Below are 115,343 nucleotides of genomic sequence, written 5' to 3' on the forward strand. Positions count from 1 at the left end.
ATCAACGAAAACATCCTTGCTACTAAAAAAGGTTTAGAACAAGACAATCAAGCTGTTAAAGAATCAGTTCAAACCGTATCAGTTGTAGAAGGTGGTAATTTAACAGCAAGAATTACTGCTAATCCAAGAAACCCACAACTTATTGAACTTAAAAATGTTCTAAATAAACTTCTTGATGTTTTACAAGCTAGAGTAGGTTCTGATATGAATGTTATTCATAAAATATTTGAAGAATACAAAAGCTTAGATTTTAGAAATAAAATCTCTAATGCTTCAGGAAGTGTTGAATTAACTACTAATGCTTTAGGCGATGAAATAGTTAAAATGCTAAAACAAAGTTCAGACTTTGCTAATGCTTTAGCTAATGAAAGTGGAAAATTACAAACTGCTGTTCAAAGCTTAACCACTTCTTCAAATTCTCAAGCTCAATCTTTAGAAGAAACTGCAGCAGCTTTAGAAGAGATCACTTCTTCTATGCAAAATGTTTCAGTTAAAACTAGTGATGTTATCACTCAATCTGAAGAGATTAAAAATGTTACAGGTATCATAGGTGATATTGCAGATCAAATTAATCTTCTAGCTTTAAATGCAGCTATTGAAGCTGCACGTGCTGGAGAACATGGTAGAGGCTTTGCTGTTGTGGCTGATGAAGTTAGAAAACTAGCTGAGAGAACTCAAAAGTCTTTATCTGAAATAGAAGCTAATACTAATTTACTTGTTCAATCTATCAATGATATGGCAGAAAGTATTAAAGAACAAACTGCAGGTATTACTCAAATCAATGATAGCGTAGCACAAATTGATCAAACTACTAAAGATAATGTTGAAATTGCTAATGAATCAGCTATTATTTCTAGTACAGTAAGTGATATAGCTAATAATATCTTAGAAGATGTTAAGAAGAAGAGGTTTTAACCTTAGATAACTAGCTAAAAAGCTAGTTATCTCTATAAAATAATATATGTTTAATTCTTTAAGATTTAATGAAATGTGATATAGACAAATTCTAATTATTAATATTAAGTATTTTCTAAATCAAATACATTTTAGAGTGTGATAAAATTCAGGGTTATCAAAACTTGGAGGAAAAGGAACACTGGCTCTAAATTCTTTATAAGTATTACCCGGAAGTTTGTCTATAATTTCTATAGTGTAAGAAACACTTGTATTTTGCATTTTGGCATTGCGAATATTTTTATCATTGAAAATTTCTCCCCCTACTTTTTTTTGGTTTAATATGCTAAGTATCAAATAGCATTTTCTGATTTCAAATTTAGTAAGATTTTGAACCTTTCCGCTCACGATAACACTTTCATGTCTTAGATCTCTTGTATAGGTTAGTTTGCTAAGATCGGCTTGAGTGGTGAATTGATTGATTGTTAGAAAAATAGAATATATCAAAAGTGCGGTAAAAATAGTAGCTATGGTATAAGAAATTAAAGCCATTTCTTTCTGTTTGACTTTTAGAAAGATTAAAATACAAATCAAGGCAAAGCAAATAAGTAAAATGATAAAAGCTATAATATGGAAAATCGTAAAATGCATTAAAAACACTCCGAAACTAAGCGTATGGTATAATTATTTTCATAGTTAAAATTTTCAAAAGCAATTCTTTGAACTTGGGTTGCGTTTTTCTTTAGATCTTTAATTTCTCTACTTTTTTGTCTAAAAGGGATAAATTTCTTTTTATATTCTTCTATGATATTATCATTAGGTATTTTATCCGCAAAAATTTTAGCTGTAATTTTACATTCTTTAAAATTATTTTTTGAATTATTTGTAATGTTAAAATCAACAATTAAATCATTTGAGCTTTGTATTATTTTTTGATCCGTAATAGCGGTTTTTCGAGTTCTTACTTCATTGTCTATTAGTTTATACCCATAGATATAAACTAAAAAACAAATAATAATATCAAATGCAATAATAAAAAGTGCTGCTATAGGTCTATGGCGTAAAAATACACAAAGAAGTAAAACACAAGTGAAGAGAAAAAAAACTAATAAAATCAGCATATAATCCACTAAATATAAATGAGTAGTGTAAAAAAGCACGATTTCTCTTAGTTTTTCCACTTGCGTATCCTTTTAGTTCATGTTGGCAGAACTTTGCTTTTTAGTATCTTTGGTATCAACCCAAATGTTTGGTACTGCTCCACCTGGAGTTAAGAAAATTTTAGCATCTTGATTGACTTTTAAAGCTTCATTAAATTCTTTTTGAGTTTCAATTTGCTTTAAATTTAGTAAAGGAGTGTTTAAGCTGTTTGCGATTTCTTTATTAGAATAAGCTTGTGCATCTGCTTCTATTTTAACAGCCATAGCTTTACCTTTAGCACTAATTATGGTTGCGTTTGCTTCCCCTTCAGCTAAGGCGGCTTTTTTTAAGGCTTCTTGATTAGCTCTTTCTACTTCATACTTAGTTCTTTCAGCTTCTTGTTTTGCAATTTGTACGCGTTCGATTTGCTCTTTTACTTTTGAAGGTAAAATAATTTCTCTAAGTTGTACAGCACGAAGTTCTACAGGTTCATTTGGTTGAGCTTCTATAGTTTTTCTTATGCCTTCTTCTATTTGAGCGGCTATTGTATTACGATTAGTAGGAAGTTCCTCGGCTGTATATTTTCCTACAACACTTCGCACTACATCACGAACAACTGGATCGATAATTTTATTTTCCCAATTTAAGCTCCAAGTAGCTATGGTTTGAGGAACTTGCAAAGGATTTAAACGGTATTGCACTGTAACATCAATAGATACAGGCAATCCACGAGAGTCAAGTACAGAAATACTATTTTTATTAATAACACCTGAACCTGAAGATAAATTTTCATTACTTCCCTCTATAGAAGCATAGTTGATTTGTCTTACTCTAGTATCGATTATGGTTATTTTTTGTACAAAAGGCAAGAAAAAGTGAAGTCCTGGTTCTAATGGATTTGGGTCATATTTACCTGTTGTTGATTTAATACCCATTTCTCCAGAATTTATTACCATAAAAGGTTTTGCAACGATTAAAAATAAGATAATAATAATCACCCCATAAATAAGCGGAGAAAATTTTCCAAAACCTTTAAAATTAAATTCTGGTGCTTTGAAATTGAAATTTTGACGGTTGTTTCCGTTATTATTAGAATTTCCATTTTTTTTATTGAAATAATCATTCAAATCAGCTGGCATTTATTTCCTTTTTTAAATATAAGTTAGCATAGATGCGTATTTTTGATTGCGTCCATAAACTACATCAAAATAAGCATCTTGAAGTTTTTTAGTTACAGATCCTCTTAAACCATTTCCTATTATTCTTGCATCAATATTGTTAATAGGTGTGATTTCAGCGGCTGTTCCGGTAAAAAATGCTTCATCAGCAGTATAAACTTCATCTCTTGAAATTCTTTGGCGAAGCACAGTGACACCAAGATCATGAGCGATTTTAAGCACTGTATCTTGAGTAATGCTTTTTAAAGAAAAATCATTTGGAGGTGTGATTAAAACCCCATCTTTTACAATAAAGAAACATTCTCCTGTTCCTTCTGCGATAAAACCTTCTTCATCAAGCATTAAAGCTTCTTCATAACCTGCTTCAATAGCTTCAAATTTTGCAATTTGAGAGTTAAGGTAATTCGCGCTTGCTTTAGCTTTTCCCATGCATGATTTAACACTATTTCTTGCAAAAGACGAAATTTTTACTTTTATGCCTTTTTCTAAGCCTTCTTCTCCAAGGTAAGCGCCCCATTCCCAAGCTGCAATTCCAACTCTTACAGGAGCTTTTATATGATAAAGTCCCATAACTCCATCGCCTAAAAAAATCAAAGGGCGGATATAGACATTGCTTTTAAAATTGTTTGCTTTTAAGAGTTCAATTTGTGCATTTTCAAGCTCTTTTTGAGAAAAAGGACAATTTAAAAGAGTAATTTTTGCAGACTCTAAAAGTCTTTTGGTGTGATCTTCAAGTCTGAAAATTGCTAAGCCTTTATCTGTTTTATAGGCTCTAGTTCCTTCAAAAACAGCATTGCCATAATGTAAAGAATGGGTTAAAAAGTGCAAAGTTGCATCTTTAAAATCAACTAATTTTCCATCCATCCAAATTTTATCTGCTGAGATCATTTTTTTACCTTTTATAGTTGTTTATTTCTTAAAAAATATTATTTTAAGAATAAATCGGGATTTTATCAAAAATATACTAACAATAAGCTTTTATTAAATTAAGGTTTTTTGTTAAAAAAAATATTAGGTATTTTTTGAAATAATTATGAAAAATTATCGTTAAAAAGGAGAAATTATGCCATTGGTAAATATTAAATTAGCAAAGCCGTCTTTAAGCAAGGAACAAAAAGCGGAGCTTATAGCTGATATTACCAAACTTTTAAGCACGAAATATAATAAAAGTAAAGAAAGAGTTGTGGTGGTTTTAGAAGATGTAGAAAGTTATGACATAGGCTTTGGCGGAGAAAGTGTAGAAGCTATCAAAGCAAAGGCAAACAAATGAGTTTAAATATAGGAGATAAAGCGCCTCAGTTTGAGCTTTTAAATCAAGATGGGGTAAAAATAGCATTAAAAGATTTTATTGGTAAAAAGGTGATTTTGTATTTTTATCCAAAAGATAATACTCCAGGTTGCACTACAGAAGCTTGTGATTTTAGTTTAAATTATGATAAATTTGGTGATAAAAATGCAGTGATTATCGGTATCAGTCCTGATAGCGTGGCAAGTCATGAAAAATTTATCTCTAAATTTGATTTAAAGCATATTTTACTTAGTGATAGCGAAAAAGAAGTTGCTAAAGCTTATGGAGCTTGGGGGATTAAGAAAAATTACGGAAAAGAATACGAAGGTCTTATCCGATCTACTTTTGTTATCGATGAAACAGGTAAGATTGCTCAAATTTATAGTAATGTTCGTGTAAAAGATCATGCTTTAAAAGTACTTGAAAGTCTTTAATGTTAGTGCATATTTGTTGTAGTGTGGATAGTCATTATTTTGTTGAAGAACTTAGAAAGACCTATCCTGATGAAAAAATCATAGGGTATTTTTATGATCCAAATATCCATCCTTTAAGCGAATACGAACTAAGATTTTTAGATGTAAAAAGATCTTGTGATAAACTTGGTATTAAGTTATATAAGGGCGAGTATGAGTATGAAAAATGGCTTAATGCTGTGCGTGGTTATGAAGATGAGCCTGAAAAAGGTGCAAGGTGTGAAATTTGTTTTGATGTAAGAATGGGATCTAGTGTTAAATTTGCTGCTAAAATAGGAGAAAAAAAGCTTACTACTACGCTTTTAACCAGTCCTAAAAAAGATTTAGAACAGTTAAAAAATGCTTTGCAAAAAGAATGTGAGCCTTATGGAGTAGAGTTTTTAGCTCCTGATTTTCGTAAAAATGGCGGCACTCAAAGGCAGTTTGCTTTAGCAAAAAAAGAAATGCTTTATCATCAAAACTATTGTGGTTGTATTTATGGGCTTAAAAAACAAAAACAAGATAAGAATTTTATTGATGAGTTAATATCTCCTGTAAATAAGCAAATTTTACCTGCAAGTATAGAAGCAAGAATAGCTTTTTATAAAAAAGTAGTTTTATGGGAAAAAAAGGGTATAAAATTTGAAATTTTAAGAGAGAAATTTTTAAATTATCGTCTTTTAAGCGCTTTGATAAAATTAGACAAAAAGCCTGTTAAATCTCATATTTTATTTTATTCGCATTTTAAAAACGTTTATACAAGATTTTCTTTGGATGAGGAAAAATTAAAACAAAATTTAAAAGAAGGCTTTTATAGAAGTACTAAAGATGAAATGGTTTTTGTGGAATTTTGGCGTTTTAATGCATTTTTTAAAAACAAATGGAAAAATTTTGAAGATTTTTTAAAAAGACCTTTGAGTGTTCAAGCAGAAATTAAATGGCGTAATAAATTGTTTGGAGCTTATAATCTTAGCCCTATTATCATCCTTGAAAATATTTTACCTTCAAGATATGAAGTGATAGCAAAAAGTGAAATTTATCATGATAATCAAGAGATACTTGTAGAAATTTAAGAAATTTATTAAGAAAAACTTTTTTTGTTAATATAATTTTTAATGATTTTTTTATATAATAAAATTTTTAATTGTTTTCAAGGTTAATTTAATAATGATAGATGTAATGCAAATTCAAGAAATCTTACCACACCGTTACCCTTTTTTACTAGTAGATAAAATTACAGAATTAAAAGTTAAAGAAGTGGTTCGAGGATATAAAAACATCAGTATAAGTGACCATGTTTTTATGGGACATTTTCCAGGGCATCCTATTTATCCTGGAGTTTTGATTTTAGAAGGTATGGCTCAAACAGGCGGAGTTTTAGCTTTTGAAAGTATGGAAGATAAAGTGGATCCAAAAAGTAAAGTAGTTTATTTCACAGGCATAGATGGAGCAAAATTTAGAAATCCTGTGCGTCCTGGAGATAGGCTTGATTATGAAATGAGCGTGGTTAAAAATCGTGGTAATATGTGGATTTTTAAAGGGCAAGCTTTTGTAGATGGAAATTTAGTTGCAGAGGCTGAGCTTAAAGCTATGATAGTGGATAAATAATGAAAAAAATTCATCCAAGTGCGGTGATTGAAGAGGGTGCACAACTTGGTGACGATGTTGTAATAGAAGCTTATGCTTATGTAGGTAAAGATACTAAAATAGGTAATGATGTTGTCATCAAACAAGGTGCTCGAATTCTTTCAGATACAACTATAGGTGATCATTCTCGTGTATTTTCTTATGCTATAGTAGGCGATATTCCTCAGGATATATCTTATAAAGAAGAGCAAAAAAGCGGTGTTGTTATAGGAAAAAATGCAACTATTAGAGAATTTGCAACGATAAATTCAGGTACAGCTAAAGGAGATGGTTTTACTCGTATAGGCGATAATGCTTTTATTATGGCTTACTGTCATATTGCTCATGATTGTCTTTTAGGTAATAATATTATTTTAGCTAATAATGCAACTTTAGCAGGACATGTAGAGCTTGGAGATTTTACGGTTGTAGGCGGGCTTACACCTATTCATCAATTTGTCAAAGTAGGTGAGGGTTGTATGATAGCAGGAGCTAGTGCACTCTCTCAGGATATAGTACCGTTTTGTTTAGCAGAAGGAAATCGTGCAAGTATTAGAAGTTTAAATTTAGTAGGTATTCGTCGTCGTTTTGATAAAGATGAAGTAGATAGACTTAGCAGAGCTTTTAAAACTTTATTTAGACAAGGAGATTTAAAAGAAAATGCTAAAAATTTGCTTGAAAATCAAGAAAGTGAAAATGTTAAAAAAATGTGCCATTTTATATTAGAAACAAAGCGCGGAATTCCTGTCTATAGGGGTAAAAATAATGCCTAGAAAATGTAGTTTTTGCAATGAAGTGGAGAATCCACAAAGAAGAATTTTAGCAAATGAAAATGATGATGCTTTTATTTGTGAATATTGCGTTGAAGGTGCTTATAGTATTATTTATGGAGAAGAAAAAGAATTTAAAGAACCTAAACAAAGCCATAATACAGAATTTAAAGATATCACTCCAAAAGAATTAAAAGCTTATCTAGATCGTTATGTCATAGGACAAGATAGAGCTAAAAAAGTTTTTAGTGTTGGAGTATACAATCATTATAAAAGACTTTTTAAAGCCGAACTTCAAGATGATGATACAGAGCTTTTTAAGTCAAATATTTTACTTGTTGGGCCAACAGGAAGTGGAAAAACTTTATTGGCGCAAACTTTAGCTAAATTTTTAGATGTACCTATAGCAATTTGTGATGCAACTTCTTTAACTGAAGCAGGATATGTAGGTGAGGATGTGGAAAATATTTTAACACGTCTTTTGCAAGCTGCAGATGGAGATGTGCAAAGAGCTCAAAAAGGTATAGTGTTTATTGATGAGATTGATAAAATTGCTAGAATGAGTGAAAATCGTTCTATTACTCGTGATGTAAGTGGAGAGGGTGTGCAACAAGCTTTACTTAAGATTATCGAAGGAAGTTTGGTAAATATTCCACCAAAAGGGGGAAGAAAACATCCAAATCAAGAGTTTATACAAATTGACACTTCAAATATTTTATTTGTTTGTGGTGGAGCTTTTGATGGTTTGGAAACTATCTTAAAAAGAAAACTTGGCGATAAAGTTGTGGGCTTTTTTGATGATGCAAAAGAAGAAAATAAAGCTTTGCTTGAGAAAATCGAACCTGATGATTTGGTGCATTTTGGTTTGATTCCTGAGCTTATAGGTCGTTTGCATGTGATTGCATCTTTAAATGAGCTTAATGAAGAGGATATGGTAAGAATTTTAACTGAGCCTAAAAATGCCATTATTAAACAATATCAAAAGCTTTTTGCTATTGATGGGGTAAATTTAAAATTTGAAGAAGATGCTCTAAGAGCTATCGCGCAACTTGCATTGGAGAGAAAAACAGGAGCTAGGGGACTTAGAAGTATTATAGAAGAAATGATGGTAGATTTAATGTTTGAGTTACCAGAGTATAAAAATTATGATATTGTAATAACTAAAGAAGTTGTTAAAGACAATGCAAAAGCATTATTAATAAAAAGAAAAATAAGTTAAAAGGATAGAAATGATATTAGATCAACTTATAGGATTTTTTTCTAGTGATATGGGGATTGATTTAGGAACAGCTAATACGCTAGTTTTGATAAAAGATAAGGGTATAGTGATAAATGAGCCTTCTGTTGTGGCAGTTGAAAGAGAAAGGTATGGTTCCAAAGCAAAAATTTTAGCCGTAGGTAAAGAAGCTAAAGATATGGTGGGAAAAACTCCAGGCAATATCGAAGCTATTCGTCCTATGAAAGATGGCGTGATTGCAGATTTTGATATGACTGAAAAAATGATCCGCTATTTTATAGAAAAAACACACCGTAGAAAAAGTTTTTTACGCCCTAGAATTATCATTTCTGTTCCTTATGGTTTAACTCAAGTAGAAAGAAAAGCGGTAAGAGAAAGTGCTTTAAGCGCAGGTGCAAGAGAGGTATTTTTGATTGAAGAGCCTATGGCAGCAGCTATTGGTGCAAGTTTACCTATACAAGAGCCTAAAGGAAATTTGGTAGTAGATATAGGGGGCGGAACTACTGAAATTGGAGTGATTTCTTTGGGTGGACTTGTGATTTCAAAGTCTATTCGTACGGCTGGAGATAAGCTTGATATGAGTATAGTTAATTATGTAAAAGAAAAATACAATCTTATCATAGGTGAAAGAACAGGCGAAGAGATCAAAATCACTATAGGTTCAGCAATACAACTTCCAAAAGAGCTTTCTATGGTGGTAAAAGGACGCGATCAAGTAAGTGGACTTTTAAGTCGTATTGAACTTACAAGCGAAGATGTAAGAGAAGCGATGCGTGAGTATTTAAAAGAAATTGCTGATGCTTTAAAAATGGTTCTTGAAATGATGCCGCCTGATTTAGCAAGTGATATAGTAGAAAATGGTGTAGTTTTAACAGGTGGCGGAGCATTGATTCGTGGTCTTGATAAATACTTAAGTGAAATTGTACGTTTGCCAGTTTATATCGCAGATGAACCGCTTTTAGCTGTAGCAAAAGGAACAGGTAAAGCTTTAGAGGAAATTTCATTATTGCAACAATTAACCAATGAAGAATAAGATTTTTTATGTTCTTGTCTTAGCCTTTTTGGTTTTTATATCTTTTTATTATGGAGGACTTATTAAGCAAAATGTTCTCCGTGTTAATGATTTTGTTATAGGTAATTTTTATAATATTAAAGATTATTTGGGAGAAAAAATTTCAGAACACTTTAATCAAGCAAATCAAATTCAGCAACTAAAAGCTAGAAATAAAGAATTAGAAGATATTGCTGTAAAGGTAACTAGTTTTGCAAATCAATTAAATCGTATTTTAGAGGATCAAAATTCTACAAAATATTTACCTCAAGTTTCTTTAACTAGAGTTATTTCTTATGTTCAATTGAATGATTATAAAAAATTATGGTTAGATTGGAGCAAAATTCCCGTTGGTAAAAACCGTGGTTTGATATATCAAGGATATACTGCAGGTATAGCTATTAATAAAAATGGTAGAGCAATGGCTCTTTTACAAGGTGATGATCAGTGTGTTTTTTCTGTTTATATAGGAAAATCCAAAGCTCCAGGTTTAATCCAGGGTGAAGATGGCAGGATTGTGGTTAAATTTATTCCAAAGTGGGCGAAAATTAATGTCGGAGATGAAATTTTAACAAGTGGACTTGATAATATTTTCTTTTCAGATATACCTGTCGGTATTGTGAATAGAGTTAATGATGAAGATATGTATCAAAGTGTAGAAGTAAAGCCTTATGTTAAGATTAGTATTCCTGCTTATTTATATGTAGTTGATAATTTATAAGTCAAGGATTAGACTTTTTAAAAATTTTCTATATTTTTGCTAATTATTATAACTTTGTTTAATGCTAAAAATTTTGTTAAATTATCAAATAAATGTTTATAATTGAATGAGAATTTTATAAAAAATCTTAAATTTCTTTATGTATTATTTCCTAGATTAAAAGCAGAGTGTTTATTTTTTAAAATTATATCGATAATTTCAAAGTTTATAAAACTAATTTTTGTTATAATCAGCCCAAATTTATGCTCTTAGGAAAATTTATGCCAAAACGAACAGATATTAAAAGCATTTTACTTATAGGAAGTGGTCCTATTGTGATAGGACAAGCTTGTGAATTTGATTATTCTGGAACTCAAGCCGCAAAGACTTTAAAAGAATTAGGATATCGTGTAGTATTAATCAACTCAAATCCTGCAACCATCATGACAGATCCCGAATTTGCAGATGCGACTTATATAGAACCCATAACAAAAGAAAGTATTTTAAGTATTATTAAAAAAGAAAAAATTGATGCAATTTTACCAACCATGGGTGGACAAGTAGCGTTAAATGTTGCTATGGAAGTTTATGAAAGTGGACTTTTAGGAGATGTGAAATTTTTAGGTGCAAACCCTGAGGCGATTAAAAAAGGTGAAGATCGTCAGGTCTTTAAAGAATGCATGAAAAAAATCGGCATGGATTTACCAAAATCGATGTATGCGTATAATTATGATGAAGCTTTAAAAGCTGTAGATGAAATTGGCTTTCCTTTGATGATCCGTGCTTCTTATACTTTAGGAGGTGCTGGAAGTGGTGTGGTTTATAATATGGACGAATTTAAAGAACTTGCCAATACTGCTTTAGCTTTATCGCCTATCCATGAAATTTTGATTGAAGAAAGTTTGTTGGGTTGGAAAGAATATGAAATGGAAGTTATGCGTGATAGAGCGGATAATTGTATCATAGTTTGTAGTATAGAAAATATCGATCCTATGGGAGTTCATACAGGAGATAGTATTACAATAGCTCCAGCATTAACTTTGACGGATAAAGAATATCAAGTTATGCGTAATGCTTCTTTTGCTATTTTGCGTGAAATTGGCGTAGATACAGGCGGAAGTAATGTGCAGTTTGCTATCAACCCAAAAAATGGAAGAATGATAGTTATAGAAATGAATCCAAGAGTTTCAAGATCAAGTGCTTTAGCTTCTAAGGCAACGGGCTATCCTATAGCAAAGGTTGCGACACTTTTGGCAGTAGGCTTTAGTTTAGATGAGATTAAAAATGATATTACAGGAACTCCTGCATCTTTTGAGCCTGTGATTGATTATATTGTAACAAAAATTCCTCGCTTTACTTTTGAAAAATTTCCAGGGGCAAACACAACTTTAGGTACAGCTATGAAAAGTGTGGGTGAGGTGATGGCTATAGGACGTACTTTTAAAGAAAGTATACAAAAAGCACTTTGTTCTCTTGAGCGCTCTTTGAGTGGTTTTGATAGAGTAAAATTTGAAGATAGAAATGATCTTGTTTTTAAAATTCGCAATGCCAATGAAAAGCGTTTACTTTATATTGCTCAGGCTTTTAGGGAAGGTTTTAGTGTAGAAGAACTTCATGAGCTTTGCAAAATAGATCCTTGGTTTTTAACACAGATTAAAGAAATTGTAGATTTTGAAGAGCAAATTGATATGGATATTTTAAACAATAAAGCTCTTTTGAGAAAAGCAAAAACTATGGGCTTTTCAGATAAAATGATAGCCTTGCTTGTAAATTTGAAAGATAATTTAGAATTAAGCCAAAATGATATTTATTATGCAAGAATGAAGCAAAAAATCATCGCAGAATTTAGTGAAGTGGATACTTGTGCGGGTGAATTTGAAGCCTTAACTCCTTATCTTTATTCAAGTATCAATGTAAGCGAACTCACTCAAAGTAAGAGTGAAACTAGGGATAAAAAAGAAAAAAAAGTGATGATTATAGGTGGGGGGCCAAACCGCATAGGACAAGGTATAGAATTTGACTATGCTTGCGTACATGCTTCTTTTGCGCTTAAAGATATGGGTATTAAAACCATTATGTATAATTGTAATCCTGAAACCGTTTCGACTGACTATGATACAAGTGATATTTTGTATTTTGAACCTATTGATTTCGAACATTTAAGAGCGGTGATTGAGCGTGAAAAACCTGATGGAGTGATTGTGCATTTTGGTGGACAAACTCCTTTGAAATTTGCTAAGCGTTTGAGTGCTTTTGGAGCTAAGATTATAGGTACTAGTGCAAGAGTAATTGATATGGCAGAAGATAGAAAGAAATTTGCCGAATTTATTACAAAGCTAGGTATTAATCAGCCAAAAAATTCTACCGCGACAAGCGTAGAAGAAGCGGTGCTTAAGGCTAGTGATATAGGATATCCTGTGCTTGTAAGACCAAGTTATGTTTTAGGTGGGCGTGCGATGCGTGTGGTAAATGATGAGTCTGAACTTAGACTCTATATGCAAGAAGCTGTGGATGTGAGTGATAAAAGTCCTGTTTTGATCGATCAGTTTTTAGACAATGCTACAGAAATTGATGTTGATGCGATTTGTGATGGCAAAGATGTTTATATGGCAGGAATTATGGAGCATATAGAAGAAGCAGGAATTCATTCAGGCGATAGTGCTTGTTCTTTACCACCTTGTAATATCGATGAAAAAATGCAAGAATTTATTGCACAAAAAACCGCAGATATTGCTTTAAATTTAGGAGTTGTAGGGCTTTTAAATATACAATTTGCTTTACATAATAATGAGCTTTATATGATAGAAGTAAATCCTAGAGCTAGTCGTACTGTGCCTTTTGTTAGTAAAGCTACGGGTATTCCTTTAGCAAAAGTGGCAACGCGTGTGATGTGGCAAGGAAATTTAAAAGAAGCTTTAAAATTTTATGATACTTTCAAAGTGGTTAATTTTGATACTAAAATTTTACGCCCTAAAACTCCAAAATATATGAGTGTAAAAGAAGCAGTATTTCCATTTGCAAAACTTAGCGGAAGTGATTTAGAATTAGGCCCTGAAATGCGTTCAACGGGTGAAGTTATGGGTATAAGCAAGGATTTTGCAAATTCTTATGCAAAAAGTCAAATCGCATCGTTTAATCATCTTCCAGAGCAAGGCGTGGTATTTATCTCCTTAAAAGATAAGGATAAAAAATATACCAAAAAAATCGCCGCAGAATATGTAAAGCTTGGCTTTAAACTTATGGCAACTGGGGGAACTTGTAAGGAAATTTTAGAAAGTGGTTTTGAGTGCGAACTTGTACATAAAATTTCAGAAGGACGCCCCAATGTTGAAGATAAATTGAAAAATGGGGAAATTCATTTAGTTATCAATACAAGCGATAGTCACAGTTTTAAAGGTGATACGAAAAAAATTCGTGAAAATATCATTCGTTTTAAAATACCTTATTTCACAAATTTACGTTCGGCTTTAGCAGGTGCAAAATCGATTAAAGCTATACAAAACGAAAGTTATTTAGAAGTAAAAAGCTTGCAGGAGTATCTTAAGTGAATTTAAAAGAAAAGTTTATTTTCGCTAGCAAAGATAAAAATTTTACCCTTTATCAAAATGATTGTAATAAATTATTGCCCAAATTTGAAAAACAATTTGATTTGATTTTTGCTGATCCGCCTTATTTTCTTTCAAATGATGGTTTAAGTATTCAAAATGGTAAAATAGTTAGTGTAAATAAAGGAAACTGGGATAGGGGTGATGATATTGAAAAAATAGATAAGTTTAATTTAAAATGGCTATCTAATGCAAAAATAGCACTTAAAGATACTGGAAGTATTTTAATTAGCGGGACTTACCATAATATTTTCTCACTTGGTAGAATTTTGCAAAAACTTGATTTTAAAATTTTAAATATCATTACTTGGCAAAAAACAAATCCTCCGCCAAATTTTAGCTGTCGCTATCTTACGCATTCGACAGAGCAAATTATTTGGGCTAGAAAAAGTCATAAACATAAGCATATTTTTAATTATGAAATTTTAAGATTTTTAAACAAGAATAAACAAATGCGTGATGTTTGGGCTTTTAATGCTATTGCCCCTTGGGAAAAAACAAATGGAAAACATCCCACACAAAAACCTTTAGCCTTGCTTGCTAGACTTATTTTAATGGCAAGCAATGAAAGCTCATTAATCTGCGATCCTTTTAGTGGGAGTTCAACTACGGGCATTGCGGCGAATTTATTAAATAGAAAATTTATAGGTTTTGAGAAAGAAAGTGAATTTATTGAAATATCAATAGCTAGAAAAAAAGAATTAGAAAATAATTTTAATACTATTAAAAATAAAATTAATGATTTACGATTATTGGAAAAAAATAATTTATTTCAAGGAGATTATTTATGATTACAGGTGGAATTGGCGGAAGTAATACTCAAACTGGATTAGTATTTGAGGGAAGAGTGGATTTAGCAACCTTTTTGTCGCAACAAAATGGTTATACTCTTAATGAAAAACAAGAAGTCTTTTTTAATAATAAAAAAGTAGCAAGAATTTTTAAAAAACACAAGCTTTATGAATTTTTAGAAGAATTGAAAATTAATTGGAAAGAGTGCATTTCTAAAAAACTTTTGCCAGATGATAGTATTTATGTGATTATTAACAATACTTTGCATATTATTGAGTGTAAATTTCAAAGTGTGCCTGGATCTGTAGATGAGAAACTGCAGACTTGTGATTTTAAGAAAAAGCAATATCAAAAACTATTTTCTAGGGCAAATATCGAAGTAGAATATATTTATCTTTTAAATGATTGGTTTATGAAGCCTGAATATAAAGATGTTCTAGACTATATTATTAGTGTACGTTGTCAATATTATTTTGAGTATATTCCTTTGCAAAAATTAGGCTTACCAGTTCCTTGATGATTTATTTAGCTCAAACAGATACTACGGTAGGATTTTTAAGTAAAAATTTAGAAGAGATTAATGCTTTAAAAGGTAGAGGTAAAAATCAACCTTGCTTAATCACTTCTGCGAAATTTTGCGAGTTAAAAAGTTTAGCAAGAATTCCAAAATCTTTTAAAAATTTAGTACGTCGTTCTAAAAAAACAACTTTTATCTATCCAAATAATCAGGCCATTCGTATTGTGAAAGAGTGTAAACATGCGAATTTTTTAAGTAAAAATGGCTATTTTTATTCATCTTCGGCAAACAAGCATGGAAAAGAATTTGATGAAGAATGGGCTAGAAGTGTTGCTGATATAATACTTGATGAGAAATTTTTCGAAAATATCCCATCAAAAATATTAAAACTTTCAAAGAATAAAATGATAAAAATACGTTAATTAAAGAGCTTTTAAAATATCTTCAAAAGCAATACAAAATTGCTCTAGGCCATCACTTAATAAATCATTGCAAGCTTTTTCTCGTTCACTTTGAGAAATGATTTGATTAAGTTCTGTATAAATTTCAAAATTCATTAAAGGTTTTTTAAAATCCATTTTTCCTTTAAATACCTCTATTGCATCAAGAGGAGCAGTATTAACAGAATTCTCAAAAAGAAGTTCTTTGATATAATAGTCTTTTGGCAGATCATCTCCTTTAACTCCAGTGCTTGCAAACAAGGCGCGAATATTAGGTTCATTTTTTGAGTAGATATTGTTATAAGCTAAATTTGCATTTAAAATTCCAATACGATTTTGCTCTTTGGCTTTAGGATTTAAAAGTCTATCAAAACGACTTACAAAAATACTTATAACAGCTTGTGGTGTTCTAGTATTTTGTTCTTTTAAGGCTATATTGTTTTTTCTAAATTCGACTAAACCTGCATTTAAAGCTTCAAAACATTTTTGACTTTGTTCAAGAGAAAAAATTAAGGTAGCATTGACGCTAATACCATTTTTCATAAGTTCATACATTACTTCATAAGAAGCTTTTGTAGCTGGAATTTTAATCATTACATTTTCTTTGCTAATAGCACTATAAAGTCTTTTAGCTTCGCCTAAACTAAGAGTCGTGTTATCATGAAGTCTTGGATCTATTTCAATACTTATAAATCCATCGTTTTTTTGATAAAAAAGAGGAGCTAATTTATCGGCTGTTTTTTGAATATCGGAAATTGCTAATTCTTCATAAATATCTTTTGTTTTTTTTCCTTTTAATTTAAGAATTTTATCTTTATAAATCGGAGAATTTAAAATAGCATTTTTAAAAATAGCAGGATTTGAAGTAGCACCATTAATTCCATGTGATAATAAATTTAAAAATTCATTATCTAAAAAACTATTTTCTATAAAATCACACCAAAGAGAAAAATTTTTCATTATATTACCTTTATTATTTCTTTTAAGTCTTTTATATCTATGCAAATATCAGCTTGAGAACGTAAAATTTCTTTAGCACAAAATGCAATCTTTAATCCACTTTCATTAAACATTGCCAAATCATTTGCCCCATCGCCAACACACATCACTTCATCTGTTTTCAAATTTAAAAAGCTTTTTAATCGTTGTAGCATTAAGCCTTTTGAATTTGAAAACATCATTTCTCCACCAACTAGCCCTGTTAAAATGTCATTTTTATGATGCAGATAATTTGCAAAACCAAGGTTAATTCCAAGTTTTTGCATAGCAGGATCTATGCCTTCATGAAAACCACCGCTAAAAATAACAATTTGTATATTTTTAGATTTTAAATATTGGATAAGTTCATGTGCTCCATGCATTAGTGGAAATGTGCTACTTAATTCTAAAACTTTTTTATAAGACATACCTTTTAAAAGGCTTGCTCGTTTTTGAAGACTTTCGAAAAAATCAAGTTCTCCAGTCATAGCATGGCGGGTAATTTCGCTTGTTTGATCACCCTTGCCATGCGCTGTAGCTAAAATATCGATGGTTTCACCATCCATTAAAGTAGCGTCAAAGTCAAAAACACAAAGTTTAATCATTAAAATTCGCGTTTAAGTAAAGCTTCTACTTTGAGTATAGTTAAGATATTTTCATCTCTTTTTCCTATACCATAAATCATACCTTTGTCTTTAACTAAAGTTTCAGGTGGTGGATCGATTCTGTTTCTGTGAATTTTAATTGCTTCAGTTAATCTATCTATAACAAAACCAGCATTTCCTCCAACTCCAGTTCCATTTGTCTCACCCCTTAAAACAATATATCTTGTTTGAGGTGTCATTTTAGAACTCCCTAAATGAAAGCGTTGAGCTAGATCAATAAGTGGCATAACATTACCACGCATATTAAAAACCCCTAGAACATAATCAGGTACACTAGGAACTCTAGTATATTCTATAGGTTTGATGATTTCTTGTATATTAAGAATTGGAATCGCATACTCCTCATCTCCAACTACAAAGCCGACAAGTTGGATGATATCATCTTCTCTTTGATCGACATCAGGACCAGCCATCTGAGTTTGCTGTTTTTGCAAAATTTGCTCTAATTTTTCATTACTCATATTCTTATCCTAGTTTCAAATTTTTTCTAACCACATTTTCCAAGTATTCTGGAGAATAAGGTTTAGTGATATATTCAGTCATACCCACTTCAACACCTCTTAAGCGGTCAGTTTTACTTGTTCTTGAAGTAACTGCAATGAGTGGTAAGTTACGATATTTAGAATACTTTCTAATTTCACCAGCTAAGGTGTATCCATCCATTCTTGGCATTTCGATATCTATAAGCATTGCATCAATATCATGTTCGCCAGATTTTATAATATTCAATGCTTCAACACCATTTGTTGCTTCAACTAAACTAACTCCTAGTGGTTCTAAAGCTTTTTGCATTAAAGTTCTATCCATTTTAGAATCATCTACAATTAAGACTTTATAGTCACTTGGTTGTTCTTTGGGTTTTTTTGCACTTGATTCTAATTGCGCTTTAATATCAACTTTAATTTCTTTGGCCATATCCATCATAGCACCTACATCAATGATTAATGTCACTCTACCATCGCCACGGATTGTAGCTCCTGCTATACCTTGGATATTTTGTAAATAATCACCCATAGATTTAATAACTATCTCTTCTTGTCCTACAAGAGTATCTACTATAATACCAAGCTTGCTTTCTGCTACCCCTATAACAACGACATAAGTTTGATCGCCGCTTTCAAGGACTTGTTTAACTCCAAATACATCTGAAAGTCTCACAAGAGAAAGCACTTCATCTCTTAAGCGTAATACATTTTTACCTTCGATAGTATAGATATCATCAATTGGCACTCTAACTGTTTCAAGAACGCTTGCAAGTGGAATTGCATAGAATTCCTCTTGAGTTCCTACAAGTAAAGATTGAATGATTGCCAAGGTAAGAGGAATTTTAAGTTTAAACGAACTTCCTTTACCTAACTCACTATCAATTTCAATTACCCCATTTAGTTTTTCGATGTTGGTTTTAACAACATCCATTCCTACGCCACGACCTGAAACATTTGTTACTTTAGCCGCAGTTGAAAAACCAGGTTTGAAAATCAAAGCAAAAGCTTCTTTGTCTGTCATTTGATCTGCTTCTCTTTCGGTAATCAAATTTTTCTCTATAGCTTTTGCTTTTAAACCATTTGGATCAAGTCCTTTACCATCATCTGTAATTTCTACAACGATGTGATTGCCTTCATTATAAGCTTTAAGTTGAACTATACCTTTTTCAGGTTTTCCATTCGCTGCACGAGTTGCTGGATCCTCAACACCATGGTCACATGAATTTCTAATCATATGCATGATAGGATCGCCAATTTCCTCTACGATAGATTTATCAAGTTCAGTTTCTTCACCTGTAATTTCAAGTTCTATTTGCTTTCCTAATTCACGACTCAAATCACGAACAACTCTTGGAAATTTATTGAAAACTTTTGCTATAGGCTGCATTCTTGTTTTCATTACAGCAAGTTGAACATCGGTTGTAATGATACTTAGCTGACTTACGACTTGATTAAGCTCTTCAAGGAATTTTTCTCCTTCATAACGCTCTTCAACATCATCATAAATTTTAAGCAAACGGTTTTTGCCTAAAACAAGCTCCCCAATTAGATTCATTAAGTGATCTAATCTTTTTACTTCCACGCGTATGGTTTGATCCATACTGCTAGCATTGCTACCTGAAGCAGGAACCTTTTTCTCTCCACTTTCTGCAGGTTTATTTGCTGTATTGTTAGTCGGTTTAGGTGCTGCATTTGTTGTTTGTTTCTTTTGTGCACGACGAGCTTGATCTTCAGCTTTTCTAACTTTTAAAAGTCTTTCTATTTCAGCTTCAACTTCAGAATCACTTAATTGATTAACATCTACTTCAGGTTCAGGAGTAGTTGTTTCTTGTTTTGGTGCTTCTGGTTCTGCTTGTGGAGTAGATTTTTCATTTAAATCTGTTGCCTCAACAGGAGACTCTCCCTCTGAAATAGCTGTTAATCTTGCGCAAATTGGTTCTATGTCCATACCAATAGCAGTATCGTTGCCATTATCGCGAATAGAATTAAGTAGAGTTTTCATTCTATCAATAGACTCTAAAACTACATCCATGATATCTGGAGTTATTTTTAACTCGCCATGTCTTGCTTTGTTTAAAACATCTTCCATGTGGTGAGTTAACTTTGTTAAAACATCAAAATTTAAGAAACTTGATGATCCTTTAACCGTATGTGCAACACGGAAAATTCTATTTAATAATTCTAAGTCTTCTGGATTTGATTCAAGCTCTACTAAATCATGGTCGATTTGCTCAACAAGCTCAAAAGCTTCAACCAAAAAGTCTTCAAGTATTTCTTGCATATCTTCCATATTTTACCCCTGTTCTTGAGATTGATGTTTTTTAATAACCTTTGCAATTTCATTGAAGAAATCGCTAGCGTTAAATTTGACAAGATAGCCTTCTCCACCAGCTTCTTGAACACCTTTCTCATTCATAAATTCATTTGATAAAGACGAGTTAAAGACTATAGGAATATCTTTAAATCTTGGATCTTCTTTAATGCGTGCAGCAAAGTGGAAACCATCCATTTGTGGCATTTCGACATCGCTTACTATAATTTTTAAAGTATCATTTAAACTTTCACCATAAACTTGGCTTAATTCTTCTAATTTGTTTATGCCCTCTACGCCGTCTTTAGCTTCAACAACTTGAAAGCCCATCTGTTGCATCATTTCTTTGACGCGTTTTCTAGCAGTCATGCTGTCATCAAGTATAAGTGCTGTTCCAGTAAATTTTTCTATTTTTCCAAAATCTATATCTGTTTTTGGAGCGTAAATTCCTAAATCTTCAACAACACTTTCAAGATCTAAAATTAGCAACACTTCATCATTTTCAATGCGTGTTACACCTGTGATTTTACCTTTATCTAAAGCACCTGATCCTGTAGAAAAAGTTGCTGGTTCTATATCCTTCCAGTTTATTCTACGAATTCTTTTTGCTTCGTGAACTATAAAACCAATAAGAATATTGCTAAATTCAGTGATAATAACTCTAGGTTTTAGCATAGCGCTTTCTGGCTCAGTGATTTGCATCCATTTGGCAAGATTGACTACAGGTATAACCACTCCACGAAGATCAAAGATACCTTCGATGTAATCAGGTACACCTGGAAGTTCTGTAAGGCTTGGGATTTTTATAATTTCCCTTACCTTAGAAACATTTACACCATAAATTCCTTCATAGACTTTATCGTGTCCTTGCTTAAAGATACGGAAATCGACAAGCTCCATTTCATTTGAACCCGTTTTCACGATATTTTCATCAAACATTTTGACCCCTCAATTTCTGTTCTCGAAATTTGATTTCTTGTTGATATTCTACTACAAAAAAACTTCTCTCATATGCAAAACTAGCTAAGTTAAGATATTTAATGTTTTCTTTGTTGATTTGATGATTTTGATGATAGTGTCCTTCACATACCCAAAATCCTAAATTTTCATATCTTTCATATCTTTTTTTTGCTAAATTTTCAAAATCTTTTATTTGATAAAAAAGGTTTTTTTTGTTTTGATTTTGAAGAATTTTATTTGAAATAAAATTACAAGTAATAATATTTAAAAAATTCAAAAATATAAGCAAATAATGATTTCTTAATGTTTTAAGAGTAAATTGTAAAAGAGGTGGTAAAAAAATATCTCCGTGAGCTAATTTTATAAAAGCGTTATTTAAAACAAGATTATTACCTTTACTTGTATGCAAATTAAGCTTTATGGGTTGCTTTTGTAAGTTAAAAATTTTTACCCTTTTAAAAAAACAAGAAAGATTAAAATCATGATTGCCTTCTAAGTAGATAATTTCAATCTTTAAGGCCAATTCTTCTAAAAGTTCTATGTAAGGTTTAGCAAATTCATGCGTAGCAGAGATTTCACCTATAAGTAAATCAAAAATATCACCCATAAGTATGAGTTGAGGGGTGGAAATTTTACCTTTTTTTAAGATTTGTAAAAATTCCCAAAATCCCTTTCTCTGTTCATTTTCATGAGCATCCGCGATTAAAATCGCTCCATTTTGTAGTAAAATTTTTTATCCTTAAAATTTCAAAGGCTCATAATTTATAGAAAGGATTTCAAATTCACTCTCACCTTTTGGCAAACGCACTTTAAAATCATCTCCTTCTTTTTTCCCAAGCATAGCTTTTGCTATTGGAGATGCGATGGAAATATAACCCTTATCTAAATCTCCTTCGCAAATTCCTACTAGAGTATATTTGCTTTCTTTTTCTGTATCCAAATCCATGATCACAACACTTGAGCCAAATTTCACACTATCATGTTCATAGCTTGAAGGATCGATCACTTGAGCTCTTGCTAGCAAGTCACTAAGCTCTGCCATACGACTTTCTATCAAAGCTTGCTTTTCTCTTGCAGCATGGTATTCCGCATTTTCTTTCAAATCCCCGTGACTTCTTGCTGTATCGATTTCTATTACAACAGCAGGGCGTTGATTGTCTTTTAAATCTTTTAATTCTGCGGCTAACTTATCATAGCCAAATTGACTCATTGGTTCTTTTTGCATGATTTATCCTTTTATATTTCGTTTAGGATTTTTGCTAAATTTTTAGCACTTCCAAATTGTAAATATTCTTTTAAAAAATCAACTTTAGCAAAAAATGCCTTATAATCATATTTATTGTAAGCTTCATATAAATTTAAAACATTGACTTTATCTTGTAAAAATTCAGGATTTAAAGCTTCTTTTCCAGCAAAATCACAAAAAATATTTGCAAGTCCTATGTGTTTTAATTTTACAAAAAGTTTTGCGATAAAAATATCAATCGCTTTTGCTTTGTAAGTAAGAACAAAAGGAGTTCCCACTAAAGCCGCCTCTAAAGTAGCCGTTCCACTACAAATAAAAGCAAAATCAGCTTTTTTAAGCACTTTTGGAGTGTTACTTTCTATTTTAAATTCACTAATATCACCATAAATTTCTAATTTTTCAAGATTAAATGGGGGAACGCAAAGAATTTTTTCACCCTTAAATTTTTGCGAGAGTTCTTTAAAAATAGGCATTAAACGCCTAATTTCACTACGCCTTGAACCTGGTAAAAAGGCTATAGTTTTTTCATCATCTTTTTTTGAAAGTGCATGATTAATGTCTTCTTTATTTTTAAATTCTTTTATCTCATCTAAAAGCGGATGGCCTACATAAGTGCTTTTGTTAAAAAACTGATTATCAAAGGGCAAAATAGAAGCTAAAATATCAAAATGACTTTCTATGATAGGTATGCGACCTTTTTTCCACGCCCAAACTTGAGGTAAAATATAATAAATGCGTGGAATTTTACTGCCTGCTTTTTTTAAAGCCTTAGCAAAAGGTATGTTAAAAGCGGGCGAATCTATACATAAAATCCCATTTATTTTTTGAGTAAAACTTAAATTTACAAGTTCTTTTATAGCTTTTTTTCCTTTAAAAATCAAAGGCAAAACTTCTATGAAACCCATGGCACTAAATTCATGTGAGCTATAAAGCGGCTTAGAATTTAGATCGAATTCTTTACATAAGCTCTCATCATAAATCCCATGAATTTCAAATTTACCAAAGTCTTTTTTATAAGCTTTTAACACTTCTTTTAAATGCAAATTTGCCGAAGGTTCTAAGGCACAAACTAAAAAGGTTTTCAAAAAAATTTCCTTATAAATATTTTAAATATTTTAAATATTTTAAATATTTTATCTTATTTTGGCTTAATTAAAAGAAGTTGTGGAAAAATACACGCTAAAAGTGTATATGAAGGTTTATTTTCTCCAGTAGTATTTTTTGAAAATTATTTATTTTTTGCATCGATTTATTAAATATTTTAATTACTCACAAGCTTATTATTTTAGCTTGCTTGCAAGTAATTAATAAATAGGGGTTGCTTCTATAATGGCTGGGGTAAAAAACATTAATTCATTTAAATCTAAAAATAAAGCTGGATCTAAAGTACATGGTTGTATACCAAAACGTTTTTCTATTGGAACATTTGGATTATAAAATATTTTCATACATTCTCTTCCACCTTCAACTAAAGATCTTATTTGAACTGCTGAGCTAGTTGTTGGCATAATAGAAAATATAGTTTCTAACTTTCCATCTTTTAAATCTTGTTTGCATGATTTCCCTCCAAAAAAACCACTTTCTAGTATCGCCAAACAAATATCATCATCGTTTGGATTTACAAATTGCACATAACCAAAGTGTAACAATTCTCCTAATTCATCTTTTTGTTTTAATTCATCGCTAAGTATAATTTCTCTTAAGATCCAATTTTGGTCTTTTAAATCTTCCGAAGTCTCTCTAAAAGGGCTTAAACTAATTCCTGTCTGTAAGGATCTAATAGCAAACATTGGTGTAAAATCAGATAAATCGCCAGGTTCTTCGATAGATTTAGATAAGCTTAATAAAACTAATATTAAAATAACAATTTTTTTCATAACAACACCTTATATTAAAAAAATTTTCTAAAATTCACAGGAAAATGATCTGAAGCTAAAAATGTTCTAAGTCCAGCAGCAGCTAGTATGGCTAGTATAGCTGGGGGAGTATATCTTCTAGTTGTATCAGAATTTCCTGTAACAGCGTAATCAAGAACACCACCACTTGCTTGAGTATAAGAAGCAGGAGAAACAAAATATATACGATCCCTTAATCCTCGATCTAATAAAGATGCTAATGAGCCTGGATTTCTATTAAAATCTCCCAAGATCATCCAATTAATTTGAGGCATGTTTCTAAAATGCATATCAACAGCAGTAACTATAGCACCTGCATCATTTCCTCCTCTTGCTAAAGCATGTGCGTTGAAAAATACATCATTGCCAATACGGATTCCTATGATAGGTCTTGAAGCAACGGTTGGAGGAGGTAATACAATTACTTCATCCGCTTGTCTTCTACTTACTATTGCCATATTAACTCTATTTGCTCCTACATCAACTCTTGAATAATATATAAAAACTGAATTAGGACGAGATAAGGTTCCTAGATTCCATTCGTATTCATGGATAGGAATACCCACCCCAACAGGTTGAACTTGTCTTTGTGTCATTACTGCAGTGGATGGTAAAACACCTGCTTCTTGAATAGCTAAGACATCCATAGGATTGCTTCCCGTAACAAGTTGTCTAATACTAATATTCCATTTACTTTCTGTTGATGCTGAAGAACCTTGTAAATTCCATGTTCCAGCATTATAATCTTCTAAAGAAGCAAAGCTTAAATTTATACTTAAAATGATTAATAATATTTTTTTCATAATTAACTCCAAAAATTTATCTATAGGGACTATGAGTAGCATAAGTAGGCGGTGCTATATACCACTGTCTATCTAAATTTTTTTCTCCTGATTTTAAACAATCAGTAAGAAATATTTTATAATAACTAAAATCAAATTCTTTCATCACATCATTTATAGGCGTTTGAATGCATTTTTGAGTTGCGTAATTATAAATTTGGTAAGCACCATTACTCATAGGAAATAATATCCAAAATTGAGCAAAATTGCTTTGATCGCAAGGGTAATGGACAATCCCTTCGCCATAAGCATTGAGACATGTAAGCGTCTTAACGTTTTTAATCATAACTTTGTTTTGAGGAAATTCTATGATTTGCCAGACATTTGCATCGCCAAAAGGTATACTTGAATATAAAGTATAGCCCCATATCCAATTTCCGGGTCTTAAAGCCCATACAGTTAAAGCAGCTCCTGATGGACCCATTATGGTTACAAAATCACTAGGATATCCTCTATTTTCATATACAGATGCATCATTAAATTTTCCATTTGATTGTAATCTAGGCGAAGGTCCTTTAACAAAATCATTACCTTTAAAAGTATTTGTTTTTATTACAGGTGGTTCTAAAGGAACATCTTTTGGTATCAAATCTGAACCATCAACTAAAGCAGGAGTTTCTTGTTTGGCTGGTATTGTAGGTGTTTTTCCTATTTTAAGTGGATCGCTATCATGCAAATCACCGTAAGATCGTCCCAGAGGATTAAGCTCTTTAGAAGAGCATCCGATAAAAAATATCAATAATAAGCTTAATACTATCATAGAATGAAATTTTTGCATTTTTTCTCCTTGAGTGAATTAAGATATTGATAAGTATAATAATATAATTTTAAAAATATATAAAAAATTATAATTTAAGATTAAATAATTGTCTTCTATAAAAGAATAAAATTTTAATTTTTTGGAAAAATTATAGTTATAAAAAAATATATTAATATCAAAATGAAAGTTAATTTTAATAATAAAAAAAGTTTTTTTATTATTAAAATTTAAGCTATGGAATTTTAAGTTTTTAAGAATAAAAATATAAATGAGTATGGAATTCAAAATATTTGAACACTAGAAGAGTTACGATTAAAATCGTGATTCTAAAGTGTAGATTGGACTAAATAATAAAAAATAAGTTAATTTTGAGTTAATTGTGAATTACTTTATTGAGTTGAGAATAAAAGAATTAATTATAAAGAACATTCCGATATAGCTTTATTTGTATTTATTCTTAAAGCTTTTTATGTTAAAATATCCAATAAGGAAAAGCAATGAAAGAAATTCTTATCACTAATGATGATGGCTATGAGAGCAAAGGACTTAAAAAACTCATTAAAATGTTAAAAAAAGAATTTAAAGCCAAGATCACCATAGTAGCTCCTGCTAGTGAAAAATCAGCTTGTTCACATTCCATAACTCTAACTAAACCTTTGCGTTTTGTTAGAGTAGGAAAAAGATTTTACAAGCTTGATGATGGTACTCCAGCAGATTGTATTTATCTTGCACTTCACGCACTTTATAAAACACGCTTGCCTGATCTTGTAATCAGTGGGATTAACAAAGGAGCAAACGTAGGTGAAGATATTACCTACTCAGGAACTTGTGCAGGAGCTATGGAGGCGGTTTTACAAGGAATTCCTGCTATCGCTCTTTCTCAATTTTATAAAAAAAGCGAAAAAGAACTAGACTATAAAAATGCTTTAAAAATTACCAAAAAAATCATTCAAAATATTTTTGATAAAGGTTTTCCTTTGGAAAAAAAAGAATTTTTAAATATCAATTTTCCTGCAAAATCAAAAATCAAAGGCATTAAAATTTGTAAAGCAGGCAAAAGGGTTTATAATTTTGAAGCCCACTCAAATGTCAATCCAAGAGGAGTTGAGTATTATTGGCTTGCAGCAGCGAATTTAGACTTTGAAGATGAGAAAAATAGCGATATTGTCTTACTTAAAAAAGGCTACGCTACAATAACCCCTATAATGCTGGATCTTACAGCTTATGAAAAAATGAAAAAAGTTAAAAAATGGTTAAAGGCAAATGATGAATGATAGATTTACACGTATAAAATGGCTAGTTGGAGAAGAAAAATTTCAAAAAATTTCACAAACAAAAGTTTTGGTTTGCGGACTTGGTGGAGTGGGTGGAATTTGCGTTGATGCACTTTATCGTAGTGGTTTTAAAAACCTTACTTTAATCGATGCGGATAAATTTGAAATCACCAATCAAAATCGCCAAATTCATAGCGAAAATATAGGCGAAGAAAAAGCTAAAGTATTTGAAAGAATTTATAAGGCTAAAGGTATAGTCAGCAAAATCGATGAAGATTTTTTAGAAAAATTTGATTTAAGCGAGTTTGATCTTATCATAGATGCCATTGATGATATCCCTGCAAAAGTAGCTTTGGCTCATCTTATAGATTTTAAAAAACAAATTTTTATCTCTTCAACAGGTGGAGCTAGAAAGCTTGATCCAACACGCATTAAAACTACAAGTATTTTTAATACTCACGGCGATGCTTTAGCGAAAAAATTTCGTTATGAACTTAGAAAATCAGGCTTTAAGGGAAATTTTGATGTGGTATTTTCTGATGAAGAAGCACATTGTAAAGATTTAGGTTCTTTTATGGGTGTAACAGCTTCTTTTGGTTTGGCTTTAGCAAGTTTAGCAATGAGAAAAGTCTTATCAAAATATAAAGAGCAATGAGAAATTTTATTGTATTTATATTGTTTTTGAATATAGCCATTGGAGAGGATAAAATACTTGGTAATTTTTTTAAAGATTGTAATACAAGTGGGACTTTTATAGTCTTTGATGGAAAAAATTATGCAAGTAATGATTTTCAAAGAGCTAAACAAACCTTTTCTCCTGCTTCAACTTTTAAAATTTTTAATGCTTTAATTGCACTTGATAATGGTGTAGTTAGAGATACAAAGGAAATTTTCTATCATTATAAGGGTGAAAAAGTATTTTTGCCCTCTTGGAAACAAGATGCTAGTTTAAGCTCAGCCATAAAACGCTCTCAAGTGCCTGCTTTTAAAGAATTGGCAAGAAAAATAGGACTTAAAACCATGCAAGAAGGCTTAAATAAACTTTCTTATGGAAATACAAAAATTTCAAAAATCGATACCTTTTGGTTGGATAATTCTTTACAAATTTCTGCAAAAAATCAAGCTGATTTGCTTTTTAAACTTTCGCAAAATTCTTTACCTTTTTCCAAAAAAAGTCAAGAAGAAGTTAAAGAAATTATTCTTTTTAAGGAAGATAAAATCCAAAAAATTTATGCTAAAACAGGTTTTAATGATAATATCAATTTAGCTTGGATTGTTGGATTTGTAAAGACTGAAAACAAAATTTTATCTTTTGCTTTAAATGTTGATATAAAGGACATTAAAAATATTAAAATAAGGGAAGAATTATTAAATAAGTATTTAGCTAATTTTTCCAACAATAATAGGATTAAAAGCTTTTACTGAAAGTATGAGAGTATCGCCTATTTTTATATCTTGATAAGCTTTTAAAAATTCCTCTTCACTAAGAGTAATTTTAATAATGTCTTGATTTAAAAGCAAGGTTAAAACCACTAAAATATCACTTTTTTTAATTTCTAACAAAGTTGCACTCAAACGCAATTTTGCACTAATACTTGAATGAGTAAAAAATTCATTTTTAGGAAAATCCTTAATGATTTTTCCATTCCTAAGCTCTAAAATTCTATGACTTAACTTATAAATTTCAGCTAAATCATGACTTACCAATAAAGTACTTATCTTAAAATACTCTAAAATTTTAGCCAATTCATCTTGTAAATTGGCGCGCATTTTAAAATCCAAAGCACTCAAAGGCTCATCTAAAAGCAAAATTTTTGGTTCCCTTGCTAAAGCTCTTGCTAAAGCTACTCTTTGTGCTTGTCCTCCGCTTAAATGTTTAGGATAAATTTTAGCTAAATTTTCAAGTCCCATTAAGGCTAAAAGCTCGCTAACCTTTGCTTTAGAACTAGCGGCATAGGCGATATTTTCTTTTACATTCATATTTGGAAAAAGCGCATAATCTTGAAAAACAAAACCAATTTTTCTTTTTTGCAAAGCTAAACTAAAATTTTTTGAAGAATCAAACCAAAGTTCATTATCTACTTCTATACGCCCCAATTTAGGCTTTATAAGTCCTGCTATGATTTTTAAAAGAGTGGTTTTTCCTGCTCCACTTTCGCCAAAAAGTGCGGTAATTTTTCCTGATTCTATATCTTTTTTAAAATTTAAATCCAGTCTTCCTTTGGCGGTATTCATAGGATGATTGATATCAATTTTTATCATTGAAAACTCATTTTTTTATTGACAAAATAAAGACTAAAAAGCACTAAAAAAGAAAAAATAAACAATATAAAAGCATATTGATGGGCTAAGCTATAGTTTAAGATCTCAAGCTCATCATAAATAGCTATACTAGCTACTAAAGTTTCACCTTGTTTATGTCCTCCTATCATCATCACGACTCCAAATTCACCCACAGTATGGGCAAAACTCATCGCACAAGCACTAAAAATTCCTGCTTTAGAATTAGGCAAAATCACTCTAAAAAGAGTGTAAATTTTACTTTTACCTAAACTATAAGAAGCATCGAGTAAATTTGGATTGATCGATGAAAAGGCACTTTGCAAAGGATTTACCATAAAAGGCAAAGAAAAAATCAAAGAAGCAAAAACAAGACCTTCAAAACTAAAAACCAAAGAAAGATTAAAATATTCTTTTAAAACTTGCCCTAAAAAACTATTAGCCGAAAAAGTTACAAGCAAATAAAATCCCAAAACACTAGGAGGTAAAATCAAAGGCAAAGAAATAAAGCTTTGAAGGATTGTTTTAAAAGGAAAACGCACAAAACTTAACAAATAAGCTAAAAAAACACCGATAAAAAAAAGAATAAAAGTCGTGATAAAAGCAAGTTTAAAAGTAAGATAAAGGGTTTGTAAAAAAGCTGGTTCAAGCACTATGACTCCTTAATACAATATCATTTGCTTTTACAAAACAAAGCCATTCTTGATTTTCACAAAGTTCAAGTTCTAAGGCTTTTTCTTTGGTGATGATACTAGAAAGCTCATTACCCTTAAAATCAAAAAATACCTGATACAAAAGTTCGCCTTTTTTAATTTTTGTAATTTTAGCTAAAAAAGAATTTTCAACACTTAAAAGAGTTTTGCTTGTGCTAAAACAAAGCTCATGCTCTTTAAAAAGAAGTTCTACACTCGCACCAATTTTTAAATTTTCTAAAGACTTTAATTCAAGCATTAAAACACTAAAAATCACTTCTTTAGAAAGTATTTTAACAATAACTATATCCTCTTGATTTAAAAGCTCGTAAATTTGTCCTTTTATAAGGTTCATGGTGTGCTAAATCCGTATTTTTTAAAAATCTCTTTTGCTTTTGAAGAGCTAATAAATTCACTAAATTCAAAGGCTAATTTTTTATCCTTAGCATATTTTGTGATGACATAACTTTGCTCTAAAGGACTAAAATACTTTGGATTAATAATACTTGTTTTACCTTTAGGATGATTGATAGGAGAAACTAAAGAATAAGCCACTATAGCTATATCTGCATTTTTACTATCTACATGTAAAACAGGCACTGAGATATTTTCGCCTAAAACGATTTTGTCTTTAAAAAGCTCATTTAAATCCAAATTTTCAAGCACTTCTTTAGCTGCTACTCCATAAGGAGCTACTTTAGGATTGGCTATGCTTAGATGCGTGATTTTACCTGCCTTTTCTTTTAAATTTTCAATGCCTCTTTGGAGTAAATTTTCATCCAAACTATACAAAGCCAAAACTCCTAAAACATAAACTTTTGGCTTTATTAAGGCATTTTTATCATCATAAATAGCCTTAGTATATTTAGTATCCGCTGAAAAAAAGAGATCAAATTCTCTTCCTTGTTTTAAAAGTTCATAATATTTTCCAGAAGCACCAAAAACCAATTCTATTTTATCTTCTGGATGTGTTTTCAAAAACTCATCTTTAACTTCACTCATTGCCTTTGAAGCTGAAGAAGCTACAAAAATGCTTAAATTTTGTGCATTTAGATGTAAGGTAAAAAACAAAATCCCAAAAAATACTATAAACTTTTTCATTTAGTTTTCCTTGTGTAAAAATTTAATTTTTGGATTATAACACAAAAAATTCATTTTATATCATTTTTGCATAAAATAAATACAGGATGATAAGTGAGTTTGTTTTGAAATTTTTCTTCAAATTCTTTTAAAAAACTTTTATTTAAAGGATAAAATCCTAAAGAATTTACACCGCTAAATTTTAAATGCCTAAAAACATCTAAAGCATTATCAAAGCTTAATTCTATGAGTTCTTGAGTAATTTTTACCTCATTAAAATAGACTTTAAAAATTTGCTCTAATTCATTTAAGCTAAAATAATTTAAACCAAAACCCGTGCTTTGCTTGATTTCTTTTAAATTTTGTTCTGCAAAAGTAGAAAGAAGTAAAATCCCATTTTGATTTAGCATATCCCTAAGACTTGGTAAAATGCGTTTTAAATCAAGCCATTGCAAAGTTGCATTTGAAACAATAAGATCAAATTTCTCTTTACTTAAATCTTGTTTTGCAATTTCGTTCATATCAAAAATTAAAATATTAGAATTTTCTTTAAAATCTAAAATATCGTTTTTTAAATATTCATCAAAAGTAATGAAATTTTGAAGTTTTTTGCTCAATTCACCTCTACCGCAACCAAATTCAAACACTTTTTCAAAATGTGAAATTTTTAAATCTTTTAAAATTTCACAAAGTTTTAAACCCATAAAATCTTGCACTTTTGCATGTTTTTCATAATCTTTTGCTTTTAAAAAATTCAAATTTCATCCCAAGTTTTAAAATCAAAAAAAGCAAAATGCGGTTCATCTAAAAAAATAAGTTTTGAAAAAGCATTTTTTAAAGTATTTGGTGGAAAAATTTTATCTTCTTTACTTGAATAAACCTTATCCCAAAGCAAATTTTCTTCTTGTTTTGTTAAAGCAAAGTCAAAAAGTTTTTCAAGTTCTATTTTTAAAGCTTTTTCATCTTTAAAAATAAAATCTTTGACTAAGCTTTTGCGTTCTTCAAATAAAACTTCTTTGAAATTTTCTAATTTAAAATTTTGCAGGGTTTTTTTAAAAATTGTAGGATGAATTCCTTTTGATTTATCTATACCTAAATTTGTGCCATTTATGGCTATTTTTTGTTTAAAATTAAGCTCTTTTAAAAGTCTATTTGCTACGCAAACCCCCATAGAAAAAGCGATTAAAAAAAGTTCATCAAAAGCTTTGAAATCAAAATTTAAATCAAAATTTTCATAATCATAAAATAAAATCACATTTTTATTGCTTTTTAAATGCGAAAAATGACTAGGATGTGAAGCAAATCCCCCAAATATCACTATAAGTTTTTTTGAATCAGGATTTTTACATAAAAATTCATATTTCATAAAAGCTCTATTATCCTTTCAAGTTCTTCTGTGTTAAGTCCTGCATGTAAGGAAAAACGAATTCTGGCTTTATTCTTTGGCACGGTAGGTTCTTTGATCGCAGGAGCAAAAAATCCAGCTTTTTGGAGTTTTTGTGAAATTTCTAAGGCTTTTTTATTTTCACCTAAAAGCAAGCAAATAATATAAGCATCGCCTAAAACAGTGTGATTTTTTTCTTGCAATTTACTTTTAAAAAAAGTACTTAAAAACTCTAATTTTTCTCTTTCTTTCTTAAAATAAGGCATTTTTTTAAAAATAAATTGCGTCCAAGCTACATTAATAGGTGGCAAGGCTGTAGAATAAATAAAAGCTCTAGCTTTGTTGATGAAAAATTTTTTATATTTTTCATCACATATTATACAAGCACCTATGGAAGCAATGGCTTTACCAAAGGTAAAAACCAAAAAATCCACTTCATTTTCCAAGGCTAGTTTTTTAACAAGCCCCAAACCTTCTTCATCAAAACAACCCACGCTGTGTGCTTCATCTATATAAAGCTTAATTTTATCATAACGTCTTTTAAGCTCACACAAAGTTTTAAAATCGCTAAAATCTCCATCCATACTAAACAAAGCTTCGCTTAAAACGATGATATTTTCATATTTATCATAATGTTTTTGGATTAAACTCTCTAAATGATTCATATCTTTATGATGAAAACGAAAAAAATCAGCTCCGCCAAGTCTTAAACCATCAATCATACTTGCATGAATAAATTTATCGGTTAAAAAAAGCGTCTTAGAAACGCTAGAAAGTGCTGCTATACAAGAGATATTTAGATGATAACCACTATTAAAATGTAAAATTTCCTTATCTTTAAATTTAGTCTTTAAAAAACTTTCTAATTCTTCATAAATTTCAAAATTTCCACTCAAACTTCTTGAACTCGAACTTGAAAAAAATAAATCTTGCTCTTTTAAGGTGTTCAAAAACTCAGCTTTTAACTCTTTAGAAGACGCCAAATAAAGATAATCATTTCCTGCTAAATTTAAAAGTTTTTGATCTTGCTTATAAACAAATTTATTTTCATGTTTTAAAGGCGTTAGAGTTCTTAGATTGTGATTTTGCTCTAGATCTTGCAAAATTTTTTCAAGCTTCATTTTTTTCCTGTAAATTTAAAAATTTAAAGTATTATTTTGCCAAAATATTTTTAAAAAAGAAGTTATGATGCAAAATCAAATCTTAAAAAATCTCGATTTAAAACACATTTGGCACCCTTGCACACAAATGAAAGATCACGAAACTTTACCTTTAATCCCTATAAAAACAGCAAAAGGCGTGTGGCTTTATGATTTTGATGATAAAGCTTATATGGATTGTGTGAGTTCTTGGTGGGTAAATCTTTTTGGTCATTGTAATGAAAAAATCGCAAATGCCATTAAAAAACAAGTTAATGAGCTTGAACATGTGATTTTAGCAGGTTTTACACATGAGCCTATCATCAAACTTTCGGCTAGACTTTGTGAAAAAGTGGGGCGTGATTTTAATAAATGTTTTTATGCAGATAATGGCTCAAGTGCCATTGAAGTAGCACTTAAAATGAGTTTTCATTATCATTTAAATAAAGGTTTGAAAAAAAATAAATTTTTATCCCTAAGCAATTCCTATCATGGTGAAACCTTAGGGGCTTTAAGCGTAGGCGATGTTGCGCTATATAAAGATACTTACAAAGCCTTGCTTTTAGAGTGTTTAAGCACTCCTGTGCCACAAGGTAAAGACTATACTAAAGAGCTTGAAATTTTAAAAGATATTTTAGAAAAACACTCGAGTGAAATTTGTGCTTTTATTCTTGAACCCTTGGTGCAATGTGCGGGAAATATGCACATGTATGAAGTTGGTTTTATCGATGAAGCGATCAAGCTTTGCCATGATTTTAATGTGCAAGTGATTTTTGATGAAATTGCAGTGGGTTTTGGACGCACAGGAACTTTGTTTGCCTTGCATCAATGCAAACAAAGCCCTGATTTTATCTGTCTTTCAAAGGGAATTACAGGAGGATTTATGCCTCTTTCTGTGGTGCTTACAAAGGATGAAATTTATAATGCCTTTTATGCACCTTATAGCGAGCAAAAAGCCTTTTTACATTCTCATAGTTATACAGGAAATACTCTAGCTTGTGCAGCGGCTAATGCGGTTTTAGATATCTTTGAAAATGAAAATATTTTAGAAAAAAATCAAATTTTAAGCGCCTTTATCCAACAAGAATTTTCAAAACTTAAAAAATTTGATTTTTTAGGAAATTTTAGAACTTGCGGAATGATTAGTGCTTTTGATATTTTAAGTTATAAATATGAACGCGTGGGGCTTTTTGTATTTCAAAAAGCCTTAGAAAAAGGTTTGCTTTTAAGACCTTTGGCAAATACGATTTATTTTATGCCTCCTTACATCATCACAAAAGAACAAATCGTTTATGTAGTAGAGAGTTTAGAGCAGATTTTTAAGGAATTTTAAGTTGTAAAATTTCTTGCATTTGTTCTTTAAAATCTTTATTTAAAATACTATTTTCATCAAAAAAATCAAGATTGATTATAGGAATTTTTGCATAATTTTTTATAAAATCATCTTGTAAGATATCTTTTTTACCCATCATCACAAGGGCTAAAATATTGATATTTCTTTGCTTTAAAGCTTCAATGCTAAGCAAGATATGATTAATACTTCCAAGATAGTATTTTGCTACTAAAATCGTAGGGTGTTTAAAAATATTCATAAAATCAATCATAGTGTAATTTTCATCCATAGGAGAAAAAAGCCCACCCGCAAGCTCAATAAGTAGGTTTTTGCTTTTTGGTAAAATGATATCTAAGGCTTTATAATCAAGCTTTTCTTTGATTTTTCCAAGATGAGGAGAAGCTGGAGTTTGCAAAAAAATACCTTCTTTAAAAATCTTTGTTTTTGGGCTAAATTTTGCAATAAAATCGCTATCTGTTGGAGTTCCTGCTTGAATGAGTTTAAAATAGTCATAGTTAAAATTCGCGCAAAAAGCTGCACTAAAATGTGTTTTTCCTACATCAGTATGTATTCCACTCACATAAATTTGCACAAAAAATCCTTAAGAAAGAAATTTTAAACCTACTGTACAAGCAATAATCACAGCGATTAAAAAAAGTTTTAAAAAACTTTTACTTTCTTTATAAAAAAGTACTCCTATCATTACCCCACCAGCAGTTCCAGCTCCTGTCCATATAGCATAAGCAACACTCATAGCGATATTTTGCATACTTAAGCTTAAAAAAGTAAAAGAAAATCCAAAACACACAATCAAAGCCAAAAGGTAAAGCTTGTTTTTAGTGCTTACAAGTTCTTTCATGATCACCACACCAAAAATTTCACAAGCAGTAGCTAAAAACAAATAAAACCATTCCATAACTAAGCTTCCTTGCTTACCCATTTAAGGGCTATAATGCTTAAAAGTAAAATCGCTATAAGCACAAGTTTAACTATAGAAACAGCCTCGTTAAAAATAAACATTTCATTTAAAACCACCCCAACAGTGCCAATGCCTACAAAAACACTATAAGTAATACTTACTTCAAGTCTTTCACAAGCTTTTAAAAAGCAAGTAAAAGAAATACAAACCCCAATGGCTGTTAAAATATAGTGCCAAATTTCTGTAGAATACTTAAGTCCGCTTACCCAAAAGCATTCTATAATCCCACCTAAGATTATTAAAAACCAAGCTATATTGATATTGAATTTTTCATTCACATGAAGCCTTAAATTAACATAATTTATAAAACAAATTATATCTTAAAGAAATTAAAAGAAGCTATAAATTTACTTTTCCATAAGCCAAAATTAGATATAATCAAAGCTCATTTTTTAAGAAAGGACAAAAGATGTTAGAAGGTATCGTTAGAGAGAGTATCGGTAGAAAAGCTGCTAAAGCTTTAAAAAGAGATGGTTATCTAATCGCAAACATCTATGGAAAAGGATTAGAAAACATCAATGCCGCTTTTAAAGTAAATGAGTTTATTAAGGAAGTTCGTAAAAAAACTACTTTAATTTTTGATGTAAAAGTAGGTTCTCAAACTTTAAGCGTTGTAGTTGTGGATTATCAAAAAGATCCTGTAACTGCAGAACTTAAACATGTGGATTTAAAAGTTGCACAAAAAGGTGTGATTTCTAAATACATGGTTCCAGTTAAAATCACAGGAACAGCTATAGGTCTTAAAAATAAAGGTGTTTTAATCCAATCAAAAAGAAGATTAAAAGTAAAATGTGCAGCTGAAAATTTGCCAAATTTCTTCGAACTTGATGTAAGTAAGCTTGATGTGGGTGATGCTTTGCTTGTTCGTGATATTGTAGTTCCTGCGGGAGTAACTATGATTGATGCTGATAGAGTAGCGGTTGTAGGTGTAGAAAAAGCTAGATGATTTTAGTCGTAGGGCTTGGCAATATAGGCGTAGAGTATGAAAATACCCGTCATAATGTCGGTTTTATGCTAATTGACTTGCTTTTAAAAGAAAGCAATTTTACAAATCTTACAAACTCTAAATTTAAAGGAGAACTTTTTAAAATAGGTTCTTCTTTGCTTCTTCTTAAACCTAGTACTTATATGAATAATTCAGGACTTAGTGTAAAAGCAGTGAATGATTTTTATAAATGCGAAAGAATGATAGTTATCCATGATGATATAGATATAAATTTAGGAGCCTTGCGCTTTAAAAAAGGCGGTTCAAGTGGTGGACATAATGGGCTTAAAAGCATAGATACTTTATGTGGAAATGATTATGAAAGAGTGCGTATAGGAGTGGGAAAGGGTGAAAATGTGATTTCCCATGTTTTGGGCAAGTTTAAAGCCGAAGAAGAAATAACTTTAAGCAAAGTTTTAGAGCATACAAAAAAAGCTTTGCTTGAGCTTATTGAAAATGATGATTTGTCTGCTATATCATCTAAATACAGCCTAAAGGCTTAAGATGTGGATATTTTTTCGTTTTATTTCAGGGATTTATCTAAAAAATTTTTTTATTATATTTTTTTCTTTACTTGGTTTTTATTGTGGTATTGATTTGCTCTTAAATTTTAAAGATCTACCAAAAGCCGCAAATCTTGATTTGCTTTATATTATGTTTTTATCTTTCTCGGCAGTACCTTATGTATTACCCATTTCTTTGATTTTTGCCTTGGTAGTTTCTTTGATTTCCATGATCAGGGCAAATGAATTTGTAAGTCTTTATGCATTAGGACTGAGCAGAAATTATGTTATTTTATTTCCTTTTTTATGGGCTTTATTTTTTTGTTGTATTTATATAGGATTGAATTTTACTTCTTTTGCTTATGCAAATGATTATAAGAGAAATATTTTAAAAAATGGCACTATTATGAATCAAAGTGGAGAAGTGTTTTTGAAATTTAACAATAATTTTGTTTATATTTCAAAGATAAATCATGGACAAAATAGTGCTCAAAATATAAAAATTTTTAATATCAATGATTTAAATTTAAGCTCTTTTGTAAGTGCTAAAAATGCCCATTTTGAAGGTGAAAGTTGGATTTTGCGAGATGGTAATATTACATTATTACCTAAAAATTATGAACTTGCTAATGATGGTTTAAAGATACAAGATTTCTCCGAGCTTAAATCACTTGAGGGTTTTAAACCAAAGATTATAGAAGGGGTTGCTAGTAATAGTGATTATTCAATATCTGACGCACTTGAAAGTTTTGAGCTTTTTAAGGCGCAAAATGTCAATACAGATGCTCTTAAAATCAATCTTTATAAATTTGTTTTTACTCCTTTTTTTGCACCATTTTTAATGCTTATTATGTATTATTTTTTTCCTGTAATAGCAAGATTTTTTAATCTTGCTTTTGTAACTTTTATAGCTTTTGTAGTGACTTTGATGATTTGGGGAGTCTTGTTTTTGCTTACTAGATTAAGCGAAAATAGTGTGATTGCAAGTGAAATTGGCATTGTAGTGCCTATTATAATTTTGGGTTGTTTAAGTGCTTATATGTATTATAAGCATCGATAAATTAAGCTTTGTGTAGTAAAATTATAAAAATTAAAGGTTAAATATGGATTATAAACAATTAAAGCAAGAATTTAATACTCCTTTTTATATTTACAATTTTGATTTCATAAAAGAGCGTTTTTTAAATCTCAAAGAGGCTTTTAAGGCTAGAAAATCTCAAATTTTTTATGCTGTAAAAGCCAATTCAAATTTAAGTTTGTTGCAAATGCTTGCAAATTTAGATAGTGGATTTGATTGTGTGAGTATAGGCGAGGTAAAGCGTGCCTTAAAAGCAGGGGCAAAAGCTTATAAGATTATTTTTAGTGGAGTAGGAAAAACCAAAGAAGAGTTAAGACAAGCTTTAGAATATGATATTTTATATATTAACCTTGAAAGCGAAGCTGAAATGATGCTTTTAGAAAGTGTGGCTAAAGAACTTAATCTAAAGGCAAGAATTAGTATTCGTGTTAATCCAAATGTTGATGCAAAAACTCATCCTTATATTTCTACAGGATTAAATGAAAATAAATTTGGTGTTGAAATTGATATAGCAAGAAAAATGTATCTTTATACAAAAAATTCATCTTTTTTAGAGCCTGTTGGAGTGCATTTTCATATAGGTTCGCAACTTTTAGATATTTCTCCTATTCATGAAGCAGCAGCCATTGTCGCAAAACTTGTAAGAGAGTTAAAAGCCTTGCAAATCGATCTTAAATTTTTTGATATAGGCGGTGGCTTGGGTGTGGCTTATGAAAAAGATGAGTGTGAAGTTGATCTTTATAATTATGCACAAGGTATATTAGCACAACTTCATGGGCTTGATTTAACCATAGGAATGGAGCCTGGAAGGTATTTAGTTGCTAAAAGTGGAGAATTTGTTTGTTCAGTACTTTATGAAAAACAAAATAAAACCAAGCGTTTTGTTGTAGTAGATGGAGCGATGAATGATCTTATACGCCCAAGTTTATACGAGGCTTATCATGAAATAATCTTACCTTATACTCAAGCCCAAGAGAGTTTATGTGATGTTGTAGGTGGAATTTGTGAGAGTGGAGACTTTTTTGCTAAAGCAAGGTCTTTACCTAGCACTCAAAGTGGTGATATAATGGTTATTAAAAATACTGGAGCTTATGGTTTTAGCATGAGTAGTAACTACAATACTCGTAATAAAGTTTGCGAATTAGCCCTTGAAGAAGGACAGGTAAGATTGATCCGTCAAAGAGAAAATTTTGAAAATCAAATCGTTTTAGAAGAGAAATTTTTAAAGGCTTAAAATGTTTTTTTTAGATGTTCAAGGGACTTTAATTTCTGATCATGATAAGAGTTTAATCCATGGTGCTAAAGAATTGATCGATTTTTTAAATGCAAAAAATCTTCCTTATGTTATTATTACTAACAATACAAAAAAACTTGATTTTTTAGAAAAATTACAGCAAAAAGGATTGGCTATAAAAGAAAATGCTTATATTGATCCTTTTAGCGTTTTAAAACACCTTTTAAAACCTTGTAAAGTTGTGGCTTTTGGTGCAGATGAGTTTGTAAAAAGTCTTGAAAATCTTGGTTTTGAACTTGATTTTGTAAATCCTAGTGCTGTGCTTGTAGCTAGTTATGATGATTTTAAATTTAAAGATTTTGCTAGTATGATAGAATTTGCTAGAAGAGAAGTTAGGTTTATAGCTATGCACGAAACTAGCATTTATAAAAAAGATGGCAGGCCTTATCCTGGTGTAGGTAGCATTATGGCTATGCTTAAAAATGCTATTGATTTTAAATACGAGGTTGTGGGTAAGCCTAGCATTGCTTTTTATAAAGAAGCTTTAAATTTGATAAGAAGACAAAATTCAAAAATCGATTTTGAAGATATTAAAATCATTAGTGATGATTTTAGAGGAGATTTGCTTAAGGCAAAAGAACTCGGCATGAAAACCTTGTTAGTTTTAAGCGGCAAAATAAGCGACACAAAAGGGCTTGATACGGATTTGCTTGATGGAGTTTATCCTAGTGTTTTTGAGTTTTTAAAGGAGCTAAAATGCTAAATTTAGAAGAATTTAGAAATAAAATCGATGCGGTTGATGATAAAATTTTAGAACTTTTAAACGAAAGAATGACTTATGTTAAAAGCATAGGCGAGCTTAAACAAAGTAGCGGGGGAAGTATTTATCGTCCTGAGCGCGAAAGAGCCATTATCAATCGTTTAAAAAATGCAAATTTAGGACTTTTAGATCAAAATGCCATAGAGGCAATTTATCAAGAAATTTTTGCAGTTTCAAGAAATTTAGAAATGCCTCAAACTATAGCTTATTTAGGGCCTGAAGGAACTTATACTCATCAAGCAGCAAGAAGTCGTTTTGGAGCGATGAGTCGTTATATAGCCTTGGCTAATATCGAAGATGTTTTTAAAGAGTTAAGCAACAAAGAAGCAAAATACGGTGTTGTGCCTATAGAAAATAATACCGAAGGTGCAGTAGGTATTACTTTAGATTGTCTAGGTAGGTATAATGAGCTTAAAATTTTTGGTGAAATTTATATGGATATTCATCATTCTTTTGTGGGAATTAATGAAAATTTAAAAGAAATCAAACGTATTTATTCGCATCCACAAGGTTATAATCAATGTCGTAAATTTTTAGAAAGTCATGAACTTAGTGCTATAGAATTTGTTCCTTCAAAATCTACAGCTAATGCGGCTTATCTAGCTTCGCAAGATAAATATGCAGCAGCAATTTGCTCTAAAATAGCGGCTAAGCTTTATAATGTGCCTGTGCTTTTTGATAAAATAGAAGATAATGCAGCCAATAAAACAAGATTTTTAATTTTAAGCGATATTAAAAATCCTAAAATGCCAAATTGTAAAACTTCTATTTTAGCACACACAGCACATAAACCTGGGGGGCTTAGCTTTTTATTAGAGCAGTTTAAAAAAGAAAATATCAATCTTACCAAGCTTGAATCTCGTCCTGTAAAATCAAAAGAATTTTTACACAGTTTTTATATAGATTTTGAAGGGCATATTGATGATGAAAATGTAAAAAAAGCTTTAAAAGATATACAAGAGATTGTTTGGCTTGGATCTTATTTATCAGGAGAGAAAGATGAAATTTAATGAATTTTTAAATCATTTAAGCAATTATGAACCCGGCAAAGATATAGAAGTTATTGCTAAAGAATATGGCGTTAAAGAAGTGATAAAATTAGCAAGTAATGAAAATCCTTTTGGCACGCCACCAAAAGCTATAGAATGTTTAAGACAAAATGCAAACAAAGCCCATCTTTACCCTGATGATAGTATGATAGAACTTAAAAGCACATTGGCTCAAAAATACAAAGTTCAAAATGAAAATATTATTATCGGTGCAGGCAGTGATCAAGTGATTGAATTTGCTATACATGCTAAGTTAAATTCTAAAAATGCTTTTTTGCAAGCTGGAGTTACCTTTGCTATGTATGAAATTTACGCCAAACAATGCGGTGCAAAGTGCTATAAAACTCAAAGCATTACTCATAATTTAGATGAGTTTAAAAAGCTTTATGAAACGCACAAAGATGAAATTAAACTCATTTTCTTATGCTTGCCAAACAATCCTTTAGGCGAGTGTTTGGATGCAAGTGAAGTGACCAAATTTATTAAAGGTGTGGAGGAGGATTGTTTAGTTGTGATTGATGCAGCTTATAATGAATTTGCAAGTTTTAAAGATAGCAAAAAACATTTAGAACCTTGTGAATTGATTAAAGAATTTGACAATGTACTTTATTTGGGAACTTTTTCTAAGCTTTATGGATTAGGAGGCTTACGCATTGGTTATGGCATAGCTGATGCTAGTATTATTAGTGCATTTTACAAGCTTCGTGCGCCTTTTAATGTGAGCAATCTTGCTTTAAAAGCAGCAGTTGCAGCAATGGATGATGATGAATTTACTGAAAAAACTTTAGAGAATAATTTTTCTCAAATGGAGCTTTATAAAGAATTTGCTAAAAAACATAATATCAAAATCATTGATAGTTATACAAATTTCATCACTTATTTTTTTGATGAAAAAAATAGTACAGATTTGTCTGAAAAATTGCTTAAAAAGGGTATAATAATAAGAAATTTAAAAAGCTATGGTTTAAATGCTATACGCATTACTATAGGAACATCTTATGAAAATGAAAGATTTTTTACAGAATTTGATAAGATTTTAAGATAGATATAAATCAAATAAAAATATGTAAAATTCGCCAAACTAAGGGATGAGAATTAATGGATTTTAAAAATATGTTTCATCAAATTGGGCAACTTTATCAAAATTTAACTCGCAAGCAGCGTATAGTGATTGCTGCATCTATTGTAGTGGTGGTTGGGTTTTTGGTTTTTTTAGCTTTATTTCGCGGAAGTGGTAGTAATGCAAATAATGGATATGCAGTTTTAGTTGAAAATGTAAGTCCAAGTTCTTCTGCTGCAATTGTAGCTAAACTTGAACAAAATAATATTCCCTATAAATTAGAAAGTGAAAATAAAATTTTAGTTCCACAAGATCAGGTTTATCGTCAAAGAATGTTTATTGCAAGCGAAGGTCTTATAAAAGATAGTCGCGTGGGTTTTGAAGCTTTTGATACTCAAGCTTTTGGAGCTACAAATGAAGAACAAAAGGTAAAATACCAAAGAGCCATAGAAGGCGAACTTGCAAGAACTATTGAGACTTTAGAACCTATTCGTAGCGCTGTTGTACACATAGCATTTCCTAAAGATAGTGTTTTTACCGAAAGGCAAATTCCGCCTACAGCTTCAGTTGTTGTTAATGTTCGCGAAGGCTTAAAGCTTACTAGAAAACAAATTGATGGTATAAAAAATATTGTTTCAGCGGCGGTTCCAAAACTTACTAAAGAAAATGTTAAGATTAGTGATCAAAGTGGTGTGCCTTTAGATGAGCAAGAAGCATATGAAGATGATTTGGTTCGTGCGCAAATTAAATTTAAAAGTGATCAAGAAAAAGCTTTAGAAGATAAGATTATAGAAAATTTAGCTCCTTTTGCAGGTGGTATGGATAAAGTAAAAGTGAGTGTAAATATAGATTTTGATTTTTCCAAGCAAGAATCTCAAAGTGAAATTTATGATCCAAATCCTATAGTGCGTAGCGAGCAAACTTTAAACGAGGAAAGAACAGGTAGAAAAGATCCAGAAATTCAGGGTGTTCCAGGTGCTGTTTCTAATATAGGTCCTGTTGAAGGACTTGACAATAAGGGTCAAATTGACACTTATAAAAAAAATCAAGTTACTACGAATAATGAACTTTCTAAAACTATTACAAATACCAAAAAACAATTTGCAACAGTTTTACGCACTTCAGCAGCTGTTACTATAGATGGAAAATATCAAGATGTGGTTGATGAAAATGGGGATGTGAAAAGCGAATATGTTCCATTAACCAAAGAAGAGCTTGCAAGTGTTGAGAGTATAGTTAAAAATACTATTAATTTTAGTGCTACTAGAGGTGATAGTGTTGTAGTTCAAAATTTACCATTTCATCGTGAGTCGATTAGAGTTGAGAGTAAAGTTAAAACTTTTTATAATCGTTTTATTGAGCCGTTTATTCCACCGGTTAAGTATTTTATTGCAGCGATTTTACTTTTTATTTTTTACAAAAAAGTTATTACTCCATTTACTCAAAAAATGCTTGAAGATGTCGCAGCGCAAGAAGAAATGCAGCAAGGTCCAAATGCTGTTTTAGATGATGTTGAAGATACTTTGGAAAAAATGAATGCAGCAAGGAAAAAAGTTGAAGAACAACTTGGTTTTGGAGATAATTTCAATGAAGATTCTATCCAGTATGAGGTTTTGCTTGAAAAATTGCGTGGTTTGGTAAGTGATAAAAGCGAGGAAATTGCTGCACTTTTGCAAAATTTAATTCAAAACGATAGTGAATTTGGTGAAAAGGATATGTGATGATAAAGCTAAGTGAAGAACAAAAAATGGTCTATGATGATTTATCGATGCCTGAAAAGGTGGCGATATTTCTTATACAACTTGGCGAAGATGCAACAACTTCTGTGTTTTCACATATGGAAATTGATGTAATTACAGAAATTTCACGTTATATTGCTATGGCTAAAAATGTTGATAGATCCGTAGCTACTGCAGTTTTAGAAGAATTTTACACTCTGCTTCAATCAAATCAATATATTAAAAGCGGTGGTTTGGAATATGCTAAAGAAATACTTTTTCGTACTTTTGGACCAGAGATTGCAAATAAAATTCTTGAAAAACTCACTAAAAGTATGGAGAATAATCAAAATTTTGCTTATTTGGCGCAAATTAAACCACAGCAACTTGCAGACTTTATTACCAAAGAGCACCCACAAACCATCGCTCTTATTTTGGCACACATGGATTCTATTCATGCGGCAGAAACTTTAGAGTATTTTAGTGATGAATTAAGGGCTGAGGTGGTTATAAGAATGGCAAATCTTGGCGATATTTCTCCAAGTATTATTAAAAGAGTTTCTGCAGTGCTAGAAAGCAAGCTTGAAAGTCTTACCTCTTATAAGGTTGAAGTGGGCGGCCCAAGAGCAGTAGCAGAAGTGCTTAATCGTTTGGGTCAAAAAGCAAGCAAATCAACCATTACTTATATTGAACAAAGTGATGAACGCTTAGCAGAGACTATTAAAGAGCTTATGTTCACTTTCGATGATATACAAAAACTTAGTACTCAAGCTATAAGAGAAATTTTAAAAGTAGCTGATAAGCGTGATTTAATGATAGGTTTAAAAGGCGCAAGTGAAGAGTTAAAGCAAAAATTCTTAGCCAATATGTCTACGCGTGCAAGCGAAGCTTTTCTTGAAGAAATGGGTTTTTTGGGTGCTGTGCGTGTTAAAGATGTTGAAGATGCACAAAGAAAGGTTGTTGAAGTGGTGCAAAAACTTGCAGAACAAGGTCTTGTTCAAACAGGCGATGCGGATGAAATGATAGAGTAGGTGAGAGATGGTTAATCGTAGCAATGTAATTTCTGGTGGGGCTTCTGATCAGCATGTTGTTGAAGGATATCGTTTTAAAGTTATTTCAGAATTTGATAATCATATAGGTGAAAAAAAACATACTCAAACTCCAGATGAAGAAAATGCTAATATATCTTTAAATGATGAAAAACCAGTCGAAGAAAATCATGCTATTGCCCCTACGCAAGCTGTTATGGAAACTCAAATTCCAACATTTCAACCAAGTTTTGTTGAAGATTTGCTTAAAAAAACAGATGAAATGTCAAGCAATATTATTAAACTTCAAATGCAAATAGAAAGTCAAGAGAATGAATTTAATAACCGCTTAAATTCAGAACTTGAAAATGCTAAAGAAAAATTTGCCAAAGAAGGTTATGAGAAAGCAAAAGAAGAATTTCAAAAGGAATTGAGTGATTTTAAAGATAAGTATTTAAAAAGTATAGCCAAGCTCGATAATGCTTGTGAAAATCTTGAAAATTTTATAGAAAAAAACGAGAAAGAATTAGCAGATACTGCTATAGATATCGCTAAAGAAGTAATCTTAAAAGAACTTGAACTAAATTCAAGTAAGATAGCTTATGCTTTGGCCAAAGATTTAATCGGCGAGCTTAAGGGTGCTAGTGCAATTGAGCTTAAGGTTAATGCAGAGGATTATGAGTATTTAAAAGAGCAATTTGATCAGAATGCTCATATTAAAATAAGTCTTGATGATGCAATTAGCAAAGGAAGTGTTATTATTATAAGTGACGCAGGCAATATAGAATCCAATCTTAACTCTCGTCTAACTAAAATTAAAAAAATGGTGAATAATGAGTAAAAAATTTGCCCATACTCAAGAAGAGTTAGAAAAGCTAAGTTTAAAAGAATTAGAAAATTTAGCAGCATCTATACGTGAAAAAATCATACAAGTTGTGAGTAAAAATGGTGGACATTTAAGTTCAAATTTGGGTGCTGTAGAACTTAGTATAGCAATGCATTTGGTTTTTGATGCAAAAAAAGATCCTTTTATTTTTGATGTGTCACATCAATCTTATACACACAAGCTTTTAAGCGGAAAAGAAGAAATATTTGATACTTTAAGACAAATCAATGGTTTAAGTGGTTATACAAAACCTAGCGAGGGAGATTATTTTGTAGCAGGGCATTCTAGCACCTCTATTTCTTTGGCAGTAGGTGCTTGTAAGGCCATTGCTTTAAAGGGTGAAAAACGTATTCCTGTTGCTTTGATTGGAGATGGTGCTTTAAGTGCGGGTATGGCCTATGAGGCTTTAAATGAATTGGGTGATTCTAAATTTCCTTGCGTAATACTTTTAAATGATAATGAAATGAGTATTTCAAAACCAATTGGAGCAATTTCAAAGTATCTTTCTCAGGCTATGGCAACGCAGTTTTATCAAAGTTTTAAAAAGCGTATTGCTAAAATGTTGGATATATTGCCTGATAGTGCTACTTATATGGCCAAGCGTTTTGAAGAGAGTTTTAAACTTATTACTCCTGGGCTTTTGTTTGAAGAATTAGGGCTTGAATATATAGGGCCTATTGATGGACATAATTTAGGTGAAATTATTTCTGCATTAAAACAAGCAAAAGCTATGCAAAAGCCTTGTGTGATACATGCTCAAACCATAAAGGGTAAAGGCTATGCTTTAGCTGAAGGAAAACATGCTAAATGGCACGGGGTGGGAGCTTTTGATATAGATAGTGGAGAGAGTGTTAAAAAAAGTGATGCTAAAAAATCTGCTACTGAAATTTTTTCTAAGAATTTGCTTGATTTAGCCTCAAAATATGAAAATATTGTTGGGGTTACGGCGGCTATGCCAAGTGGAACAGGTCTTGATAAGCTTATAGAAAAATATCCAAATCGTTTTTGGGATGTGGCTATTGCAGAACAGCATGCAGTAACTTCTATGGCCGCTATGGCAAAAGAAGGATTTAAACCTTTTATTGCAATATATAGCACCTTTTTACAGCGTGCTTATGATCAAGTGATTCATGATTGTGCGATTATGAATTTAAATGTGGTTTTTGCTATGGATAGAGCAGGGATAGTAGGCGAAGATGGGGAGACGCATCAAGGTGTTTTTGATCTTAGTTTTTTAGCTCCTTTGCCAAATTTCACTCTTTTAGCTCCAAGAGATGAACAAATGATGCAAAATATAATGGAGTATGCTTATTTACATCAAGGACCTATTGCTTTTCGTTATCCTAGAGGGAGTTTTATTTTGGATAAAGAATTTAATCCTTGTGAGATAAAACTTGGTAAGGCGCAATGGCTTGTAAAAAATAGTAGTGAAATTGCTTTTTTAGGTTATGGACAAGGTGTGGCAAAAGCGTGGCAAGTTTTAAGAGCCTTGCAAGAAATGAATAATAATGCTAATTTGATTGATTTAATTTTTGCTAAACCTTTAGATGAAGAGCTTTTGTGTGAGCTTGCTAAAAAAAGTAAAATTTGGTTTATTTTTAGTGAAAATGTTAAAATTGGCGGTATAGAAAGTTTAATTAATAATTTTTTACAAAAATATGATTTGCATGTAAAAGTTATTAGCTTTGAATATGAAGACAAATTTATTGAACATGGAAAAACAAGTGAGGTGGAAAAAAATCTAGAAAAAGATGTCAATAGTTTGTTGACGAAAGTTTTAAAATTTTATCATTAAATAATAAAAAATATTATTTAATATAAACTTCTTTTAATAAAAATTTTATTATTATTTCCACTTAAAAAAGCAAGGAATAAATACAATGGAATTACTACAAATGCTTAAAAAACATGAGTTAAAAGCTACTCCGCAAAGACTATGTGTTTTAAAAATTTTAAAAAGACATGAGCATCCTAATATTGATGAATTATATACAGAAATTAAAAAAGAATACCCTTCAATCTCTTTAGCGACGGTTTATAAAAATCTTAATACTTTACAAGAACAAGGTTTAGTTGTTGAAATCAATGTTTTAAATCAAAAAACTTGTTACGATATCTATGAAGAAGAACATATTCATGTTGTTTGCGCCAAATGTGGTGGTATAGAGGATTTAAGTTTTAAAGATGCTAAGCTTTATGAATATCAAGAGCATTTAGAAAAAAAGATAGGCAATCTCATCAATCATCTGTCCGTTTGTGCTTATGTTGATAGTTGTAAAAAGTGTCATTAAGCAAAATAAGGTTAAAATAACCCATATATTTTAAGGGTTATTTTAATGGTTTATGAAATTCAAAAAAACTTTTTACTATCTGATTGTACTCTTTTAGGGAATTTAAAAAAAGATAATATACCTTTTCGAAATTCTAAATTTGAAACTTTTTATACTCAAATAACTTCAAATCATAGTGTTAAATTTCAAAGTTTTTGCAATGAATTTTATAAAATTACAAAATTTAATAATTCAATTTTAGAACAGAATCAAGAAGAGAAAATTTCTAAAAAAAAATTTGAAAAAGCTCGAAAAAAGATTATAGGAAAGAGTATTAAAAAAGAACGCTTCGAATTTAAATTTTGCTCTTTAAAAAGTTATATTGATATGTATGAAGAGCCTAAAATTTGTATTTTAAAAATATTTTTTCCAACATTGGATAGTTCCAATGAATTTAAAATTCCTAAAGATTTTAAAATTCAAAAAGAATTACATCATGATTTAAATTCTAAACATATCGTTTTATATGGTTTTGAATATCAAAAGTTTGATATAGAGAAATGTTTTAAAATTATAGAAAAAAATCAGAATTTTAGCTTGGATTTTCCAAATTATATTAATGCTTATGATGGATTTAGGATTTTTTTATTTTATTTATTTAAAAAATTAAAATTTTATTGGACTTTATCTTTAGAGAGAAAAGATAAGCAAAGTTTATGTGAATTTTTATTTTGTTCAAGAAGTTTGTATATAGTTTTATCAAGCATGAATACTATTTTAGATAAAAATTTGAGTAATATTTTGGCTTTAAAGTTTAAAGATATAACGAAAAAAACTCAAGATATTTTAGCAAGTGAAAATTCAAATCAAGATTTATTGCTATTTTTAAGCGATGAAAAAATCCAAGATTTGTTTAATGATTTTGATTTTTTCATAAAGGAAAATTCTTTTTATGAAGGCGATTGCAAAGATAGGTTTTTTAAACAACTTGTTGCGTTAGAACTTAGAAAAAAAATTATTTTATTTAGAAAAAATATACTAAAAAATTTTGATTTAGAGCTTTTTGAAAATAGTTTTTTTGAATTGGCAATATTTTTAGAATATTTTTATCGTTTTTTAGAGATAAAAAATTTAAACAAACTTTATGAAAAATATTGCAAAGATAGAGATAAAAATATTTTTTCGAAAATAATCAATAATAAAAATAAATTTTGCAAATTGCTTAAAAAATCAAGTAAAAATTTGAAAATTTACAAAGGATAAAAATGCAAAAACAAGAAAAAATTATAGAAATGTTTAATCAAATTGCACCTACTTATGATAAGGCGAATAGAATTTTAAGCTTTGGAGCTGATGTAGCGTGGCGCAAAAAAGCTTGTCAAAGAGTGATGAGTTTGTATTTAAAAAAAGATTTAAAAATCGCTGATATTGCCTGTGGCACAGGGGATATGATAGAGATTTGGCAAGAGAGTGCTTTAAAAATGGAAAAAAATATTTTAAATATTAAAGGTATTGATCCAAGTAGTGGCATGCTAAATATTGCAAAAGAAAAATTTCCAAATGTCGAATTTATAGAAGCAGGGGCGCAAAATTTACCTTTAGAAAGTCAAAGTTTAGATATTTTAAGCATTAGTTATGGCATTCGCAATGTTGTAGAAAGACAAAAAGCCTTAAGTGAATTTGCTAGAGTACTTCAAAAAGATGGTATTTTGGTAGTTTTGGAATTTACAAAAAGAGAAAAGGGTGGATTTATAGCAGCTTGTAGAGATTTTTATCTTAAAAATATTTTACCAAGTATAGGTGGGATAATCAGTAAAAATAAAAGTGCTTATGAGTATTTGCCAAACTCTATTGAAGGATTTTTAAGTAAGGAAGAGTTCATCTTAGAACTTAAAAATGCTGGTTTTGAAATACTTGATTATAAAAGTTTTAGCTTTGGCGTGAGTTCAATGTTTATAGCAAAAAAACTATGACACCAACAGAATTAAATCTTAAAGCAAAGGCTTTATTAGAAACACATTTTGATGATATAGTTTTAAGTGGAGAAATTTCAAAAATTACTTTGCATGGTTCAGGACATTGGTATTTTGATTTAAAAGATGAAAGATCAAGCATTGCTTGTGCTATGTTTAAAGGAGCTAATTTAAAAGTCGGATTTAAACCAGCTGTGGGGAATTTTTTAGAGCTTTGTGGAAGTGTAAGTTTATATCCTGAAAGTGGTCGTTATCAATTTATCGCTACTAGTATGAAAAAAGCAGGTTTTGGGGATTTGGAAGCACAGTTTTTGGCTTTAAAAGAGCGTTTGCAAAAAGAAGGACTTTTTGATCCACGCTTTAAAAAATCTTTGCCAAAATTTCCTAAAAAAGTAGGCATTATCACTTCAAAAACTTCTGCTGCTTTGCAAGATATGTTAAAACTTATTCACCAAAAAGAATATTTTTTGGCAAAAATTTATATTTTTGATGCTTTAACTCAAGGAAATAATGCTCCTTTTTCTCTTATACAAGCTTTAAAAAAAGCCGATGATATGGATTTAGATGTTCTTATTATAGCACGTGGTGGAGGAAGCAGAGAAGATCTTTTTTGTTTTAATGATGAAAATTTAGCAAGAGAGATTTTTAAAGCAAAAACTCCTATTATTTCAGCCATAGGACATGAGATTGATTATGTTATTAGTGATTTTGTTGCAGATTTTAGAGCTCCAACGCCTTCAGCTGCTATAGATACTTTGTTTTATTCTAAGTTGGATATAGAGCAAAGTTTGGATTTAATGGAAGAAAAATTAATGCAACTTTGGAATTATAAAATACAAAATTATGAAAATTTGCTTTTAAATTTAAGCAAATTTTTCAAATTTAATTCTTTGCCAAAAATAATAGATGAAAAAATAAAACAAAGCCATAATATAGAAAAGCAATTAAATCATCTATTGGCAAATCAAATGCGTTATAATGAATTAAAATTAGATAAATTGCAAAATGCTTATTTGCAACATGAGAATTTTTTTAATAAAAGCAAAAAGTTTATTTGTATCAGAAAAAATGGTAAAATAGCAAATTTAGAAGATCTTAAGAGTGATGATATCGTTATTTTAAGTTCTCAAACTTCTCAAAAAGAAGCAAAAATTTTATAAGGATAGATTATGAGAAAAATCAATTTCAGTGCAGGGCCATCGACTTTACCTTTAGAAATTTTAGAGCAAGCTCAAAAAGAACTCTGTGATTATCAGGGTAGGGGTTATTCTATAATGGAAATTTCTCACCGCACAAAAGTATTTGAAGAAGTGCATTTTGGAGCACAAGAGAAAGCTAAAAAACTTTACGAGTTAAATGATGATTATGAAGTATTATTTTTACAAGGTGGAGCAAGTTTGCAATTTGCTATGATTCCTATGAATTTAGCTTTAAATGGGGTTTGTGAATATGCAAATACAGGAGTTTGGACAAAAAAAGCGATTAAAGAAGCACAAATTTTAGGTGTCAATGTTAAAACCGTAGCAAGTAGTGAGGAAAGTAATTTCGATCATATTCCTAGAGTGGAATTTAGCGATAATGCTGATTATGCTTATATTTGTTCTAACAATACTATTTACGGCACTCAATATCAAAATTATCCTAAAACTAAAACTCCTTTGATTGTGGATGCATCGAGTGATTTTTTTTCTAGAAAAGTAGATTTTTCAAATATTGCTCTTTTTTATGGCGGAGTGCAAAAAAATGCTGGAATTTCGGGTTTAAGTTGTATTTTTATCCGTAAAGATATGTTAGAAAGATCTAAAAATAAACAAATTCCTAGTATGTTAAATTATTTGACTCATGCTGAGAATCAGTCCTTGTTTAACACGCCTCCAACCTTTGCCATTTATATGTTTAATCTTGAAATGGATTGGCTTTTAAATCAAGGTGGGCTTGATAAAGTGCATGAGAAAAATTCTCAAAAAGCTACTATGCTTTATGAATGTATTGATTTAAGTAATGGATTTTATAAAGGACATGCAGATAAAAAGGATAGATCTTTAATGAATGTGAGTTTTAATATTGCTAAAAATAAAGATTTAGAGCCTCTTTTTGTAAAGGAAGCCGAAGAAGCTGGAATGATAGGACTTAAAGGACATAGAATTTTAGGAGGAATTCGTGCAAGTATTTATAATGCGCTTAATTTGGATCAGGTAAAAACCTTGTGTGAATTTATGAAAGAATTTCAAGGAAAATATGCATGATAAAGCGTTTTGATGAGTGCGATAGAATGTCGCAAATTATTGTTTTTGATAAATATTTTAAGACTGCAGGACAAGTGGCTTTTGAACCTAGCGGAGATATTAAAAAACAAACTAAAGAAGCGCTTGCAGAACTTGATGCTTTGTTTGAAAAAATAGGCGCAAACAAAGGAGATTTGATTCAAATTCAAATCTGGTTAGCTAATATGCAAGATTTTGATGCAATGAATGAAATTTATGATGCTTGGATTAAAAATTATCCTAAACCTGTTAGAGCTTGTGTAGGAAGTGCTTTAGCAGAGGGTTATTTGGTAGAAATTCAAGCTTTTGGAAAGCTAAGAGAGAATTAAAAATTCTCTCCTCCAAATTTTAAAAGCGCAGATCCCCAAGTAAAACCACCGCCAAAAGCATCTAGTAAGATCAGATTTCCTTTTTTAAGTCGACCTTCTTCATAGGCATCATTCATTGCCATAGGTATAGAAGCAGCTGAAGTATTGCCATATTTTTGTACAGTGATCACACATTTTTCATCGCTTAGATTGAGTTTTTCTTGGACGGCTTTAATGATGCGTAGATTAGCTTGATGAGGAATAAAAAGATCAATTTCTTGTGCTAAAATGTTATTTTTAGCTAAAATTTCTACAACATCATTACTAAGCGTGTTTACTGCTATTTTAAAAACTTCATTGCCTTTCATTTGCATAGAAAGTGTTTGACATAGGCTTGATTTTTGCGATCTTTGAGTCATTAAAAGATCTCCATAATTACCATTGCTTGCAGTATGTACATCAAGGATATGATTTTCATTATCCAAACTTACAACTCCAGCACCTGCACCGTCTCCAAAGAGTATGCAAATACTTCTGTCATTGTAATCCATAATTGAACTTGTTTTTTCAGCTCCTATGATTAAAACATTTTTTTTCAAACCACTTTCTACTAAGGCTTTAGCTTGTTCAAGCAAATAGATAAAACCAGAACAAGCTGCTGAAATATCAAAAGCGCTAATATTTACAAGTCCTAAATTTGAAGCAATTTTACAAGCCGTTGAAGGCATAGTAAAATAATCAGGACTTAAAGTAGCTACAAGAATCGCATCAATATCTTCAGGTTTTAAATTTGCTCTTTCTATGGCTTTTAATGCAGCTTTTGTGCCCAAATCGCTAGTATTTTCATTTTCACTAGCAATGCGCCTTTCTTTAATACCTGTGCGTCTAGTGATCCATTCATCGGTGGTATCTACCATTTTTTCAAGATCAGCATTGCTTAAAATTTTTTCTGGAATATAAGAAGCTATACTTTTAAGACTGGCTTTAAGCATTGTATTTCCCAAGTTCATTTTCTATAAATTTATTGATATGAGATTGGCTAAAATTTATAGCTTGAAAAATTGCATTTTTAATAGCTCTAGAATCGCTTTTTCCATGACTTATGATCACGCAGCCATTAACTCCAAGAAGGGGTGCTCCGCCATATTCTTGCCAATCTGTGTGTTTTTTTAATTTTTTAAAAGATGGCTTCATAAGTAAAGCACCTATTTTAGAAATAAAAGATTGCTTTACTTCGTTTTTTAGAAGTTGAAAAATAGCTGTTGCCACACCTTCACAAGCCTTTAAGATAACATTTCCATCAAAACCATCGCAGACTAAAACATCTATTTCACCATTGAAAATATCTCTACCTTCAGCATTACCTATAAAATTTGGAATTTTTTTCATAAGCTGATGACTTTCTTTGGTAAGTTCATTACCTTTGCATTCTTCTTCACCATTAGAAAGTAAAGCAAGGCGTGGTTTTTGAATTTGCATAATTTCTTTAGCATAAACTTCACCCATTATGGCAAATTGAAATAAATTTTCAGCTTTACAATCTGTATTAGCTCCAACATCCAAAAGTAAAGTTTTGTTAACGATATTTGGCATTAAAGTGGCAATAGCAGGTCTTGAAATACCTTTAAGTCTTCCAAGCCTTAAGGTAGCCAAAGACATACTTGCTCCACTATGACCCGCTGAAACTACAGCATCTACTTTTTTTTCTTTTAATAAATTAATAGCTTTGTATATGGTTGTTTCTTTATTTTTTAAAGCATCTGTGGCATTTTCATTCATCGAAAAAATTTCACTAGCTTCTTCGTATTGTATATATTGCTCTAATTTTTTTGGTATTAAAGGTTTTAGAATTTTAGAATTTCCCACTAAGATAGCGTTAAAAGGTTTTGCTTCTAGTGCCTTTAAAACGCCTTCTATAATGGGTTTTTCTCCAAAATCACCACCCATTGCATCAATGGCAATGTTAATCATTGATTTTAATATTCCTTAGTTGTTGGATTCGCACGGTGAGGCATTTTGTAGCTTCCATCTTTGTCTTTTATAGGCATAGGAAGACTAACTTTATAGTGAGTTCTGCGTTTAGCTGCACGAGTTTTGCTCACTCTTCTCTTTGGTACTGCCATTTTTTCTCCTTTATAAAATTTAATTAATTATTGCAATTTATGCAATAAAAATAATCACTCAAATAAGCTTCAAGCTCGCTGATAGCAACTTCTATTAAATCAATATGTCCATCGAAAAATTCTATAGTATTGCTCAATTTGTTTGCTTCATCTTTAAAAATACCATCACTTGCAAAAAGTTCTAAATTTTCTTTAATTTCAAGTTCTAACTCAGTTCCACAACTATCACAAGGTCTATAGATAAAACCTTGCATAATAGCATTTATTTTAACAAGCTTAGGATTTATTTTTACTAAATTTCCTTCAAAAATCATATTCTCAAGATTAAGTTTAAAAGGATATTCCTTTATGTTAATCTTAGAAAAAGGGATTTTCATTTAGCAAATTTCGTTTGGTTTAAAGAAAAATTCAACTTCTATTTTTGCATTTTCCAAGCTGTCGCTTCCATGAACAGCATTAGCATCAATACTCTCAGCAAAATCGGCTCTAATTGTTCCTGCTTTAGCTTCTTTAGGATTTGTCGCTCCCATTAAATCTCTATTTTTTAATACGGCACCTTCTCCTTCTAGTACAGAAACAACAACAGGACCGCTAATCATAAATTCAATCAAGTCTTTAAAAAAAGGTCTTTCTTTATGAACAGCATAAAAATTTTCAGCTTGTTCTTTGCTAAGTTGAACTTTTTTCATTGCAGCGATTCTTAATCCATTGCTTTCAAAACGATCTAAAATTTTTCCTATAACACCTTTTTTAACAGCATCAGGTTTAATTATAGATAAAGTTTTTTCCATCTTTGTAATAACTCCTTGTTTTAATAAAGCTTAAAATTATACTTGAATTTGTTTAAAGAAAGTTAAATTAAAAGAAAAAGCTAGAGATTCCTAGCTTTTTCTTTTTTTAAAATTATGCAAAAACTGGAGTGTCCCCACTTCTCATATCAGCGCCAATATTATCACGACTTGGTTGTCCTGATTCTACAGCACTCCAAACTATACATCCATCTGTTGGGCAAGCGCTAGCACAGGCTGGTTGATCATTATGTCCTACGCATTCAACGCATTTGTTTGCATAAACATAATATCTATCTTCACCTTCTGGATTGTTAGCATCATCAACGATAGCACTCACTGGACACTCATCAATACAAGAACCACAAGCAATACATATATCTGTAATTTTTACAGCCATTTTTTCTCCTTTTTAATATTAAGATTTAAATGATTTTAGCATAAAATTCTTAAATAAGGTAAATTTTGATAATCAAAATTTACCTTATTTGATAATAATTATAACTTTCTTAAATTTTTAATATTATTTTGGATATTTAAAAAAAAATAAAGATTTAAACGATATAATTTCGTTATCAATAAAATTTATTATTTAGGAGAAAATATGATAGTTACTAAAAAAGCTTTAGATTTTACTGCTCCAGCGGTATTAGGAAACAATGAAATTGTTCAAGATTTTAATCTTTACAAAAACATAGGCCCAAAAGGAGCGGTAGTATTCTTTTATCCAAAAGATTTTACTTTTGTTTGTCCTTCAGAAATTATAGCTTTTGACAAAAGATATCAAGAATTTAAAAACCGCGGTATTGAAGTAATTGGAATTTCAGGAGATAATGAATTTTCACATTTTGCTTGGAAAAATACTCCAGTAAATCAAGGTGGTATTGGTCAGGTTAAATTTCCGCTTGTTGCTGACTTAACTAAGCAGATTGCTAGAAATTTTGATGTACTTTATGCAGAAGCAGTTGCCCTTCGTGGTTCGTTCTTGCTTGATGCTGATGGAACAGTTCGCCATGCTGTGGTTAATGATTTACCACTAGGTAGAAATATAGATGAAATGTTAAGAATGGTTGATACTATGCTTTTTACAAATGAGCATGGTGAAGTTTGTCCTGCAGGATGGAATAAGGGCGATGAAGGTATGAAAGCTAACCCTAAAGGCGTGGCTGAATATCTTGGTAAAAACGAAGCTAAACTTTAATTTCTTAGTATAAAGCCTCTTCATGAGGCTTTTTCTTCATTTTTATTCTTTAATTGAAATTCATAAATTTTCTACTATAATTTTACACACATATTAAAATTTTTACTTAGGCTAAAATATGGCAGGCGAAGATCAAGAAAAAACAGAAGAACCCACGTCCAAAAAGATAGAAGATGCGCGTAAAGAAGGTAATGTTCCAAAGTCTCAAGATGCGGCAGCTATTGTAACTTTGATAATTGGAGTAACTATAACTTTACTTATGATGAGTTTTATGGGCGAGAGAATTGTAAATTTATATAGATACTATCAAAGTTTTATTGGTGTTGAATTTGATTTGCGTATTATTCAAGCCATTATGATTAAAAGCATTTTTGAGGTTTTAATTATTCTTGCACCTATTGTTTTAAGTATTATGATTGCTGGGGTTTTGGGAAATATTATGCAATTTGGTTTTATTTTTACAACTAAACCTATTATGCCAAATTTAGGAAAAATCAATCCTCTAAAAGGTTTAAAAAACCTTTTTTCATTGAAAAAAATTGTTGAAAGTATAAAAATTATTTTAAAAGTGGGTATTGTTTTTACTATAGCTTTTATAGTTTTACTTAAATTTATGCAAGAGCTTCCAAGAGTTGAGCTTTATACTATGGTTGCACAGCTTACTTGGCTAAGAGACAGAGCTATTGTTTTAGCAGCTATTGTTATAGTTGCTTTTTTAATTATTGCTGTTTTAGATGTTTTTTTGGTGCGTTTTCAGTATTTTAAAGGTTTGCGTATGAGCAAACAAGAAATAAAAGATGAGTATAAACAAATGGAAGGAGATCCTCAGGTTAAAGGTAGAATTCGTAGACTTCAAATGGAAGCTGCGCGTCGTCGTATGGTTCAAGATGTTGCAGGTGCGGATGTGGTGATCACAAACCCAACGCATTATGCCGTAGCTATTCGTTATGATACAAGTAAAGAACAAGCCCCTAGGGTTGTTGCCAAAGGAGTGGATTTTCTCGCTCTTCGCATAAAACAAGTAGCCTATGAAAATAATGTTGTGGTTTATGAAAATCCTCCTTTAGCAAGAGAGCTTTATAAAGCTTGTGATGTTAATGATCTTATTCCTAGGGAAATGTTTAAAGCTGTAGCTGAGGTGCTAGGATTTGTTTATAATACAAATAATAAGAGTCGTTTAGCTGGTCAAGTAAAAAAAGGAAACTAAAACTTTTAAGGTGTTTTAGTTCCTATTTTATTGATAAGTTCAAGAACAGATTTTTGAGTGCTTGTATCTGCTGTATCGACTTTAAAATATATTTCTACTCTATTATTTTCTAAGGCTTGCGGATTTCCATTGATGGGATTATTAAGCCCGTAGCTTTTAATGCTAATATTTTTCAAATTTGCTCCACCTTCTATAAAATATTTTAATACATTTTCTGCTCTTTGGTAGGCGAGTTCATAACTTCTTATAATAGAGTCGCTATTGTCTGTATAGCCTCTAATTTCTATTTTTGCTTGAGGTGGCAAATATGTTGTTAGTTCAGCCATACGTTTTAAATAATCTTGTATATCAGCTGAAACGATTTGAGCGCTACCTCTTTCAAATTCAACTTTGGATGGAAGGTTAAGAGCAACCTGATTGTCGCTTTGATCTAGAGCCGCTTGAAGACGTTTGATGGTTTCTTGCTGTGTCATAGTCATTTGTTTTAACGATTTGAGTTCATCACTTTCTTCTTTTGCTGCACCCTTATATTTTTCTTGGGTTTTGCTCTCTTCTTTGACTGTTTGAGTAGAGGTATAATCAAAGATTTTAACAAATTCGGTTTTTAAAGCCTCTACTTTAGCAGGATTTGTTTTAGAAATTGCCCAAAGAGCAATAAAAAGCGCCAAAAGCAAACTTAGAAAGTCTGCATAAGGTACAGCCCATTTTTCACCTGCAGGACATTCTGGACATTTATGTTTCTTGGCCATTTTTAACCTTTGTCAAATTGTGAAATTTTTGGATCATCGTGACTTAAGAAATTAAAAAGCTTAGCTTCCAAATCTCTAGGATTCGCACCTTCTGCAATTCCTTTTATGGCTTCAGTGATGACAATTTGCTCTTTTACAAGATCCATTCCATTAGCTTTCATTTTTCTTCCCCAAGGTGCAAAAAGCGCATAAGCACCAAAAATCCCAGTAACCGTAGCTGTAAAAGCACCTGAAATACCCGCTGCCATTGCTTGAGGATTGTCTAGCAATTTAAGAGCTAGAATAAGACCAAAAACCGCTCCAACAAGTCCCATGGTAGGGCAAGTTTCTCCAAATACTATCCAATATTCTGCACATTCTTTATAATGCTCTTCAAGTTGTTCGGTTTGTATTTCCATGCTTTCGTGAATTTCTTCAAAGCTTTTACCATCTACAAGCATCATCATAGCATTTTTTAAAAATTCATTTTCAATCTCATTGGTTCTTGATTCTAATGCTAAAAGCCCATCTCTTCTTGCAATAATGGCAAATTCTATTAACTGGGCTATCCTTTCAGGTAGATTTACTCCAGAGCCTTTAAAGACAACTTTGAGTTCTTTATAAGCTGCTTTTACAATTTTTTTATGTGTAGAAGTCATTGCACAAAATGCAGCTGTTGGCATAACTATAAGAAAGGAAGAAAGATGTACAACATGTAAAGGATTACCACCTTCTAGTATATCTCCTACTGAAATACTAGTAACTGCAAGCACCATTCCCAGTATGGTTGAAAGATCCATATAAATATCTCCTTGATTATTTTAAATCGCCCCAATTTTTGGCAATACTTGAGCTTGTTTTTAATTTTATTTTTAATTTTACTATATTTTCCATAATATCTCTAGTTTTTTTTACAAAATTTTCACATAAATCATCTTTTACTTCAAAAATTAATTCATCATGAATTTGCAAAATAAGCTTTTTGTCTTCATTTAATTCTTTATTGATTTCTAGCATTGCAAGTTTGATTACATCTGCTGCTGAACCTTGCAAGATTGAATTAATGCTTTCTCTTTCATACATGGCAATTTGCATAGGTTTTGCATTTTCAAAATCAAAATAACGCTTGCGACCGCTTAAAGTAGTGATAAAACCATTTTGTTTAGCTTCGTTTTTAACTGTTTCAAAATATTTTTTAATGCTAGTAAAATTTTCAAAATATTTTTCTATATAAGATTTGGCTAAATGAGCTTCTATTTTTAAATTTTGACTTAAAGTTTTATAGCCCATGCCATAAATAAGTCCAAAATTTATACTTTTTGCAACACTTCTGGTTTCATAATTGCTTTCTCCAAAAATCATTATAGCTGTTCTTGCATGTATATCTTCATCGTTAGCAAAAGCATTTAAAAGTTTTTCATCTTCGCTAAAATGTGCAAGCATTCTCAGTTCGATTTGAGAATAATCAAGAGAGATAAAACTAAATCCATCTTTAGCTACAAAGCAAGATTTATAATCTTTTGCGTATTGTCCGTGTGCAGGAATATTTTGCAAATTTGGATCTTTAGATGAAAGGCGACCCGTTGCAGTTCCAGTTTGTAAAAAACTTGAGTAAATGCGTGAATTTTCATCTTTTAACGCTAGTTTTAACAAAGGTTCGCAATAAGTGGAATAAAGTTTGGCAAGTTCTCTATAATCTAAAATTTTGGCAATTACAGGATGTTTATCTAAAAGTGCATTTAAAACTTTTTCATCGGTAGAATATCCTGTTTTTCCTTTTTTTCCACTTGGAAGTTTAAGTTTTTCAAAAAGTATATCACCTACTTGTTTAGGTGAGTTTAGGTTAAATCTATCCTCACAAAGAGTATAAATTTCTTCACTTAAATTTTTGATTTCATTTTCAAATTTTTTCATAAGGGCTTCAAGTGCATTTGTATCAAGCTTTATGCCATTTTCTTCCATCATCATAATGATTTTAATGAAATCAAATTCACAGTTTTTAGCAAGTTCTAATAAAGGAGTTTCAAGATTTTTTAAAAAATAAAGATAAAATCTTAACGTGATATAAGCATCTTCTGCGGCGTATTTGCAAGCTTTTTCAAGTTCTACACTTGCAAAATTTTCTCCTTTTTTAACAAGGCTTTCAAAATGCAAGGTTTCGTAATTAAAAAGTCTTAAGGCTAAATCATCCATATTTACTCTTAAAGAAGGATTTTTAAGCCATGCTAAAATCATTGTATCTGCGTATTTTTGAGGTAAATTTAATCCAAAATTATTTTGAATGATTTTAAAATCATATTTGAGATTGTGCCCTATAACAAAATGATTAAAGATTAGTTCTATGGCTTTTTTGGCATTTTGCAATGAGATTTGCTCACCTACTCCAAGATAATTATGAGTTAAAGGCACATAAAAGGCTTCGTTTTCACTCATACAAAAACTAAAACCAACAATTTTTGCCTCTTTTGTATCAAGTCCTGTAGTTTCGGTATCAAAAGCAATAATACTTTCTTTATCAAGAGTATTTAAAATTTCAAAAAGTTTGTTTTCATCTTGTATTAAAGTGGCTTTAAAACCTAAATTTTTATCTTTATTATCAGGATTTTGACGCAGTTTTTTAAGCAAAGCATTAAGTTCGTAATGTTCTAAAATTTCAAGTATTTTTAAAAGAGGTTCTTCATCAGGATAAGTGGCTTTTTCTATAAGATCTTGCACTTCTAAATTTTCATACAAAGAAGCTAATTTTTTGCTTAAAAATGCATTTTCCTTACCCTCTAAAAGCAAATTACGACTTCTTTCGTTGCGTACTAGGGTTAAATTTTCATAAATTCCTTCTATGCTGCCAAATTCATCAAGTAAGGTTTTGGCTCCTTTTGCGCCTATACCTTTAACGCCTGGAATATTATCAGAACTATCTCCGCAAAGAGCTAAAAAATCTCTGATTTGATGAGGTTTTACTCCGTATTTTTCTAAACACGCTGCTTCATCATAGTCGTTTTTAGAAATAGGGCTATAAATACTTGTTTTACCATCTTTTATGAGTTGATAAAGATCTTTATCTTGAGTGATAATGCGTACAAAAATATCCCTATCTTCACAAGTTTTTACAAAAGAAGCGATGATATCATCGGCTTCATAACCTTCCCTAGAAACGCTTATAAAACCCATTTTTTCTATCATCTCTATGCAAATTGGAATTTGTTCTAGAAGTTCAGGTGGTGGTGGAGTGCGATTTTGTTTATAGTTTGGATCAATTTCGCTACGAAAAGTTTTTCCTTTGGAGTCTAATGCAAAAACAATATAATCACTTTTATGTTCATTTTTTAAGCTATAAATAAAATTTGCAAAACCGCTAATCATTCCACTAGCTTGTCCTTGTGAATTTTTAAAACCTTTTAATGCGTAGTAAAGTCTGAAAAAAAATCCAAAAGTATCGATAATAGTTAAAGTTTTCATAATAATTTCTTCTTTTGATAAAATATATTTTTAAGTTGTATTATTTCAAAATTTTGCTTAAAATGTCTACAATTTAAGATCTTTAAGCAAAAACACTGCAATTTTTAGCCATAATTACAAATTATTTATAAAAAAATATATTAAAATATAAGGATAATGTAATGACAAATCAGCAAATTGATGGAATTGCGGATAAGAATTTTAACACACCTAAAGGTAGGAAAGTTTTTAAAAAGGCAGTTTTTTCTTGCTGGTTGGGAACTGCTATGGAATATGCAGATTTTGCACTTTATGGTTTAGCAGCTGCAACAATTTTTTCAGAAGTGTTTTTTCCTGAGCAAACTCCAGTAATTGCACTTTTGCTTAGTTTTGTAACTTATGGCATAGGTTTTATTGCAAGACCTATTGGGGCTTTGTTTTTTGGTTATTTAGGTGATAAACACGGAAGAAAAAATGTTATGATGGCTACAATAGCTTTAATGGGAATTTCAACTACTCTGATAGGTTTTATTCCAAGTTATGCAGTGATTGGTGTTTGGGCGCCTATTTGTTTGGTTGCATTGCGTTTTATGCAGGGTTTTGGTGCAGGAGCTGAACTTTCAGGTGGAACAGTTATGCTTGGAGAATATGCTCCTAGCAAGAGAAGAGGGCTTGTTTCTTCTGTGATTGCTTTAGGATCAAATAGCGGAACTTTGCTTGCGTCTTTTGTATGGCTTTTGATGGTACAAATGGATGAAGCAAGTTTTAAAGAATGGGGTTGGAGAGTTCCTTTTATGGGAAGTATTTTAATCGCTCTTTTTGCTGTATATATTCGTTTTCATGTCAAAGAAACCCCTGTTTTTGAAAAGCAAAAAAATGAAATGATGAAATTGCGTCTTAATAACGAAAAGCATATAAAAAAAGATGAAAGAAGTTTTTGGCAAAGAAGTCGTGCTTTTTGGACTATGGTGGGCTTAAGAATAGGCGAAAATGGACCTTCTTATCTTGCGCAAGGTTTTATTGTAGGTTATGTGACTAAAATTTTACTTTTAGACAAATCAGTTGCTACTACAGCGGTAATGATAGCTTCATTGGTAGGGTTTTTAGTTATTCCTTTGGCGGGTTATTTAAGTGATAAATTTGGAAGACGTATTACTTATAGAATGTTTTGTTTGCTTTTAATGATTTATGCTTTTCCTGCTTTTATACTTTTAGATAGTAAAAATGAAATTATTGTGATTTTAACTATTATTGTAGGTATGTCTTTAGCATCTTTAGGGATTTTTGGTGTGCAAGCGGCTTGGGGTGTGGAGCTTTTTGGGGTAAAAAACCGTTATACAAAAATGGCTTTTGCTAAGGAGCTAGGTTCTATTCTTTCAGGAGGAACAGCGCCTATGGTGGCTTCTGCTTTACTTGCGTATTATGGCACTTGGTGGCCTATTGCAACATATTTTGTATTAACTGCAAGTATAGGTTTTGTGACTACATTTTTTGCGCCAGAAACTAGAGGTAGAGATTTAAATAAAATAGAAGATGCGATATGAGACTTATTTTAGACACGGACATAGGCAATGCTATTGCAGGAGCAAATACTGATGATGGTTTAGCACTTGCTTTGATTTTGTCATCTAAAGAAATCAAACTTGAAATGCTAAGCACAGTTTGCGGTAATGTTCCAAGCCTTGTTGCCTATAGTGTGGCTAAGGATTTATTTAAACGTTTAAATTTAAATATCCCCGTTTATTTGGGAGCGAATGAAGCCTTAAAAGAATCAAGTAAAGCTTGGCGTCAAAGACTTGATGAAAGTGTAAAAAATTTTAAACTTGAATATCTTTGGGAAAATATAAAAAGTCCTGAAATTTTAGAAAATATAAATCCTGATGCGATTTTTAAAATGGGTGAGTTAGTGAGTAAAAATCCTAAAGAAATTTCTATTTGTGCGATAGGACCTTTGACAAATATCGCTATGGCTATGAAAATTTTTAAAGATTTTGATATAAATCTTAAAGAGCTTTTTATTATGGGAGGCAGTTTTGATATGCCTTATTACACTAAAGATACAAATTTTGGTTTTGATCCTGAGGCGGCTAGTATAGTGCTAAATTCAAGAGCTAAAATTACACTCGTACCTTATAATGCAACCATGCAGACTTTATTGACTCATGAGGATTTAAAAGAGTTGCAAGGTAAGAATATTTTATGTGATTTTATCGTTGAAACTTTAGGTGTTTGGATTGATTATGCCTCTAAAACACGTGGTACAAAGGGAACTTGGATACATGACGCTTTAACGATAGCTTACGCATTAGATTCTAGTATTGCAGATTTTGATGAGTGTTATGCTGATGTTATTTGCGATAGTTCTTTGGCAAGAGGTATGAGTTGGCGTTGTTTTAAAGAACCAAAAATGAGTATAGGGGTGGATTTAAGCACTAAAAATTGTGTTAAAATTTTAAAAAATGTTAATAATGCAAAGCTTTTAGAGTTGATAAAAATGAGGCTTTTAAAAGGAGTTTGCTATGAAAATTATGAAAGCATAACGACTTAATTTTCCAAGTAAGATAAAAAATATAGTTTTTAAAAAAGAATATTTTGCAAAACCAAGTCCCAAGGCAAAAAGATCTCCTACTAAAGGCAAAAAAGTAAAAAAAGCAAATATACTTCCAAATTTAGCAAAATTAGCATTGAAATTTTCTAATTTTTTCAAGGATTTGCTAAAGTATTTTTCTAAAATTTTTTCTTTTCCAAAATACGCTAAAGCATAAGTACTTAAACTTCCTAAGGTATTACCCAAAGTGGCTACGATAAGTACCAAATTCGGATTAAAATCAAGTTTTATAAAGCCTAAAACAAAGGCTTCACTTGCTAAGGGTAATAGTGTGCTTGAAAGAAAACACACCATGAAAAGCCCTAAATAGCTAATATCATTATATAAAAAATCAAACATTAAAACTCTTTTTTACGCATTAAAATAAACAAAATAAAAAGATGGATAGGAAATAAAAAAGATTTGATAATTTCAAAATACAAATTTAAATTTCCAAGATCTAATCTTAAAAAAATAGCACCTACAATGATAAAAATAAAATAAATTTTGAAAAGATGGCTTTGAAAAAATTTATCTAAAAGAAATATATAAATAAAAGAAAGAATAAAAGCTAAATAAATGAAAAATTGCCATAAGTTAGCGTTTTCTAGATGAAAATACATATCAATACAACAAACAAACATTATATAAATAAAACAAAAAGCCAAAGGAAATATCAATTTTTCTTTTCTAAAAATAAAAAAATAAAATAAATGTATAAAACAAAATAAAATTAGCAGTAAAAAAGTTAAAATAGAATTTAAAAAACGCAAATTTTCTCTTAGATGATAAAGCTTTTGATCGGCTAAATTTAGCATTTGAAGGTTTTGCGGCGGTAATTCATAAAGGCTATAATCAATGGTTAAATAGTGATTAAAAACAAAAACTAAGGTGATTTGACTTAGGCTTAAAAAGATAACAAATAAAATACTATAGTTAAATATTTTCTTTTTCATTGGATAAAAGCTTTAAATTTGGGATAAATTTGATATTTTGGTTTTTACTAAGTGCGAAAGCAAATAGGGCGTAATAAATGACAAACAATAAGCCTGTAAAGAAAAAAAACATAAACAAAGTTATGGCTAAAGCAAGTGAAGGCTTGCTATGAATTAAAAAAAGCATAAATATAAAAACAATTATCAAAATCATACTTTTAAAAATAAAACATAAGAGAAAATAAATTTGATTTTCACATAAAGCTCTTAGTGTTTTAAAAAATATAAAAGTACAAAAAATGGCTACTATAAGACATAAAAAAGAAAAGCTATATAGAGCAATACGCGTCTGACTGAGAGGATAAGCACTCATAATAAGAATTAAGTTAAACAAAGCGATAAATTGAGTGCTTGCAGCTATAAAAAAACTTATCAACAAAACTTTACTTTTACTTGTAAAATAAAGTTTTAAAATCATAATTGAATAAGAAATTAAAAAAATCACACAAAAAATTATAGTTAAAATGTTAGCGATAGAATCAAAATTATACAATTTTAAATCATAGATAAAATCAAGAACGATAGGTAAAAAATAAAAACAAATTGAAAGTAAAAAACTTATAAAAACTATCCAAGCAAACTTTTTAACGCTTTTAAAATCATTTTGTCTTCGAATTTCAAACATTTGATGAAAGTTTAAATTTGACACTTTTCTTCTTTAAAATATTTCAATCTAGCTTTTTTAAAATTTTATACCTTTCAAAGGCATAAGCAAAACTCAAAAAATGCAAAGTAAGGAAAAGAAATAAAAGGCTTGATTTATAGACAAATATAAAAGATAAAAATGCCAAAAGCATGCACAAAAATGCAAATAAAAAAGACATTTTCACTTCTTTAAAAAGCAAAGCAAGGGTAAGTGAAAATAAAAAATAAAAAACGAAAAATAAAGCTAAAAGCCCTAAAAATAAAATTTTATTTTCCAAAAGAAAAAAAGATGCACCAAGGTTTATAATGGCAAGCAAAAAATAAATTAAAATCTTATTAGAAGAAAATAAAAAATGAATTCTGACCACCATAAAAATAAAAGCAAGAACTATGTAAATACAAGAAAAGAAGCATAAAAATATACCGCCAATATAAAGAATTTCGTTCCCAGCTTCATATGAACTCGTCACCCCTTCATAAGAAAAAAAGTAATAAAAATTATATAAAGCACAGAAAAATATATAAACACTTAATCTTTTAATCTTAAAAAATGCAATTTTTTGTTCGTGTGTCATTTCAACTCCTTGCGTTTTTAAGCTCTAGATCTAAATAATATCCTGTATAGGATTTTGTTTTCTTATGCTCTTTAGCGACTTTTTCCACGCTTCCTGTGCTTATAACTTTTCCACCTTTAACTCCGCCTTCAGGCCCCATATCGATAATATAATCAGCATTTTTAATCACATCTAAATTATGTTCTATCACAAAAACAGAATTTTTAAGATCAACCAAATGTTGTAAAACTAAGATGAGTTTATTAACATCTTCAAAATGCAGTCCTGTTGTAGGTTCATCAAGTATATAAAGCGTTTTTCCTGTATCGCTACGACTTAGTTCTTTAGCAAGTTTGATTCTTTGTGCTTCACCCCCGCTTAAGGTGGTGGCATTTTGTCCTAGGGTTAGATAATCTAAACCCACTTTTACTAGAGTATCTAATTTTTGTTTGATTTTAGGAACGGCTGTAAAAAATTCACTCGCTTCTAAAACACTCATATTTAAAATTTCGCTGATATTTTTACCCTTATATTTGATTTCTAGCGTGGCGTCATTGTAGCGTTTGCCCTCGCAAGTATCACAAACTACCATAACATCAGGTAAAAAATGCATTTCTATTTTGATTTCTCCATCTCCGCTACATTTCTCACATCTTCCACCCTTGACATTAAAAGAAAAGCGTCCTGCTTTATAACCACGCATTTTGGCTTCTTTGGTGGCGGCAAAAAGATTTCTGATTTCATCCATAGCACCTGTATAGGTAGCAGGATTTGAACGTGGTGTGCGCCCAATTGGGCTTTGATCAAGATAAATGACTTTATCAAGTTTTTCAAGTCCTTCTATTTGCACTCCGCCAAGTTTTTTAACTTTTTTCGCACGGTTTAATTCCTCTTGTGCAAAAGGAAGTAGGGTTTGAAGTATCAAAGAACTTTTTCCAGAACCTGAAACTCCCGTTATAGCGACTAAATTTTGTAAAGGAAATTTTACGCTTAAATCTTGGATATTGTTAATATTTACATTTTTAAGTTCAAGCCATTCTTTTTGCGTTCTGTTTTGAAGTTGTGAAATTTGTTTTTTACCATTCATATAAAGTGCAGTTTCACTTTTGCTTTTTAAAAGTTCTTTATAAGTTCCACTAAATACAACTTCACCCCCAAATTTTCCTGCTTTTGGACCAATATCTACGATAAAATCAGCTTCTTCTATGGTCATTTTATCATGCTCTACGACAATTAGAGTATTGCCCTTTTGTTGTAAATTTCTTAAAGTTTTAATCAGTTTTGCAGTATCTCTTTCATGAAGTCCTATGCTAGGCTCATCTAAGACATACATCACTCCACTTAAACCACTGCCAATTTGTGAAGCTATACGGATTCTTTGTGCTTCACCCCCACTAATCGTTCTTGCATCACGCCCTAAAGAAAGATAACCTAGCCCCACATCATACAAGAAAAACAATCTTTCGTTGATTTCTTTTAGGATAGGTTTAGAAATAAGTTTTTGCTGCTCGCTTAAATAGGAAAAATTTTTCTCATCTGCAAAAAAGGCCGTACTATCTTCTATGCTCATATCTAAAATTTCATCCAAGCCTTTTTTGGCTACTTTCACGGCTAAACTTTCGGGTTTTAAACGATGCCCACCACAGTCTTTGCAAATTTTTTCACTCATATATTCGGCTAAATCTTTTTCATCTTTTAGCATTTCATAAGCCATTTTAACCACGCCTTCAAAAGTGCGTTTTAGACGATTTCTTTTCCAAAGAAATTCTATAGTTTTGGCATTACCATATAATACAAGGCGTTTTTGCTCTTCGCTTAATTGCATAAAAGGTATTTTGATAGGAATTTCATTTTGTTCGCAAAAGGCGATTAGGAATTTATAATAATAACTTTTGTTAAAACCATACATGATTTTAACAGCACCATTTTCGAGGCTTAAATTTTCATCGATGATTTTTTTCATATCTAAAGTATAACGAATTCCAAGTCCATCACAAGCTTCACATGCTCCTTTTGGAGAATTAAAAGAAAAGCTTAAAGGTTCAAGTGGAACAAAGGAAATTTTACAATCAAAACAAGCGCAGTGTTCGCTAAAATGATAGTGTTTATTAAGATTTATTTCTTCATGATTTAAAACTTCTATTTCTATTTCTCCAAAGCTTTCTTGTAAGCCTTTTTCTATATCGCTTGCAAGGCGAGAAAGTAAATCTTCTTGAATTTCAAGTCTATCTATGACAAGTTTAATGGTGTGTTTTTTGGTTTTAGCCAGTTCAATTTCTTCATCAAGTCTTACTAAAACTCCATCAATTTGAGCTCTTACATAGCCTTTGTTGCGCAAATTTTCAAGTAAATCTGCATAAGTTCCTTTTTTTTCTCGTATGAGTGGGGCGTAGATGATGATTTTTGCACCTTTTGGAAATTTTAAAATTTCACTGACTATATCACTTGCACTCATAGATGAGATTTTTTGTCCACATTGATGACAATGTTGAATGCCAACTCTTGCATATAAAAGTCTTAGATAATCATAAATTTCAGTGATGGTTCCCACGGTCGAGCGTGGATTTTTAGAAGTAGTTTTTTGATCTATGGCAATGGCTGGAGTTAAACCTTCGATTTTATCGACATCAGGTTTGCCTACCTTATCTAAAAATTGTCTGGCATAAGCACTTAAACTTTCTATATAACGGCGTTGTCCTTCAGCATAAAGAGTGCCAAAAGCAAGGGTTGATTTTCCACTTCCACTCAGTCCTGTAAAAACAATGAGTTTGTTTTTGGGAATTTCAAGGTGGATATTTTTTAGGTTATTTTCTCTTGCACCAATGATTTTGATGGTATCGTTCATAGTCTTTCCTAAACATTAAAATAAATTTAAGATTTTAGCATAATAATATTAAAAGAACTTGGATAAATCCAAGTTAAAAATTTATAAGATTTAGCTTATTAAGCAAAGAGTGGGTGGTTCCAAGTATTGATAAGGCATATACGCAAAGTAAAATTTTTCTATGAGCTGAAATATGCATTTTTTCTATGATTTTAATTCCTATAAAAACTCCAACCATAGAAGCTATACCTACTAGTATTCCTTTATGAATAACTTCAGAGTCTATAACTCCAGAATTTGAAAAAGATATAACACCAGAGACTGAAGCAAAAATAACAAAAAACAAGGATAAGGAAACAACTTTTTTACTATCATAGCCTAAAAAATAAGCTAAAATTGGAGCAATTAAAAGTCCACCACCAATTCCCAAAGAAATAGCAAAAATACCAGTAAAAGCTCCAGCAATAAATAAAATGACATTCTTTACCCAAACGCTTCTTTGAATTTGCACAATGTTTTCTTTAATTCCAAAAGCATATTTGATAAAAAATATACAACTTACCGTCAAAAATACGCTAGTAAGAGCTACATCGCTTAAAGCTTTTAAAAGTATTCCGCTAAAGCTTGCCCCTATGAGCCCTCCAAAACCTATCATAACACCATCTTTAAGATTTAGATTTTTTTTCTTATAATTAATATAAGAGCCAAAAACTGCTGCAAAAATCATTTGCAATACTGAAATTCCGATAGCATGGTGAGCGCTTGCTCCAAGTGCGAACATAGAAGGAACGATAATCATACCTCCACCAATGCCAAAAAGTCCAGAAGCAATACCTGAAATGATTCCTATGATTAGATAAGGTAAATCTGTGATTTCCATAGCTTTTCCTAAAAAATATTAAATATTTCAAATACGGAATAATTTTATCTTATTAAGCTAAGTATTATCTTAGTTTTTTAAAACAATAGAATATTTTTTTGGTAACTTTAAGCATCGTAAAAATGTTTCAAAATATTATAAAATATAAAGATTTTATAATATTTATTTTAAATTTAAAGCAAAATTTATATTTATTGATTAAAATTAACTTAGACTTTAAAAATTTTCATAAAAGTCTTAATTTTTGAAATATTTTATAAGAAAGGTAAAAGATGAGTGAAAATGATTTTTTTGGTAATTCTTTGATTTTAAAACTTACACACACTCTTCGCTCTTGGCGTTTCTAAACTTCTTTTTATCTAAATTTTTTCTTTAGTATTATTTTTATTTATTTTATTTTTTTAAAAAAGGCCTATTATGTTTGTTAAAAATGTAAATTTTTATTACAGACAAATCCTTGAAAAATTTGAAAATTCTTATTTTGCAGAGGATTTGACTAAGGTAATTATAGGGATTGATTGTGATTATTTAGATGCTAATGAATTATCATTTAGCGAGTTTAAGGCAAAATATTATGAAGCTTTAAGTAAGAATAAAATTTGCGACTTTGCTGGATTTTTTGGAGTTTTTAGTGCGAATTTTGTATCTTTGTTTGAGAAAATTCCACTTTCTTCTAAGAAAAATTATGATTTTCCTTTATTTTTATTTGCCAATGCTAAAGCTTATTTGATTTATGAGAAAAATAGTAAGATGTTTTTTAAATTTGGCGCTTCAAAATATTTTGAATATTTAAAAGATGATATTGAACCAATTAAAAAGAAACAAAAAAATGCTTTTGAAATTTTAAATTCTTTAGAAGATGAAAAAAATGATTTTTTAAAAATGTGTGAAAAAGCTAAAGAATATCTTTTAAGTGGAGATATTTTTCAAGTGGTCTTAAGTAAGCAACTTTGTATCAAGCATCAAGTAAATGCTTTTGATTATTATGAGAGTTTAAGTGCTTTAAATCCAAGCGCTTATATGTATTATTTTCCAAGTAAATATGGTGTTGTTTTGGGTTCTTCTCCAGAGTTTTTATTGAAAATTAAAAAAAGAGAGATTTATTTAGCCCCTATTGCTGGAACTAGAAATTTGGAAAATAACTGTGATCTTTTAGCTTTAGAAAAAGATCTTTTAAGTGATGAAAAAGAACTTAGTGAACATAAGATGCTTGTAGATTTAGCAAGAAATGATGCTTCTAAATTTGGCGCTCAAACAAGAGTGGAAAATCTTTTTTCTATTATTAAAAATAAATTTGTAATGCACATAGTGAGTGAAGTGTATGCCAATATGAAAGAAGATGCGAGTATTTTCGATGTGATTGAAGCAGTTTTTCCAGCGGGAACTTTAAGCGGAGCTCCTAAAATAAGAGCTTTAGAGATCATTAGTGAGCTTGAAGATTGCGATCGTGGAATTTATGGTGGTGCGGTAGGATTTTTAAATTTTAACGAAGACATAACTTTAGCGATTTTAATTCGTTGCGCTTTTTTTACTCAAGATAAGGCTTATTTGGCAAGTGGGGCGGGTATTGTTTTGCAAAGTGAGAGTCAAAAAGAATATGCAGAAATTTGTGCTAAACGCAAGGCGCTTTTGGTAGCTTTTGAAAATTTAAAAAAGGAAAATCAATGATACTTTTAATTGATAATTATGATTCTTTTGTTTTTAATGTCAAAAGCATGTTAGAGCAACTCAGCAATGATGAAATTTTAGTAAGAAGAAATGATGAAATTTCTCTGAGTGAAATTAAAAATTTAAATCCTACTCATATTATTTTAAGTCCTGGTCCAAAGCATCCAAGTCAAAGTGGGATTTGTCTTGAAATTTTTAAAGCAAGGCTTAATATCCCTGTTTTGGGCATTTGTTTAGGACATCAAGCTTTAGCTTTAGCTTTTGATTCTTTAGTGGTTAAGATGCAAGAGCCTATGCATGCAAAAAATTCTTTGATAAAACAATGCAAGGAAAATGAATTATTTTCTAATTTGCCTCCAAATTTTAGCGTGATGCGTTATCATTCTTTAGAGGTTAAACAGCTTAGTGATGAGCTTGAAATTTTAGCCCTTGATGAGAAGGGTGTGATTATGGCTTTGGGACATAAAAATTTACCTTATTATGGTGTGCAATTTCATCCTGAAAGCTATTTTAGTGAATATGGCTTACAGCTTTTTTCTAATTTTTTAAAACAAGATATAAAAAAATCACAAAAACAAGAAAATCCTTTAAGTTTTTATTTGCAAAAAATGAGTGAAAATCATTTTTTACAAAGCGATGATTTTGAGCAAATTTGTAAGATTATTATGTCTAAAGATTATGAAATTTTACAAGTGGCGGCTTTGTTGATTTTAATCACAGAAAAGTCTTTAAACGAAAAATCTTTAAGTGCTTTTGTAAGACAAATTTTAAGATATTCTCAAACTTTTAGTGATGAGAGTGAGATGATTGATATTTGCGGAACAGGTGGAGATGGTTTTAAAAGTATCAATGTTTCTACGACTAGTGCTTTTATTTTAGCAGCTTTAGGGGTAAAAGTAGCCAAACACGGAAATCGTGCCATTTCAAGTTCTAGCGGAAGTACAGATGTGTTAGAAGCTTTAAATATAACTACTCTAAACACTTTAGAATCAGTTTTAAAACAACTAAATAATCAAGGGCTTAGTTTTTTACATGCTCCATTTTTTCATCCTTTAGTAGGAGAACTTAAAGAGATCAGATCAAGACTTGGAGTAAGAACGGTTTTTAATGTTTTAGGTCCTTTATTGCACCCTAATTTAAAGTTAAAATATCAACTTATGGGAAATTATCACGCACCTGTGCATAGGCTTTTGATAGAGGTTTTAAAAAATTTAGGACGCAAAAAAGCTTTAGTGGTAAGAGGAAATGATGGTATGGATGAGCTTAGTATTTGTGATGAAAGTAAAATTTATGAGCTTTGTGAGGGAGAAATTTTAGAGTATTCTATCTGTCCTGAACAATTTGGTTTTAAAAGAGCTTTTCATAGTGAAATCATAGGATCTAGTGCATATGAAAACGCTAAGGATTTAAAAGATATTTTAAGTGGTAAAATGCAAGGGGCAAAATTTGATTTAGTAGTTTTAAATGCTATGTTTGCACTTTATACAGCCAATAAAGCAAGTTCGCCTTTAGTGGCTAAAGATATGATTTTAGAAGCCATTTATTCAGGTAAGGTTATAGAGTATTTTAAGGAGTATCAAGCTTATGCTAAAGCTTAAAATTTGTGGCATTAAAGATGAAAAAAATGCTAAAGATTTAGCTTTTTTAAATATTGATTTTTTTGGACTTATTTTTGCTAAAAGTCCAAGAAGAGTGAGTTTAGAACAAGCAAGAAATTTAAGTGCAATTTTTCATGAAAAAGATAAAAAAGTTGTCGGTGTTTTTGTAGATGAGAATTTGGAACAAATTTTAAGATGTATTCAAGAAGTTAAGCTTGATGGAGTACAAATTTATCGCACTATTACCAAAGAAGAATTTGAAATTTTAAAGGTACAAAATGTTTTTGTATGGCAGGTGATAAGTGTGGAAGATAGTTTAGATTTAAAAAGTGAAATTTTTGCTGATTTAGTGCTTTTTGATGCTAAGGGAATTTTAAAGGGCGGTAATGGAATAAGTTTTAATTGGACTTTATTAAGTTCTTATACTAAAGATTTTGTATTAGCTGGAGGCATAGGTTTGGATAATATTCATAAGGCCGTAAAAACAGGAGCTAAAATTTTAGATCTTAATTCAAAACTTGAAGATGAAAAAGGCTTAAAAGATATCAACAAAATAAAACAAATTTTAAAGGAGCTGAAAAAATGAAAAAAGCATATTATGGGGATTTTGGTGGGCAGTTTTTGCCTGAAAGTGCAATGTTTGCTTTAAATGAGCTAGAAAGTGCTTTTTTGAAATTTTCTAAAGATAAACTCTTTAAAAAAGAATTAAACGAGCTTTTAAAAACTTATGTGGGGCGTCCTACTCCGCTTTATTTTGCTAGAAATTTAAGCAAAAAATATCAGCATGAAATTTATTTAAAACGCGAGGATTTAAATCATACTGGAGCACATAAAATCAATAATGCCATCGCTCAAGCCCTTTTAGCAAAAAAAATGGGAAAGAAAAAAATCATAGCAGAAACAGGAGCAGGTCAACACGGACTTGCAACAGCCACTGCAGCAGCACTTTTAGGACTTGAATGTGAAATTTATATGGGGGCAACTGATGTACAAAGACAGGCTTTAAATGTTTATAAAATGGAGCTTTTGGGTGCTAAAATTCATGCAGTACAAAGTGGGCTTAAAACTCTAAAAGAAGCTACTACTGCAGCTATTCAAGCTTGGGTTGGAGATATTAAAAATATTTTTTATGTGGTTGGAAGTGCGGTAGGTCCTTATCCTTATCCTAAAATGGTAACCCATTTTCAAAGCATTATAGGAAAAGAATGCAAAATGCAACTTCAAAAACTCAATAAAAAAGTAGATTATATTATTGCAGCTGTTGGGGGTGGAAGCAATGCAGCTGGGATTTTTTATGATTTTATCAAAGATGAAAATGTTAAACTTATAGGTATTGAAGCAGGGGGGCTTGGCATCGATACACCTTATCATGCAGCGACTTTAAATAAGGGAAAAACAGGCATTATTCACGGTATGAAAACCAAGGTTTTACAAGATGATTTAGGCAATATCTTGCCTGTGCATAGTGTTTCTGCAGGGCTTGATTATCCAGGAATTGGCCCTTTGCATGCTTTTTTATTTGAAAGTAAAAGAGCGCAATATCATGCTATAAGTGATGAAGAATGTATGCAAGCTTTAAAATTACTTTGCAAAGAGGAAGGTATTATTGCAGCGATTGAAAGTTCGCATGCTTTAGCGTTTTTAGAAAAACTTTGTCCAACTTTAAAAAAGAAAAGCGTGATAGTAGTAAATCTTTCAGGTAGGGGAGATAAGGATATGCAAATGATTAGAGATTATAAAAAAGGGGTGATTTATGGTTGATTTTAGAAAATTTTATAAAGAAAATGCAAATGTGGCTTATACGGTTTTAGGTTATCCAAATCTTCAAACAAGTGAAGCTTTTTTGCAAAGATTGGATCAAAGCCCTATTGATATTTTAGAACTTGGTGTTGCTTATAGTGATCCTATTGCCGATGGTGAGATTATTGCAGATGCGGCAAAAATAGCTCTTGATCAAGGTGTAGATATTTACAATGTTTTTGAGCTTTTAGCTAGGGTAAAAACTAAAAAAGCTTTGGTTTTTATGGTTTATTATAATTTAATTTTTTCTTATGGTTTGGAAAAATTTGTGAAAAAAGCAAAATCTTTAGGGATTTGTGCTTTGATTATACCTGAATTAAGTTTTGAAGAAAGTGATGATTTAATTAAAGAGTGTGAAAAATATAATATAGCTTTAATTACACTTGTAAGTGTTACAACCCCTAAAGAAAGGGTTAAAAAGTTAGTAAAACATGCTAAAGGTTTTATTTATTTATTAGCAAGCATAGGTATTACAGGTACTAAAAGTGTCGAAGAAGCAGTCTTACAAGATAAAGTAAAAGAAATCAGATCTTTTACAAATTTGCCTATTTTTGTAGGTTTTGGCATTCAAAATAATCAAGATGTAAAAAGAATGAGAAAAGTTGCTGATGGAGTGATTGTGGGAACTAGCATAGTAAAGTGTTTTAAACAAGGAAATTTGGATATAATAATGAAAGATATTGAAGAAATTTTCAAAAAATAAAATTTTAAAACATATTTTTATTTTATATTTACTATAATTTTAAATTAAGTTTTTTATAAAGGTGGTAGCTATGTTAAAGATTCTTGAGTATTCCATCACTCATTTTTGCGAGCATATCTTAAGACTTCGCATTGAAGCAGCTCAAGATATAAGCGGTGAACTTTATGGAGCGAGTATTCCTATCATGGGCAAAAGCGAAGGAGAATGTAATTTTTATTTATTTTTTCCAAAAGAATTTTTAAAAAAAATTGCAGAAATTTTAATTAATGATGAAAAATTTAAAGAAGATGACTGGTGCGATTTAACTAAAGAATGTGCCAATCAGATTATAGGTTATGCTAAAAATTTGTTAAATGATGCTAAGGGTGATGACGAGTATAAACTTGGAATTCCCGAATATTTAGGAAAAGTTGATTTTTCTGAAATAGTTCTAGATGAAGCTTTAACTTATAAATTTGAAAATTGTTATTTTAGAATAGGATATTGCAAATAATGAGCGATGATATAGAGTTTAACATTCATCATGGGCTTTTACAATCTTATGAAGATATCTTAGATATTACAGTAGATTTTGTAAGCGAGCTCGGAACTACAAATATGAGTGTAGCAGAGCTTTTAAAACTTGAAGTAGGTTCGGTTATTGATCTTGAAAAGCCTGCTGGAGAAAGCGTTGAGCTTTATATCAATAAAAGAATTTTTGGCAAAGGCGAGGTTATGGTTTATGAAAAAAATCTCGCTATAAGAATTAATGAAATTTTGGATTCTAAGACTGTGCTTCAATACTTTAAAAAAGAAATTTAAATGAGATTACTAGTATTATTTTTTTTAATTTTACCTTTATATAGTGTTGAGCTGATTAGTTATAATATCTACGATAGAAATGATCGAGTAGATTTAATGCTTTCTTTTGATAATGCTTATAATGGCAATATTTCTCAAAAAAAAGAAAAAAATTTAACTCTTTTAACTTTTAGTGATTTAACGTATTCTAAAGATGAATTAAAAGAACTTAACTCTCAACTTGTAGATAAAATTAGTATTAGTTCTAAAAATAATAATACCTATATTATGCTACAAAACAAACAAAATATTAATTTAGAACTTAGCTCTATCAATGATAAATTTGGAGTAAGGATACGAGCTATAGAGCAAGGGAAAGCAAATATCGAATCTGCACCTACAACAACTGCGAATAATTCTCAAGAATTAATGCCTAAACCAAAAAGTACAAGTTTAGAAGGGTATGATTATACAAATTATATCTTAGTAATGCTGATTTTAGTTATTTTGTTAATAGTGCTTTGGTGGTTTAAAAAGACTATGGTTTATAAAAATAACAATGTTTCTAGAGATTTTACTATGATTTTCCAAAGATTTTTAGATAAAAATAATCAACTTGTTGTTTTTGATCACGCTAATAAACGTTATACAATGATAATAGGTAATTCCAATGTGCTTTTAGAAAGTGTTGAAATTCCAGAGGAACAAACAATAAAACATACAGAAAAAACAGAGAAAAATTTTGATTCTTTTTTTGAAGAGAATAAAAAAAGAATTCAAAATCTTATAGAGCAGCGTCAAAAAGGTAAAAAATCTTAAATTTTTTGATTGATTGCTAATGCTATGGTAGCTGGTTTTGCAATTTTTTTGAGCTCATCTTTGGGTAAATTAAGAATTTTGTTTTCTTGATATATATAAAGAGTATTGTTTGCAAAAGCAAAATCAATCTTATCTTCATTTGTGCTTAAAGTTTTAGCTAGGCACAAAATAAAATTAAGCCATGAAATGGTATGAATATTGGGTAAAAGTTGTTTATAGGGTTCAAGATTATAAGGATTAACTTTTTTTCCATTAAGCTTAATAATGCTAGCAATTAAAGCTTTTTCTTTATGTGAAAATCCATAATTTAATCCACCTAGCACAAAATGAGCAGAGTGTTCATTAGCAAAATAGAAATTTAAATATTCTCCAATATGGCATAATTTAGCAGCATTTAGTAAAGTATGCTTATAGTTATCGTTAAGTTTATGAAGATTTTTAAGGGTTGTAAAAATTTGCAGAGCAAAATGTGGAGTTTTATTTTTTTGTTTTGATTGTAAAAATTTATCTTGTAAACATTTTAAACTGGGATTGAAATTTGGTGGAAATGTGATTTTAGGACGAAGCAAATCTTGTAAATAAACTCCTTCTCTGATTCCAACCCCACTCGTGATAACTTGTTTGGCTTTTATTTTTTCCGCAATCTTTAAAAAAATAAATATACCCTCTTTAATGGTATCAAAACGATCCTTTTTTATTCCAAAATTGATTAAAGAGTCTAAGTTTGAATTAAAAATTTTTAAAATATGTCCTTTTTCTTCATCTAGCATATAGCGAAAATCATGTAAATTTTTCAGTGGATAGGAATTTTTTTGCATGATGGAATTAGATATTGCTCTTAAGCTTCCACCTATTGCAATAAGGTTTTGATTGCAAAATTCTTTAGGAATTTGTTCTAAAATTGGTTTTATAAATTCTTCTAAAGAATCCATTTTTCCAGTATCATAGAACAATTCTTTTAGCCTAACAGTGCCAATATCAAGAGATATACAAGAAATAATTCTATTATTTTTTATTAAACACAATTCACTAGAACCACCACCTATGTCTAAAGTGGTTCCATCCTTAAAAGGACTTAATAAATTTAAAGCCGCAAGACCACCTAAGTAACTTTCGCTTTTTCCATCTATACAGCGTATATTTAAAGACAGATTATCTTTGATCCTTTTAATGAAATTTTTTGAATTTGGGGCATCTCTTAAGGCTGATGTGCCTACTATAAATATTTTTTTGCACTTATGCTTTAAAGCGCATTGTTTGAAAAAAGCTAAGGCATCTTCGGCTCTTTGCATGGCTTCTTCTTGGAGAATTTTGCCATTATTATAAGCATTTTCTCCAAGTCTTATTTTGCGTTTGTATTCGCAAGTTGTATAAAAACCATATCTAGAAGTTTTTTCAAAAATCACCATTCTAATGGAGTTTGAGCCAAGATCAACAACGGCTGTTTTTTTTGCCATTAAAATTCTCTATCTCTATGTTTGAGTTTTAATTCTTCTATAGTTTCTACATTATCAGGATCAGGAATGATACATTCATATGGGCAAGCAACAATACAGGCAGGCTCTGAAAAATCATTAACGCACTCTGAACAAAGATCAGGGTCTATTACATAAATTGGACTATTTTCATAAATAGCTTCATCAGGACATTCTTCTCTGCAAGCATCACAACATACGCAGTCTTTTGTAATTAAAAGAGACATCATAACCTTTCAAAAATTTAAAAAATAATTTTAGTTTATACAATAACAAAACTTAAATAAAATATAAAAATAGAAATAAAGATAAATTTTTTGCACCGAAGGTGCAAAATTGTTAAGATTTTTTAGGGAAGCAGAAACGGTATCCTCTACGACGAACTGTTTCTATGGTAGATATGTTTAACGGTTTATCCATTTTTTGACGAATTTGATTGATAGCTACTTCGATAACATTTGGAGTTACTAGCTCAGGTTCTTCCCAGATGGCATCTAAAAGTTGTTCTTTGGATACAATTTGATCCGAATGTCTTGCTAAGTGCGTTAAAACTTCAAAAGGTTTTCCTTTAAGTTCTATATCTTGACCTTTATAAGTAATTTTTTCCTCATCTGGATCAATAACTAAGTCTTCAATTTTAATAACATTGGTTCCACCAAGTCTTAGTCTTGCTTCAATTCTTGCGAGTAGAATATCAAAATCTAAAGGTTTTTTAACAAAATCATCGGCTCCAGCTTTCAAAGCTTTGATTTCTGTTTCTTTGTCTGTTTTTGAAGACATAATCATAACTGAAGTTCTTGGAGATTTATGCTTAATAGTGTTAACAAGTTCCGCTCCATCTCCATCAGGTAAAGTCCAGTTTGCTAAAACTAAATCATAATGTCTAATGCCGATAAAGTATTCTCCATCTTTAAAATTTTCAGAAGAATCGGTTTGATAACCAAATTCATTAAGATTGTCTATAATTGTTTTATTTAGGCTAATCTCATCTTCTATAACTAAAATTCTCATTTGTTCTATCCTTATTAAGAAAAATTTAAAGAATTATATCATAGCTTAAGTAAATGTTTAGATATCTTTAAAAAAAAATTAATATTTTTTTTTCAATTTAACCCCAACTGTAGCATTTTTTATTATATGGGGTTTGAAAATTTTTATGTTAAGATTGGTTAAATTAGGAAAATCTTTTTTTAAATTTAAGCTTACAAAGTCTAAAGACTCTTCAAGGGTGTAAAATTCTTCTTTTTTATACCATTTTTTAATTTTGGTAATTACCTCTGCATAATTTAAAAATTCATTTGCTTTAGCTTTAAGCTTGATAATAATTTTTTGTTTTTTCCTTCTTTCGAAATCTAATATACCGATGATACACTTAAAGTGAAATTTTATTTTTATATGACTTTGCATTCTTCTTTAAAAATCAATCTTTTAATATTAGGTAGATGTTTATATACTATAATAAAAGCGATAATGAAAACGGGTGCATGTGTATGAATTTCTAAGTCATAATTAAATATAAAAGAACTTACAACAAAAGCAAGTAACGCTGCTAAAGAAGCTAGCGAAGATATTTTAAAAATTTTTCCAATAACCACCCATACAATAAATGCTGTAAGCACTTCCAATGGAAGCAAAACTATCATAGCACCTGCTCCTGTTGCTATGCCTTTTCCTCCTTCAAATAACAAGTAAATTGAAAAACAGTGTCCAAAAATAGCCAAAACTGCCACGCTCCAAAGCAAAGCTTGATCATAATGAAGAAATTTTAAGATTAGTAAAGGAATAGCTGCTTTTGCAAAATCTAAAATTATTGTAGCAATGGCAAGTTTTTTTGCTAGTTTGGGATTTTTTTCTTTTACTACTCTTAAAACATTGGTTGCCCCTATACTTTTTGAACCTTCTTTTTTGATATCAGTTTTAGCAAAAAATTTAGCTAGGATTAGCCCAAAAGGGATTGAACCTAAAAGATATATAAAAGCGTAAATTATTAAATTTTCCATAATATCCTTTTCAAATCATCTTAAAATTTTAAGATTTATAACTAAAAATTATATCTTATGAAAATAAATAAACAAAAAATAATTTTTAAGATAAAAATAGTATTAATTAATTATAAATATTTTTTAATAATATTTATTTTTATTTAAGCTCTAAATGATTATTATTTTATTTTAATTTATCTTTAATAGGAGTTTGTAAATGAAAGTAAAATCATTGCTAATCGCATCCTTAGTTGCTTTTTCAAGCTTAAATGCTGCAAGTCTTATAGATGAAGCTAAAAATTCAGGTCTTGTTGCCTTACCAAAAGATCAAAAAGGCGTTGATGAAATTTTGAAACAAAATGGAGTAAAGGCTAGTGAATTTACTCTTGAAAAAGCAGAGCTTGGTAAAAAGCTTTATTTTGAACCACGCCTTTCAAAAAGTGGTATCATTTCTTGTAATACCTGTCATAATGTAGGACTTGGTGGAATAGATGGAATCAGTACTGCAATAGGTCATAAATGGACAGCAAATCCCCATCATTTAAATTCACCAACAGTTTATAATGCAGTTTTAAATAGTACTCAATTTTGGGATGGTCGTGCAGGTACTCTAGCTGATCAAGCTAAAGGTCCAATCCAAGCTGATCCTGAAATGGCAACTCCTGCTAAACTTGCAGTAGAAAAAATTTCATCTTTGCCTGAATATGTGAGTGAGTTTAAAAAAATCTATGGTAAAAGCGGTGTAAATTTTGACAATATTGCTGATGCAATTGCAAATTTTGAAAGAACTTTGATCACTCCATCTCGTTTTGATAAATTTTTAGAAGGCGATGAAAAAGCTTTAACAAAAGAAGAGCAACAAGGTTTAAAACTTTTTATAGATAAAGGTTGTGTAGCTTGTCATAATGGTGTGAATTTAGGTGGCAATATGCAAGCGTTCGAAGTTGCTGGTAAATATAAATTTGCAAATTTAGGCGATTTTAAAGGTGATGCAAATGGCATGGTAAAAACTCCAACTTTAAGAAATGTTGCTGAAACTGCTCCATATTTTCATAATGGCGCTATTTGGAATCTAAAAGATGCTATTAAGGAAATGGGTAGTGTGCAACTTGGCATTAAAATTTCTGATAAAGAAGCAAAAAGTATTGAAACTTTCTTAAAATCTTTAACAGGAACAAAACCAGCAATTGTTTATCCACAACTTCCTATTTCTACTGAAAGAACTCCTAAACCTGAACTATAAGGTTCTAAACAAGCTCTATTTTTAGAGCTTGTTTAAATTTCTTTATCTTAGCTTTGTTATAATTGTCTTTAAATTTTTGCTAGAAAGGTTTGCAATGAAACTTTTTGGAACCGATGGAGTTCGTGGAAAAGCGGGTGAATTTTTAGATAGTTTTTTGGCTATGCGTTTAGCAATGGCTGCGGGTATTTATTTTAAAGATAAAAGTATTACTAATAATATCTTAGTAGGAAAAGATACAAGAAGAAGTGGCTATATGATAGAAAATGCTATTGTTTCAGGGCTTACTTCTATAGGATATAATGTTATACAAATTGGTCCTATGCCAACTCCTGCGATTGCATTCTTAACTGAAGATATGCGTTGTGATGCAGGGATTATGATTTCAGCTTCTCACAATCCTTATTATGACAATGGTATTAAATTTTTTGATGCTCATGGAAATAAACTCAGTGAAGATATAGAGAAAAAAATAGAAGAAATTTATTTTGATGATAAGCTTATACAAGCCTCTAAGGTAGATATGGAAAAAATTGGTCAAGCAAAAAGAATTGATGATGTTATAGGAAGATATATTGTTTCTATTAAAAATTCTTTTCCAAAAGATCTTACTTTAAAGTCTTTGCGTGTGGTTTTAGATGTGGCTCATGGGGCAGCTTATAAGGTAGCACCTACTGTTTTTAAGGAATTAGGCGCTGAAGTTATAGTAATGAGCGATAAACCTAATGGACTTAATATCAATGAAAATTGTGGAGCTTTGCATCCTGCAAACTTAGCTGCTGAGGTAAAGCGTTTGCGTGCAGATGTAGGCTTTGCTTTTGATGGTGATGCAGATCGTTTGGTGGTTGTAGATGAAAAAGGCGAAGTGGCTAATGGAGATAGTTTATTAGGGGTTTTAGCACTTTATCTTAAAGAACAAGGTAAATTACAATCAAGTGTTGTAGTCACTATAATGAGTAATGGTGCTTTAAAAGAATTTTTAAATAAACATGGTATAGAACTTGATACTTGTAATGTGGGCGATAAATATGTGCTTGAAAAATTAAAAGCTAATGGTGGAAATTTTGGTGGAGAGCAAAGTGGGCATATTATTTTTAGTAATTATGCAAAAACTGGAGATGGTTTGATAGCTGCTTTGCAATTTAGTGCTTTAATGCTTTCTAAGAAAAAATCTGCAAGCTCTATTTTGGGTCAAGTCAAACCTTATCCTCAGCTTTTAACCAATCTTAAAATTGCAGAAAAAAAAGATTTAGATAAAATTAAAGGTTTAAAAGAATTAAAAAAAGATTTAGAAAATAAAAATATTAATACCTTATTTCGCTATTCTGGAACAGAAAATTTGATAAGACTTTTGCTAGAAGCTAAAGATATTAAGCTCTTAGAAAAAGAAATGAAAAATGTTGTGGAGTTTTTTAAGAAAGCTTTAAATGGCTAAAACTTTTAAATTTATTTTTTATTTTTGGGGTGTCTTTGTTTTGGTTTTTGCCCTTGATCAATGGGTAAAATCCTTAACTTTAGCAGGACTTAGATGGCAGAGTGAATACTTAGATTTAACTTATGCTCTAAATACAGGCGTAGCTTTTTCAATGTTGAGTTTTTTAGAACATAATTTAAAATATTTACATCTTGCTTTAATTGGCGTGCTTTTTATTTATCTTTTTTGGCAAAAAACACTTTTAAAAACTCATAATATAGCTTTTGGAATGATGCTTGGTGCTGGTGTTTCAAATTTATTGGATCGTTTTATACATGGAGGTGTAGTGGATATGTTTTTTTGGCATAAATGGTTTAATTTTGCTATTTTTAATGTTGCAGATGTCATGATAAATATAAGTGTGGCTTTGATTTTAATACAAGAAATATTTAAAAAAAGGAAAAAAGATGACAGAATGGATTAATGATTATTATTTTTGGATTAAATGGGTGCATTATTTGGCATTTGTTTCTTGGATGGCGGGTCTTTTTTATTTACCTCGTCTTTTTGTGTATCATGCTGAACATAAAGACAATAAAGGTTTTGTCGAGATTGTAAAAATTCAAGAAAGAAAACTTTATTTTTATATACAAACTCCTGCAATGATTGTGACTTTAATCACAGGAAGTTTAATGTTGCATGCTCATAAGGAAGTTTTAATGGTAGGTTCGGGTTTTATGCATGTTAAACTTGCCTGTGTTACACTTTTGATTATTTTCCATATACATAATTATTATTGTTTAAAAGCTTTAGCAAATGATACTTCTGCTAAAAGTGGGAAATATTTTAGAATTTATAATGAATTCCCAACTATAATGTTTATTATTATCGCTTTAATGATGGTTGTTCGCCCCTTTTAGTTTGTCTCCGCTTTAAATTCCATACTAGCGGAGTTAAGCGGATCAATATTTTCTTTCATGATATCGATATAATCTTTATTTTTAAGACGCTTATCATCTCTAAATACTGCACGCACAAGATCCATTCCTATGTAAAAATCTTTCATTAAAACCACAAAAAGATATTGACCAAATTCGGTTGCGATTAAAGCATTTTGATCTTTTATGATGGCACCACTTGTTTTAAGCCCTAAAAGTTCTATGAAAAGTTCTTTTTCGAGGTTGCAATTTAGAGTTTTATTAAATTTATCAATTTCTATTTTCCCTGAAAAAATTTCAGTTAAAAAGACATATTTGATAATCTCTTTTTTATCAAAACAAGCTTTGGCTATATTAGCATTTTGTTTTTCTTGTATAAATTTAGCATAATCATTTAGATTAAATGCATTAATTAAAAGCTCCCCATCTAAAAAGCTAAAAGCCCCGCTGCCTACTCCTAGGTATTCATGATGAGAACTGACATATTCGTCATTAAGCTTGTTTTTTTCTAAAGAAAAACTCCAACCATTGTTTTGGGTATAGTCTTTAAAAAATTCGCATATGATTTGATAATAAGTAAATTCATTATCTTTAATGCTCACTCCTAGACTTTTAGCGATATTATCTTTGGTAAGATTTGATTTCATTAAAGGATAGGTTGTGATTTGTTGTGGGGCTAAATTTGTAGCAATTTCTAAGTCATTTAAAAGTTGTTTTTCGCTTTGTCCTGGAAGATTGAAAATAAGATCTATACTAAAAATAGGTAAAATTCCTAAAGCTTTTGAAATTTTTTCTTGAAGTTCTTTAGATGAACCAAATTTATTATATCTTGCCACTTTTTTTAAAGTTTCATCATCAAAACTTTGAATTCCGCAACTTAAACGATCAATTATACCTTTAAACATAAAAAGCTTATTTGGATCAATATGATTTGGATCACTTTCGCATGAAATTTCTTTTATATTAAATAATTTTTTACAAAATTCTAAGGTTTTTAATAATTCCTCTTCGTTAATCAGTGTTGTACCACCACCCACATACATGGAAGTAAAATCAAAACCTTTATCTTTCATGATTTTAATTTCTTCTCTAAGATTTTGAAAATACACTTTGGCTAAATTTTCATCATAATAATATTTATGAAAGCTACAATAAGGACAAAAAGTATGGCAAAAAGGTACATGGGCATAAAGCATATAGCTTTTGTCTTGTTTTGGAATTTTTTCTTCGGGTTGTTTTAAAAGTTCGACATTGAAACCTTTTTGGAGGGATTTTTCCATCATAGTATGAGAGTATTTTAAAGCTAAATTTTGAAATAAATTCATAAGTGGCCTATATATTAAAATATTTAAGATATAACTTTATCAATTTTTAGCTAAAATAGGAGTAAATTTTTTATTTCTTAAATAAAAAATGGGATTAAGTTTTTAAATTATTTAAAAAGGATATAAAATGGATAAAGCCAAAATTGTTCAAAATTTAAATGCTTTGTTTAAACAAAGAGCAGAGTTTTACTCTTATTTTGATGAAAATATTGCCAAAATCAATAATACTGAAGTATTTGATTTTAAGAATGCTAAAAATTTAAATCCAGAAGAGGTATATAGGCAATTTTATCATTTTGATTATGCTATAAGAAAATTATTGCCTGCTATTTACAAGGCTTATGAAATTACAGATGCAGATTTAGACAAAGATTTTTAATTTATTTAGAGAATAGAATAAACTATTCTCTAAAAGACATATCTAAATTTTTTGATTCTTCTTTTATATTTTTACTCATATCTTCGCTTTGCTCAAATCCTCCACCAAATGCTTTGATTACATCTACTATGGAATTAGCATAAGAATATTTAGTATTATTAAAAGCAACCGCAGCATTAAGCCAATTTTGACGTGCTTCTAAATAATCTTGCAAAGACATTTCTCCTATATCATAGCGTTCTTTAGCAATTTCATAGATTCTTTTGTAAGATTGTTCGCTTGCTTGTGCATTATCGTATTGTAAGCGTATAGTTTTTCTAGCTACTAAAGCATAGCGAATTTCTCCAAAAGCAGTAATCAAAGTATTTTGATAATTTACAAAAGCTTCATCTTTATTAAGCTTAGCTAAATTTACATTTTGGTAAATTTCACCCCAATGAAAAATAGGCAGAGTAAAGTTTCCACCTATATTCCAAGTCTTAGAACCTCCTTTAACCAAGGTATCTAAATCCCCACTTTCAAATCCCAATAATCCTGTTAAAGAAAGACTAGGTAAGAAAGCCGTGCGAGCTACTCCAACAAGATAATTTTGCTGAGTTAATTTTTCTAAAGAAGAGCCAATATCTGGACGTTGAAGCAAGATGGTACTTGAAATTCCAGTTGGAATGTCAAATTCTTTAAGATTAAAAACTTGATAGTTTTGATTTTTGTAAAGTATGTCATTTAAATCATTTGAAGTTAAAATTTTTAAAGCTTTAAGGTAATTTTCTTTATTTAATTTTGCTTCATTATATTGCAAAGCCATACTTTCTAAGTTGGCTCTTGCTTGAGCAAGTTCATATTCACCTACAGCGCCAACTTGAAATTTTTCATCATTAATCCTATAAATTTCTTTTGCAGATTCATAGGCTTCTTTAAGAGCATTTTCATTTTCATAAGCATTTACAAGATTAAAATAAGTTTGAACCGTATTTGAAATAACAGAAAGTCTTGCAGCTTCATAATCATACTCACTTGCTTTAAAGCCTGATTTTGAGGCGCGATATGTATCGCGATATTTTCCCCAAAGATCGATTTCATAGCTTAAATTAAGCCCCATTTTAAAATCATTACCGTAACTTACTTCCCCGGTTCGATTGCTTGGAGCATTTATAGCTGTTTTTGAACGATTACCGCTTGCGCTACCATCAAATTTTGGCAACAAACTGCTAAAATCTATACCTAATTGAGCAGCAGCTTGTTCCATGTGTATGAAGGCAAGTTTTAAATCATTATTATTTTTAAGTGCTAAATCAACCACTTTATTTAAATTTTCATCATCAAAATCTTTCCACCAATTTTTTGTGATAGAGCTATTGTTTTCTTTTTCCCAGGATAAGGCTCCAAACTTATTATCAATGCTATAGTTTGCTTCGGGAATATTTAAATTTGGACTTAAAGAGCAAGCTGAAATCAAAAGAGTAAAACTTGCTATAGCACTAATTGAAATTATTTTATTCATGAACCTTACCTCTTTTTTTATCTAGCCATTCATTAAAATTTTCTAAAAGATAGAAAAATAAAGGCACAAAGAATATCGCTAAAGTTGATGCTGCGATCATTCCACCAATAAGCCCTGTTCCTAAAGAGTGTCTTGAAGCACTTCCTGCTCCTGTTGCGAAAATCATTGGCAAGACCCCAAAAGTAAATGCCAAAGAAGTCATTATGATAGGACGAAAACGAAGTTTTGCTGCTGCAACAGCTGCTTCAAAAACTCCTTTGCCTTTTTTAAAGCGCTCTTCCATTGCAAATTCTACGATCAAGATAGCATTTTTAGCTGAAAGTCCAATCAAGAGCAAAAGTCCTGTTTGAAAATATATATCATTGCTAAATCCTCTTAAATATACCAATAAAAATGATCCAAATACCGCAAAAGGCACAGCTGTTACAACTGCTAAAGGTATAAGCCATCTTTCATATTGGGCAGCTAGAATTAAGAAGACAAATATCATCCCTAAAGCAAAAGCATAGCTTGCTGTTCCTTTGCTAGAAACTTCTTGATAGGCTGATCCACTCCAAGCTATGGAATAATCATCCCCTAAAGTTTCTTTTGCTACTTGAGCAATCGCTTCTATAGCTTGACCTGAAGTATAACCTGGTGCGGGTTGACCTTGAACTTGTGCCGCTGGGAAAAGGTTGAATCGTTTTACATCATCAGGCCCTGAACTTCTTTGTAAAGTTAAGAAAGAATCAAGTGGTATCATTTTTCCATCGTTTGATCTTACAAAAATATTTTTTAATGCATCTTGTGTATTTCTAAAATCACCTTTTGCACGGATATTTACTTGGAAGTTTTTGCCTAACATAGAAAAATCATTAACATAATAAGTGCCTATAGTTGCATTCATTGTGTTAAAAACATCTTGCATGTTAAGATTGTAGTGTTTTAATTTATCTCTATCAATTATAAGCTTGTATTGAGGGAAAGTTGTATCAAGGGTTGTTCTTACTCTTGATAGTTCTTTTCTTTGGTTGGCTACAGCAACAAGTTTATTTACATCTTTTTGTATTTCATCATAACTTTTTCCACTTTTGTTTTGAACATACATTTCAAAACCACCTGTGATGCTTAATCCAGGTATAGGAGGTAGGCCTATAAATATACTTGAAGCGTTGCGATCAAAAGCAAATTTTTTATTAAGTTCCATGGCGATTTCATCAGCACTCACATTTCTATCTTTCCAATCTTGCAAGCCTATAAACATTGCAGCAGCGTTTTCTTTTAATGAGCTTGTAAAAAGATCAAATCCTATCATAGCCATTGCATCTTTAATTCCATTGGTTTTTAAAACTTCTTGACTTATATGATCAACTTCTGAGATTGTTCTATGAAGTGCTGAAGCCGAAGGAAGATTAATAATGCCAATCATCAAACCTTGATCTTCTTCAGGAACTAAAGAGCTTGGTACAGCTTTATAAAGATAAAAAATTGCCCCAAGCATAATACAAAAAATTAAAACAAAGCGAATGGTTCTTTTTAAAATATATGCTACTCCTGTGCTAAATACAGAAGTACTCCAATCAAAAAAATCATTAAATTTCTTTACAAATTTAAATGGCTCTCCTTCATTACGTCGTAAAAAGAGTGCACATAAAGAAGGTGTTAAAGTAAGAGCAACAAAACCTGATATGGCTACAGATATTGCTAAGGTAAGGGCAAATTGTCTTTGAATTTCTCCAACAAAACCTGATATAAAAGAAACGGGTATAAAAACAGCACAAAGTACAAGAACAATTGAAATAACCGGAGAGCTAACTTCTTGCATCGCTTGGATAGCAGCATCTTTTACGCTTATTTGTTCATTTTCGTGTAAAATCCTATCGATATTTTCCACAACTATAATTGCATCATCTACAACAATCCCTATAGCTAAAATCAAGGCAAAAAGCGTAAGCAAGTTAATACTAAAGCCTAAAACATAAAGTCCAGCAAAAGTTCCTAATAATGAAACAGGTACTGCTATCATAGGAATAAGCGTTGCACGGAAATTCTTTAAGAACATATACATAACAATGATAACTAAAATTAGAGCTTCAACAAAAGTTTTAATTACTTCTTTGATTGATTCTATCACAAATTTTGTTGTGTCGTAAGGAATTTTATATGTTAAACCTTTTGGGAAATTTTTTGAAAGTTCTTGCATTTTAGCCTGGACAAGTTCTGCTGTATGCAATGCGTTTGCCCCTGATTGAAGATTGATTATAATCGGAACTGCATCATTGCCATTTAATCGTCCTTGTGAGCTGTATTGCTGTGATCCTATTTCTACATCAGCTATATCTTTAAGTCTTAAAAATGATCCATCATCATTTGTTCTTAAAATAATATTTTCAAATTCGCTAGGATTTTGTAGTCTTCCTTGCATAGTGATTGAATAAACATAAGGGGATTTTTGAATTACGGGCTCTTCGCCAATTTTACCAGTTGCGTATTGAGCATTTTGGTCATTAACCGCAGAAATTACATCAGTAGCTGTGATTCCAAATTTATTTAATAAATCAGGTTTTAGCCAAATTCTTAAAGAATAATTACGATTTCCTATAGCGTTTGCATCCCCAACTCCCGGAACTCTTTTTAACTCATCTAAAACATTTAAAGCGATGTAGTTGTATACATCCACTGCACTCATTGAACCATCATTTGAATACATAGAAATTGCAGCAAGTGTTGCTGAAGAAGTTTTTCTAACAGTTACTCCAAGTTTTTTAACTGCATCTGGCATTTTTGCAGTTGCAGCTGAAATTCTATTATTAACATCTATAGTGGCTTGATCGGGATCTGTGCCGATATCAAAATAGACAGTCAAACTCATAGTTCCTGAAGAACTTGAAGTTGAATCCATATAAATCATATTATCTGCACCATTGATTGCATCTTCGATAGGACTTGCAACCGTTGAAGCAATGGTTTGTGCATCAGCTCCTGTGTAAGTTGCGCTTACCTTAACCGTAGGAGGAGTTAAAGAAGGATATTGTTCTATGGGTAAATTTGTAAGACCGATGACTCCAGCTAAAGAAATGATAATTGCAACAACTGAAGCAAAAACAGGTCTTTCGATAAAAAATTTAGAAAACATTATTGTGCTCCAATTTCTTTAACTTCGCTACCAACTTGAATTTTTTTAAAGTTATCTAAAATGATTTTGTCGCCATTTTGTAATCCTTTGTCAATGATAGCGTATTCATTGTTTTGGTAGCTTATATGTACAGAAGATTTTTCTACTTTTCCATTTTTAACAAGAAGAATATAAACATCATTTTGATCTTGTTTAATAGCTATTTGAGGCACTTTAAAGCCATTTTTTTGTATAAAACCTTCTGAAGTAATTGTTGCAAAAGCACCCGGTAAAAGTGTTGAGTTGTTGTTATCAAATACAGCTTTGGCTTTTACTGTTCCACTATTAGCATCTATAACGGAATCAATAAAATAAAGTTTGCCTTGAACGGTTTCTCCATTAAGATTTAAATTTGCATGAATGCTGTCTAAATCCCATTTTCCGCTTTGAGTATTGCGGACTAAATTTAGTTTATCTGTATCTGAAATAAAGAAATCTGCGTAAATAGGATTTAAATTTGTAACTCTAACTAGTTCAGTTGTTGAAGCACTTACATAATCCCCTATATTAACTAAAGCATCTCCTATAGTACCATCAAAAGGAGCTTTTATTTCGGTATGATCTAGATCAATTCTTGCATTTGCAAGTTGTGCTCTAGCAGTTGTTAGACTAGCTTTTGCATTATTAAATGTAGCAAGAGAAGAGTCGTATTCTTTTTGAGAGATTGCATTTTTGCTAAAAAGAGCCTTGGAACGATTAAAATCCTTGCTCGCGTTTTCAAAAGTTGCCTTAGCCATTAAAGCTTGTCCGTAAGCTGAATCAACGCTAGCTTTAAATTTATCTTGCTCTACAATAAATAATGTTTGTCCTTTTTTTACCTTATCTCCAGCCTTAAAAAGTTTATTTACTATTACGCCACTAACTTGAGGTTTTATAATAACATCATAATCACTGACAAGTTTAGCAGGATAAGTAAAACTAAGTGGCAAATCTTCAGATTTAGCACTCATTGTTGTTACAGGTTGAGGCGGCATTTGTATTTTTGGTGCTTCTTCTTTGCTACAAGCAGTGAGTAAAAGCACAACACTTAAAGCTAAAATAGTTAAAATAGTATTGTTTTGAAATAATTTCATGGTTTTGCCTTGAAAAATTAAATTAAAAATTGTAATATTTATTACAAAAATTTTTGGCTAATTATATCTTAATTTTGGTTAATAAAATTATTTTTTAAGCTTTGGAACCATTGATCCCATTTAGAAAAACGTTTACAACAAATTCAACATGTTCTTTTTGTTCTTTTTTATTTTTCAAAGGAGCATTAATTAAAACATTAAGATGATGATAAGGTTCTTTTAACATAGTGCAAAAAAGAACAGCAAGTTTTTCTGCGTTTTTTTTCATATAAGAATTATTTTGTTGCTTAAAAAAATCCATAAGTATGTTATAGGAAAAATTTTGTTGATTGTTTTCTATCCAATTAGCAAGGTGTCTATCTTTATCATAAACTTGAGAATAAACAATTTTACCAAAAGCTACAGCTTCTGGTTGATTAAAAATTTCTATAAAAGTTAAACCAAAAGAAGTTAAAATTTCTTTTAAAGTACCATTTTCAATTTCTTGTGTTTTGGAATAAATAAGATGAAAATGTTTTTTACATATGTCATCTAAAATTTCAAAGAATAATCCTTCTTTGCTTTTAAAACTATTATAAATATTAGAATAAGATCCTCCGGATAATTTAATAATATCACTCAAACTTGTTTCTTGGTAACCTTTTGTTAAAAAAAGCTCTAAGGCCACTGCTTTGATTTTCTCTTGTCTAGCTAAAACTTTTTGTGATGGTGTTCTATTTGAGTTCATTTTTTATCCTTTGTAAGAGTGTTTTTGGGGTATACAAATATACTTTTTCTAAAAACCGAAATTTTTTCATTATCTTTTGCATAAGCTTTTATATGTAAAGGAAAGATTATATCTTTTTTATCGTTGTTTGCTAAATTTTTTGTAGCTTTGATAACAACTATTTTTTTAACTTGTTCTCCTGCTTTTAATTTAAAAGGTTTGTTTGGTCTTATGATTTCAATTCCATCATTTATTCCTTCTAAATTTGCTGTAAAATAATATTCATGAGGTTTAGAATCTGTATTTTGAAACAAAAAGGTATAAGCATTTGAAATGACTAATTTACCTTTAACATTTGAAATATTATATAATTCACTACTACGATTGATATTTAAAAGCATGCTTTCTTTTTTGCTTCCCATGATAATTAAAGCCAATAAAGCAATTAAAAGAACTATAAAATATGCTATCGTTCTAAATCTTAAATAATGAACCTTAGAACGCGTTTCAATAGCTTTTGCACTTGTCCAATTGATCAAACTTGGACGATTAAATTTGCTTTGTACCTTAGAACAAGCATCGGCACATTCAAGACAATTAATACATTCAAGTTGCATTCCTTTGCGTATGTCAATATGAGTTGGACAGATGCTAACACAGGCTTCACAACCTATGCATTCTCCTTCAGGCGGTTTTTTATGAAGTTTGATGTGTCCATCATAAATCAAACCCCCGCGTTTTTCATCGTAGATCACTTGCATTGTATCATGATCAAACATTACAGATTGTATTCTTGCATAAGGACAGACATAAATACAAAATTTTTCTTGTAAATAGGTAATATCCAAAGTAAAAAGTAAGCTAGCACAAAATAAAACTCCAAGTAAAAGTAGATGCTCACCAGGATTTTGAATATAATTGAAAAAATCTTCAGGAGGAATAAAGTACCAAAGTAAATTACTAACAGCAACTAAAGATATAAAATAAAAAATTATTACTCCAAGAAATTTTTTAAAATATTGTCCCTCATATTCTTTTTGTTTATTATTAATATTTTTGCGAATTTTAAGAAATTTAGTTTGTATAATATCCCTATATATAACTCTAAAAATCGTTTGTGGACAACTCCAAGCACACCAAATTCTTCCGCCTAAAGTTGTAATAAAAAAAATAAATAAAAAAAGAAATATAAGAATAAAAGGCATGAGATAAAATTCTTGTGTTGAAAAAGAAATAAAAAATAGGTTTAATTTAGAGTGATCAAAACTTAAAAGAAAAAAATGATTTTCATTAATTCTTATGAAAGGTAGAGCAAATATGACAATACTTGCAATTAAATATATAAAATATCGTTTTTTTGTATAGTTTGTAATGTGTCCTTGCATTTTTAGACCTTAATTATAATTTTTAGCACTTTGTAACTAAAGATTATAGCCGATAAAAACTAAAACAATTTTTAAATGCTTTCTAAGTTAGAATTAATAAGAAGTGTTTTATAATTATATTTCACAACAAAAATTTACACATGAAAGGTGGTGAGGACTGTGCCAGGAATCAAGGTGCATCCTAACGAGTCTTTTGATGAAGCGTATCGTAAATTCAAAAAGCAAGTAGATAGAAATCTAGTTGTAACTGAAGTAAGAGCAAGAAGATTTTTCGAGCCTATGACTGAAATTCGCAAAAAACAAAAAATTTCAGCACGCAAAAAAATGCTTAAAAGACTTTATATGCTTAGACGCTACGAGTCAAGACTCTAACCCAAAAGCCCGAAAGGGCTTTTTTTATACCTACAAATCTTCATTCGGTATTAAAAAGTATTTATTATTTTTTGTTAAAATTTCTAATTTAAATTTTCTGTTTTTAGGATAAACTTATGAAAAAAATCAAAAAAATCATTCAAATTGGTATGATAGGTGGTTTAGCAGCTGTTGCTGGAGGTGCTTTAGCAGGTTGTGGAAGTAATAATGACAATGCAGATACTTTAAATCAAGCAGCTAATGTTCAAGGAGCTTTTGTAATTATCGAAGAAACAGCTCCAGGGCAGTATAAAATCAAAGATCAATATCCAAGTGATGAAACAAGGGTAGTTTTAAAAGATCTTAATGGTACAGAAAGAATTTTATCCAAAGAAGAAATGGATGCTTTGATTAAAGAAGAAGCAGCTAAAATTGATAATGGAACTTCAAATTTAACTAAAGACAATGGACAAATCAGTAGTGGAGGATTGAGTTTGGGAGAAACTTTACTCGCAAGTGCTGCAGGCGCTATTTTGGGAAGTTGGATAGGTTCAAAACTTTTCAATAATCAAAATTTTGCCAACCAACAACGCGGTGCTTTTTCAAATCAAAGTGCTTATCAAAGGAGTGTTAATAGTTTTAATAAAGCAGGTACAACAAGCTCCGCTTCAAGTGCTAAAAAATCAGGTTTTTTTAGTGGAGGCTCTAAAGCCACAAGTTCTAGTTCTTCTTTTGGTTCTTAAGGATAAATAATGCAATTATTACAAGTAGACAAACTTCAAAAAGATTATTTAGAAAATATAGGTTTTTCTTGGCATACAGATGAAGATGGAAGTGATTATATTAGCAATAAGTTAGTTTGTGTTAAGGAAAGTGAAGTTAATGCTTATTATGAAGCGGTAAATGAGCTTTATGATATGTTTATTGCTGCAGCGCAAGAAGTGATTGACAATGATCGTTTTGATGAGCTTGGAATCCCTTTTAATCTTATTGATGCGATTAAAATGAGTTGGGAAAATGAGGTTCATTGGCATTTATATGGGCGTTTTGATTTAGCGGGTGGGCTTGATGGTAAGCCTATAAAACTTATAGAATTTAATGCTGATACCCCTACTGCTCTTTTTGAAAGTGCGATTTTACAATGGGCACTTTTAAAACAAAATGGAATGGATGAAAGCGCACAATTTAATAGCATTTATGAAAGTTTGATGGATAATTTTAAAAGACTTATTACCCTTGATGAAAGTGTTGAAGAGTTTGAAGAGCATTACCAAGGGTGGAAAATTCTTTTTTCAAGTGTTGCAGGAAGCAAAGAAGAAGAAATCACTACAAAATTACTTTCCCATATAGCCAATGAAGCAGGTTTTCAAACTAATTTTTCCTTTGTAGATGAGGTAGAATTTAGTGAAGAAGGAATTTTTAAAGAGGGTGAAAATTATGAGTATTGGTTTAAGCTTATTCCTTGGGAGGATATAGCTATAGAAGAGGGTGAACTTGCTATGCTTTTAACTCAGATCATGCGTAATCAAAGAGCGATTATTTTAAATCCTGCTTATACGCTTTTATTTCAATCTAAGGGAATTTTAAAAATTTTATGGGAGCTTTATCCAAATCATCCATTACTTTTAGAAACAAAAGATACTCCTTTAGAGGGTAAAAATTATGTTAAAAAACCTGTTTTTGGTAGAGAAGGTGCAAATATCAGTATAATTAAAGATGGAAAAACTTTGCATGAGAATGTAGGTCCTTACGGGAATAATAAGGCTATTTATCAAGAATATGTAGAGTTTAATTCATGTGAAAACGAATACTATCAAGCAGGTGTTTTCTTTGCTTATGAAGGGTGTGGCTTAGGATTTAGAAAAGGAGGACTTGTGCTTGATAATTATTCTAAATTTGTAGGACATATTATAAAGGATTGAAAAATGAAAATTGTTTGTTTAGATGCGGCAACTTTAGGGGATTATGATTTAAGTGTTTTTGAAAAATTTGGTTCTTTGCAAATTTATACTACAACAAATAAAGAGCAAACCATAGAGCGTTTAAAAGATGCTAATGTCGCCATGACAAACAAGGTTGTAATTGATAAAGATGTGATTGATGCTTGTAAAAATTTAAAACTCATTTTAGAAACTGCTACAGGGGTTAATAATATCGATATTGAGTATGCTAAAGAAAAAGGTATTATTGTAAAAAATGCTGCTGGGTATTCTACCATGAGTGTTGTACAACATACTTTTGCGTTTATGTTTACTTTTTTAAATCAAGTGCTTTATTATGACAAATGGAGCAAAGAGGGTAAATGGTGTGAAAGTTCTATTTTTACAGATTATAGTAGAATTTTAAACACCTTAAGTGGTAAAAAACATGGTATTATAGGTTTAGGAGCTATAGGTAAAGAAGTGGCAAAAATTTCAAAGGCTTTTGGAGCCGAAATTTATTATTATTCTACGAGTGGAGCTAATAAAAACGCAGATTTTGTACATTTGGAATTAAAAGATTTATTGAAAACTTGCGATATTATAAGTATCCATGCACCTTTAAATGAAAAAACTAAAAATTTACTCACCTTTGAAGAATTAAAGCTTTTAAAAGATAATGCGATTTTGATTAATGTAGGAAGAGGTGGGATTATCAATGAAAATGATTTAGCTAAAATCATAGATGAAAAAAATATTCGTGTAGGGCTTGATGTTTTAGAAATTGAACCTATGATGAAAAATCATCCGCTTTTAAGCATTAAAAATAAAGAAAATCTTATTATCACCCCTCATGTTGCATGGGCGAGTAAGGAAGCTTTAAATGCTTTAATGGATATAGTTTATAATAATTTAAAAGAATGGATAGAAAATGGCAAGTGAACATAGTTTTGATATTTCAGCAGCTTTAGATAAGCAAGAGTTAAAAAATGCTTTTGAACAAGCTAAAAAAGAACTTGATAGTCGTTATGATTTAAAAGGAATTAAGTGTGAGATTGATTTAAGCGAAAAAGAGAGTATTTTTAAACTCAGTTCTTCTAGTGAAGGAAAACTTGATGTTCTAAAAGATATAGTGATTTCTAAACTTATCAAAAGAGGAATTAATCCTAATGCTATTAAAGAGCTTTCTCGTGAAAGTGGAGCAATGTTTCGTTTAAATTTGAAAGCAAACGATGCTATTGATAGTGAAAATGCTAAAAAAATCAATAAAGCTATTAAAGATAGCAAGCTTAAAGTTAACTCTTCGATTCGTGGTGAAGAAATTCGTGTTGTAGCAAAACAAATCGATGATTTACAAGCTGTGATGAAGCTTGTAAAAGAGCTTGATTTAGAGTTAAATATCAGTTTTAAAAATCTCAAATAAGGTTAAATTTGAAACATTGTTTAGCTCTATGTTTTGTTTTTTTTCTTTGTGCTTGTAGTGTGAAAAATCAAAATTTTTCAAGTCAAAGCTTGATGGTTTTGATTGCTTCTCCTATGATAAAAATCAATGATGCAGCTTTTTTAAAAAAAGAAAATAATGCTTTAAATTTGGAAGTTTATAAACTAGGGCAAGCTTTTTTTGAACTCAAAATCAAGGATAAAATTTGCATCAATGCAGTGTGTTATGATAAAAAAGTGTTTAATCAAAAATTTTTTAAAAATGTATATTATGATGATATTTTAAGTGATATTTTAAAGGCAAATGCTTTATGGCGGGGTAAAAATTTAGAAAAAACTGATTGTGGTTTTGAGCAAAATTTAAAAGCAAAAAATTATGAAATTTTTTATCAAGTTTGTGATAATAAAGTAAGTTTTTTTGATAAAATTTCACATACTAAAATTATCTTAACGCATATTCAAAATTGAAGGATAGAGTTTGAAATTTTTTTTACTGGTATTTTGCTTTGTCAATCTAGCTTTAGCACAAGTTTATAAAGGTGAATTGTATTTTTATCATTTGCAGGATAAAGAAATTTTTGCCATAGTTTATGATAATGCACCTATGACTCCACTTTTTGACAGGGATAAAAATCAAACAAGTTCTAGTTTTTTAATTATTGATGATATAAATGGAAATTTAGAGATTCCGCTCGTTAAGACAAATGATTTTTGGCAGGATGAGCGTAAAAAATATAAAATCAATTCTTCTAAAATGCTTACATATGATAATAAAAATTTTCAAGGAGAAAATTTAGGAACAACTACTTTAGAACTTGTTGAAACGCAAGATGGCATTCGTATAAAGCGTAGTCTTGATTTTATAGGTTTTAATGATGATTTTAAAGAATTTCATCCTGTTCATAAGGGTGTATTTAGTTTTGAACAAATTCGCCAAAAACCTATTTTTTTACAAGATGGAAAAATTAGTTTTGAAGAATGGTATTATTTTTATGAAGATGGTATGAGTCGTGCTATTTTAGAGTTAAATAATTTTGTTTATGATATTAATGCTCACGCATTTGTAAAACTAAATGATTTGTATAATACTGAAAATAAAAAATTTCAAAATCTTTTACATGAGAAGCTTAAAAATACATGTGATGAGTGTTTTGAAGATCTGCAAAATTTACAATTTAATAATAATTTTTTGCTTAATAATGGAAAACTAAAAATTTGTTATCTACCTTTTGAAGGTCATTTTTTAGATGAAAATATTTGCGTAGAATTTAACGAAGATGAGCTTAAGGAATTTAAAAAATAATGGAAAAATTAAAAAATTTTTTAAGTTTGAAAAATATAGAAGATACCCAAATTTATAAAGAGCTTAAGTGTGCTAAAAATGAGGCTTTGATTCTTAGAGAGCTCTGTAGAAATTATGTCGTTTCTATTTCTTCTATCAATGCCTTTACTTTATTATCGACAGTTTTTGGAAATGATAAGTATCTTTATCTTGATGCTTTGGAGGATTTAAAAAAACTTATCGAAAGAGGTTTTGTAAATCAAAATTCGAGTTTTTTTAAAAGTTTAGAAAATAATAAAACTCAAACATTAACTCTTGCCTTATTGCAAAGCGAGCTTAGTCTAAGTGAATATTTTTTAGAATTTTTAGAAGCAAAACCTCGTTTAAACTTTGAGAAACAAGAGGCTTATGCAGATTATTTAGAATATTTAAAAGATGAATTTGTGCGTATTCAATTATACGAAAGATTAAGTTTTATACAAAAAAGTGCTTATAATAGTGAAATAAAAAATCAAATTAAACTTTATGAAAAACATATCAAAGAAAGACTAAAAAAAAGTAAATTTTATAATGTATTGGCTGATATTTTTAAAGAATACAATCTTGAACATAAAGAACAAATTATTTTTCTAGCACTTTTAAAAGAAGAATACGCCTTAAGTAATGAAAGTTCGATTTCTAGAGAAATGAATTCTTTACTTTCTTTAATCAGTGAAAATGATTTAGAAAGGCATAAAAATAAAAAACTATTACAAGAAAATGCTCCTCTTTTAAACTTAATCGAGTATGATGAATATTTAAATGCTTTTGGAGATATTTCTAAAAGTTTTTTTATTATTGATGAAATTTTACAAAGAATTATAAATTTTGAACCAAAACAAAGTAAAAAAATCAAAATTGAAAGTGTTTTAAAAGATCAGGATATTTTTGAGCTTATAGAACCAAGCACTGATATCAATGATATTATTATGCCTGAAAATACAAAAGAGCTTTTAGAAAATATTTTAAAACAACAAGATAAAAAAGTCCTAGAAAGACTTCATTCTTGGGGTATAAAGAGTAATAAAAATATAGAAGCTAAAATTATTTTTTATGGTCCTGCTGGTACTGGAAAAACTATGTCAGCTTTAGCTATGGCTAAATCAATGAAAAAATCTGTTCTTAGTTTTGACTGTTCTAAAATTTTGAGCAAATGGGTTGGAGAGAGTGAGCAAAATGTAAGAAAAATTTTTGATACCTATAAAAATATCGTGCAAACTTGCAAACAAAGTCCTATTTTACTTCTCAATGAAGCCGATCAGTTTTTAAGTACGCGTGTAGATGGAAGTAGTGGTAGCGATAAAATGCATAATCAAATGCAAAATATATTCTTAGAGCAAATTGAGCGTTTTAGCGGTGTGATTATCGCTACGACAAATTTTTTAGAAAGCTTAGATAGTGCATTTTCAAGAAGATTTGATTATAAGATAGAATTTAAAAAACCTGATTTTAAAGATAGGCTTAAAATTTGGGAAAAATTTCTACCTAAAAAAGCATTATTTGAAAAAGATTTTGATATAAATATTTTATCAAATTATGAATTAAGTGGAGCACAAATTTTAATGGTGGTGAAGAATACAGCTTTGAAAGTAGCTGTATCACAAGATGGGGTTTTTAAAATGCAAGATTTTATAGAAAGCATACAAAAAGAATTAAATTCAAGTTTTGATAAAAGTAAGATTGTTGGATTTTAACTTTTTTAATGTTTTTGTATAGCGAACTATAAAATAAAACAAAGCTACAATTAAAGTACTCCATTCCCAAAACATAGGAACTTTTGGAGTTAAAAAATAATGATAACTTGCCAAAACTAAGCTTAAATATCCTAGTTTTCTAATTTTACTAAGTTTTTTAAAGATTTTAAAAGAACTTAAAAGCATTAAAAATATGATTAAAAATGCGATAAATCCACTTACTTCTAATAAACGATGTGAAATATCATCAAAAAGCCTTAAAATTTGAGCATTTCTATCAAAAATAAAATAATTTAAAAAGTGTAAAATCGCCCAAAAAGTTGCAAAAATACCTAAAATTTTAGGATAATTTTTTGTTTTTTTAAATTTAAGCAAAGAAAATAAAAGACTTAAATTTAAAAAGATCAAAGCAAATATTCCGGTGTAAATATAGGCTTCTTTTACAAAATCAAAGGCTTTTATGATATGATAAAAGCCATAGATTAAACTTATGATAAAGCTAAAATAAGCAAGAAATTTAAAGTATTTTGTCTGCATTAAAAATTCACTTTCAAGTCCATGTTTTTATATAAACTTGCTACTTCTTTTTCATAGCCATTAAACATTAAAGTAGGCTTGGTAAAGAAATCTCCTAAAGTCCTCTCGTTAGCTTGAGACCATCTAGGATGAGAGACATTAGGATTGACATTGGCATAAAAACCATATTCGTTTGGAGCGTAACTTTCCCAAGTGGATTTAGGCTGTTCTTTGGTAAATTCTATTTTAACTATGGATTTAATACTTTTAAAGCCATATTTCCAAGGAACAACAAGGCGTATTGGAGCGCCATTTTGAGGCTTTAAGGCTTTTTTATACATTCCTACTGCAAGCAAGGTAAGAGGATGCATAGCTTCATCCATGCGAAGTCCTTCTACATAAGGATAGTCTATAGTTGGAAATAAAGCGTCTTGATCGGGAAATTGACTCTTATCTAAAAGAGTGGTAAATTTAACAAATTTTGCTTTGCTTGTAGGCTTTGCCATTTCAATCAAACGACGCAATTCAAAGCCTACCCAAGGTACCACCATAGACCAAGTTTCAACACAGCGAAAACGATAAATTCTTTCTTCTAGAGGGAATTTTAAAATATCTTCCATGCTTAGAGTTAAAGGTTTTTCTATTTCTCCACTGATATCGATTTTCCAATTTTGAGTGTTGAAATTTTGTGCTAATGATACAGCCTTTTTTTTGTCTGTTGAAAATTCATAAAAATTAACATAATTTGTAGCCAGTTCTTCATCGCTGATTTCAAGTTTGTTTGGATTAGTATCGTTTGTGAAATTTAAAGCAGATAGTTTAGAAGTAAGCACGCTTGAACTTATTAAAGCACCTGCTCCAAGTTTTAAAAAATCTCTTCTTTTTTTATATAAATTCTCAGGAGTTATAATCATAATTTTTCCTTATTAAAAATTTTTATTATTAAAATATAACAAGGATAATGATTATTAAATTTCTTGTAGAATTTTTTCACAAATTTTTCTAGGGTTATTATCTTTATAAATAGGGCGTCCAACTACTATAAAATCGCTTAAATTTTCTCTAGCCATTGTTAAATTAGCGACGCGTTTTTGATCATCATTTTTCTCTCCAAATGGACGAATTCCTGGAGTGAGAGTTAAGAAATTTCTTTGGGTGTGTTCTTTGATGATTTTACTTTCAAAAACAGAGCATACCATACCATCAAGTCTATTTTCATAGGATATTTTTGAAAAATTAATTACAGCTTCTTCGATTTTTTGTCTATAAATACTAAAGAAATTTTCTTCATCAAAACTCGTAAGAGCAGAAACTGCTAAAACTAATGGTCTTTTTGAAAATTTGCTAAGCCGTGTCATAACTTCTTGCATGGCTATTTTTCCAGCACTTGCGTGGATATTGATCATATCAACACCAAGTTTTGATATTTCTTCGCAAGCATCTGCCATAGTGTTGGGAATATCATGAATTTTAAGATCAAGAAATATTTTAAAATCATCAACTTTTTTAAGTTCTTCTATGAATTTAAAACCATCTCTTAAATATGCTCTTAAACCTACTTTTAACCATATGTCTAAATTTTTTAATTCTTTAGCAAGTTGTAAGCATTCTTCTTTTGTAGAAAGATCAAGTGCGACACAAAGCTTCATTTTTTAGCCTTTATTAAGGCATCTAAAACTCCATTTATAAATTTTGGAGAATTGTCATTAGCAAGTTCTTTGGCAAGTTCTATAGCTTCATTGATAACAATGGCACTAGGAGTATCGGTAAAAAGTAACTCATAAGCTCCAAGTCTTAGTATAGCTCTTTCTACATGTCCTAAAGCTGTAATTTGATTATCATTTAGAAATGAATTTAAGGTTTCATCAATATTGTTTAAATTATCTAAAATTCCATGATATAAATTTAAAGTAAAATTTTTTTGTTCATTGCGTATTTTTTTTTCATCTAAAATTTCATCTACAAAAACGTTGTTTTGAGAATTTAATTCAAAAGCATAAAGTAAGGAGATGACGCTTTGGCGAACTTGATGACGCGTTGCCATTAAAGCTCCTTGCTTAAATTTAACATCTCAATTACAGTTGCCATAGCTTCAAAGCCTTTATTACCTGCCTTGCTTCCAGCTCTTTCTATGGCTTGTTCTATTGTATCTGTAGTTAAAACACCAAAGCTTACAGGGATATTATGATTTAAACTCACATTGGCTATGCCTTTGGTAGTTTCTGCTGAAACATAGTCAAAATGCGGAGTTGAGCCACGAATTACTGCACCTACGCAACAAATTGCATCAAATTTTTTGCTTTCTATAGCTTTTTTTAACGCATACGGAAGCTCAAAAGCACCAGGAACAAGTATAAGGCTTAGATTTTCCTCTTTGCCTCCGTGTCTTAAAAAAGCATCTTTTGCTCCTTCTACAAGGCGATCTGTGATGATATGGTTAAATCTTGCATTAATGATAGCAATTTTTGTATTTGAGTCTAAATTTAATTTTCCTTCAATAATATTCATTTGTTTTCCTTTATGATATTTTGTATTTCTAGTAATGTATTAACGCAATTTTTAAGGCGTGTAAGATCAAGCATATTAGGTCCATCGCATAAAGCCTCGCAAGGATTAATATGTGTTTCAAAGAAAAAGCCATCTATGCCTACGGCTGCTGCCGCTCTTGCTAAAGGTTCTACAAATTCGCTTTTTCCTCCGCTACTTCCACCTGCAGCCCCTGGCATTTGTACACTATGGGTAGCATCAAAAATAACTGGAGCAAATTCACGCATGATAACTAAAGAACGCATATCTACTACTAGATTTCCATAGCCAAAGCTAGCTCCTCTTTCAGCTACAAAAACACCATTTTTTTGAGCAGCTTCATAGCCTTCATCTTCTATGCCACGGGTTTGTAGAATTTTTTTAACGCTGTATTTGATATCGCTTGGGTTTAAAAATTGTCCTTTTTTGATATTAACTTTTGCCTTAGTTTTTGCTGCGGCTACAAGTAAATCGGTTTGACGGCATAAAAAAGCAGGAATTTGCAAGACATTAGCTACTTCACTTACAGGGTTTGCTTGATTGCTTTCGTGTATATCGGTTAAGATTTTCATACCAAATTCATCTTTTACGCTTTGTAAAATTTTTAATCCTTCTTCAAGGCCAGGACCTCGAAAAGAATTAATACTTGTGCGATTGGCCTTATCAAAACTTGATTTGAAATAAAATTCTATATTTGGATTTTCATTAAAATTTTTTAACTGTTCAGCAACTTTAAAAATCAAATCTTTGCTTTCTATGACACAAGGACCAGCAATGAGTATCATTTTTTTCATTTTTTTCCTTTGTTCTTAACTAAAATTAATCCACCAAAAATAATGCCTATTATACCTAAAAAAACCATAGTACTTGGTAAATTATCTCCTAAAATTATCCCAACTATCATACTAAATACTACATCAAGATAACTAACCCCAGCAACCACTCCTGCTTGTTTAGCGATACCATAAGCTTTGGTGACATGAATTTGATAAATGGTACCTAAAGTTCCCATAATGGCAATGATAAGCCAAGCTGTAAGACTTGGCATCACAAAAGGTGCTAGAATGAAATCTAAATGTAAAGAATCAAGATGCTGTGGTTCAAAAAATTCAGCACTGATCATAGAAATTAAAGGCATTAAGGTTCCTAAAAGGATAAAAGAAAAGGCAATTTGTTCTGTAGTGTAAGATTTTCTAAGTTCTCTTACACTTGTAAGAGCTAAAGCGGCTAAAAATCCACTCGTGATACCTATAACTGAATTTTTTAAATCAAAGCCTGAATGATTTAAATTATGAGCCCAAGGCTGAGCGATTAAAAGCACTCCGCCAAATGCTATTAAAATTCCTATCCAGCCTTTGATGCCAATATTTTCTTTAAAAACAACAAAAGCTATTAAAGTAATAAAAATAGGAGCAGTTTTTTGAAAAGCAAAAGCTCCACCTAGTGTAATATTTGAAACATTATAGAAAAACATATATAGTGAAAGCGTGCCTACTACTCCACGAAATACCAAGAGCCAAAAATGTCCCCCTTCTTTATGTGCCTTAGATCGTTTTAAAAGATAGACTATAAAAAAAATTCCTATGATATTTCTAAAAAACATAATTTCTATAGAACTCATTTCCTTGCTAAGAATTTTTGCACAAGCTCCCATAAGTGCAAAATCCAAACATGCTAAAATCATGAAATAAATTCCTAAATTATGCTTGATTATTTTTAGCATTTTTTTCCTTGACTAAAATCTGGGTTAATTCTAGTCTTTTTTTGCTTAATATTAAGCCAAATTTTATATAATTTTAAAAATATAATTTTCTAGGAAAAAAATGCAAAGCATCATACTTATAGGCAAGCCAAATGTGGGAAAATCAAGTCTTTTTAATAGAATGGCAAGACAAAGAATAGCTATTACAAGTGATATTTCAGGCACAACTAGGGATACAAATAAAACAGAAATTCATATTCATTCAAAAAAAGCCATGCTTATTGATAGCGGGGGGCTTGATGAAAGTGATGAACTTTTTAAAAATGTGAAAAAAAACACTTTAAAAGTAGCTAAAGAAAGCGATATCATACTTTATCTAGTTGATGGGAAATTAGCGCCTGATGATGAGGATAGACAGTTTTTTTATTCTTTAAAAAAACTTGGAAAACCTATAGCCTTAGTGATTAATAAAGTAGATAATAAAAAAGATGAAGAAAGGGCTTGGGAGTTTGCAAATTTTGGCGTAAAGGAAATCTTTAATCTTTCAGTAACTCATAATGTAGGCTTAGATGAACTTTATGAATGGCTTGGAAAATTTTTACATGAAGAGTTTTTAATCCCCGATGAAGAAGAAAATTTAGAAGATTTTTTAGAGCATTATGAAGAAGGAAAAGAATTTCAATTTAAAGAAGTTGATCAAAATCATATCAGAGTGGGTATTGTAGGGCGTGTAAATGTTGGAAAATCAAGTCTTTTAAATGCTTTGGTTAAGCAAGAACGCAGTGTTGTAAGTTCTATCGCAGGAACTACTATAGATCCTGTTAATGAAAGTGTAGTTCATAAAGATAAAGTGATAGAATTTGTTGATACTGCAGGTATTAGAAAAAGGGGTAAAATTCAAGGACTAGAACGCTTTGCACTAAATCGCACGGAAAAAATTTTATCTCATTCTCAAATAGCACTTTTGGTTTTAGATGCGCATGAGGGCTTTAACGAGCTTGATGAACGCATTGCTGGGCTTGTGGCTAAGCATTATTTGGGTGTGATTATTGTTTTAAATAAATGGGATAAAAGTGAGATGGATTTTGATAAGACTGTAAAAGAATTGCGTCTTGATCGTTTTAAATTTCTAGCTTACGCACCCGTGATTAGTGTATCAGCTTTAAGTGGAAAAAGGGTGCATGTTTTACTCGATAAAATTTTGCAAATTTTTGAAAATTTTACTCAAAAAATCCAAACTTCTAAGCTTAATACCTTGATAGAAAATGCCACAAGAGCACATCCTTTGCCGCATGATTATGGGAAATTGGTTAAAATTTATTATGCAGTACAATATGACTTAGCACCGCCAAAAATTGCACTTATTATGAATCGTCCTAAGGCCTTGCATTTTAGCTACAAGCGTTATTTGCAAAATCAAATCAGAAAAGAATTTAATTTCGAAGGTGTGCCTTTAGTGATTGCTTCGCGTAAAAAGGGCAGTAAAGAAAATGATGAAAGTTAAAAATATCGTTTTTATAGGATTTATGGGTTCTGGAAAAAGCACTTTAGCAAGAGCTTTAGCTAAGGATTTAGATCTTGTTTTTTTAGATAGTGATTTTTTAATAGAACAAAAATTTAATCAAAAAGTCAGTGAAATTTTTGTGCAAAAAGGGGAGAATTTTTTTAGAGAACAAGAGCAAAAAATGGCTGATTTTTTTAGTTCTTGTGAGAAAACTTGTATTGCTACAGGTGGGGGCTTTGTTAATGTTTCAAATTTAGAAAAAGCAGGTTTTTGTATTTATTTAAAAGCAGATTTTGAATATTTAAAAAAGCGTTTAGATGAAAATGAAATTTCTAAAAGACCTTTATTTTATGATGAAATTAAAGCAAAAAAATTATATAATGAGCGTTTAAGCAAGTATGAACAAAAGGCAAATTTTGTTTTAAATATAGAAAATAAAAATATAGATGAGCTTTTAAGCGAGATTAAAAAGGTGATAAAATGAGAGTATTAACAGGCCTTCAGCCAAGTGGCGATTTGCATATAGGTAATTATTTTGGTGCGATTAAACAAATGGTAGATGCGCAAGAAAAAAGCCAAATGTTTATGTTTATTGCTAATTATCATGCCATGACTTCTTCTCAAGATGGAGAAAAAATTCAACAAAATTCCTTAAAAGCTGCTGCGGCTTTTTTAAGCCTTGGTATAGATCCACAAAAGAGCGTTTTTTGGTTGCAAAGTGATGTTAAGGAAGTTATGGAGCTTTATTGGATTTTATCGCAATTTACTCCTATGGGTTTATTAGAGCGTGCGCATAGTTATAAGGATAAAGTTGCTAAGGGGCTTAGTGCTTCACACGGACTTTTTTCTTATCCTGTTTTAATGGCGGCAGATATTTTGCTTTTTGATACACAAATTGTCCCTGTAGGAAAAGATCAAATCCAGCATGTTGAAATCGCACGCGATATTGCCTTAAAAGTTAATAATGAATGGGGTGAAATTTTTACCCTTCCAGAAGCGAGAGTTAATGAAGAAGTAGCTGTAGTTGTAGGCACTGATGGGGCAAAAATGAGTAAATCTTATCAAAATACTATAGATATTTTTAGCAGTGAAAAAACCTTAAAAAAACAAATTTCTTCCATAGTTACAGATAGTACCGCTTTAGAAGATCCAAAAGATCATGAAAACTGCAATGTTTTTAAAATCGCAAAGCTTTTTTTAGATGAAGCAGAGCAAAAAGAATTGCAAATACGCTATGAAAAAGGTGGCGAGGGTTATGGACATTTTAAAATGTATTTAAACGAGCTTGTAAATGTTTATTTTAAAGAAGCGAGAGAAAAATACAATGAGCTTTTAGAAAAGCCTTCACATTTAAAAGAAATTTTAGATTTTGGTGCAACCAAAGCAAGAAAAATCGCCCAAGAAAAAATGCAAAAAATTTATGAAAAAATCGGACTTTAAGGAGTAGAAAATGCTAGATTTAAAAAATTTGCAAAATAATTTTGATGAAGTGGCTAAAAAGTTAAAAAATAAAAAAGTTGATGAAAATATTTTAAAAAAACTTGCTGAACTGTTTGCAAGTTTAAAAAAAGAAAAAACAGCTTTAGAAGAATTTCAAGCTTTTCAAAATAAATTCAGCAAAGAGCTTGCTACAGCCGAAGATAAAGAAAATTTAAAAGCAAAATTAAGCGAAAATAAAAGCAAAATTAATGAGCAAAGCGCTAAAGTAAATGCTTTAGAAAATGAGCTTGAAGAAATCGCTCATGCCATCCCAAATATCCCTGATGAGTCTGTGCCTGTGGGTGAAGACGAAGATGAAAATGTGGAGCTTAAAAAAGTTTTAAATCCACCTAGCTTTGATTTTACTCCAAAAGAGCATTTTGAATTAGGAGAGAGTTTAAATTGGCTTGATTTTGTGCGTGGGGTGAAAATTTCACAAAGCCGTTTTTGTGTGCTTAAGAACGAAGGAGCTTTATTAAGCCGTGCTTTGGTAAATTATATGATAGATTTTAATAGAAGTCGTGGATTTGAATTTGTTAATGTACCTTTTTTGGTAAATGGTGCTACTATGTTTGGGACAGGTCAGTTGCCAAAATTTAAAGAAGATATGTATAAGGTAGATGATGAGGATTTGTATTTAATCTCAACTTCTGAAATTCCAGTAACCAATCTTTACAGCGGAGAAATTTTAGCTAGTGAAACTTTACCTATAAAAATGACTTGTTATAGCGCTTGTTTTAGAAAAGAAGCAGGCAGTGCAGGGCGTGATACAAGAGGTATTATAAGACAACACCAGTTTGAAAAAGTAGAGCTTGTAAGTATCACTAAACCTGAGCAAAGTGATAGCGTGTTTAATGAAATGCTTGAGTGTGCAAGTGATTTACTCAGTTCTTTAGGTTTAGCGCATAGACATTTGATGCTTTGCACTGGAGATTTGGGTTTTAGTGCGGCAAAAACTGTAGATCTTGAAGTGTGGCTTCCAGGACAAAATAAATATCGTGAGATCAGCTCGGTTTCAAATTGTCGTGATTTTCAAGCAAGACGCGCTAAAATTCGCTATAAAAACGAACAAGGAAAAAATGAACTCGTCCACACTCTTAATGGCTCATCTTTGGCAGTAGGAAGAACCTTGGTAGCGATTATGGAAAATTATCAAGACAAAGAAGGAAAAATTCATATTCCTGATGTTTTGAAAAAATATTTTTAAAGAGTATAGATGGCTGAACAAGAAGATATAATACTAGAAAAACCCGAAGATGGCTTAAATCAACCAAGACTTGATGAGAGTTTAGAGGGATTTAAAGGGCAAGAGGGGCAAGCTCCAGAAGATGAAGAATTTGCATCATTGCCAGAAGAATTACCTCAAGAAAATAGTGAAAGTGGTTTTAAATTTACAAGAGAAAGTGCGCCTGAAGATGTATCAACTTTTGAAGAAGTTGAAAGTCAAGAGCCTACGCCTTGGTATAAAGATCGTAAGTTTATGTCTCTTGTGGGTTTATCTTTGGGGATTATTTGTATTTTAGTTTTTACACTTTTTTATTTAACTTTTAGTGAAGGAAAAATTAAACCAGATATTATAGCTTCTAAGCCTTTAGAACAACCTGTTGTTATGCCTGATGAATCATATAAATACAATGATATGCAAAGAATTGATGGTATGATCCAAAAAGCAAATGCTTTATATTTAAAGGGTGAGGTTGAACAGGCTTTAAAAGTTTATGAGCAAGTTGCCGTATATAATGAATCTTTATCTAATTATAATTTAGGCGTTTCTCAAATGAATGAGAATAAATTCCAAGAAGCTTTTGAAAGCTTCAAGAAAGCTATAGCCAATGGAGAAAATCAAAGTGTAGCTGCTATCAATGCTGCTGTTTGTGCTTTAAAGCTTAATGATAAGGAAAAATTTAGATATTATATTGATTTAGCTCAAGTGTATCTTCCAAAAGAAGGAAAATCAAAATTATATGATTATTATTTAAGCTTGATTAATTATTACAAAGGATATTACCCTGAGGCCTTACAAATGTTGCAAAGAACAGATGTGGAGCCGTATTCTGATGTTGCAAAGTATTTGTCTGCTAAAATTTATGCAAAAATGGACTTTGATTCCAAGGCTATACAGCAATTAAATTCTCAAGGCAATTTTGAATCTAGTTTATCTTTAGGTCTTTTATATGCTAGAATAGGAGAATATGCTAAAGCTAAAGTCGCTTTAAGTACAGCGATGAAAATTGAAAGAGATTTTAATCAGAGTTTGGCGGCTTTGACATTGGTTGATATTAAAACAGGAAATTATCAAGATATGTTAGCACGCTTGCAAAATTCTTATGATAATGATAAAGATAGATATAAGATTTTAGATACTTATAAAATTCAAGTTCGTTTAAATAAGGATCTTTTTAATATAGCAGTTGCTCAAAATTCTTTTTCAAAAGATTTGTTGAAAAAACAAAAAGATCAATTCGATTTACTTTTTTATTTTGCACCTTATCAAGTGTTTGATAGTAAGCAGGCTGCTTTGTATATTAAAAAAGCTAATGTTACAGATTTCGTAGATGATAGTACTGATGCGGGAATTTATCTTAATGCAAGCAAAGCTCTTTCATCTACCAATGTAAAAATTGCCAATATTATTAACTATGCATTAAATCAGAAGTTACGCCTTGCTAACCAAGAATTTCAAAAACTTATCAAGGATTATCCAGAACATAGTATTTTACATTATAATTTGGCTTTAACCTATGCCCAAATGCAAAATTATGAACTTGCTTATAAGCATTTTTCAAGTTCATATCATCTTAATCCTAAAAATTACTTAGCAGGTGCTTTTGCTATGTTTTGTGCAAAATTAATTGATATTGATACAACTAAACTTTACAATGAAATTCTTGATAATATAGCTGCTGATTCTAATTTTAAAGCTAATATGCAAAAAAGTATGTTGTTTTTAGTTAATAATAATTATATTTCTATGCTTCCTTATTTAGATGAAACAAAAAAAGACACGCCTTTGAGTTTGATTTTTGAAGCTATTGTTGCTAAAAATAATAACCTTAATAATCAAGTAGATGTGAAAATTGCTAAATTGCGTTCAGAGTTGCCTGAAGATATTTTGACAAATATTTTGTATTTTAATTCTTTAAATTCAAATTTAAATATTAAAGAATATGCTCAAAATGCTCAAATTCATTTTAAAAATTTAAAACTTGATTATCGTAGTGTTTTTGGTGGGCCAAATATAGCTAGGGAATTTTATGTTAATTTAATGCATATTGCAGGGCTTTTAAATTTAGAAAGACAGAAATTTAAAGAGTTGATTAATGTTTCAGGAGCAAAAGATGAGGGTATTTTACAAACTTTAGCTTATTTGGATATTTTTGCACAGCAATACGAGGAGGCTTATGCGCTTTATAATTCTTTGATTGATGATTATGGAGCTAAAGATACTAAAACTTTATTTTTAGCAGCCGTAGCAGCCGTAGGTGCAAATAATCCAAATTCAGCTATAGCGCTTTTGCAGCTTTCTAAACTTACAGATAAAAATAACAAAGAGAGTAAAGCAGCTCTTGGTATGTTGTATCAAGAAGTAAAGAACTATGAAGCTGCGATATCTCAGTATAAAACTTTACCTAATAATTTTAAGAGTGAATTTTTTACTTTTGATATTAATAACAACTAAAAATGCTTAGAAATTTCTAAGCATTTTTAGTTAAGCTTGAAGATCTAGAGTTTTTCCGCCTAGTTCATCAATGCGATCGCTAACTTTTTTAAGTGCCGCATCTATTGTATTTTGACTGATTTGAGGAAGTTCTCCGCCCCACATTTTTTCTGCTTGCTCAAATCCTTTTTTCATACCTTCAAGACCTTTTTTCAATTTTTCAACATCGTCGCCACCGCCTTTAATAACAAAATCCGCGATGCGATTGGCTGTATTTTCCACTCCAAAAAAACCATTTTCACTTACAAGTTGTTGAAGTTCATCTGTATTCATATCAAGTGGATTTTTGCCACTGTAGCCTAAGGATGCAAAATCAATATTTGTAAGTATAGATTTCGCAGTATCTAAATTGGCACCATTTAAAAGACTATCTAGTCCAGTTTGGGCATTGCTCGAACCTATTACAGCATTCATTGTTTGCTGTTGAAATTGAACTAGGTAAATTTGTGTAATGCCCTTTCCACCAAGTGCATTTAATTTTTCAAGGGTATTTTTATCTACATCCTTGCTAGAATTAGCACTTTGAACATTTTTGTCTTTTGTGTTTTCCTTAGCATCATCTGCCTTCTTATTGCTAACTTGTGTTTGTGCCATGCTAGCGATATTTGAAAAAGTATTCACTTGCATATTTGCTCCTTTGTGTGAGGCTTTAATTTATATCGACTTTTGACTTAAAAAATTTATAAGAACATTAAATTCCTTATTTTCAAAGGAATTTAATGTTTTATTGTAGATAATAAGCAATTTGCTCTTTATTGAGAATGCGGATAAGATTGCTAGTACCTTCTACTCCTGTTGGAAAGCCTGCAGTTAGAAGATAGCATTTGTCTTCATCCATAAAACCTTTTTCAACACTTGATCTTACAGAGTCTTTTAATAATTCTGTAAGTTCATTACTCTTGTTAACCAAAATCGCAGGATTAACTCCCCAAACTATACTTAAAGAGTTTAAGGTTTTTTCAGAATGCCCTACTGCTATGATTTCTATATTTGGGCGATATCTTGCAATCTTAATAGCAGATTTTCCGCTACTTGTTAAAGAAAAAATAGCATCAGAGTTAAGATCTGTTGCAAGATGAGCTGAAGAACGCATGATTTTATCTGTATTGTCTAAATCATTAAAATCATTAAATTTGTTATATGGATAGCGTTTTTCTGTTTCTATTATAGTTTGGCACATTATATCAACAGCGTTTGCAGGATCTATACCAACGGCGCTTTCTTCACTTAGCATTACTGCATCTGTTCCATCTAAAACAGCATTTGCAACATCTGAAATTTCAGCTCTTGTGGCGGTTTTGCTTTTGGCTAATGAAAAAAGCATCTGAGTCGCAGTAATAACAGGCTTAGAGGCATTGTTTGCTTTTTGTATAATTTCTTTTTGGATATTAGGAACTTTATAATAAGGTACTTCAATACCTAAGTCTCCTCTTGCAACCATTATACCATCGCTAGATTTAATAATCTCATCAATATTTTCTACTGCATCAAATTTTTCAATTTTTGCAAAAATAGATATTTTTGCGTTATTTTGTGCTAAAATTTCACGAACTTCATCAATATCGTGCGCATTTTGCACGAAAGATATTGCTAAAAAATCTACTTCATTTTTTATACCCCAAAGTAAATCATTTTTATCTTTTTGTGTAATAACATCAATATTGATTTTAGTATTCGGAAAATTAATACCTTTATTTGAGTTTAAAAAACCATCATTTTCTATAATGGTTTCAATTTTTTGATTATCTATATTTAGTACTTTAGCACGAATTGATCCATCATACAGATAAATATATTCATCAATTTTTAACATATCTAAAATGGATTTTTGATTGATACTGATTTTATAATGATTTTGAGCAATCTTCTCCCCTAAAATTGTTTCACGATAAAAATCAAGTCTATCACCCTTTTTTAATTCAAATGGTTCTTTAAGTTCACCTGTACGAATTTTAGGACCACTAATGTCTTGTAAAATTCCAATACGAGTATGCAATTCTTTAGCTACTCTTCTTATGGTATCTAAGTTTTTTTTATGATACTCATGTGTTCCATGAGAAAAGTTTAAACGGAAAACATTTACACCATTGATAATCA

123 protein-coding genes and 2 pseudogenes (1 of these 125 running past the window's edge) are annotated in these 115,343 nt (G+C 30.5%); 65 read left to right on the forward strand and 60 right to left on the reverse strand.

Annotated features, from left to right (window positions below):
* On the forward strand, positions 1-915 hold a 915-nt coding region (locus AJN58_RS00840; RefSeq protein WP_002934477.1), incomplete at its 5' end, for a methyl-accepting chemotaxis protein.
* A gap of 120 nt (positions 916-1,035) precedes the next feature.
* On the opposite strand, the gene AJN58_RS00845 is transcribed toward AJN58_RS00840, so the two are convergent.
* Genes AJN58_RS00845 through ilvE form a run of 4 tightly spaced genes read right to left on the reverse strand, consistent with a single transcriptional unit; the run spans position 1,036 to position 4,100 of the window.
* A complete protein-coding gene (locus tag AJN58_RS00845; RefSeq protein ID WP_002861050.1) occupies positions 1,036-1,545 on the reverse strand; it encodes a DUF2393 family protein in 510 nt (169 codons plus the stop codon).
* Complete coding sequence (locus AJN58_RS00850; RefSeq protein ID WP_002861051.1) at positions 1,545-2,075, reverse strand: DUF2393 domain-containing protein; 531 nt, start codon at positions 2,073-2,075, stop codon at positions 1,545-1,547. Before AJN58_RS00850 ends, AJN58_RS00845 begins: the two co-directional genes overlap by 1 nt.
* Positions 2,076-2,087: 12 nt before the next feature.
* Positions 2,088-3,173 carry a prohibitin family protein gene (locus AJN58_RS00855; protein WP_070233696.1) on the reverse strand — a complete coding sequence of 362 codons (1,086 nt, stop codon included), beginning with the start codon at positions 3,171-3,173 and terminating at the stop codon, positions 2,088-2,090.
* 12 nt (positions 3,174-3,185) lie between these two features.
* The gene (ilvE, locus tag AJN58_RS00860) at positions 3,186-4,100 is read right to left on the reverse strand and encodes a branched-chain-amino-acid transaminase (RefSeq protein ID WP_044780359.1); all 915 of its coding nucleotides are present in this window, start codon (positions 4,098-4,100) and stop codon (positions 3,186-3,188) included.
* A gap of 175 nt (positions 4,101-4,275) precedes the next feature.
* Between ilvE and AJN58_RS00865 the strand changes: the two genes are divergently transcribed.
* The 12 genes from AJN58_RS00865 to AJN58_RS00920 all read left to right on the forward strand — a co-directional run bounded on the left by AJN58_RS00865 (position 4,276) and on the right by AJN58_RS00920 (position 15,672).
* A complete protein-coding gene (locus AJN58_RS00865) occupies positions 4,276-4,482 on the forward strand; it encodes a 4-oxalocrotonate tautomerase family protein (protein WP_044779567.1) in 207 nt (68 codons plus the stop codon).
* Positions 4,479-4,934, forward strand: coding sequence for a thioredoxin-dependent thiol peroxidase (bcp, locus tag AJN58_RS00870; protein ID WP_052858462.1), 456 nt, complete (start codon positions 4,479-4,481; stop codon positions 4,932-4,934). The genes AJN58_RS00865 and bcp overlap by 4 nt, the downstream gene beginning before the upstream one ends.
* On the forward strand, positions 4,934-6,025 hold the full coding sequence (locus AJN58_RS00875; protein ID WP_070233695.1) for an epoxyqueuosine reductase QueH: 1,092 nt from the start codon (positions 4,934-4,936) through the stop codon (positions 6,023-6,025). The genes bcp and AJN58_RS00875 overlap by 1 nt, the downstream gene beginning before the upstream one ends.
* 94 nt (positions 6,026-6,119) lie before the next feature.
* The gene (gene fabZ / locus AJN58_RS00880) at positions 6,120-6,560 is read left to right on the forward strand and encodes a 3-hydroxyacyl-ACP dehydratase FabZ (protein WP_002851782.1); all 441 of its coding nucleotides are present in this window, start codon (positions 6,120-6,122) and stop codon (positions 6,558-6,560) included.
* Positions 6,560-7,351, forward strand: coding sequence for an acyl-ACP--UDP-N-acetylglucosamine O-acyltransferase (lpxA, locus tag AJN58_RS00885; protein WP_002861057.1), 792 nt, complete (start codon positions 6,560-6,562; stop codon positions 7,349-7,351). The genes fabZ and lpxA overlap by 1 nt, the downstream gene beginning before the upstream one ends.
* The gene (gene clpX, locus AJN58_RS00890; RefSeq protein ID WP_002860329.1) at positions 7,344-8,567 is read left to right on the forward strand and encodes an ATP-dependent Clp protease ATP-binding subunit ClpX; all 1,224 of its coding nucleotides are present in this window, start codon (positions 7,344-7,346) and stop codon (positions 8,565-8,567) included. The genes lpxA and clpX overlap by 8 nt, the downstream gene beginning before the upstream one ends.
* A 10-nt stretch (positions 8,568-8,577) precedes the next feature.
* Positions 8,578-9,618 carry a rod shape-determining protein gene (locus AJN58_RS00895; RefSeq protein ID WP_002861059.1) on the forward strand — a complete coding sequence of 347 codons (1,041 nt, stop codon included), beginning with the start codon at positions 8,578-8,580 and terminating at the stop codon, positions 9,616-9,618.
* Positions 9,608-10,357 carry a rod shape-determining protein MreC gene (gene mreC / locus AJN58_RS00900; RefSeq protein ID WP_070278332.1) on the forward strand — a complete coding sequence of 250 codons (750 nt, stop codon included), beginning with the start codon at positions 9,608-9,610 and terminating at the stop codon, positions 10,355-10,357. Before AJN58_RS00895 ends, mreC begins: the two co-directional genes overlap by 11 nt.
* A 260-nt stretch (positions 10,358-10,617) precedes the next feature.
* Positions 10,618-13,884: a carbamoyl-phosphate synthase large subunit gene (carB, locus tag AJN58_RS00905; RefSeq protein WP_070278330.1), complete on the forward strand. Its 3,267-nt coding sequence runs from the start codon at positions 10,618-10,620 to the stop codon at positions 13,882-13,884.
* Positions 13,881-14,732: a DNA-methyltransferase gene (locus AJN58_RS00910; RefSeq protein WP_070278328.1), complete on the forward strand. Its 852-nt coding sequence runs from the start codon at positions 13,881-13,883 to the stop codon at positions 14,730-14,732. Before carB ends, AJN58_RS00910 begins: the two co-directional genes overlap by 4 nt.
* Positions 14,729-15,250 carry a PD-(D/E)XK nuclease superfamily protein gene (locus tag AJN58_RS00915; RefSeq protein ID WP_070233690.1) on the forward strand — a complete coding sequence of 174 codons (522 nt, stop codon included), beginning with the start codon at positions 14,729-14,731 and terminating at the stop codon, positions 15,248-15,250. Before AJN58_RS00910 ends, AJN58_RS00915 begins: the two co-directional genes overlap by 4 nt.
* The gene (locus AJN58_RS00920; RefSeq protein WP_002861062.1) at positions 15,250-15,672 is read left to right on the forward strand and encodes a hypothetical protein; all 423 of its coding nucleotides are present in this window, start codon (positions 15,250-15,252) and stop codon (positions 15,670-15,672) included. The genes AJN58_RS00915 and AJN58_RS00920 overlap by 1 nt, the downstream gene beginning before the upstream one ends.
* On the opposite strand, the gene AJN58_RS00925 is transcribed toward AJN58_RS00920, so the two are convergent.
* From AJN58_RS00925 to AJN58_RS00975, 11 genes are all read right to left on the reverse strand, one after another.
* On the reverse strand, positions 15,673-16,650 hold the full coding sequence (locus AJN58_RS00925; RefSeq protein WP_070233689.1) for a transaldolase: 978 nt from the start codon (positions 16,648-16,650) through the stop codon (positions 15,673-15,675).
* Positions 16,650-17,273 carry a phosphoserine phosphatase SerB gene (gene serB / locus AJN58_RS00930; protein ID WP_070233688.1) on the reverse strand — a complete coding sequence of 208 codons (624 nt, stop codon included), beginning with the start codon at positions 17,271-17,273 and terminating at the stop codon, positions 16,650-16,652. Before serB ends, AJN58_RS00925 begins: the two co-directional genes overlap by 1 nt.
* The gene (locus AJN58_RS00935; RefSeq protein WP_002826355.1) at positions 17,273-17,794 is read right to left on the reverse strand and encodes a chemotaxis protein CheW; all 522 of its coding nucleotides are present in this window, start codon (positions 17,792-17,794) and stop codon (positions 17,273-17,275) included. The genes serB and AJN58_RS00935 overlap by 1 nt, the downstream gene beginning before the upstream one ends.
* Before the next feature lie 4 nt (positions 17,795-17,798).
* Positions 17,799-20,108, reverse strand: coding sequence for a chemotaxis protein CheW (locus AJN58_RS00940; protein ID WP_070233687.1), 2,310 nt, complete (start codon positions 20,106-20,108; stop codon positions 17,799-17,801).
* A 3-nt stretch (positions 20,109-20,111) separates the two neighbouring features.
* Positions 20,112-21,068 carry a chemotaxis protein gene (locus AJN58_RS00945; protein WP_002934096.1) on the reverse strand — a complete coding sequence of 319 codons (957 nt, stop codon included), beginning with the start codon at positions 21,066-21,068 and terminating at the stop codon, positions 20,112-20,114.
* A complete protein-coding gene (locus tag AJN58_RS00950) occupies positions 21,061-21,819 on the reverse strand; it encodes a UDP-2,3-diacylglucosamine diphosphatase (RefSeq protein WP_350223087.1) in 759 nt (252 codons plus the stop codon). Before AJN58_RS00950 ends, AJN58_RS00945 begins: the two co-directional genes overlap by 8 nt.
* Positions 21,820-21,828: 9 nt before the next feature.
* A complete protein-coding gene (gene greA / locus AJN58_RS00955) occupies positions 21,829-22,314 on the reverse strand; it encodes a transcription elongation factor GreA (protein ID WP_070233686.1) in 486 nt (161 codons plus the stop codon).
* A gap of 11 nt (positions 22,315-22,325) precedes the next feature.
* On the reverse strand, positions 22,326-23,420 hold the full coding sequence (lpxB, locus tag AJN58_RS00960; RefSeq protein ID WP_070233685.1) for a lipid-A-disaccharide synthase: 1,095 nt from the start codon (positions 23,418-23,420) through the stop codon (positions 22,326-22,328).
* A 219-nt stretch (positions 23,421-23,639) separates the two neighbouring features.
* Positions 23,640-24,212: a cytochrome c oxidase subunit IV gene (locus tag AJN58_RS00965; protein WP_044779556.1), complete on the reverse strand. Its 573-nt coding sequence runs from the start codon at positions 24,210-24,212 to the stop codon at positions 23,640-23,642.
* A 14-nt stretch (positions 24,213-24,226) separates the two neighbouring features.
* Positions 24,227-25,033, reverse strand: coding sequence for a cytolethal distending toxin subunit B family protein (locus AJN58_RS00970; protein ID WP_070233684.1), 807 nt, complete (start codon positions 25,031-25,033; stop codon positions 24,227-24,229).
* A 16-nt stretch (positions 25,034-25,049) separates the two neighbouring features.
* Positions 25,050-25,850, reverse strand: a complete 801-nt coding sequence (locus AJN58_RS00975) for an RICIN domain-containing protein (RefSeq protein WP_070233683.1) — start codon at positions 25,848-25,850, stop codon at positions 25,050-25,052.
* Positions 25,851-26,329: 479 nt separating this feature from the next.
* Here AJN58_RS00975 and surE point away from each other — a divergent pair, with 479 nt between their 5' ends.
* From surE to AJN58_RS00990, 3 genes are read left to right on the forward strand one after another with little or no spacing between them, the layout of a single operon-like run.
* Positions 26,330-27,106, forward strand: a complete 777-nt coding sequence (surE, locus tag AJN58_RS00980; protein WP_070233682.1) for a 5'/3'-nucleotidase SurE — start codon at positions 26,330-26,332, stop codon at positions 27,104-27,106.
* Entirely contained in the window at positions 27,096-27,761 is a 666-nt protein-coding gene (locus tag AJN58_RS00985; protein ID WP_074470129.1) for a ThiF family adenylyltransferase, read from the forward strand. The genes surE and AJN58_RS00985 overlap by 11 nt, the downstream gene beginning before the upstream one ends.
* Positions 27,758-28,531: an OXA-184 family class D beta-lactamase OXA-614 gene (locus tag AJN58_RS00990; protein ID WP_070233680.1), complete on the forward strand. Its 774-nt coding sequence runs from the start codon at positions 27,758-27,760 to the stop codon at positions 28,529-28,531. Before AJN58_RS00985 ends, AJN58_RS00990 begins: the two co-directional genes overlap by 4 nt.
* On the opposite strand, the gene AJN58_RS00995 is transcribed toward AJN58_RS00990, so the two are convergent.
* Genes AJN58_RS00995 through AJN58_RS01025 form a run of 7 tightly spaced genes read right to left on the reverse strand, consistent with a single transcriptional unit; the run spans position 28,487 to position 33,663 of the window.
* Positions 28,487-29,368, reverse strand: a complete 882-nt coding sequence (locus tag AJN58_RS00995; RefSeq protein ID WP_070233679.1) for a sulfate/molybdate ABC transporter ATP-binding protein — start codon at positions 29,366-29,368, stop codon at positions 28,487-28,489. The two genes, AJN58_RS00990 and AJN58_RS00995, sit on opposite strands and share 45 nt — an antisense overlap.
* Positions 29,365-30,039 (reverse strand): molybdate ABC transporter permease subunit, encoded by a 675-nt coding sequence (modB, locus tag AJN58_RS01000; RefSeq protein WP_070233678.1) that lies wholly within the window; start codon positions 30,037-30,039, stop codon positions 29,365-29,367. The genes AJN58_RS00995 and modB overlap by 4 nt, the downstream gene beginning before the upstream one ends.
* Positions 30,032-30,433: a molybdopterin-binding protein gene (locus AJN58_RS01005; protein WP_070233677.1), complete on the reverse strand. Its 402-nt coding sequence runs from the start codon at positions 30,431-30,433 to the stop codon at positions 30,032-30,034. Before AJN58_RS01005 ends, modB begins: the two co-directional genes overlap by 8 nt.
* Positions 30,430-31,179, reverse strand: a complete 750-nt coding sequence (gene modA, locus AJN58_RS01010; protein ID WP_070278324.1) for a molybdate ABC transporter substrate-binding protein — start codon at positions 31,177-31,179, stop codon at positions 30,430-30,432. Before modA ends, AJN58_RS01005 begins: the two co-directional genes overlap by 4 nt.
* Before the next feature lie 50 nt (positions 31,180-31,229).
* Entirely contained in the window at positions 31,230-31,916 is a 687-nt protein-coding gene (gene bioC, locus AJN58_RS01015) for a malonyl-ACP O-methyltransferase BioC (RefSeq protein ID WP_070233675.1), read from the reverse strand.
* Complete coding sequence (locus tag AJN58_RS01020; protein WP_070233674.1) at positions 31,913-32,524, reverse strand: pimeloyl-ACP methyl esterase BioG family protein; 612 nt, start codon at positions 32,522-32,524, stop codon at positions 31,913-31,915. Before AJN58_RS01020 ends, bioC begins: the two co-directional genes overlap by 4 nt.
* A complete protein-coding gene (locus AJN58_RS01025) occupies positions 32,521-33,663 on the reverse strand; it encodes an aminotransferase class I/II-fold pyridoxal phosphate-dependent enzyme (RefSeq protein ID WP_070274992.1) in 1,143 nt (380 codons plus the stop codon). Before AJN58_RS01025 ends, AJN58_RS01020 begins: the two co-directional genes overlap by 4 nt.
* A gap of 67 nt (positions 33,664-33,730) precedes the next feature.
* On the opposite strand from AJN58_RS01025, the gene AJN58_RS01030 reads away from it, so the two are divergent.
* Positions 33,731-35,014, forward strand: a complete 1,284-nt coding sequence (locus AJN58_RS01030; protein ID WP_070233672.1) for an adenosylmethionine--8-amino-7-oxononanoate transaminase — start codon at positions 33,731-33,733, stop codon at positions 35,012-35,014.
* Here the strand turns inward: AJN58_RS01030 and AJN58_RS01035 are convergent.
* From AJN58_RS01035 to AJN58_RS01045, 3 genes are read right to left on the reverse strand one after another with little or no spacing between them, the layout of a single operon-like run.
* Positions 35,001-35,606, reverse strand: a complete 606-nt coding sequence (locus AJN58_RS01035; RefSeq protein WP_070233671.1) for a dethiobiotin synthase — start codon at positions 35,604-35,606, stop codon at positions 35,001-35,003. The genes AJN58_RS01030 and AJN58_RS01035 overlap by 14 nt on opposite strands.
* A gap of 9 nt (positions 35,607-35,615) precedes the next feature.
* The gene (locus tag AJN58_RS01040) at positions 35,616-35,930 is read right to left on the reverse strand and encodes a DMT family transporter (RefSeq protein WP_002794052.1); all 315 of its coding nucleotides are present in this window, start codon (positions 35,928-35,930) and stop codon (positions 35,616-35,618) included.
* Positions 35,931-35,932: 2 nt separating this feature from the next.
* Positions 35,933-36,271, reverse strand: coding sequence for a DMT family transporter (locus AJN58_RS01045; protein ID WP_002892867.1), 339 nt, complete (start codon positions 36,269-36,271; stop codon positions 35,933-35,935).
* Positions 36,272-36,402: 131 nt separating this feature from the next.
* Between AJN58_RS01045 and AJN58_RS01050 the strand changes: the two genes are divergently transcribed.
* The 17 genes from AJN58_RS01050 (at position 36,403) to AJN58_RS01130 (ending at position 53,190) form a co-directional block, all read left to right on the forward strand.
* On the forward strand, positions 36,403-36,939 hold the full coding sequence (locus AJN58_RS01050) for a 50S ribosomal protein L25/general stress protein Ctc (protein WP_002791314.1): 537 nt from the start codon (positions 36,403-36,405) through the stop codon (positions 36,937-36,939).
* Positions 36,936-37,481, forward strand: coding sequence for an aminoacyl-tRNA hydrolase (gene pth / locus AJN58_RS01055; RefSeq protein WP_002892865.1), 546 nt, complete (start codon positions 36,936-36,938; stop codon positions 37,479-37,481). Before AJN58_RS01050 ends, pth begins: the two co-directional genes overlap by 4 nt.
* A 1-nt stretch (position 37,482) precedes the next feature.
* Positions 37,483-38,541: an LptF/LptG family permease gene (locus AJN58_RS01060; RefSeq protein ID WP_070239976.1), complete on the forward strand. Its 1,059-nt coding sequence runs from the start codon at positions 37,483-37,485 to the stop codon at positions 38,539-38,541.
* A gap of 43 nt (positions 38,542-38,584) precedes the next feature.
* Positions 38,585-39,793, forward strand: coding sequence for a diaminopimelate decarboxylase (lysA, locus tag AJN58_RS01065; protein WP_070239978.1), 1,209 nt, complete (start codon positions 38,585-38,587; stop codon positions 39,791-39,793).
* Between the two features lies 1 nt (position 39,794).
* On the forward strand, positions 39,795-40,556 hold the full coding sequence (locus tag AJN58_RS01070) for an HAD-IIA family hydrolase (RefSeq protein WP_070239980.1): 762 nt from the start codon (positions 39,795-39,797) through the stop codon (positions 40,554-40,556).
* Positions 40,550-41,623 (forward strand): prephenate dehydratase, encoded by a 1,074-nt coding sequence (pheA, locus tag AJN58_RS01075; protein WP_070239982.1) that lies wholly within the window; start codon positions 40,550-40,552, stop codon positions 41,621-41,623. Before AJN58_RS01070 ends, pheA begins: the two co-directional genes overlap by 7 nt.
* Entirely contained in the window at positions 41,613-42,707 is a 1,095-nt protein-coding gene (gene hisC / locus AJN58_RS01080) for a histidinol-phosphate transaminase (RefSeq protein WP_002922251.1), read from the forward strand. Before pheA ends, hisC begins: the two co-directional genes overlap by 11 nt.
* Positions 42,708-42,760: 53 nt before the next feature.
* Positions 42,761-44,443 (forward strand): flagellar basal-body MS-ring/collar protein FliF, encoded by a 1,683-nt coding sequence (gene fliF, locus AJN58_RS01085; protein WP_002861099.1) that lies wholly within the window; start codon positions 42,761-42,763, stop codon positions 44,441-44,443.
* Positions 44,443-45,471, forward strand: coding sequence for a flagellar motor switch protein FliG (fliG, locus tag AJN58_RS01090; protein ID WP_002854670.1), 1,029 nt, complete (start codon positions 44,443-44,445; stop codon positions 45,469-45,471). Before fliF ends, fliG begins: the two co-directional genes overlap by 1 nt.
* A 7-nt stretch (positions 45,472-45,478) precedes the next feature.
* On the forward strand, positions 45,479-46,309 hold the full coding sequence (fliH, locus tag AJN58_RS01095; RefSeq protein WP_070233667.1) for a flagellar assembly protein FliH: 831 nt from the start codon (positions 45,479-45,481) through the stop codon (positions 46,307-46,309).
* A complete protein-coding gene (gene dxs / locus AJN58_RS01100; RefSeq protein ID WP_070233666.1) occupies positions 46,302-48,149 on the forward strand; it encodes a 1-deoxy-D-xylulose-5-phosphate synthase in 1,848 nt (615 codons plus the stop codon). Before fliH ends, dxs begins: the two co-directional genes overlap by 8 nt.
* An 85-nt stretch (positions 48,150-48,234) precedes the next feature.
* Positions 48,235-48,645 carry a peroxide-responsive transcriptional repressor PerR gene (perR, locus tag AJN58_RS01105; protein WP_070233665.1) on the forward strand — a complete coding sequence of 137 codons (411 nt, stop codon included), beginning with the start codon at positions 48,235-48,237 and terminating at the stop codon, positions 48,643-48,645.
* Between the two features lie 45 nt (positions 48,646-48,690).
* The gene (locus AJN58_RS01110) at positions 48,691-49,887 is read left to right on the forward strand and encodes a hypothetical protein (RefSeq protein WP_070233664.1); all 1,197 of its coding nucleotides are present in this window, start codon (positions 48,691-48,693) and stop codon (positions 49,885-49,887) included.
* 2 nt (positions 49,888-49,889) lie between these two features.
* Positions 49,890-50,597, forward strand: a complete 708-nt coding sequence (ubiE, locus tag AJN58_RS01115; RefSeq protein ID WP_070233663.1) for a bifunctional demethylmenaquinone methyltransferase/2-methoxy-6-polyprenyl-1,4-benzoquinol methylase UbiE — start codon at positions 49,890-49,892, stop codon at positions 50,595-50,597.
* A complete protein-coding gene (xseA, locus tag AJN58_RS01120) occupies positions 50,594-51,757 on the forward strand; it encodes an exodeoxyribonuclease VII large subunit (protein ID WP_002859429.1) in 1,164 nt (387 codons plus the stop codon). Before ubiE ends, xseA begins: the two co-directional genes overlap by 4 nt.
* Positions 51,758-51,766: 9 nt before the next feature.
* Positions 51,767-52,843, forward strand: a complete 1,077-nt coding sequence (serC, locus tag AJN58_RS01125; RefSeq protein WP_002858670.1) for a phosphoserine transaminase — start codon at positions 51,767-51,769, stop codon at positions 52,841-52,843.
* Positions 52,840-53,190: a RidA family protein gene (locus AJN58_RS01130; protein WP_002854323.1), complete on the forward strand. Its 351-nt coding sequence runs from the start codon at positions 52,840-52,842 to the stop codon at positions 53,188-53,190. Before serC ends, AJN58_RS01130 begins: the two co-directional genes overlap by 4 nt.
* Here the strand turns inward: AJN58_RS01130 and AJN58_RS01135 are convergent.
* The 6 genes from AJN58_RS01135 to AJN58_RS01160 all read right to left on the reverse strand — a co-directional run bounded on the left by AJN58_RS01135 (position 53,187) and on the right by AJN58_RS01160 (position 56,480).
* Positions 53,187-54,161, reverse strand: a complete 975-nt coding sequence (locus AJN58_RS01135) for a beta-ketoacyl-ACP synthase III (RefSeq protein ID WP_002858639.1) — start codon at positions 54,159-54,161, stop codon at positions 53,187-53,189. The genes AJN58_RS01130 and AJN58_RS01135 overlap by 4 nt on opposite strands.
* Complete coding sequence (gene plsX, locus AJN58_RS01140; RefSeq protein WP_070233661.1) at positions 54,154-55,140, reverse strand: phosphate acyltransferase PlsX; 987 nt, start codon at positions 55,138-55,140, stop codon at positions 54,154-54,156. The genes AJN58_RS01135 and plsX overlap by 8 nt, the downstream gene beginning before the upstream one ends.
* Before the next feature lie 5 nt (positions 55,141-55,145).
* Positions 55,146-55,292, reverse strand: coding sequence for a 50S ribosomal protein L32 (gene rpmF / locus AJN58_RS01145; protein ID WP_002858674.1), 147 nt, complete (start codon positions 55,290-55,292; stop codon positions 55,146-55,148).
* Positions 55,293-55,315: 23 nt separating this feature from the next.
* Positions 55,316-55,669 (reverse strand): hypothetical protein, encoded by a 354-nt coding sequence (locus tag AJN58_RS01150; protein WP_044780420.1) that lies wholly within the window; start codon positions 55,667-55,669, stop codon positions 55,316-55,318.
* Positions 55,670-56,083, reverse strand: coding sequence for a nucleoside-diphosphate kinase (gene ndk, locus AJN58_RS01155; RefSeq protein WP_044780421.1), 414 nt, complete (start codon positions 56,081-56,083; stop codon positions 55,670-55,672). It abuts the gene before it with no gap.
* Positions 56,084-56,195: 112 nt separating this feature from the next.
* Entirely contained in the window at positions 56,196-56,480 is a 285-nt protein-coding gene (locus tag AJN58_RS01160) for a DUF362 domain-containing protein (protein ID WP_002854354.1), read from the reverse strand.
* A 204-nt stretch (positions 56,481-56,684) separates the two neighbouring features.
* Here AJN58_RS01160 and AJN58_RS01165 point away from each other — a divergent pair, with 204 nt between their 5' ends.
* Both AJN58_RS01165 and flhB read left to right on the forward strand, forming a co-directional pair.
* A complete protein-coding gene (locus AJN58_RS01165; RefSeq protein WP_002854219.1) occupies positions 56,685-57,281 on the forward strand; it encodes a peroxiredoxin in 597 nt (198 codons plus the stop codon).
* 118 nt (positions 57,282-57,399) lie between these two features.
* Positions 57,400-58,488 carry a flagellar biosynthesis protein FlhB gene (flhB, locus tag AJN58_RS01170; protein ID WP_002861110.1) on the forward strand — a complete coding sequence of 363 codons (1,089 nt, stop codon included), beginning with the start codon at positions 57,400-57,402 and terminating at the stop codon, positions 58,486-58,488.
* Positions 58,489-58,493: 5 nt separating this feature from the next.
* On the opposite strand, the gene motB is transcribed toward flhB, so the two are convergent.
* The 3 genes from motB to polA are packed head-to-tail and all read right to left on the reverse strand — an operon-like array spanning position 58,494 to position 62,672.
* On the reverse strand, positions 58,494-59,237 hold the full coding sequence (motB, locus tag AJN58_RS01175; RefSeq protein ID WP_002861111.1) for a flagellar motor protein MotB: 744 nt from the start codon (positions 59,235-59,237) through the stop codon (positions 58,494-58,496).
* Between the two features lie 2 nt (positions 59,238-59,239).
* Positions 59,240-60,016: a flagellar motor stator protein MotA gene (gene motA / locus AJN58_RS01180; protein WP_002854170.1), complete on the reverse strand. Its 777-nt coding sequence runs from the start codon at positions 60,014-60,016 to the stop codon at positions 59,240-59,242.
* A 16-nt stretch (positions 60,017-60,032) separates the two neighbouring features.
* Positions 60,033-62,672: a DNA polymerase I gene (polA, locus tag AJN58_RS01185; protein ID WP_070233660.1), complete on the reverse strand. Its 2,640-nt coding sequence runs from the start codon at positions 62,670-62,672 to the stop codon at positions 60,033-60,035.
* Positions 62,673-62,833: 161 nt separating this feature from the next.
* Between polA and AJN58_RS01190 the strand changes: the two genes are divergently transcribed.
* Positions 62,834-64,195 carry an MFS transporter gene (locus tag AJN58_RS01190; protein WP_070233659.1) on the forward strand — a complete coding sequence of 454 codons (1,362 nt, stop codon included), beginning with the start codon at positions 62,834-62,836 and terminating at the stop codon, positions 64,193-64,195.
* Positions 64,192-65,199: a nucleoside hydrolase gene (locus tag AJN58_RS01195; protein ID WP_070233658.1), complete on the forward strand. Its 1,008-nt coding sequence runs from the start codon at positions 64,192-64,194 to the stop codon at positions 65,197-65,199. Before AJN58_RS01190 ends, AJN58_RS01195 begins: the two co-directional genes overlap by 4 nt.
* On the opposite strand, the gene AJN58_RS01200 is transcribed toward AJN58_RS01195, so the two are convergent.
* From AJN58_RS01200 to AJN58_RS01225, 6 genes are all read right to left on the reverse strand, one after another.
* A complete protein-coding gene (locus AJN58_RS01200) occupies positions 65,155-65,598 on the reverse strand; it encodes a YqaA family protein (RefSeq protein ID WP_002859441.1) in 444 nt (147 codons plus the stop codon). The two genes, AJN58_RS01195 and AJN58_RS01200, sit on opposite strands and share 45 nt — an antisense overlap.
* Positions 65,598-66,194, reverse strand: coding sequence for a hypothetical protein (locus AJN58_RS01205; protein WP_070233657.1), 597 nt, complete (start codon positions 66,192-66,194; stop codon positions 65,598-65,600). The genes AJN58_RS01200 and AJN58_RS01205 overlap by 1 nt, the downstream gene beginning before the upstream one ends.
* Positions 66,175-66,882: a hypothetical protein gene (locus AJN58_RS01210; RefSeq protein ID WP_002894535.1), complete on the reverse strand. Its 708-nt coding sequence runs from the start codon at positions 66,880-66,882 to the stop codon at positions 66,175-66,177. The genes AJN58_RS01205 and AJN58_RS01210 overlap by 20 nt, the downstream gene beginning before the upstream one ends.
* A 19-nt stretch (positions 66,883-66,901) precedes the next feature.
* Positions 66,902-67,453 (reverse strand): hypothetical protein, encoded by a 552-nt coding sequence (locus AJN58_RS01215; RefSeq protein ID WP_002870756.1) that lies wholly within the window; start codon positions 67,451-67,453, stop codon positions 66,902-66,904.
* A 1-nt stretch (position 67,454) separates the two neighbouring features.
* Positions 67,455-70,277: an excinuclease ABC subunit UvrA gene (uvrA, locus tag AJN58_RS01220; protein ID WP_070233656.1), complete on the reverse strand. Its 2,823-nt coding sequence runs from the start codon at positions 70,275-70,277 to the stop codon at positions 67,455-67,457.
* A 73-nt stretch (positions 70,278-70,350) separates the two neighbouring features.
* Complete coding sequence (locus AJN58_RS01225; RefSeq protein ID WP_070210135.1) at positions 70,351-71,136, reverse strand: sulfite exporter TauE/SafE family protein; 786 nt, start codon at positions 71,134-71,136, stop codon at positions 70,351-70,353.
* Positions 71,137-71,258: 122 nt separating this feature from the next.
* Between AJN58_RS01225 and AJN58_RS01230 the strand changes: the two genes are divergently transcribed.
* The 9 genes from AJN58_RS01230 to AJN58_RS01270 all read left to right on the forward strand — a co-directional run bounded on the left by AJN58_RS01230 (position 71,259) and on the right by AJN58_RS01270 (position 78,504).
* Positions 71,259-71,384 (forward strand): hypothetical protein, encoded by a 126-nt coding sequence (locus tag AJN58_RS01230; protein ID WP_002854718.1) that lies wholly within the window; start codon positions 71,259-71,261, stop codon positions 71,382-71,384.
* A gap of 169 nt (positions 71,385-71,553) precedes the next feature.
* Positions 71,554-72,804: an anthranilate synthase component I family protein gene (locus tag AJN58_RS01235; RefSeq protein WP_002861115.1), complete on the forward strand. Its 1,251-nt coding sequence runs from the start codon at positions 71,554-71,556 to the stop codon at positions 72,802-72,804.
* Positions 72,801-74,402, forward strand: coding sequence for an anthranilate phosphoribosyltransferase (trpD, locus tag AJN58_RS01240; protein ID WP_070210136.1), 1,602 nt, complete (start codon positions 72,801-72,803; stop codon positions 74,400-74,402). The genes AJN58_RS01235 and trpD overlap by 4 nt, the downstream gene beginning before the upstream one ends.
* A complete protein-coding gene (locus AJN58_RS01245; RefSeq protein ID WP_002854429.1) occupies positions 74,389-74,988 on the forward strand; it encodes a phosphoribosylanthranilate isomerase in 600 nt (199 codons plus the stop codon). The genes trpD and AJN58_RS01245 overlap by 14 nt, the downstream gene beginning before the upstream one ends.
* A complete protein-coding gene (trpB, locus tag AJN58_RS01250) occupies positions 74,985-76,163 on the forward strand; it encodes a tryptophan synthase subunit beta (protein ID WP_002857405.1) in 1,179 nt (392 codons plus the stop codon). Before AJN58_RS01245 ends, trpB begins: the two co-directional genes overlap by 4 nt.
* Positions 76,156-76,905: a tryptophan synthase subunit alpha gene (trpA, locus tag AJN58_RS01255; protein WP_070233655.1), complete on the forward strand. Its 750-nt coding sequence runs from the start codon at positions 76,156-76,158 to the stop codon at positions 76,903-76,905. Before trpB ends, trpA begins: the two co-directional genes overlap by 8 nt.
* A gap of 70 nt (positions 76,906-76,975) precedes the next feature.
* A complete protein-coding gene (locus AJN58_RS01260; RefSeq protein WP_002854524.1) occupies positions 76,976-77,398 on the forward strand; it encodes a chemotaxis protein CheX in 423 nt (140 codons plus the stop codon).
* Positions 77,398-77,706 (forward strand): flagellar motor switch protein FliN, encoded by a 309-nt coding sequence (fliN, locus tag AJN58_RS01265; RefSeq protein ID WP_002824739.1) that lies wholly within the window; start codon positions 77,398-77,400, stop codon positions 77,704-77,706. Before AJN58_RS01260 ends, fliN begins: the two co-directional genes overlap by 1 nt.
* A complete protein-coding gene (locus AJN58_RS01270) occupies positions 77,707-78,504 on the forward strand; it encodes a hypothetical protein (RefSeq protein ID WP_070233654.1) in 798 nt (265 codons plus the stop codon). It begins immediately after the preceding gene.
* Here the strand turns inward: AJN58_RS01270 and AJN58_RS01275 are convergent.
* The 5 genes from AJN58_RS01275 to plsY all read right to left on the reverse strand — a co-directional run bounded on the left by AJN58_RS01275 (position 78,501) and on the right by plsY (position 81,979).
* Positions 78,501-79,961, reverse strand: coding sequence for a Ppx/GppA phosphatase family protein (locus tag AJN58_RS01275; RefSeq protein WP_070233653.1), 1,461 nt, complete (start codon positions 79,959-79,961; stop codon positions 78,501-78,503). The genes AJN58_RS01270 and AJN58_RS01275 overlap by 4 nt on opposite strands.
* The gene (locus tag AJN58_RS01280; protein ID WP_002854647.1) at positions 79,961-80,206 is read right to left on the reverse strand and encodes a YfhL family 4Fe-4S dicluster ferredoxin; all 246 of its coding nucleotides are present in this window, start codon (positions 80,204-80,206) and stop codon (positions 79,961-79,963) included. Before AJN58_RS01280 ends, AJN58_RS01275 begins: the two co-directional genes overlap by 1 nt.
* A 112-nt stretch (positions 80,207-80,318) precedes the next feature.
* Positions 80,319-80,990 carry a homeostatic response regulator transcription factor HsrA gene (hsrA, locus tag AJN58_RS01285; protein WP_002857553.1) on the reverse strand — a complete coding sequence of 224 codons (672 nt, stop codon included), beginning with the start codon at positions 80,988-80,990 and terminating at the stop codon, positions 80,319-80,321.
* 78 nt (positions 80,991-81,068) lie between these two features.
* On the reverse strand, positions 81,069-81,386 hold the full coding sequence (locus AJN58_RS01290) for a dihydroneopterin aldolase (RefSeq protein WP_002857609.1): 318 nt from the start codon (positions 81,384-81,386) through the stop codon (positions 81,069-81,071).
* Positions 81,371-81,979, reverse strand: coding sequence for a glycerol-3-phosphate 1-O-acyltransferase PlsY (gene plsY / locus AJN58_RS01295; RefSeq protein ID WP_002921511.1), 609 nt, complete (start codon positions 81,977-81,979; stop codon positions 81,371-81,373). Before plsY ends, AJN58_RS01290 begins: the two co-directional genes overlap by 16 nt.
* Before the next feature lie 199 nt (positions 81,980-82,178).
* Between plsY and AJN58_RS01300 the strand changes: the two genes are divergently transcribed.
* The 4 genes from AJN58_RS01300 to hemJ all read left to right on the forward strand — a co-directional run bounded on the left by AJN58_RS01300 (position 82,179) and on the right by hemJ (position 85,535).
* A complete protein-coding gene (locus AJN58_RS01300) occupies positions 82,179-83,204 on the forward strand; it encodes a cytochrome-c peroxidase (RefSeq protein WP_070233652.1) in 1,026 nt (341 codons plus the stop codon).
* A gap of 94 nt (positions 83,205-83,298) precedes the next feature.
* Positions 83,299-84,636, forward strand: coding sequence for a phosphoglucosamine mutase (glmM, locus tag AJN58_RS01305; RefSeq protein WP_070233651.1), 1,338 nt, complete (start codon positions 83,299-83,301; stop codon positions 84,634-84,636).
* Entirely contained in the window at positions 84,629-85,099 is a 471-nt protein-coding gene (lspA, locus tag AJN58_RS01310; protein ID WP_070233650.1) for a signal peptidase II, read from the forward strand. The genes glmM and lspA overlap by 8 nt, the downstream gene beginning before the upstream one ends.
* Positions 85,083-85,535, forward strand: a complete 453-nt coding sequence (hemJ, locus tag AJN58_RS01315; RefSeq protein ID WP_070233649.1) for a protoporphyrinogen oxidase HemJ — start codon at positions 85,083-85,085, stop codon at positions 85,533-85,535. Before lspA ends, hemJ begins: the two co-directional genes overlap by 17 nt.
* On the opposite strand, the gene AJN58_RS01320 is transcribed toward hemJ, so the two are convergent.
* Complete coding sequence (locus AJN58_RS01320) at positions 85,532-86,878, reverse strand: coproporphyrinogen III oxidase family protein (RefSeq protein WP_070233648.1); 1,347 nt, start codon at positions 86,876-86,878, stop codon at positions 85,532-85,534. The genes hemJ and AJN58_RS01320 overlap by 4 nt on opposite strands.
* Before the next feature lie 127 nt (positions 86,879-87,005).
* Between AJN58_RS01320 and cmeU the strand changes: the two genes are divergently transcribed.
* Positions 87,006-87,257, forward strand: a complete 252-nt coding sequence (gene cmeU, locus AJN58_RS01325) for a CmeU family protein (protein WP_002861128.1) — start codon at positions 87,006-87,008, stop codon at positions 87,255-87,257.
* Between the two features lie 22 nt (positions 87,258-87,279).
* On the opposite strand, the gene cmeC is transcribed toward cmeU, so the two are convergent.
* From cmeC to ccoG, 5 genes and pseudogenes are all read right to left on the reverse strand, one after another.
* Positions 87,280-88,758: a multidrug efflux transporter outer membrane subunit CmeC gene (gene cmeC, locus AJN58_RS01330; protein ID WP_070233647.1), complete on the reverse strand. Its 1,479-nt coding sequence runs from the start codon at positions 88,756-88,758 to the stop codon at positions 87,280-87,282.
* Positions 88,751-91,873, reverse strand: a complete 3,123-nt coding sequence (gene cmeB, locus AJN58_RS01335; RefSeq protein WP_079860145.1) for a multidrug efflux RND transporter permease subunit CmeB — start codon at positions 91,871-91,873, stop codon at positions 88,751-88,753. The genes cmeC and cmeB overlap by 8 nt, the downstream gene beginning before the upstream one ends.
* The gene (gene cmeA, locus AJN58_RS01340; protein WP_070233645.1) at positions 91,873-92,985 is read right to left on the reverse strand and encodes a multidrug efflux RND transporter periplasmic adaptor subunit CmeA; all 1,113 of its coding nucleotides are present in this window, start codon (positions 92,983-92,985) and stop codon (positions 91,873-91,875) included. Before cmeA ends, cmeB begins: the two co-directional genes overlap by 1 nt.
* A 94-nt stretch (positions 92,986-93,079) precedes the next feature.
* Positions 93,080-93,712: a multidrug efflux system transcriptional regulator CmeR gene (cmeR, locus tag AJN58_RS01345; RefSeq protein ID WP_002861132.1), complete on the reverse strand. Its 633-nt coding sequence runs from the start codon at positions 93,710-93,712 to the stop codon at positions 93,080-93,082.
* Positions 93,699-95,076, reverse strand: a pseudogene (ccoG, locus tag AJN58_RS01350) (cytochrome c oxidase accessory protein CcoG). Before ccoG ends, cmeR begins: the two are co-directional and overlap by 14 nt.
* Positions 95,077-95,235: 159 nt before the next feature.
* On the opposite strand from ccoG, the gene rpsU reads away from it, so the two are divergent.
* The 8 genes from rpsU (at position 95,236) to AJN58_RS01390 (ending at position 101,801) form a co-directional block, all read left to right on the forward strand.
* Positions 95,236-95,448: a 30S ribosomal protein S21 gene (gene rpsU / locus AJN58_RS01355; RefSeq protein ID WP_002780697.1), complete on the forward strand. Its 213-nt coding sequence runs from the start codon at positions 95,236-95,238 to the stop codon at positions 95,446-95,448.
* A gap of 116 nt (positions 95,449-95,564) precedes the next feature.
* Positions 95,565-96,170: a UPF0323 family lipoprotein gene (locus AJN58_RS01360; RefSeq protein ID WP_002870776.1), complete on the forward strand. Its 606-nt coding sequence runs from the start codon at positions 95,565-95,567 to the stop codon at positions 96,168-96,170.
* Positions 96,171-96,179: 9 nt separating this feature from the next.
* Positions 96,180-97,349 (forward strand): glutathionylspermidine synthase family protein, encoded by a 1,170-nt coding sequence (locus AJN58_RS01365; RefSeq protein ID WP_070233643.1) that lies wholly within the window; start codon positions 96,180-96,182, stop codon positions 97,347-97,349.
* Positions 97,350-97,352: 3 nt separating this feature from the next.
* Positions 97,353-98,288 carry a D-2-hydroxyacid dehydrogenase gene (locus AJN58_RS01370; RefSeq protein ID WP_070233642.1) on the forward strand — a complete coding sequence of 312 codons (936 nt, stop codon included), beginning with the start codon at positions 97,353-97,355 and terminating at the stop codon, positions 98,286-98,288.
* Positions 98,278-98,769, forward strand: a complete 492-nt coding sequence (locus tag AJN58_RS01375; protein WP_002854188.1) for a YajQ family cyclic di-GMP-binding protein — start codon at positions 98,278-98,280, stop codon at positions 98,767-98,769. The genes AJN58_RS01370 and AJN58_RS01375 overlap by 11 nt, the downstream gene beginning before the upstream one ends.
* Before the next feature lie 8 nt (positions 98,770-98,777).
* Positions 98,778-99,254: a hypothetical protein gene (locus AJN58_RS01380; RefSeq protein WP_044778510.1), complete on the forward strand. Its 477-nt coding sequence runs from the start codon at positions 98,778-98,780 to the stop codon at positions 99,252-99,254.
* Positions 99,255-99,264: 10 nt separating this feature from the next.
* Entirely contained in the window at positions 99,265-100,089 is an 825-nt protein-coding gene (locus tag AJN58_RS01385) for a hypothetical protein (RefSeq protein WP_044778512.1), read from the forward strand.
* The gene (locus AJN58_RS01390; RefSeq protein ID WP_044778513.1) at positions 100,089-101,801 is read left to right on the forward strand and encodes an AAA family ATPase; all 1,713 of its coding nucleotides are present in this window, start codon (positions 100,089-100,091) and stop codon (positions 101,799-101,801) included. Before AJN58_RS01385 ends, AJN58_RS01390 begins: the two co-directional genes overlap by 1 nt.
* Here AJN58_RS01390 and AJN58_RS01395 read toward each other — a convergent pair.
* From AJN58_RS01395 to AJN58_RS01425, 7 genes and pseudogenes are all read right to left on the reverse strand, one after another.
* Positions 101,766-102,338, reverse strand: a complete 573-nt coding sequence (locus tag AJN58_RS01395) for a ferric reductase-like transmembrane domain-containing protein (protein ID WP_044778515.1) — start codon at positions 102,336-102,338, stop codon at positions 101,766-101,768. The genes AJN58_RS01390 and AJN58_RS01395 overlap by 36 nt on opposite strands.
* Positions 102,338-103,231: a protein-methionine-sulfoxide reductase catalytic subunit MsrP gene (gene msrP, locus AJN58_RS01400; protein ID WP_044778516.1), complete on the reverse strand. Its 894-nt coding sequence runs from the start codon at positions 103,229-103,231 to the stop codon at positions 102,338-102,340. Before msrP ends, AJN58_RS01395 begins: the two co-directional genes overlap by 1 nt.
* Positions 103,232-103,288: 57 nt before the next feature.
* Positions 103,289-103,966: pseudogene (gene pyrF, locus AJN58_RS01405) on the reverse strand (orotidine-5'-phosphate decarboxylase); the annotation flags it as partial.
* Positions 103,963-104,361: a transcription antitermination factor NusB gene (gene nusB / locus AJN58_RS01410; RefSeq protein ID WP_002854405.1), complete on the reverse strand. Its 399-nt coding sequence runs from the start codon at positions 104,359-104,361 to the stop codon at positions 103,963-103,965. The gene nusB and the pseudogene pyrF, both read right to left, overlap by 4 nt.
* A complete protein-coding gene (gene ribE / locus AJN58_RS01415) occupies positions 104,361-104,825 on the reverse strand; it encodes a 6,7-dimethyl-8-ribityllumazine synthase (protein WP_002870785.1) in 465 nt (154 codons plus the stop codon). Before ribE ends, nusB begins: the two co-directional genes overlap by 1 nt.
* Complete coding sequence (kdsA, locus tag AJN58_RS01420) at positions 104,822-105,637, reverse strand: 3-deoxy-8-phosphooctulonate synthase (RefSeq protein WP_053872456.1); 816 nt, start codon at positions 105,635-105,637, stop codon at positions 104,822-104,824. Before kdsA ends, ribE begins: the two co-directional genes overlap by 4 nt.
* Positions 105,634-106,566, reverse strand: coding sequence for a DMT family transporter (locus tag AJN58_RS01425; protein ID WP_002861143.1), 933 nt, complete (start codon positions 106,564-106,566; stop codon positions 105,634-105,636). The genes kdsA and AJN58_RS01425 overlap by 4 nt, the downstream gene beginning before the upstream one ends.
* 100 nt (positions 106,567-106,666) lie before the next feature.
* Here AJN58_RS01425 and der point away from each other — a divergent pair, with 100 nt between their 5' ends.
* Genes der through pflB form a run of 5 tightly spaced genes read left to right on the forward strand, consistent with a single transcriptional unit; the run spans position 106,667 to position 113,207 of the window.
* Complete coding sequence (gene der, locus AJN58_RS01430) at positions 106,667-108,049, forward strand: ribosome biogenesis GTPase Der (RefSeq protein WP_002861144.1); 1,383 nt, start codon at positions 106,667-106,669, stop codon at positions 108,047-108,049.
* Positions 108,036-108,533, forward strand: coding sequence for a shikimate kinase (locus AJN58_RS01435; RefSeq protein ID WP_002861145.1), 498 nt, complete (start codon positions 108,036-108,038; stop codon positions 108,531-108,533). Before der ends, AJN58_RS01435 begins: the two co-directional genes overlap by 14 nt.
* Positions 108,530-109,489 carry a tryptophan--tRNA ligase gene (trpS, locus tag AJN58_RS01440; protein ID WP_070233641.1) on the forward strand — a complete coding sequence of 320 codons (960 nt, stop codon included), beginning with the start codon at positions 108,530-108,532 and terminating at the stop codon, positions 109,487-109,489. Before AJN58_RS01435 ends, trpS begins: the two co-directional genes overlap by 4 nt.
* Before the next feature lie 10 nt (positions 109,490-109,499).
* On the forward strand, positions 109,500-110,735 hold the full coding sequence (serS, locus tag AJN58_RS01445; protein ID WP_070233640.1) for a serine--tRNA ligase: 1,236 nt from the start codon (positions 109,500-109,502) through the stop codon (positions 110,733-110,735).
* Between the two features lie 9 nt (positions 110,736-110,744).
* Positions 110,745-113,207, forward strand: a complete 2,463-nt coding sequence (gene pflB / locus AJN58_RS01450) for a motility protein PflB (RefSeq protein ID WP_070278293.1) — start codon at positions 110,745-110,747, stop codon at positions 113,205-113,207.
* Positions 113,208-113,237: 30 nt separating this feature from the next.
* Here the strand turns inward: pflB and AJN58_RS01455 are convergent, their stop codons facing one another.
* Both AJN58_RS01455 and pyk read right to left on the reverse strand, forming a co-directional pair.
* On the reverse strand, positions 113,238-113,873 hold the full coding sequence (locus AJN58_RS01455) for a hypothetical protein (protein ID WP_070276415.1): 636 nt from the start codon (positions 113,871-113,873) through the stop codon (positions 113,238-113,240).
* 97 nt (positions 113,874-113,970) lie between these two features.
* Positions 113,971-115,343 carry the 3' portion of a pyruvate kinase gene (pyk, locus tag AJN58_RS01460; protein WP_070276417.1) on the reverse strand. Its footprint extends 70 nt past the window's final position, so only the last 1,373 of its 1,443 coding nucleotides appear in the window; its start codon lies beyond the right edge, outside the window — the gene reads right to left on this strand; its stop codon occupies positions 113,971-113,973.

The sequence above is a fragment of the Campylobacter sp. BCW_4321 genome, from assembly GCF_001763075.1.
Classification (GTDB): domain Bacteria; phylum Campylobacterota; class Campylobacteria; order Campylobacterales; family Campylobacteraceae; genus Campylobacter_D; species Campylobacter_D jejuni.

Coding starts and splice junctions, on each gene's coding strand:
- AJN58_RS00845 (WP_002861050.1), bottom strand. CDS start 1,545: ATGCATTTTACGATTTTCCATATTATAGCTTTTATCATTTTACTTATT.
- AJN58_RS00855 (WP_070233696.1), bottom strand. CDS start 3,173: ATGCCAGCTGATTTGAATGATTATTTCAATAAAAAAAATGGAAATTCT.
- ilvE (WP_044780359.1), bottom strand. CDS start 4,100: ATGATCTCAGCAGATAAAATTTGGATGGATGGAAAATTAGTTGATTTT.
- AJN58_RS00865 (WP_044779567.1), top strand. CDS start 4,276: ATGCCATTGGTAAATATTAAATTAGCAAAGCCGTCTTTAAGCAAGGAA.
- bcp (WP_052858462.1), top strand. CDS start 4,479: ATGAGTTTAAATATAGGAGATAAAGCGCCTCAGTTTGAGCTTTTAAAT.
- AJN58_RS00875 (WP_070233695.1), top strand. CDS start 4,934: ATGTTAGTGCATATTTGTTGTAGTGTGGATAGTCATTATTTTGTTGAA.
- fabZ (WP_002851782.1), top strand. CDS start 6,120: ATGATAGATGTAATGCAAATTCAAGAAATCTTACCACACCGTTACCCT.
- lpxA (WP_002861057.1), top strand. CDS start 6,560: ATGAAAAAAATTCATCCAAGTGCGGTGATTGAAGAGGGTGCACAACTT.
- clpX (WP_002860329.1), top strand. CDS start 7,344: ATGCCTAGAAAATGTAGTTTTTGCAATGAAGTGGAGAATCCACAAAGA.
- AJN58_RS00895 (WP_002861059.1), top strand. CDS start 8,578: ATGATATTAGATCAACTTATAGGATTTTTTTCTAGTGATATGGGGATT.
- mreC (WP_070278332.1), top strand. CDS start 9,608: ATGAAGAATAAGATTTTTTATGTTCTTGTCTTAGCCTTTTTGGTTTTT.
- carB (WP_070278330.1), top strand. CDS start 10,618: ATGCCAAAACGAACAGATATTAAAAGCATTTTACTTATAGGAAGTGGT.
- AJN58_RS00915 (WP_070233690.1), top strand. CDS start 14,729: ATGATTACAGGTGGAATTGGCGGAAGTAATACTCAAACTGGATTAGTA.
- AJN58_RS00920 (WP_002861062.1), top strand. CDS start 15,250: ATGATTTATTTAGCTCAAACAGATACTACGGTAGGATTTTTAAGTAAA.
- AJN58_RS00925 (WP_070233689.1), bottom strand. CDS start 16,650: ATGAAAAATTTTTCTCTTTGGTGTGATTTTATAGAAAATAGTTTTTTA.
- serB (WP_070233688.1), bottom strand. CDS start 17,273: ATGATTAAACTTTGTGTTTTTGACTTTGACGCTACTTTAATGGATGGT.
- AJN58_RS00935 (WP_002826355.1), bottom strand. CDS start 17,794: ATGAGTAATGAAAAATTAGAGCAAATTTTGCAAAAACAGCAAACTCAG.
- AJN58_RS00940 (WP_070233687.1), bottom strand. CDS start 20,108: ATGGAAGATATGCAAGAAATACTTGAAGACTTTTTGGTTGAAGCTTTT.
- AJN58_RS00945 (WP_002934096.1), bottom strand. CDS start 21,068: ATGTTTGATGAAAATATCGTGAAAACGGGTTCAAATGAAATGGAGCTT.
- greA (WP_070233686.1), bottom strand. CDS start 22,314: ATGCAAAAAGAACCAATGAGTCAATTTGGCTATGATAAGTTAGCCGCA.
- AJN58_RS00965 (WP_044779556.1), bottom strand. CDS start 24,212: ATGAAAAAAATTGTTATTTTAATATTAGTTTTATTAAGCTTATCTAAA.
- AJN58_RS00970 (WP_070233684.1), bottom strand. CDS start 25,033: ATGAAAAAAATATTATTAATCATTTTAAGTATAAATTTAAGCTTTGCT.
- AJN58_RS00975 (WP_070233683.1), bottom strand. CDS start 25,850: ATGCAAAAATTTCATTCTATGATAGTATTAAGCTTATTATTGATATTT.
- surE (WP_070233682.1), top strand. CDS start 26,330: ATGAAAGAAATTCTTATCACTAATGATGATGGCTATGAGAGCAAAGGA.
- AJN58_RS00985 (WP_074470129.1), top strand. CDS start 27,096: ATGATGAATGATAGATTTACACGTATAAAATGGCTAGTTGGAGAAGAA.
- AJN58_RS00990 (WP_070233680.1), top strand. CDS start 27,758: ATGAGAAATTTTATTGTATTTATATTGTTTTTGAATATAGCCATTGGA.
- AJN58_RS00995 (WP_070233679.1), bottom strand. CDS start 29,368: ATGATAAAAATTGATATCAATCATCCTATGAATACCGCCAAAGGAAGA.
- AJN58_RS01005 (WP_070233677.1), bottom strand. CDS start 30,433: ATGAACCTTATAAAAGGACAAATTTACGAGCTTTTAAATCAAGAGGAT.
- modA (WP_070278324.1), bottom strand. CDS start 31,179: ATGAAAAAGTTTATAGTATTTTTTGGGATTTTGTTTTTTACCTTACAT.
- AJN58_RS01020 (WP_070233674.1), bottom strand. CDS start 32,524: ATGAAATATGAATTTTTATGTAAAAATCCTGATTCAAAAAAACTTATA.
- AJN58_RS01025 (WP_070274992.1), bottom strand. CDS start 33,663: ATGAAGCTTGAAAAAATTTTGCAAGATCTAGAGCAAAATCACAATCTA.
- AJN58_RS01030 (WP_070233672.1), top strand. CDS start 33,731: ATGCAAAATCAAATCTTAAAAAATCTCGATTTAAAACACATTTGGCAC.
- AJN58_RS01040 (WP_002794052.1), bottom strand. CDS start 35,930: ATGGAATGGTTTTATTTGTTTTTAGCTACTGCTTGTGAAATTTTTGGT.
- AJN58_RS01050 (WP_002791314.1), top strand. CDS start 36,403: ATGTTAGAAGGTATCGTTAGAGAGAGTATCGGTAGAAAAGCTGCTAAA.
- pth (WP_002892865.1), top strand. CDS start 36,936: ATGATTTTAGTCGTAGGGCTTGGCAATATAGGCGTAGAGTATGAAAAT.
- AJN58_RS01060 (WP_070239976.1), top strand. CDS start 37,483: ATGTGGATATTTTTTCGTTTTATTTCAGGGATTTATCTAAAAAATTTT.
- lysA (WP_070239978.1), top strand. CDS start 38,585: ATGGATTATAAACAATTAAAGCAAGAATTTAATACTCCTTTTTATATT.
- AJN58_RS01070 (WP_070239980.1), top strand. CDS start 39,795: ATGTTTTTTTTAGATGTTCAAGGGACTTTAATTTCTGATCATGATAAG.
- pheA (WP_070239982.1), top strand. CDS start 40,550: ATGCTAAATTTAGAAGAATTTAGAAATAAAATCGATGCGGTTGATGAT.
- hisC (WP_002922251.1), top strand. CDS start 41,613: ATGAAATTTAATGAATTTTTAAATCATTTAAGCAATTATGAACCCGGC.
- fliF (WP_002861099.1), top strand. CDS start 42,761: ATGGATTTTAAAAATATGTTTCATCAAATTGGGCAACTTTATCAAAAT.
- fliG (WP_002854670.1), top strand. CDS start 44,443: ATGATAAAGCTAAGTGAAGAACAAAAAATGGTCTATGATGATTTATCG.
- fliH (WP_070233667.1), top strand. CDS start 45,479: ATGGTTAATCGTAGCAATGTAATTTCTGGTGGGGCTTCTGATCAGCAT.
- dxs (WP_070233666.1), top strand. CDS start 46,302: ATGAGTAAAAAATTTGCCCATACTCAAGAAGAGTTAGAAAAGCTAAGT.
- perR (WP_070233665.1), top strand. CDS start 48,235: ATGGAATTACTACAAATGCTTAAAAAACATGAGTTAAAAGCTACTCCG.
- AJN58_RS01110 (WP_070233664.1), top strand. CDS start 48,691: ATGGTTTATGAAATTCAAAAAAACTTTTTACTATCTGATTGTACTCTT.
- ubiE (WP_070233663.1), top strand. CDS start 49,890: ATGCAAAAACAAGAAAAAATTATAGAAATGTTTAATCAAATTGCACCT.
- xseA (WP_002859429.1), top strand. CDS start 50,594: ATGACACCAACAGAATTAAATCTTAAAGCAAAGGCTTTATTAGAAACA.
- serC (WP_002858670.1), top strand. CDS start 51,767: ATGAGAAAAATCAATTTCAGTGCAGGGCCATCGACTTTACCTTTAGAA.
- AJN58_RS01130 (WP_002854323.1), top strand. CDS start 52,840: ATGATAAAGCGTTTTGATGAGTGCGATAGAATGTCGCAAATTATTGTT.
- AJN58_RS01135 (WP_002858639.1), bottom strand. CDS start 54,161: ATGCTTAAAGCCAGTCTTAAAAGTATAGCTTCTTATATTCCAGAAAAA.
- plsX (WP_070233661.1), bottom strand. CDS start 55,140: ATGATTAACATTGCCATTGATGCAATGGGTGGTGATTTTGGAGAAAAA.
- rpmF (WP_002858674.1), bottom strand. CDS start 55,292: ATGGCAGTACCAAAGAGAAGAGTGAGCAAAACTCGTGCAGCTAAACGC.
- AJN58_RS01150 (WP_044780420.1), bottom strand. CDS start 55,669: ATGAAAATCCCTTTTTCTAAGATTAACATAAAGGAATATCCTTTTAAA.
- ndk (WP_044780421.1), bottom strand. CDS start 56,083: ATGGAAAAAACTTTATCTATAATTAAACCTGATGCTGTTAAAAAAGGT.
- AJN58_RS01160 (WP_002854354.1), bottom strand. CDS start 56,480: ATGGCTGTAAAAATTACAGATATATGTATTGCTTGTGGTTCTTGTATT.
- AJN58_RS01165 (WP_002854219.1), top strand. CDS start 56,685: ATGATAGTTACTAAAAAAGCTTTAGATTTTACTGCTCCAGCGGTATTA.
- flhB (WP_002861110.1), top strand. CDS start 57,400: ATGGCAGGCGAAGATCAAGAAAAAACAGAAGAACCCACGTCCAAAAAG.
- motB (WP_002861111.1), bottom strand. CDS start 59,237: ATGGCCAAGAAACATAAATGTCCAGAATGTCCTGCAGGTGAAAAATGG.
- motA (WP_002854170.1), bottom strand. CDS start 60,016: ATGGATCTTTCAACCATACTGGGAATGGTGCTTGCAGTTACTAGTATT.
- polA (WP_070233660.1), bottom strand. CDS start 62,672: ATGAAAACTTTAACTATTATCGATACTTTTGGATTTTTTTTCAGACTT.
- AJN58_RS01190 (WP_070233659.1), top strand. CDS start 62,834: ATGACAAATCAGCAAATTGATGGAATTGCGGATAAGAATTTTAACACA.
- AJN58_RS01195 (WP_070233658.1), top strand. CDS start 64,192: ATGAGACTTATTTTAGACACGGACATAGGCAATGCTATTGCAGGAGCA.
- AJN58_RS01200 (WP_002859441.1), bottom strand. CDS start 65,598: ATGTTTGATTTTTTATATAATGATATTAGCTATTTAGGGCTTTTCATG.
- AJN58_RS01205 (WP_070233657.1), bottom strand. CDS start 66,194: ATGAAAAAGAAAATATTTAACTATAGTATTTTATTTGTTATCTTTTTA.
- AJN58_RS01215 (WP_002870756.1), bottom strand. CDS start 67,453: ATGACACACGAACAAAAAATTGCATTTTTTAAGATTAAAAGATTAAGT.
- uvrA (WP_070233656.1), bottom strand. CDS start 70,277: ATGAACGATACCATCAAAATCATTGGTGCAAGAGAAAATAACCTAAAA.
- AJN58_RS01225 (WP_070210135.1), bottom strand. CDS start 71,136: ATGGAAATCACAGATTTACCTTATCTAATCATAGGAATCATTTCAGGT.
- AJN58_RS01230 (WP_002854718.1), top strand. CDS start 71,259: ATGTTTCAAAATATTATAAAATATAAAGATTTTATAATATTTATTTTA.
- AJN58_RS01235 (WP_002861115.1), top strand. CDS start 71,554: ATGTTTGTTAAAAATGTAAATTTTTATTACAGACAAATCCTTGAAAAA.
- trpD (WP_070210136.1), top strand. CDS start 72,801: ATGATACTTTTAATTGATAATTATGATTCTTTTGTTTTTAATGTCAAA.
- AJN58_RS01245 (WP_002854429.1), top strand. CDS start 74,389: ATGCTAAAGCTTAAAATTTGTGGCATTAAAGATGAAAAAAATGCTAAA.
- trpB (WP_002857405.1), top strand. CDS start 74,985: ATGAAAAAAGCATATTATGGGGATTTTGGTGGGCAGTTTTTGCCTGAA.
- trpA (WP_070233655.1), top strand. CDS start 76,156: ATGGTTGATTTTAGAAAATTTTATAAAGAAAATGCAAATGTGGCTTAT.
- AJN58_RS01260 (WP_002854524.1), top strand. CDS start 76,976: ATGTTAAAGATTCTTGAGTATTCCATCACTCATTTTTGCGAGCATATC.
- fliN (WP_002824739.1), top strand. CDS start 77,398: ATGAGCGATGATATAGAGTTTAACATTCATCATGGGCTTTTACAATCT.
- AJN58_RS01270 (WP_070233654.1), top strand. CDS start 77,707: ATGAGATTACTAGTATTATTTTTTTTAATTTTACCTTTATATAGTGTT.
- AJN58_RS01275 (WP_070233653.1), bottom strand. CDS start 79,961: ATGGCAAAAAAAACAGCCGTTGTTGATCTTGGCTCAAACTCCATTAGA.
- AJN58_RS01280 (WP_002854647.1), bottom strand. CDS start 80,206: ATGTCTCTTTTAATTACAAAAGACTGCGTATGTTGTGATGCTTGCAGA.
- hsrA (WP_002857553.1), bottom strand. CDS start 80,990: ATGAGAATTTTAGTTATAGAAGATGAGATTAGCCTAAATAAAACAATT.
- AJN58_RS01290 (WP_002857609.1), bottom strand. CDS start 81,386: ATGCAAAGTCATATAAAAATAAAATTTCACTTTAAGTGTATCATCGGT.
- plsY (WP_002921511.1), bottom strand. CDS start 81,979: ATGGAAAATTTAATAATTTACGCTTTTATATATCTTTTAGGTTCAATC.
- AJN58_RS01300 (WP_070233652.1), top strand. CDS start 82,179: ATGAAAGTAAAATCATTGCTAATCGCATCCTTAGTTGCTTTTTCAAGC.
- glmM (WP_070233651.1), top strand. CDS start 83,299: ATGAAACTTTTTGGAACCGATGGAGTTCGTGGAAAAGCGGGTGAATTT.
- lspA (WP_070233650.1), top strand. CDS start 84,629: ATGGCTAAAACTTTTAAATTTATTTTTTATTTTTGGGGTGTCTTTGTT.
- hemJ (WP_070233649.1), top strand. CDS start 85,083: ATGACAGAATGGATTAATGATTATTATTTTTGGATTAAATGGGTGCAT.
- AJN58_RS01320 (WP_070233648.1), bottom strand. CDS start 86,878: ATGAATTTATTTCAAAATTTAGCTTTAAAATACTCTCATACTATGATG.
- cmeU (WP_002861128.1), top strand. CDS start 87,006: ATGGATAAAGCCAAAATTGTTCAAAATTTAAATGCTTTGTTTAAACAA.
- cmeC (WP_070233647.1), bottom strand. CDS start 88,758: ATGAATAAAATAATTTCAATTAGTGCTATAGCAAGTTTTACTCTTTTG.
- cmeB (WP_079860145.1), bottom strand. CDS start 91,873: ATGTTTTCTAAATTTTTTATCGAAAGACCTGTTTTTGCTTCAGTTGTT.
- cmeA (WP_070233645.1), bottom strand. CDS start 92,985: ATGAAATTATTTCAAAACAATACTATTTTAACTATTTTAGCTTTAAGT.
- cmeR (WP_002861132.1), bottom strand. CDS start 93,712: ATGAACTCAAATAGAACACCATCACAAAAAGTTTTAGCTAGACAAGAG.
- AJN58_RS01360 (WP_002870776.1), top strand. CDS start 95,565: ATGAAAAAAATCAAAAAAATCATTCAAATTGGTATGATAGGTGGTTTA.
- AJN58_RS01365 (WP_070233643.1), top strand. CDS start 96,180: ATGCAATTATTACAAGTAGACAAACTTCAAAAAGATTATTTAGAAAAT.
- AJN58_RS01370 (WP_070233642.1), top strand. CDS start 97,353: ATGAAAATTGTTTGTTTAGATGCGGCAACTTTAGGGGATTATGATTTA.
- AJN58_RS01375 (WP_002854188.1), top strand. CDS start 98,278: ATGGCAAGTGAACATAGTTTTGATATTTCAGCAGCTTTAGATAAGCAA.
- AJN58_RS01390 (WP_044778513.1), top strand. CDS start 100,089: ATGGAAAAATTAAAAAATTTTTTAAGTTTGAAAAATATAGAAGATACC.
- AJN58_RS01395 (WP_044778515.1), bottom strand. CDS start 102,338: ATGCAGACAAAATACTTTAAATTTCTTGCTTATTTTAGCTTTATCATA.
- msrP (WP_044778516.1), bottom strand. CDS start 103,231: ATGATTATAACTCCTGAGAATTTATATAAAAAAAGAAGAGATTTTTTA.
- nusB (WP_002854405.1), bottom strand. CDS start 104,361: ATGGCAACGCGTCATCAAGTTCGCCAAAGCGTCATCTCCTTACTTTAT.
- ribE (WP_002870785.1), bottom strand. CDS start 104,825: ATGAATATTATTGAAGGAAAATTAAATTTAGACTCAAATACAAAAATT.
- kdsA (WP_053872456.1), bottom strand. CDS start 105,637: ATGAAAAAAATGATACTCATTGCTGGTCCTTGTGTCATAGAAAGCAAA.
- AJN58_RS01425 (WP_002861143.1), bottom strand. CDS start 106,566: ATGCTAAAAATAATCAAGCATAATTTAGGAATTTATTTCATGATTTTA.
- der (WP_002861144.1), top strand. CDS start 106,667: ATGCAAAGCATCATACTTATAGGCAAGCCAAATGTGGGAAAATCAAGT.
- AJN58_RS01435 (WP_002861145.1), top strand. CDS start 108,036: ATGATGAAAGTTAAAAATATCGTTTTTATAGGATTTATGGGTTCTGGA.
- trpS (WP_070233641.1), top strand. CDS start 108,530: ATGAGAGTATTAACAGGCCTTCAGCCAAGTGGCGATTTGCATATAGGT.
- serS (WP_070233640.1), top strand. CDS start 109,500: ATGCTAGATTTAAAAAATTTGCAAAATAATTTTGATGAAGTGGCTAAA.
- pflB (WP_070278293.1), top strand. CDS start 110,745: ATGGCTGAACAAGAAGATATAATACTAGAAAAACCCGAAGATGGCTTA.
- AJN58_RS01455 (WP_070276415.1), bottom strand. CDS start 113,873: ATGCAAGTGAATACTTTTTCAAATATCGCTAGCATGGCACAAACACAA.